The organism is Nocardioides korecus (genome assembly GCF_054778395.1).
The window spans coordinates 115,344-230,123 of the sequence record NZ_BAAGZO010000003.1 but is presented as its reverse complement, the minus strand read 5'-3'; the positions used below and the strand labels follow the sequence as shown (position 1 = coordinate 230,123).

The 114,780-nt window shown below is 73.6% G+C and carries 101 protein-coding genes, 3 tRNA genes and 1 pseudogene (2 of these 105 running past the window's edge); 32 read left to right on the top strand and 73 right to left on the bottom strand.

The window, feature by feature from the left end:
• Positions 1–865, bottom strand: the 5' portion of a protein-coding gene (locus ACYVDA_RS07240) for a Bug family tripartite tricarboxylate transporter substrate binding protein (protein ID WP_460816586.1). 152 nt of this gene lie to the left of the window's left edge; 865 of the gene's 1,017 nt are visible here — the first part of the coding sequence; the start codon lies at positions 863–865; its stop codon lies beyond the left edge, outside the window.
• A gap of 157 nt (positions 866–1,022) precedes the next feature.
• On the opposite strand from ACYVDA_RS07240, the gene ACYVDA_RS07235 reads away from it, so the two are divergent.
• Together ACYVDA_RS07235 and ACYVDA_RS07230 are read left to right on the top strand one after the other, a co-directional pair.
• Positions 1,023–2,681: a sensor histidine kinase gene (locus ACYVDA_RS07235; protein ID WP_460816583.1), complete on the top strand. Its 1,659-nt coding sequence runs from the start codon at positions 1,023–1,025 to the stop codon at positions 2,679–2,681.
• Positions 2,678–3,346, top strand: a complete 669-nt coding sequence (locus tag ACYVDA_RS07230) for a response regulator (RefSeq protein WP_460816579.1) — start codon at positions 2,678–2,680, stop codon at positions 3,344–3,346. The genes ACYVDA_RS07235 and ACYVDA_RS07230 overlap by 4 nt, the downstream gene beginning before the upstream one ends.
• Before the next feature lie 138 nt (positions 3,347–3,484).
• Here the strand turns inward: ACYVDA_RS07230 and ACYVDA_RS07225 are convergent, their stop codons facing one another.
• Complete coding sequence (locus ACYVDA_RS07225; RefSeq protein WP_460816576.1) at positions 3,485–3,835, bottom strand: TraR/DksA family transcriptional regulator; 351 nt, start codon at positions 3,833–3,835, stop codon at positions 3,485–3,487.
• Between the two features lie 125 nt (positions 3,836–3,960).
• On the opposite strand from ACYVDA_RS07225, the gene ACYVDA_RS07220 reads away from it, so the two are divergent.
• Complete coding sequence (locus ACYVDA_RS07220) at positions 3,961–4,914, top strand: NAD-dependent epimerase/dehydratase family protein (RefSeq protein WP_460816573.1); 954 nt, start codon at positions 3,961–3,963, stop codon at positions 4,912–4,914.
• A 17-nt stretch (positions 4,915–4,931) separates the two neighbouring features.
• On the opposite strand, the gene ACYVDA_RS07215 is transcribed toward ACYVDA_RS07220, so the two are convergent.
• Positions 4,932–5,249 carry a hypothetical protein gene (locus ACYVDA_RS07215; RefSeq protein ID WP_460816570.1) on the bottom strand — a complete coding sequence of 106 codons (318 nt, stop codon included), beginning with the start codon at positions 5,247–5,249 and terminating at the stop codon, positions 4,932–4,934.
• A 48-nt stretch (positions 5,250–5,297) separates the two neighbouring features.
• Here ACYVDA_RS07215 and ACYVDA_RS07210 point away from each other — a divergent pair, with 48 nt between their 5' ends.
• Positions 5,298–6,419: a winged helix DNA-binding domain-containing protein gene (locus tag ACYVDA_RS07210; protein ID WP_460816567.1), complete on the top strand. Its 1,122-nt coding sequence runs from the start codon at positions 5,298–5,300 to the stop codon at positions 6,417–6,419.
• Positions 6,420–6,551: 132 nt separating this feature from the next.
• Here the strand turns inward: ACYVDA_RS07210 and lepA are convergent, their stop codons facing one another.
• Positions 6,552–8,429 carry a translation elongation factor 4 gene (gene lepA / locus ACYVDA_RS07205; RefSeq protein WP_460816563.1) on the bottom strand — a complete coding sequence of 626 codons (1,878 nt, stop codon included), beginning with the start codon at positions 8,427–8,429 and terminating at the stop codon, positions 6,552–6,554.
• Positions 8,430–8,496: 67 nt separating this feature from the next.
• Positions 8,497–9,093 (bottom strand): GNAT family N-acetyltransferase, encoded by a 597-nt coding sequence (locus ACYVDA_RS07200; RefSeq protein WP_460816561.1) that lies wholly within the window; start codon positions 9,091–9,093, stop codon positions 8,497–8,499.
• A 101-nt stretch (positions 9,094–9,194) separates the two neighbouring features.
• Here ACYVDA_RS07200 and ACYVDA_RS07195 point away from each other — a divergent pair, with 101 nt between their 5' ends.
• A complete protein-coding gene (locus ACYVDA_RS07195) occupies positions 9,195–9,914 on the top strand; it encodes a hypothetical protein (RefSeq protein ID WP_460816558.1) in 720 nt (239 codons plus the stop codon).
• A 6-nt stretch (positions 9,915–9,920) separates the two neighbouring features.
• Here ACYVDA_RS07195 and ACYVDA_RS07190 read toward each other — a convergent pair whose 3' ends face one another.
• Entirely contained in the window at positions 9,921–11,645 is a 1,725-nt protein-coding gene (locus ACYVDA_RS07190; protein ID WP_460816556.1) for a thiamine pyrophosphate-dependent enzyme, read from the bottom strand.
• A gap of 195 nt (positions 11,646–11,840) precedes the next feature.
• On the opposite strand from ACYVDA_RS07190, the gene rpsT reads away from it, so the two are divergent.
• A complete protein-coding gene (rpsT, locus tag ACYVDA_RS07185) occupies positions 11,841–12,101 on the top strand; it encodes a 30S ribosomal protein S20 (RefSeq protein WP_460816554.1) in 261 nt (86 codons plus the stop codon).
• A 75-nt stretch (positions 12,102–12,176) separates the two neighbouring features.
• On the opposite strand, the gene holA is transcribed toward rpsT, so the two are convergent.
• From holA to ACYVDA_RS07165, 4 genes are all read right to left on the bottom strand, one after another.
• Positions 12,177–13,172, bottom strand: a complete 996-nt coding sequence (holA, locus tag ACYVDA_RS07180) for a DNA polymerase III subunit delta (protein WP_460816551.1) — start codon at positions 13,170–13,172, stop codon at positions 12,177–12,179.
• Positions 13,173–13,219: 47 nt separating this feature from the next.
• Positions 13,220–14,065: a PhzF family phenazine biosynthesis protein gene (locus ACYVDA_RS07175; RefSeq protein ID WP_460816549.1), complete on the bottom strand. Its 846-nt coding sequence runs from the start codon at positions 14,063–14,065 to the stop codon at positions 13,220–13,222.
• A 67-nt stretch (positions 14,066–14,132) separates the two neighbouring features.
• Positions 14,133–16,400, bottom strand: a complete 2,268-nt coding sequence (locus ACYVDA_RS07170) for a ComEC/Rec2 family competence protein (protein ID WP_460816547.1) — start codon at positions 16,398–16,400, stop codon at positions 14,133–14,135.
• 152 nt (positions 16,401–16,552) lie between these two features.
• Positions 16,553–17,914 (bottom strand): helix-hairpin-helix domain-containing protein, encoded by a 1,362-nt coding sequence (locus ACYVDA_RS07165; RefSeq protein ID WP_460816544.1) that lies wholly within the window; start codon positions 17,912–17,914, stop codon positions 16,553–16,555.
• Positions 17,915–18,120: 206 nt separating this feature from the next.
• On the opposite strand from ACYVDA_RS07165, the gene ACYVDA_RS07160 reads away from it, so the two are divergent.
• Entirely contained in the window at positions 18,121–18,594 is a 474-nt protein-coding gene (locus tag ACYVDA_RS07160; protein ID WP_460816542.1) for a hypothetical protein, read from the top strand.
• 36 nt (positions 18,595–18,630) lie between these two features.
• On the opposite strand, the gene ACYVDA_RS07155 is transcribed toward ACYVDA_RS07160, so the two are convergent.
• From ACYVDA_RS07155 to ACYVDA_RS07145, 3 genes are all read right to left on the bottom strand, one after another.
• A complete protein-coding gene (locus ACYVDA_RS07155; RefSeq protein WP_460816539.1) occupies positions 18,631–19,932 on the bottom strand; it encodes an HNH endonuclease signature motif containing protein in 1,302 nt (433 codons plus the stop codon).
• Positions 19,933–20,107: 175 nt separating this feature from the next.
• Positions 20,108–21,103, bottom strand: coding sequence for a DegV family protein (locus ACYVDA_RS07150; RefSeq protein ID WP_460816537.1), 996 nt, complete (start codon positions 21,101–21,103; stop codon positions 20,108–20,110).
• A gap of 10 nt (positions 21,104–21,113) precedes the next feature.
• The gene (locus tag ACYVDA_RS07145; protein WP_460816536.1) at positions 21,114–22,631 is read right to left on the bottom strand and encodes an MFS transporter; all 1,518 of its coding nucleotides are present in this window, start codon (positions 22,629–22,631) and stop codon (positions 21,114–21,116) included.
• Between the two features lie 116 nt (positions 22,632–22,747).
• Here ACYVDA_RS07145 and ACYVDA_RS07140 point away from each other — a divergent pair, with 116 nt between their 5' ends.
• Positions 22,748–23,395 carry an NAD(P)H-binding protein gene (locus ACYVDA_RS07140; RefSeq protein ID WP_460816534.1) on the top strand — a complete coding sequence of 216 codons (648 nt, stop codon included), beginning with the start codon at positions 22,748–22,750 and terminating at the stop codon, positions 23,393–23,395.
• A gap of 74 nt (positions 23,396–23,469) precedes the next feature.
• On the opposite strand, the gene leuS is transcribed toward ACYVDA_RS07140, so the two are convergent.
• Entirely contained in the window at positions 23,470–25,980 is a 2,511-nt protein-coding gene (gene leuS, locus ACYVDA_RS07135) for a leucine--tRNA ligase (RefSeq protein WP_460816532.1), read from the bottom strand.
• A 281-nt stretch (positions 25,981–26,261) separates the two neighbouring features.
• Between leuS and ACYVDA_RS07130 the strand changes: the two genes are divergently transcribed.
• From ACYVDA_RS07130 to ACYVDA_RS07120, 3 genes are read left to right on the top strand one after another with little or no spacing between them, the layout of a single operon-like run.
• On the top strand, positions 26,262–27,374 hold the full coding sequence (locus ACYVDA_RS07130; RefSeq protein ID WP_460816529.1) for a hypothetical protein: 1,113 nt from the start codon (positions 26,262–26,264) through the stop codon (positions 27,372–27,374).
• Positions 27,371–28,285: an ABC transporter ATP-binding protein gene (locus ACYVDA_RS07125; RefSeq protein WP_460816527.1), complete on the top strand. Its 915-nt coding sequence runs from the start codon at positions 27,371–27,373 to the stop codon at positions 28,283–28,285. The genes ACYVDA_RS07130 and ACYVDA_RS07125 overlap by 4 nt, the downstream gene beginning before the upstream one ends.
• On the top strand, positions 28,282–29,124 hold the full coding sequence (locus ACYVDA_RS07120; protein ID WP_460816525.1) for an ABC transporter permease: 843 nt from the start codon (positions 28,282–28,284) through the stop codon (positions 29,122–29,124). The genes ACYVDA_RS07125 and ACYVDA_RS07120 overlap by 4 nt, the downstream gene beginning before the upstream one ends.
• 6 nt (positions 29,125–29,130) lie before the next feature.
• On the opposite strand, the gene ACYVDA_RS07115 is transcribed toward ACYVDA_RS07120, so the two are convergent.
• From ACYVDA_RS07115 to ACYVDA_RS07105, 3 genes are read right to left on the bottom strand one after another with little or no spacing between them, the layout of a single operon-like run.
• Entirely contained in the window at positions 29,131–29,886 is a 756-nt protein-coding gene (locus ACYVDA_RS07115; RefSeq protein WP_460816523.1) for an esterase/lipase family protein, read from the bottom strand.
• A gap of 52 nt (positions 29,887–29,938) precedes the next feature.
• Positions 29,939–30,247: a hypothetical protein gene (locus ACYVDA_RS07110; RefSeq protein ID WP_460816521.1), complete on the bottom strand. Its 309-nt coding sequence runs from the start codon at positions 30,245–30,247 to the stop codon at positions 29,939–29,941.
• Between the two features lie 13 nt (positions 30,248–30,260).
• The gene (locus ACYVDA_RS07105) at positions 30,261–31,961 is read right to left on the bottom strand and encodes a sodium:solute symporter family protein (RefSeq protein ID WP_460816519.1); all 1,701 of its coding nucleotides are present in this window, start codon (positions 31,959–31,961) and stop codon (positions 30,261–30,263) included.
• Between the two features lie 117 nt (positions 31,962–32,078).
• On the opposite strand from ACYVDA_RS07105, the gene galE reads away from it, so the two are divergent.
• Both galE and ACYVDA_RS07095 read left to right on the top strand, forming a co-directional pair.
• Positions 32,079–33,050 carry a UDP-glucose 4-epimerase GalE gene (gene galE / locus ACYVDA_RS07100; RefSeq protein ID WP_460816517.1) on the top strand — a complete coding sequence of 324 codons (972 nt, stop codon included), beginning with the start codon at positions 32,079–32,081 and terminating at the stop codon, positions 33,048–33,050.
• A gap of 7 nt (positions 33,051–33,057) precedes the next feature.
• Entirely contained in the window at positions 33,058–33,834 is a 777-nt protein-coding gene (locus tag ACYVDA_RS07095) for an SDR family NAD(P)-dependent oxidoreductase (RefSeq protein ID WP_460816515.1), read from the top strand.
• 13 nt (positions 33,835–33,847) lie between these two features.
• Here the strand turns inward: ACYVDA_RS07095 and ACYVDA_RS07090 are convergent, their stop codons facing one another.
• Positions 33,848–34,228, bottom strand: coding sequence for a DUF1304 domain-containing protein (locus ACYVDA_RS07090; protein ID WP_460816513.1), 381 nt, complete (start codon positions 34,226–34,228; stop codon positions 33,848–33,850).
• Between the two features lie 135 nt (positions 34,229–34,363).
• Between ACYVDA_RS07090 and ACYVDA_RS07085 the strand changes: the two genes are divergently transcribed.
• From ACYVDA_RS07085 to ACYVDA_RS07075, 3 genes are all read left to right on the top strand, one after another.
• A complete protein-coding gene (locus ACYVDA_RS07085; RefSeq protein ID WP_460816511.1) occupies positions 34,364–34,816 on the top strand; it encodes a hypothetical protein in 453 nt (150 codons plus the stop codon).
• 84 nt (positions 34,817–34,900) lie between these two features.
• The gene (locus ACYVDA_RS07080) at positions 34,901–35,407 is read left to right on the top strand and encodes a YflT domain-containing protein (protein ID WP_460816509.1); all 507 of its coding nucleotides are present in this window, start codon (positions 34,901–34,903) and stop codon (positions 35,405–35,407) included.
• Positions 35,408–35,455: 48 nt separating this feature from the next.
• The gene (locus tag ACYVDA_RS07075; RefSeq protein ID WP_460816507.1) at positions 35,456–36,907 is read left to right on the top strand and encodes a flavin-containing monooxygenase; all 1,452 of its coding nucleotides are present in this window, start codon (positions 35,456–35,458) and stop codon (positions 36,905–36,907) included.
• 24 nt (positions 36,908–36,931) lie between these two features.
• Here ACYVDA_RS07075 and ACYVDA_RS07070 read toward each other — a convergent pair whose 3' ends face one another.
• Positions 36,932–38,929, bottom strand: a complete 1,998-nt coding sequence (locus tag ACYVDA_RS07070; protein WP_460816505.1) for an APC family permease — start codon at positions 38,927–38,929, stop codon at positions 36,932–36,934.
• Between the two features lie 184 nt (positions 38,930–39,113).
• Here ACYVDA_RS07070 and ACYVDA_RS07065 point away from each other — a divergent pair, with 184 nt between their 5' ends.
• The 3 genes from ACYVDA_RS07065 to ACYVDA_RS07055 all read left to right on the top strand — a co-directional run bounded on the left by ACYVDA_RS07065 (position 39,114) and on the right by ACYVDA_RS07055 (position 41,541).
• Positions 39,114–39,518, top strand: coding sequence for a hypothetical protein (locus ACYVDA_RS07065; protein WP_460816503.1), 405 nt, complete (start codon positions 39,114–39,116; stop codon positions 39,516–39,518).
• Positions 39,519–39,634: 116 nt separating this feature from the next.
• Positions 39,635–40,864 carry a sensor histidine kinase gene (locus ACYVDA_RS07060; RefSeq protein ID WP_460816501.1) on the top strand — a complete coding sequence of 410 codons (1,230 nt, stop codon included), beginning with the start codon at positions 39,635–39,637 and terminating at the stop codon, positions 40,862–40,864.
• On the top strand, positions 40,861–41,541 hold the full coding sequence (locus tag ACYVDA_RS07055; RefSeq protein WP_460816497.1) for a response regulator: 681 nt from the start codon (positions 40,861–40,863) through the stop codon (positions 41,539–41,541). The genes ACYVDA_RS07060 and ACYVDA_RS07055 overlap by 4 nt, the downstream gene beginning before the upstream one ends.
• On the opposite strand, the gene ACYVDA_RS07050 is transcribed toward ACYVDA_RS07055, so the two are convergent.
• A complete protein-coding gene (locus ACYVDA_RS07050; RefSeq protein ID WP_460816494.1) occupies positions 41,523–42,473 on the bottom strand; it encodes a hypothetical protein in 951 nt (316 codons plus the stop codon). The two genes, ACYVDA_RS07055 and ACYVDA_RS07050, sit on opposite strands and share 19 nt — an antisense overlap.
• Before the next feature lie 85 nt (positions 42,474–42,558).
• On the opposite strand from ACYVDA_RS07050, the gene ACYVDA_RS07045 reads away from it, so the two are divergent.
• Entirely contained in the window at positions 42,559–42,891 is a 333-nt protein-coding gene (locus ACYVDA_RS07045) for a hypothetical protein (RefSeq protein WP_460816492.1), read from the top strand.
• A 1-nt stretch (position 42,892) separates the two neighbouring features.
• On the opposite strand, the gene ACYVDA_RS07040 is transcribed toward ACYVDA_RS07045, so the two are convergent.
• The gene (locus tag ACYVDA_RS07040; RefSeq protein ID WP_460816489.1) at positions 42,893–43,339 is read right to left on the bottom strand and encodes a hypothetical protein; all 447 of its coding nucleotides are present in this window, start codon (positions 43,337–43,339) and stop codon (positions 42,893–42,895) included.
• A 189-nt stretch (positions 43,340–43,528) separates the two neighbouring features.
• Between ACYVDA_RS07040 and ACYVDA_RS07035 the strand changes: the two genes are divergently transcribed.
• Entirely contained in the window at positions 43,529–44,506 is a 978-nt protein-coding gene (locus ACYVDA_RS07035) for an FKBP-type peptidyl-prolyl cis-trans isomerase (protein WP_460816487.1), read from the top strand.
• 248 nt (positions 44,507–44,754) lie between these two features.
• Here the strand turns inward: ACYVDA_RS07035 and ACYVDA_RS07030 are convergent.
• The 15 genes and pseudogenes from ACYVDA_RS07030 to ACYVDA_RS06960 all read right to left on the bottom strand — a co-directional run bounded on the left by ACYVDA_RS07030 (position 44,755) and on the right by ACYVDA_RS06960 (position 59,176).
• A tRNA-Ala gene (locus ACYVDA_RS07030) sits at positions 44,755–44,830 on the bottom strand.
• A 44-nt stretch (positions 44,831–44,874) separates the two neighbouring features.
• A complete protein-coding gene (locus tag ACYVDA_RS07025; RefSeq protein ID WP_460816485.1) occupies positions 44,875–45,537 on the bottom strand; it encodes a histidine phosphatase family protein in 663 nt (220 codons plus the stop codon).
• Between the two features lie 2 nt (positions 45,538–45,539).
• Positions 45,540–45,923: a ribosome silencing factor gene (rsfS, locus tag ACYVDA_RS07020; protein WP_460816482.1), complete on the bottom strand. Its 384-nt coding sequence runs from the start codon at positions 45,921–45,923 to the stop codon at positions 45,540–45,542.
• Positions 45,920–46,594, bottom strand: coding sequence for a nicotinate-nucleotide adenylyltransferase (nadD, locus tag ACYVDA_RS07015; protein ID WP_460816480.1), 675 nt, complete (start codon positions 46,592–46,594; stop codon positions 45,920–45,922). The genes rsfS and nadD overlap by 4 nt, the downstream gene beginning before the upstream one ends.
• Positions 46,595–46,607: 13 nt before the next feature.
• Positions 46,608–46,748: a hypothetical protein gene (locus ACYVDA_RS07010; RefSeq protein WP_460816478.1), complete on the bottom strand. Its 141-nt coding sequence runs from the start codon at positions 46,746–46,748 to the stop codon at positions 46,608–46,610.
• Between the two features lie 25 nt (positions 46,749–46,773).
• The gene (locus ACYVDA_RS07005) at positions 46,774–47,229 is read right to left on the bottom strand and encodes a VTT domain-containing protein (protein WP_460816476.1); all 456 of its coding nucleotides are present in this window, start codon (positions 47,227–47,229) and stop codon (positions 46,774–46,776) included.
• Positions 47,226–48,503, bottom strand: a pseudogene (locus ACYVDA_RS07000) (glutamate-5-semialdehyde dehydrogenase); the annotation flags it as partial. The pseudogene ACYVDA_RS07000 and the gene ACYVDA_RS07005, both read right to left, overlap by 4 nt.
• 62 nt (positions 48,504–48,565) lie before the next feature.
• Positions 48,566–48,883 (bottom strand): hypothetical protein, encoded by a 318-nt coding sequence (locus ACYVDA_RS06995; RefSeq protein ID WP_460816474.1) that lies wholly within the window; start codon positions 48,881–48,883, stop codon positions 48,566–48,568.
• Positions 48,884–49,028: 145 nt separating this feature from the next.
• Positions 49,029–50,153, bottom strand: a complete 1,125-nt coding sequence (gene proB, locus ACYVDA_RS06990; protein WP_460816470.1) for a glutamate 5-kinase — start codon at positions 50,151–50,153, stop codon at positions 49,029–49,031.
• Positions 50,150–51,709: a GTPase ObgE gene (gene obgE / locus ACYVDA_RS06985; protein WP_460816467.1), complete on the bottom strand. Its 1,560-nt coding sequence runs from the start codon at positions 51,707–51,709 to the stop codon at positions 50,150–50,152. Before obgE ends, proB begins: the two co-directional genes overlap by 4 nt.
• A gap of 145 nt (positions 51,710–51,854) precedes the next feature.
• Positions 51,855–52,112 (bottom strand): 50S ribosomal protein L27, encoded by a 258-nt coding sequence (gene rpmA, locus ACYVDA_RS06980; protein WP_460816463.1) that lies wholly within the window; start codon positions 52,110–52,112, stop codon positions 51,855–51,857.
• A 50-nt stretch (positions 52,113–52,162) separates the two neighbouring features.
• A complete protein-coding gene (gene rplU / locus ACYVDA_RS06975) occupies positions 52,163–52,465 on the bottom strand; it encodes a 50S ribosomal protein L21 (protein ID WP_460816460.1) in 303 nt (100 codons plus the stop codon).
• Between the two features lie 196 nt (positions 52,466–52,661).
• On the bottom strand, positions 52,662–56,900 hold the full coding sequence (locus ACYVDA_RS06970) for an Rne/Rng family ribonuclease (protein WP_460816457.1): 4,239 nt from the start codon (positions 56,898–56,900) through the stop codon (positions 52,662–52,664).
• A 193-nt stretch (positions 56,901–57,093) separates the two neighbouring features.
• A complete protein-coding gene (locus ACYVDA_RS06965) occupies positions 57,094–57,837 on the bottom strand; it encodes a TIGR03936 family radical SAM-associated protein (protein WP_460816455.1) in 744 nt (247 codons plus the stop codon).
• Between the two features lie 58 nt (positions 57,838–57,895).
• Complete coding sequence (locus ACYVDA_RS06960) at positions 57,896–59,176, bottom strand: winged helix DNA-binding domain-containing protein (RefSeq protein ID WP_460816452.1); 1,281 nt, start codon at positions 59,174–59,176, stop codon at positions 57,896–57,898.
• Between the two features lie 72 nt (positions 59,177–59,248).
• On the opposite strand from ACYVDA_RS06960, the gene ACYVDA_RS06955 reads away from it, so the two are divergent.
• Positions 59,249–60,496 carry a CynX/NimT family MFS transporter gene (locus tag ACYVDA_RS06955; RefSeq protein WP_460816450.1) on the top strand — a complete coding sequence of 416 codons (1,248 nt, stop codon included), beginning with the start codon at positions 59,249–59,251 and terminating at the stop codon, positions 60,494–60,496.
• Here the strand turns inward: ACYVDA_RS06955 and ACYVDA_RS06950 are convergent.
• Positions 60,484–61,620: a ScyD/ScyE family protein gene (locus ACYVDA_RS06950; RefSeq protein WP_460817137.1), complete on the bottom strand. Its 1,137-nt coding sequence runs from the start codon at positions 61,618–61,620 to the stop codon at positions 60,484–60,486. The two genes, ACYVDA_RS06955 and ACYVDA_RS06950, sit on opposite strands and share 13 nt — an antisense overlap.
• A gap of 175 nt (positions 61,621–61,795) precedes the next feature.
• Here ACYVDA_RS06950 and ACYVDA_RS06945 point away from each other — a divergent pair, with 175 nt between their 5' ends.
• Positions 61,796–63,064 carry an alpha/beta fold hydrolase gene (locus ACYVDA_RS06945; RefSeq protein ID WP_460816448.1) on the top strand — a complete coding sequence of 423 codons (1,269 nt, stop codon included), beginning with the start codon at positions 61,796–61,798 and terminating at the stop codon, positions 63,062–63,064.
• A gap of 365 nt (positions 63,065–63,429) precedes the next feature.
• On the opposite strand, the gene ACYVDA_RS06940 is transcribed toward ACYVDA_RS06945, so the two are convergent.
• The gene (locus ACYVDA_RS06940) at positions 63,430–65,373 is read right to left on the bottom strand and encodes a TIGR03960 family B12-binding radical SAM protein (protein ID WP_460816445.1); all 1,944 of its coding nucleotides are present in this window, start codon (positions 65,371–65,373) and stop codon (positions 63,430–63,432) included.
• Positions 65,374–65,459: 86 nt separating this feature from the next.
• On the opposite strand from ACYVDA_RS06940, the gene ACYVDA_RS06935 reads away from it, so the two are divergent.
• Both ACYVDA_RS06935 and ACYVDA_RS06930 read left to right on the top strand, forming a co-directional pair.
• Entirely contained in the window at positions 65,460–67,430 is a 1,971-nt protein-coding gene (locus ACYVDA_RS06935) for an ATP-binding protein (RefSeq protein ID WP_460816443.1), read from the top strand.
• A gap of 10 nt (positions 67,431–67,440) precedes the next feature.
• On the top strand, positions 67,441–68,538 hold the full coding sequence (locus tag ACYVDA_RS06930; RefSeq protein ID WP_460816441.1) for a calcium:cation antiporter: 1,098 nt from the start codon (positions 67,441–67,443) through the stop codon (positions 68,536–68,538).
• Between the two features lie 22 nt (positions 68,539–68,560).
• On the opposite strand, the gene rodA is transcribed toward ACYVDA_RS06930, so the two are convergent.
• From rodA to ACYVDA_RS06890, 8 genes are all read right to left on the bottom strand, one after another.
• The gene (rodA, locus tag ACYVDA_RS06925; protein WP_460816439.1) at positions 68,561–69,739 is read right to left on the bottom strand and encodes a rod shape-determining protein RodA; all 1,179 of its coding nucleotides are present in this window, start codon (positions 69,737–69,739) and stop codon (positions 68,561–68,563) included.
• Entirely contained in the window at positions 69,736–71,874 is a 2,139-nt protein-coding gene (gene mrdA, locus ACYVDA_RS06920) for a penicillin-binding protein 2 (protein WP_460816436.1), read from the bottom strand. The genes rodA and mrdA overlap by 4 nt, the downstream gene beginning before the upstream one ends.
• Positions 71,875–71,904: 30 nt before the next feature.
• Complete coding sequence (gene mreD / locus ACYVDA_RS06915) at positions 71,905–72,423, bottom strand: rod shape-determining protein MreD (RefSeq protein WP_460816434.1); 519 nt, start codon at positions 72,421–72,423, stop codon at positions 71,905–71,907.
• A complete protein-coding gene (mreC, locus tag ACYVDA_RS06910; protein ID WP_460816431.1) occupies positions 72,420–73,397 on the bottom strand; it encodes a rod shape-determining protein MreC in 978 nt (325 codons plus the stop codon). Before mreC ends, mreD begins: the two co-directional genes overlap by 4 nt.
• A complete protein-coding gene (locus ACYVDA_RS06905; RefSeq protein WP_460816429.1) occupies positions 73,394–74,419 on the bottom strand; it encodes a rod shape-determining protein in 1,026 nt (341 codons plus the stop codon). Before ACYVDA_RS06905 ends, mreC begins: the two co-directional genes overlap by 4 nt.
• 193 nt (positions 74,420–74,612) lie before the next feature.
• On the bottom strand, positions 74,613–75,035 hold the full coding sequence (ndk, locus tag ACYVDA_RS06900; protein ID WP_460816427.1) for a nucleoside-diphosphate kinase: 423 nt from the start codon (positions 75,033–75,035) through the stop codon (positions 74,613–74,615).
• A gap of 5 nt (positions 75,036–75,040) precedes the next feature.
• The gene (locus tag ACYVDA_RS06895; RefSeq protein WP_460816425.1) at positions 75,041–75,415 is read right to left on the bottom strand and encodes a DUF4233 domain-containing protein; all 375 of its coding nucleotides are present in this window, start codon (positions 75,413–75,415) and stop codon (positions 75,041–75,043) included.
• Positions 75,415–77,004, bottom strand: a complete 1,590-nt coding sequence (locus ACYVDA_RS06890) for a bifunctional folylpolyglutamate synthase/dihydrofolate synthase (protein WP_460816423.1) — start codon at positions 77,002–77,004, stop codon at positions 75,415–75,417. Before ACYVDA_RS06890 ends, ACYVDA_RS06895 begins: the two co-directional genes overlap by 1 nt.
• 168 nt (positions 77,005–77,172) lie before the next feature.
• Between ACYVDA_RS06890 and ACYVDA_RS06885 the strand changes: the two genes are divergently transcribed.
• Both ACYVDA_RS06885 and valS read left to right on the top strand, forming a co-directional pair.
• A complete protein-coding gene (locus ACYVDA_RS06885) occupies positions 77,173–78,237 on the top strand; it encodes a hypothetical protein (protein WP_460816421.1) in 1,065 nt (354 codons plus the stop codon).
• Positions 78,238–78,303: 66 nt separating this feature from the next.
• Entirely contained in the window at positions 78,304–80,946 is a 2,643-nt protein-coding gene (gene valS / locus ACYVDA_RS06880) for a valine--tRNA ligase (RefSeq protein ID WP_460816419.1), read from the top strand.
• Positions 80,947–81,014: 68 nt separating this feature from the next.
• Here valS and ACYVDA_RS06875 read toward each other — a convergent pair whose 3' ends face one another.
• The 15 genes from ACYVDA_RS06875 to metG all read right to left on the bottom strand — a co-directional run bounded on the left by ACYVDA_RS06875 (position 81,015) and on the right by metG (position 94,697).
• Positions 81,015–82,277, bottom strand: a complete 1,263-nt coding sequence (locus tag ACYVDA_RS06875) for a hypothetical protein (RefSeq protein ID WP_460816416.1) — start codon at positions 82,275–82,277, stop codon at positions 81,015–81,017.
• Positions 82,278–82,410: 133 nt separating this feature from the next.
• Positions 82,411–83,694, bottom strand: coding sequence for an ATP-dependent Clp protease ATP-binding subunit ClpX (gene clpX / locus ACYVDA_RS06870; RefSeq protein WP_460816414.1), 1,284 nt, complete (start codon positions 83,692–83,694; stop codon positions 82,411–82,413).
• Positions 83,695–83,826: 132 nt separating this feature from the next.
• The gene (locus ACYVDA_RS06865; RefSeq protein WP_460816412.1) at positions 83,827–84,441 is read right to left on the bottom strand and encodes an ATP-dependent Clp protease proteolytic subunit; all 615 of its coding nucleotides are present in this window, start codon (positions 84,439–84,441) and stop codon (positions 83,827–83,829) included.
• A gap of 40 nt (positions 84,442–84,481) precedes the next feature.
• Complete coding sequence (locus tag ACYVDA_RS06860) at positions 84,482–85,081, bottom strand: ATP-dependent Clp protease proteolytic subunit (protein ID WP_460817133.1); 600 nt, start codon at positions 85,079–85,081, stop codon at positions 84,482–84,484.
• Positions 85,082–85,226: 145 nt separating this feature from the next.
• Entirely contained in the window at positions 85,227–85,727 is a 501-nt protein-coding gene (locus ACYVDA_RS06855) for an SRPBCC family protein (RefSeq protein WP_460816409.1), read from the bottom strand.
• Positions 85,724–87,004, bottom strand: a complete 1,281-nt coding sequence (locus ACYVDA_RS06850; RefSeq protein WP_460816406.1) for a lipase family alpha/beta hydrolase — start codon at positions 87,002–87,004, stop codon at positions 85,724–85,726. The genes ACYVDA_RS06855 and ACYVDA_RS06850 overlap by 4 nt, the downstream gene beginning before the upstream one ends.
• Positions 87,005–87,107: 103 nt before the next feature.
• Positions 87,108–88,511: a trigger factor gene (gene tig, locus ACYVDA_RS06845; protein WP_460816403.1), complete on the bottom strand. Its 1,404-nt coding sequence runs from the start codon at positions 88,509–88,511 to the stop codon at positions 87,108–87,110.
• 36 nt (positions 88,512–88,547) lie between these two features.
• Positions 88,548–88,620 (bottom strand) — tRNA-Pro (locus ACYVDA_RS06840).
• Between the two features lie 37 nt (positions 88,621–88,657).
• A tRNA-Gly gene (locus ACYVDA_RS06835) sits at positions 88,658–88,728 on the bottom strand.
• A gap of 87 nt (positions 88,729–88,815) precedes the next feature.
• On the bottom strand, positions 88,816–89,895 hold the full coding sequence (locus tag ACYVDA_RS06830) for a PP2C family protein-serine/threonine phosphatase (protein ID WP_460816401.1): 1,080 nt from the start codon (positions 89,893–89,895) through the stop codon (positions 88,816–88,818).
• 95 nt (positions 89,896–89,990) lie between these two features.
• Positions 89,991–90,818 carry an Fpg/Nei family DNA glycosylase gene (locus ACYVDA_RS06825; RefSeq protein ID WP_460816399.1) on the bottom strand — a complete coding sequence of 276 codons (828 nt, stop codon included), beginning with the start codon at positions 90,816–90,818 and terminating at the stop codon, positions 89,991–89,993.
• Positions 90,818–91,315 (bottom strand): ribose-5-phosphate isomerase, encoded by a 498-nt coding sequence (locus ACYVDA_RS06820; RefSeq protein WP_460816397.1) that lies wholly within the window; start codon positions 91,313–91,315, stop codon positions 90,818–90,820. Before ACYVDA_RS06820 ends, ACYVDA_RS06825 begins: the two co-directional genes overlap by 1 nt.
• A 19-nt stretch (positions 91,316–91,334) precedes the next feature.
• Complete coding sequence (locus tag ACYVDA_RS06815) at positions 91,335–91,904, bottom strand: LURP-one-related/scramblase family protein (RefSeq protein WP_460816395.1); 570 nt, start codon at positions 91,902–91,904, stop codon at positions 91,335–91,337.
• A 61-nt stretch (positions 91,905–91,965) separates the two neighbouring features.
• A complete protein-coding gene (locus ACYVDA_RS06810; protein WP_460816393.1) occupies positions 91,966–92,856 on the bottom strand; it encodes an alpha/beta hydrolase in 891 nt (296 codons plus the stop codon).
• Complete coding sequence (metG, locus tag ACYVDA_RS06805; RefSeq protein ID WP_460816391.1) at positions 92,856–94,697, bottom strand: methionine--tRNA ligase; 1,842 nt, start codon at positions 94,695–94,697, stop codon at positions 92,856–92,858. Before metG ends, ACYVDA_RS06810 begins: the two co-directional genes overlap by 1 nt.
• Before the next feature lie 99 nt (positions 94,698–94,796).
• On the opposite strand from metG, the gene nhaA reads away from it, so the two are divergent.
• The gene (gene nhaA / locus ACYVDA_RS06800; RefSeq protein ID WP_460816389.1) at positions 94,797–96,140 is read left to right on the top strand and encodes a Na+/H+ antiporter NhaA; all 1,344 of its coding nucleotides are present in this window, start codon (positions 94,797–94,799) and stop codon (positions 96,138–96,140) included.
• Between the two features lie 12 nt (positions 96,141–96,152).
• Here nhaA and ACYVDA_RS06795 read toward each other — a convergent pair whose 3' ends face one another.
• The 4 genes from ACYVDA_RS06795 to ACYVDA_RS06780 form a co-directional block, all read right to left on the bottom strand.
• Positions 96,153–96,944, bottom strand: coding sequence for an isoprenyl transferase (locus tag ACYVDA_RS06795; protein ID WP_460816387.1), 792 nt, complete (start codon positions 96,942–96,944; stop codon positions 96,153–96,155).
• A gap of 3 nt (positions 96,945–96,947) precedes the next feature.
• Complete coding sequence (gene recO / locus ACYVDA_RS06790) at positions 96,948–97,679, bottom strand: DNA repair protein RecO (RefSeq protein WP_460816385.1); 732 nt, start codon at positions 97,677–97,679, stop codon at positions 96,948–96,950.
• A 72-nt stretch (positions 97,680–97,751) separates the two neighbouring features.
• Entirely contained in the window at positions 97,752–99,521 is a 1,770-nt protein-coding gene (locus tag ACYVDA_RS06785; protein ID WP_460816383.1) for a sensor histidine kinase, read from the bottom strand.
• A 130-nt stretch (positions 99,522–99,651) separates the two neighbouring features.
• Entirely contained in the window at positions 99,652–100,500 is an 849-nt protein-coding gene (locus ACYVDA_RS06780; RefSeq protein WP_460816380.1) for an alpha/beta fold hydrolase, read from the bottom strand.
• Positions 100,501–100,604: 104 nt separating this feature from the next.
• On the opposite strand from ACYVDA_RS06780, the gene ACYVDA_RS06775 reads away from it, so the two are divergent.
• Entirely contained in the window at positions 100,605–103,100 is a 2,496-nt protein-coding gene (locus ACYVDA_RS06775; RefSeq protein ID WP_460816378.1) for a PAS domain S-box protein, read from the top strand.
• A 15-nt stretch (positions 103,101–103,115) separates the two neighbouring features.
• On the opposite strand, the gene leuA is transcribed toward ACYVDA_RS06775, so the two are convergent.
• Together leuA and ACYVDA_RS06765 are read right to left on the bottom strand one after the other, a co-directional pair.
• Positions 103,116–104,852, bottom strand: a complete 1,737-nt coding sequence (leuA, locus tag ACYVDA_RS06770) for a 2-isopropylmalate synthase (protein WP_460816376.1) — start codon at positions 104,850–104,852, stop codon at positions 103,116–103,118.
• 228 nt (positions 104,853–105,080) lie between these two features.
• A complete protein-coding gene (locus ACYVDA_RS06765) occupies positions 105,081–106,523 on the bottom strand; it encodes a sensor histidine kinase (RefSeq protein WP_460816374.1) in 1,443 nt (480 codons plus the stop codon).
• Between the two features lie 214 nt (positions 106,524–106,737).
• Between ACYVDA_RS06765 and ACYVDA_RS06760 the strand changes: the two genes are divergently transcribed.
• Positions 106,738–107,553 (top strand): septum formation family protein, encoded by an 816-nt coding sequence (locus ACYVDA_RS06760; protein WP_460816372.1) that lies wholly within the window; start codon positions 106,738–106,740, stop codon positions 107,551–107,553.
• Between the two features lie 14 nt (positions 107,554–107,567).
• Positions 107,568–108,461, top strand: coding sequence for a septum formation family protein (locus tag ACYVDA_RS06755; protein ID WP_460816370.1), 894 nt, complete (start codon positions 107,568–107,570; stop codon positions 108,459–108,461).
• Between the two features lie 36 nt (positions 108,462–108,497).
• Here ACYVDA_RS06755 and hisF read toward each other — a convergent pair whose 3' ends face one another.
• The 6 genes from hisF to hisD are packed head-to-tail and all read right to left on the bottom strand — an operon-like array spanning position 108,498 to position 113,835.
• Positions 108,498–109,259, bottom strand: a complete 762-nt coding sequence (hisF, locus tag ACYVDA_RS06750; protein ID WP_460816367.1) for an imidazole glycerol phosphate synthase subunit HisF — start codon at positions 109,257–109,259, stop codon at positions 108,498–108,500.
• Positions 109,256–110,041, bottom strand: a complete 786-nt coding sequence (gene priA, locus ACYVDA_RS06745; protein WP_460816365.1) for a bifunctional 1-(5-phosphoribosyl)-5-((5-phosphoribosylamino)methylideneamino)imidazole-4-carboxamide isomerase/phosphoribosylanthranilate isomerase PriA — start codon at positions 110,039–110,041, stop codon at positions 109,256–109,258. The genes hisF and priA overlap by 4 nt, the downstream gene beginning before the upstream one ends.
• Positions 110,038–110,745 carry an imidazole glycerol phosphate synthase subunit HisH gene (gene hisH / locus ACYVDA_RS06740; protein WP_460816362.1) on the bottom strand — a complete coding sequence of 236 codons (708 nt, stop codon included), beginning with the start codon at positions 110,743–110,745 and terminating at the stop codon, positions 110,038–110,040. Before hisH ends, priA begins: the two co-directional genes overlap by 4 nt.
• On the bottom strand, positions 110,742–111,350 hold the full coding sequence (hisB, locus tag ACYVDA_RS06735; protein WP_460816359.1) for an imidazoleglycerol-phosphate dehydratase HisB: 609 nt from the start codon (positions 111,348–111,350) through the stop codon (positions 110,742–110,744). The genes hisH and hisB overlap by 4 nt, the downstream gene beginning before the upstream one ends.
• Positions 111,347–112,519, bottom strand: a complete 1,173-nt coding sequence (locus ACYVDA_RS06730; RefSeq protein WP_460816356.1) for a histidinol-phosphate transaminase — start codon at positions 112,517–112,519, stop codon at positions 111,347–111,349. The genes hisB and ACYVDA_RS06730 overlap by 4 nt, the downstream gene beginning before the upstream one ends.
• An 8-nt stretch (positions 112,520–112,527) precedes the next feature.
• The gene (hisD, locus tag ACYVDA_RS06725) at positions 112,528–113,835 is read right to left on the bottom strand and encodes a histidinol dehydrogenase (protein WP_460816353.1); all 1,308 of its coding nucleotides are present in this window, start codon (positions 113,833–113,835) and stop codon (positions 112,528–112,530) included.
• Between the two features lie 132 nt (positions 113,836–113,967).
• On the opposite strand from hisD, the gene ACYVDA_RS06720 reads away from it, so the two are divergent.
• Positions 113,968–114,780, top strand: the start of a protein-coding gene (locus ACYVDA_RS06720) for a PAS domain-containing sensor histidine kinase (RefSeq protein WP_460816351.1). Its footprint extends 1,122 nt past the window's final position; only the first 813 of its 1,935 coding nucleotides appear in the window; the start codon lies at positions 113,968–113,970; the stop codon falls past the right edge of the window.

Sequence of the window (114,780 nt, the reverse complement as noted above, 5' to 3'; positions counted from 1 at the left end):
AGGCCTTGATCAGGCGCTCCTTGCGGGCGTCGCTGATGCCGGGGGGCGCCACGACGCCGCGCCAGTTGGTGAAGACCAGGTCGATGTCCTCGTCCTTCAGCGTGGGGGCGTCGACGCCCTTCACGGCCTGGTCGCCGCTGACGGCCAGCACGCGGATGTCGCCGTTGGCGATCTGGTCCTTGAACTCGCCGACGCCGGAGGTGGCGAAGTCGATCTTGTCGCCGAGCAGCGCGGGGAGCAGGTCGCCGCCGCCGTCGTAGGACACGAACCGCACCTGGCTGGGCTTCACGCCGACGGCCTGCGCGAGCTGCATCGGGAACAGGTGGTCGGGCCCGCCCGGGGAGGAGCCGCCGCCGACGCTGAGCGAGCGGGGGTCCTTCTTCCACGCGGCGACCAGGTCGCCGATCGTCTTGTACGGCGAGTCCTTGGGCACCATGACCGCGGCGTACTCCTCGATCAGCTTGGCGATCGGGGTGGTGTCGGCCAGCGTCGACTTCGACTTGTTGGTGTACGACGCCCCCACCACGCCCAGGCCCATCAGCATGGTCAGGTCGGCGTTGCCCTTCTCGTTGACCGTGCGCGCCAGCCCGACGGTGCCGCCGGCGCCCTCGAGGTTGAACACCTCGGCGCCGCTGGTGATCTTGTCCTGCTCCATCACCTTGGCCGCGGTGCGGGCGGTGATGTCGTAGCCGCCGCCGGGCGAGTTCGGGACCATGATCCGCAGGTCGGAGAGCGGCTTGCTGCTGTCGGCGGCCCCGCCCGACGAGCTGGTCACGCCGCCGCAGGCGGAGACGGCGAGGGACAGCCCGAGCAGGCCGGCGGCGAGCCGCAGCACGCGGTTCTTCGGTGAGGTGGAGCGACGCATCGTGGTTCCTCTCTGGGGCCTGCGGGGCAGGACCGGGGTTCTGGTCCGCCGACCATCGCCCGACCCCGTGATCGTCGTCACCATTGCGGTCGCAGTGCACGTTGTGGTCATTGTGGTCACGGTCACATCCGGCCCCGACGGTGCGATCCTTGGACCCGTGGCACACCCCTCCGACCCGGACGCCCACCGTCCCGGCATGACCCTGGCACGGCAGTTCCTGCTGCTCCAGGTGCTGGTCGTGCTGCTGGTGCTGCTCGCGGTGGGGGCCATCTCGATCGCCCAGGCGGCCCGCACCTTCGAGCGCCAGGAGCTGCGCCCCGCCCGGAGCGCGGCGGAGAACCTGGCGGCCAACCCCTACGCCCGCACGAACCTGGCCGGTCCCGACGCCGACGGCGTCCGGAGGCTGTCGGCCGTGGCGGAGTCGGTCCGCACCGTGTCCGGGTCGTCGGGGACGATGCTGGCCGACGCCTCCGGCACCGTGGTGGTGTCCTCCGACCCCACCCGGGTCGGGCGGCACCTGGACCTGGGCTCGCCGACCGTGCTCCGTGGCGCCGCGTGGTCCGGCACGCAGACCCAGGCGGGGCGGACCGTCGTGGTGGCCCAGGTGCCGGTCTACACGGCCCGGCCCGTGCGGTTCGTCGGCGTCGCCGTGGTGCAGCGCGACGTGCCCTCGGTGTGGACCCGCCTGGGCGACGTCGCGCCCAACCTGCTCGTCTACCTCGGCGTGGCCAGCGTGATCGGGCTCGGCGGCTCGCTGCTGCTCTCGCGCCGGATCAAGCGCCAGACCCTGGGGATGGAGCCCACCGAGATCGCCGGGCTGGTCGAGCACCGCGAGGCCCTGGTGCACGGGGTCAAGGAGGGCGTGCTGGCCCTGGACCGCGAGGGCCGGGTCACCGTGGTCAACGACAGCGCCCGCGACCTGCTGGGCCTGCCCCACGACGCCCTGGGACGGCCGCTGGACCGGTTGCACCTGGACCCGACCGTGGTCGCGGTGCTCACCGGCGAGAGTGCGGGTCCCGACCGGCTGGTCCTGGTCGACGACCGGGTGCTCGCCCTGAACCGGCGGCCGCTGCGCTCCCGCGGGTCTGTGATCGGGTCGGTGACCACCCTGCGCGACCGCACCGAGCTCTCGGCGCTGGAGCGCGAGCTGGGCAGCACGCGCGCGACCAGCGACACCCTGCGCGCGCAGACCCACGAGTTCGCCAACCAGCTGCACACGATCTCGGGGCTGCTCCAGCTCGGCGAGCACGAGGAGGTGGTGAGGTTCGTGGACGGCGTACGACTGAACCGGACGGCGCTGTACGACGAGGTCACCTCCCGGGTCGCCGACGCCACCGTCGCGGCGCTGCTGATCGCCAAGGCGAGCCTCGCGGGCGAGCGCGGCGTGGACCTGCGGCTGGTGCCGGAGTCGCGGCTGCCCAAGGTCTACGGCACGCTCTCGCGCGACCTCGCCACGGTCGTGGGCAACCTGGTCGACAACGCGCTCGACGCCGCCGGCGACACCCCGCCCGGACGGGCGCCCCGGGTCGAGGTGCTGGTGCGGGGTACGGAGGACCGCGTGGTCGTGGAGGTCCACGACACCGGCCCGGGCGCCCCCGCCGGCGACGAGGTCTTCCGGCAGGGGTGGTCGACGAAGTCCGCCGACGGCGAGGAGGGCCGCGGCTTCGGCCTGGCCCTGGTGCGGCTGGTGTGCCGCCGGCGCGGCGGCGAGGTGGTCACGCACAACGACGACGGGGCGGTCTTCACCGCCACCCTGCCGCTCACCGCCGACGAGCAGGCGGGCTCGGTCGAGCGGTCCGAGGAGGTGTCGACGTGATCGAGGTGCTCGTCGTCGACGACGACTTCATGGTGGCCCGCATCCACACCGGGTTCGTCGAGCAGACGCCCGGCTTCACCGTCACCGGCACCGCGCGGACGGGCGCGGAGGCGCTCGAGCAGGCCGCGCGGCTCCAGCCGGACCTGGTGCTGCTCGACGTCTACCTGCCCGACGTCTCCGGCCTCGACCTGCTGCCCGGGCTCCGCGAGGCCGCGCCGGAGGTCGACGTGCTGGTGATCTCCGCGGCGCGCGAGGCCGACACCGTGCGGCGGGCGCTGCGGGGCGGGATCGTGCACTACCTGATGAAGCCGTTCTCCTACGACGACCTGCGGGCGCGGCTCGAGCACTACCAGCAGGCTCACGCCGCCATCGCCGGTGAGCACGCCGACCAGGCCGACGTCGACCGCCTGTTCAACCTCACCCCGACCGCCGTGCGCCAGAGCCTCCCCAAGGGCTTCAGCGCCGAGACCCTCAAGCTGGTCGAGGACACCCTGCGCGGGCACGACGGCGCCGACCTCTCGGCGGCCGAGGCGGCCCAGGTGCTCGGCATCTCGCGGGTGTCGGCCCGCCGCTACCTCGAGCACCTCACCGACCGCGGCCGGGTCGAGGTCACCCTGCGCTACGGCGAGGTCGGCCGCCCCGAGCGCCGCTACGCCTGGAAGTAGGACCCACCCGCCGAGGGGGCCCGTGTGGCCGCCGAGGGGGCCCGTGTGGCGGCCGAGGAGGCCCGTGGCGGCCGAGGAGGCTCGTGTGGCGGCCGAGGAGGCCCGTGTGGCGGCCGAGGAGGCCCGTCCGGCCGACCCTCAGCGGCGGTTGTCGGAGTCGGCGGCGGCCTCCTCGACGGTCAGCTCCGCGGTCGGTGAGGCCTCGAGGCGGGCGTCGGGGATCGGGTCGCCGCTGCGCACGGAGACGCCGTACGTGCCGTCGGCCAGGCGCTGCTCCGCGCGCTCGATGGCGGCCAGCTTCTCGCGCAGCCCGGCCTCGATCGCGTCGTCGACGGTCTCGGACTCCAGCGGCTGGGCGGTGTCGACCTGGTCGCCGGTCTCGGCCTCGTTCTCGCGGTCCTGGTCCCCGGACTGCGTGATCTCGGCGAGCATCGCCTCGACCTCCCGGCGCTCGTCCTGGAGCAGCGTGCGTGCGTGGTCGTGGTCCATGGTGGTCAACCTTCTGCTCGTGGTGGTGGTCCCCCTTCCTACGCCCGGCCGCGGGCGGGGTCGAGGGCGGGGGCGGTCTGGGTCGCGGGGCCGGGGTGCTGGGGCGGGCGTGCCAGGGTGGCGGCATGACCGAGTCGACCCGTCCCGCCCGTGCCTCCACCTCCGGCCCCCTCGTCGTCGTCACCGGGGCCAACGGGCTCGTCGGCGCGCGGGTCTGCGCGGCGCTGCTGGAGCGCGGCGCGACCGTCCGGGGCGTCGTACGCCGACCGGGCACCGCGCCCGCCGGCGTCGAGGAGGTCGTCGGGGAGTTCCACGACGCCGACGTCGCGGCGAAGGCCGTCGCGGGCGCCGAGGCCCTGGTCACGACCGTGCACCCGATGGGCTCCGACCGCGAGGTGCAGCAGCGGATCGGCGTCGAGGGCACCACCCGCCTGGCCCACGCCGCCCGTGACGCCGGCGTGGCGCGCCTGGTCCACGTCTCGACCGCCGCCGTCTACGACCGCTCCCCCGGCACCGGCGACGTCGACGAGTCGGCCGCGCTGGTCGGCGAGGACGGCGGCGACTACGCCGTCACCAAGCGCGACCTCGACGCCTCGCTGGCCGAGGTCGGGGACCTCACCGTCGTGCTGGTGCGACCCCCGGCCGTGCTCGGCGCGGGCGAGAGCTCGGTGTGGAACTCGTTGCGCCCCGCCCAGGTGCGCGACTCCGAGGACCAGCGCCACGACGTGCCCGAGCGCAGCTTCGCCTGGGTCCACGTCGACGACCTCGCGGCCCTGGTCGCGGACGTCGCCGCGGGCCGGATCGCCCCCGCCCCGGCGGACTCGGAGGCCCCCGCCGGCGCCGAGGGCCCGGTCGAGGGAGGCTGCACGGCGGTCAACGTGGCCGGCGAGCCCGCGACGGTGAGGGACTACCTCGGCACGGTGACCGGCGCCCTGGGCGTCGAGCCCACCTGGGACGAGGGCCCGGCCTGGACCGGCACCGTCAGCACCGACCGCGCGCGCGCCTGGGGCTGGACGCCGAAGGTCGACCTCCGCACCGCCCTCGCGGAGCTCGAGGAGGACGTCCGCGCCCTGCGCTGACGGGCTCGGGCGAGGTCTCAGCCCCTGCGGCAGCTGCCGTCGACGCAGCGGGACCCACGCCGTGCGAGGGTCGCGGTGAGGCCCAGCGCCCAGCACGTCGGGCACCCGCGCCACGCGACGACGCCCGGCACGGCGAGGAGCAGCGCCCAGGGCGTCGTGCCGGCGAACGCCAGCGCGGCCACCACCAGGACCAGGCCCACGACGCCGCGGACGTAGTGCTCGACCAGCGACCCGCTCGCGAAGACCGCGCCGACCGGGTCCTCGGCGGCGGCCGGGGTCCCGCCGGTCCGGTCCCGTGCGGGGGCGGGCGTCGGGGTGAGCGTGTCGGCGGACATGCCTCCCAGCGTACGCAGACGGGCCCCGGGGCGGATTACGGTGCGGCCATGGGGTCGGTCACGTGGACGGAGCTGGGCGCGCTCACCCTGGCGCGCCAGTTCCCCGGCGACGCCGGGGACGACGTCGCCGGCACGGTCCGGCGCACCGGACCGGTCCAGTCGCAGACCGCCCGCTCGCCCTTCCTGGCGCTGGCGGCCCGCCGACCGGGGGTGACCCGCGAGGAGGTCGCCGCGGCGTACGACGACCTCGCGATCGTGCGTGGCACCGTCGTGCGGGGCACCGTGCACACGGCCGTGCCGGAGCAGCACGTGCTCCTCGAGGCCGCCACCCGCGTCGGCCAGCGGCGGCTCTGGGAGCGCACCCTGGGGCTGCGCCACGCCGACGTCGAGGAGCTGTGGGACGCGCTCGAGGCGTTCGCGCGGGAGCAGTGGCGCACCCCGCCGGAGCTCCACGCCCACCTGCTGACCTGGCTCGGCGAGCACGGCGAGGACACCTCCTCACCGCGGCTGACCAGCACCCTCGCGCGCAACCTCGCCTTCGGTCACGGCGGGCTCGTGCGACGACCCCGCGCGGGCGGGTGGGAGGGCCAGGGGGCGGCGGAGTACCGCACGGCCTCGGCGCTGCTCGGCGACCGGTCGCGCCGCCTGGCCGACCCGCACGTCCTCGACGACCTCGTGCGGACGCACCTCGCCGCCCACGGACCGGCCTCCCGGCACGACCTCGCCTGGTGGGCGGGGCTCACCCTGACCGTGGTCGACCAGGTGCTCGCGCGGCTGGGCCTCGCCGGGGTGGTGGGCCCCGACGGACGGACGTACGTCGACCTGCCCGGCCCGCCCGCCCCCGTCGACCTGCCGGGCGTGCGGCTGCTCCCGGAGTTCGACGCGCTGATGTGCGCCTACCAGCGCTCCGGCCGCCAGCGGTTCCTGCTCCCCCAGCACCACGACCTGCTCTGGAGCGGCGCCAACGGGCTGGTCGCGCCGCCGCTGCTCGTCGACGGCCGGATCACCGGCTCGTGGCGCGCGGCCGGCTCGGCGCGACGGCGCCCGCTCGAGGTGACGTCGTACGCCGGCACCCGCGCGCCGCGCCGCACCGAGCTCGAGCAGCCCGTCGCCGCCCTCGAGGCCGCGCTCGGCATCACCGTCACCCAGGTGAGCCTCGTCCGGGGCTGAACCGGCGACCCACCACGAGCCCTCAGCCCACCAGACCAGCCCCCTCGGGCACCAGACCAGCCCCCTCGCGCGCCCGACGAGCCCCCTCGGCCGCCAGATGAGCCCCCTCGGCCGCCCGACGAGCCCCCTCGGCTACTTCCTCGGCTTGTCCCCGGCCGGGCCGCTGGTGGAGAGGGCGGCGATGAACGCCTCCTGGGGGACCTCGACGCGGCCGACCATCTTCATCCGCTTCTTGCCCTCCTTCTGCTTCTCCAGCAGCTTGCGCTTGCGGGTGATGTCGCCGCCGTAGCACTTGGCGAGCACGTCCTTGCGGATCGCGCGGATGGTCTCGCGGGCGATGACACGGGCGCCGATCGCGGCCTGGATCGGGACCTCGTACTGCTGGCGCGGGATCAGCTCGCGGAGCTTGCCGGCCAGCATCACCCCGTAGCCGTACGCCGCGTCGCGGTGCACGATCGCGCTGAACGCGTCGACGGTCTCGCCCTGGAGGAGGATGTCGACCTTGACCAGGTCGGCGGCCTGCTCGCCGATGGGCTCGTAGTCGAGCGAGGCGTAGCCCTTGGTCTTGGACTTCAGCTGGTCGAAGAAGTCGAAGACGATCTCGCCCATGGGCAGCGTGTAGCGCATCTCCACGCGGTCCTCGGAGAGGTAGTCCATCCCCTCGAGCTGGCCGCGCTTGGACTGGCAGAGCTCCATGATCACGCCGATGTAGTCGCTCGGGCTGAGGATCGTGGCCTTGACGACCGGCTCGCGGACCTCGGCGATCTTGCCGTCGTTGGGGTACTCGCTCGGGTTGGTCACGACCCGCTCGCTGCCGTCCTCCATGAGCAGCCCGTAGACCACGTTGGGGGCGGTCGAGATCAGGTCGAGGTTGAACTCCCGCTCGAGGCGCTCGCGCACGATCTCCATGTGCAGAAGGCCGAGGAAGCCGCAGCGGAAGCCGAAGCCGAGCGCGCCCGAGGTCTCCGGCTCGTAGGCCAGGGCCGCGTCGTTGAGCTGGAGACGCTCGAGGGCGTCGCGCAGCGTCGGGTAGTCGTCGCCGTCGATCGGGTAGAGGCCCGAGTAGACCATCGGGTTGGGGTGCTTGTAGCCGCCGAGCGGCTCGGTGGCGCCGTGGTGCTGGCTGGTCACCGTGTCACCCACGCGTGACTGGCGCACGTCCTTCACGCCGGTGATCAGGTAGCCGACCTCGCCGACGCCGAGATCGCCGGCCTTGACCGGCTCGGGGCTGATCACGCCCACCTCGAGCATCTCGTGGACGACGCCGTTGGACATCATCTTGATCCGGTCGCGGTGGGTGAGCTTGCCGTCGACCACACGCACGTAGGTGACCACGCCGCGGTAGGTGTCGTAGACCGAGTCGAAGATCAGCGCGCGCGGCGGGGCGTCGGGGTCGCCCTTCGGCGCGGGCGTCTGGGCGACGATCTCGTTGAGCAGGTGCTCCACGCCCAGGCCGGTCTTGGCGCTGACCTGGAGCACGTCGGAGGGGTCGCAGCCGATGATGCCGGCGAGCTCCGCGGCGTACTTCTCGGGCTGGGCGTTGGGCAGGTCGATCTTGTTCAGCACCGGGATGATGTGCAGGTCGGCACCGATGGCCAGGTAGAGGTTGGCCAGCGTCTGGGCCTCGATCCCCTGCGCCGCGTCGACGAGCAGGACCGCGGTCTCGCAGGCCTCGAGCGAGCGGGAGACCTCGTAGGTGAAGTCGACGTGGCCCGGGGTGTCGATCATGTTCAGCACGTAGGTGCCGGGCTCGGCGGCCGCGTCGTTGTCCTCGGGCACCGTCCACGGCATCCGCACGGCCTGGCTCTTGATGGTGATGCCGCGCTCGCGCTCGATGTCCATCCGGTCGAGGTACTGCGCCCGGGCCGCGCGCTCGTCGACGACCCCGGTCAGCTGCAGCATCCGGTCGGCCAGCGTGGACTTGCCGTGGTCGATGTGCGCGATGATGCAGAAGTTGCGGATGATCGCGGGGTCGGTCTGGCCCGGCTGGGGCGCGGCGTTCAGGGACACAGAGTGCTTTCGAGACGGCGGACGAGCGGGGGTCCCATCCTCCCACGGCCCGCCGCCGGGACCCGAATCAGGCGCGGGACGGGCTCGTGGGCACCCAGAAGCGCAGCTTCACGCCGCGCTGGTCCTCCAGCACCCCGGCGCACGCCTCGATCACCCGGCGCGAGGCCACGTTGTCGACGTCGCAGGTCACCAGGGCCGGGTCGATGCCGAGCGCGTGGGCGTGCGGCAGGACGGCGGCCAGCATGGCGGTGGCGTGGCCCTCGCGCCGTCGGGATCGGCGTACGTCGTAGCCGACGTGGCCGCCGACCTCCCGCAGCCGCTCGGTCAGCACGTGCCGCACGGCGATCCGCCCCAGGTACTCGGGCTCGGGCCCGTCCGGGTGCTCGCACCACCACCAGGTGGTCGAGGTGACGAACCCCTCCTGGCGCGGGGTCTCGCGCTCGGCCAGCACCGCGTCGACGTACGCCGAGAACCCGGCCGGCGTCGACCAGGTGGCCCCGTGCCGCTCCAGGTCGGACCCCACCATCGAGTCGTCACCGCGGCGACCCTCCTCGGCGAACTCCGCCATCGCGGCCAGGAACGACCGGCGCACGCCGACGTGGGGCAGGACCAGGCGGGGCGCGCCCCGAGCCGGAGGAACGGGGTGGCGGGCCGAGGACGTCACGCGGGCACCCTGCCACCGGACCCCGAGGAGGTCCACCGGGTTCCGGCCGTGAGGCATGCCGTTCAGCCCGCAGCCGGCCGCCGGGTGGTTGGCTCGGGACCATGACCGACGACCCCGGCACGGGCGCCCCGCCGCTGCGCCCCCGCCGCCGCACCCAGCACGGCGAGAACCGGCTGCCCCCGACGCTGGCGGTGGTCATCGCCCTGCTGCTCTACGCCCTCCTGCCCGGGTCGCTGCTGCCCACGGGCCGCTGGTTGGTGCCCGCCCTGGAGGTGCTGCTGCTCGTGGTGCTCGTGGCCACCAACCCGCGCCGGCTGACGCGGGAGACCGCCTGGTCGCGCACCGTGTCCGTCGCGCTGGCCGCCGTGGTGATCGCGACGACGCTGGTCTCCCTGGGCCTGCTGATCCGCGCCCTGGGGGCGCCCCACCAGAGCGGTGAGAACCTCCTGCTGGGCGCGATCCAGATCTGGGGCACCAACGTGGTCGGCTTCGCCCTCCTCTACTGGGAGGTCGACCGGGGCGGTCCGGTGGCCCGCCACCGCGAGGCCCGCGAGGACCTCCCGCCGGCGGACTGGCAGTTCCCGCAGGACGACAACCACGACACCGTGGCCGAGGTGCGCAAGGGGTCGAGCCGCACGGCCGGCTGGGTGCCGGTGTTCGTGGACTACCTCTACCTGTCGCTGACCAACTCCAGCGCGTTCAGCCCCACCGACACGATGCCGCTGACCAGCCGGGCCAAGCTCCTGATGGGGCTCCAGGGCACCGCGGCGATGCTCACCCTGCTGCTGGTGGTGGCCCGGGCGGTCAACTCGATCGGCTGAGGCGCCTCACTCGGCGCTGGCGACGAACTCCTTGGTCTTGGCGATCGCGAAGCCCCACGCCTGGGTCAGCGTCGGCGAGGGCGGCACGGCGATCTCGTCGGGGTTGGTGACGACGTCGAGGAGCACGGGGCCGGGGTGCGCCATCGCCTCGCGCACGGCCTCGTCGACGTCGCCGGGCCGCTCGACCCGCACGCCCCGCATCCCGATGGCCTCGGCGACCTTCGCGAAGTCGGGGTTGCGCAGCACGGTGCCGAACTCCGGCATCCCGGCCTGCTCCATCTCGAGCTTGACCATCCCCAGGCGCGCGTTGTCGAAGACGACCAGCTTGACCGGGAGGTCGTAGGTGACCGCGGTGATCAGGTCGCCCATCAGCATCGAGAGCCCGCCGTCGCCGCAGAACGCGACCACCTGGCGCGAGCGGTCCAGCGCGCTGGCGCCCAGCGCCTGCGGCATCGCGTTGGCCATCGAGCCCAGGTTGAAGGACCCGACCAGGCGGCGGGTGCCGGTCATGGTGACGAAGCGCGAGAGCCAGACGGTGGCCATCCCGGTGTCGGTGGTGAACACGGCGTCCTGGTCGGCGTGCCGGTCCACCGCCGCCGCCAGCAGCTCGGGCCGGATCTTGGCGTCGGGGTTGTCGACCTTGCGGCGCAGGAGGCCCTTCGGCGTCCGGTCGTACGCCGGGTCGGCGTACGCCGCCTGGGACTCGCGCCACTTCCCGTAGGTCTTCAGGGCCCCGTCGAGGTGGGAGCGGTCCCTCTTGGGGGTGATCAGGGGCAGCAGCGCACGCAGCCCCAGGGCGGCGTCGCCGACCAGGGGCAGGTCGACGGGCGTGCGTCGGCCGACGTGGGTGCCGTCCCGGTCGAGCTGGACCACGGTCTTCCCGGTGGGCAGGAAGTCGCGGTAGGGGAAGTCGGTGCCGACCAGGAACAGCACGTCGCAGCCCTCGAAGGCCTCGGCGGTCGCGTGGTTGCCCAGCAGCCCGGACTGGCCGACCTGGAACGGGTTGTCCTGCTCCAGGCCCTCCTTGGCCTTGAGCGAGAGGACCATCGGCGCGGCCAGCGCGTCGGCGAGCGCGAGCACCTCCTCACGGGCCCCCAGCGCCCCCAGGCCGACCAGGAGGGTGACCTTGTCGGCCCCGTCGAGCAGGCGGGCGGCCTCGGCGAGCGCGTCGGGGTCGGGGGTGCTGCGCGGCCGGGCACGGGCGAAGGTCGGCACCCGGGTGCCTTCGGGCAGGTCGAGCCCGCCGACGTCTCCGGGCAGGGTGAGCACGGCCACCCCGGAGCCCTGGAGGGCGGCGTTGCCGGCCTGCTCGATCAGCAGCGGCAGCTGGTCGACGTGGGTGACGGTGCGGTTGAAGACCGCGACGTCGGCGAACAGCGCGTCGTTGTCGACCTCCTGGAAGAACTCGCTGCCCATCTCCTCCCGCGGCACCTGGCCGCAGATCGCGAGCACGGGGGCGTGGGACTTCTTGGCGTCGTAGAGCCCGTTGAGCAGGTGGATCGCGCCCGGACCGACCGTGCCCATACAGACCGCGAGGTCACCGGTCAGCTGGGCCTGGGCGCTGGCGGCGAACGCGCCGGCCTCCTCGTGGCGCACGCCGATCCACTCCACCCGGTCCTCGCGCCGGATGGCGTCGGTGACCGGGTTGAGGGCGTCGCCGACCACGCCCCAGACCTGGCGCACCCCGTGCTCGGCCAAGGACTCGATCAACAGCTCTGCGACGGTGCTCACGCGGGGTTCCCTTCGACGACGTGCGGACCCTCGTCGTACCCAGCCCGGGCGCGGCGAGCCCTGGCGGTCGCCACCTGTTCCACCGATTTGGGCGCCCGGGCCAGCCGCTGATATCTTGGGCAATCGTGCTCAGCGCCCCTGCGCTGGCACCACCGACTCTTTCACCCCAGACCTACCGAACGAGGGACACCTGCAGTGGCGAACATCAAGTCGCAGATCAAGCGCAACCTCCAGAGCGCGAAGGCTCACGAGCGCAACAAGTCCGTGAAGTCGTCCGTCAAGACTGCGATCCGTCGCTTCCAGGAGGCCGCTGCCTCGGGTGACGCCGCTGCCGCCAAGGCCGCCGCGTACGACGCGACCAAGAAGCTGGACAAGGCCGCCTCCAAGGGCGTCATCCACAAGAACCAGGCTGCGAACCGCAAGTCCTCGATCCACAAGCGCGCCGCCTCGCTCTGAGGCCACCGCCGTCGGCGCCGTCCCCCTCGGGGGCGGCGCCTTTCGGCGTTCCCGGGGGCTGTCTCCGCCCGCCGGTCAACGCGCCGGCCGCGCGGCCACCACGTCGAGCACCAGCTTCTCCAGGGCGTACGCCGCGTCGCTGCTGCGCCCCTTGACGTCGGCGTCGGCCCGCGCGACGCAGCGGATCGCGACCCCGACCGCGTCGGCGTCCCACCCGTGCGACTGCCGCCGGAGCACGTCGATCTTCCACGGCGGCACCCCGACCTCGCGGACCAGCTCGTTGTTCCTCAGCCCGCGCGGGGCCGAGAGGAACTTGCCCAGGCTGCGCAGGCCCCCGGCCATCGCACTGGTGATCAGCACCGGGGCGGTCCCCCGGTCCAGGGCCCACCGGAGCTCCTCCAGGGCGCGACCGGGCTGCCCTGCGATGGTGTGGTCGGCCACGGCGAAGGACTTGGCCTCCGCGCGCCCTCCGAAGTAGGTGCGCACCATCTCGGTGGTCAGCGCCTTGCCCTCGAAGTCGTGGGCGAGCTGGTCGGCGGCCGCCGAGAGCGAGCGCAGGTCCTGGCCGACCGCCTGCACCAGGAGGTCGGCGGCGTCGGGGTCGATCCGGGTGCCGAGCCCGCGCAGCTCGTTGACCACGAAGCCGGGGAACTCCCGCGCCGTCAGCACGGCCGACTTCACCTCGGTCACGGTGCCGAGCTTGCGCAGCTTGGTCAGCAGCCCGCTGCCCTTCTGGCCCCCGCTGTGGGCCAGGACCAGCGCGACGTCCTCGGCCGGGTCGGCGGCGTAGGCCAGCAGCCCGGCGGTCGACTCCTCCGGCAGGTCCTCCAGCCGTCGGACCACCACGCAGCGGGTCGAGGAGAACAGCGAGGGCGCGGCGAGGTCGCCGAGCTCGGCCATCGTCAGGGTGCCGGCGAGGGTCTCGGAGTGCTCGGCCTCGGGGTCGTGGCGGCGTACGGCGGCCCGCACGGCGGTGACGGCCTTCTCGCCCAGGAACTCCTCGGGACCGGTCACCAGCGTGATCCGTCCCAGGACGTCCTTCGGGTTCGTCGCACCAGCAGCCTGAGCCATGTCCGGAGCCTCTCACGCGCCGGTGACACGGCCCGGGTCCCGGGCTCCTAGAGGTCCGCGGTCCCCCGCAGGACGGTCGTGGTCGCGCCGCCGACCCACTGCTCGCCGTGCTCGTCGGTGCTCACGTGCACGCGGCCGTCGCGGCCCAGGACCGTCCCCTGGCGCACGACGTACGCCGGCGGCAGGTGGCCCTCCCGGACCAGCCACCGCGCGAACCCGGCGTTCAGGCTCCCCGTCACCGGGTCCTCCGGCACGGCCAGCTCGGGGCAGAACGCGCGGACCTCGACCAGGGCCCCCAGCGCGGCCGCCTCGACGTCGGTGTGCGGCCCGATCACGCCGACCTGGAGGCCCCGCAGGCCCGCGAGGTCGGGGCGCAGCCCGAGCACCTCCGCCGCGCTGGTCACCTCGATGCCCAGCCAGCCCGGCCCGTTGTCGATCCACGCGGCCCGCACGAAGCGACCCGGCTCGACCCCCAGGCACGACAGTGCCCGGCCCAGGGTGTCCTCGTCGACCTCGCCGCTGCGGAGCAGCTCGGGCGCCCGGAAGGACAGGTGCTCCTCGTGGCGCAGCTCGACCAGCCCGACGCCGCACTCCTGCACCACCCGCCCCGGCGTCCGCGGCACTCCCCCGGCCTCCAGCCAGGCGTGCGCGCTGCCCAGCGTCGGGTGCCCCGCGAACGGCAGCTCGGCGGCCGGGGTGAGGATCCGCACCCGGTAGTCGGCGTCCGGGTGCTCCGGCGGCAGCAGGAAGGTCGTCTCCGACAGGTTGGTCCACCGCGCGAAGTCGGCCAGCTGCTCGTCGCCGAGACCGGCCGCGTCGTGGACCACCGCCACCGGGTTGCCCACCAGCGGGCGGGACCCGAAGACGTCGACCTGCGAGAACGAGTACGCCATGGGCGCCAGCCTGCCACCCCCGGTGCGCCGGTCGTGCAGGTCGTCCCAGGGCCCGTCGTAGTCCCGCTCATGGCGGCGGCTGCGGGTGACCTCGGGTGGCGATCCGCAGGCCGTCGCGCACGACCACCGCGACGTCGCCCTCCTGGTCGGTGCGGTGCACCTGCATCCGGGCCGAGCGCAGGAGCGCCAGCAGCGAGGGCGCGGGGTGCCCGTAGTCGTTGCCGGCCCCCACCGACACCAGCGCCACCCGAGCCCCGGTCGCTCGCACGAGATCGGGGTCCTGCCGTGCGCTGCCGTGGTGGGCGACCTTGAGCACGTCGGCCCGCACGCCCCCGGTGTCGGTGAGCAGCTGCTGTTGGGAGCCCCCCTCCTCGTCCCCCATCAGGAGCAGGCGGATCCCCTGCACCTCGACGAGCAGGACCAGGCTGGAGTCGTTGGGCGGCGACTCCGAGTCGGGCGGGGTCGGGTGGCTGGGGGCCACGACCTGCCAGGCGAGCGGGCCGAGCCGCCGCGTCTCGCCGTACGCCGCCCGCTGCACCGGCACGCGCGCCCGGGCCGCCACCCCCTCCACCAGCCGTACGCCGGACGACGGCTCGCCCAGCGACGTCACCTCGACCGCGCCCACGCGGCGACCGCGCAGCACGCCGGCGAGCCCGTCGACGTGGTCGGCGTGGAAGTGGGTGAGCACGACCAGCGGCACCTGCGAGATCCCGAGCCGCTCCAGGCAGCGGTCGACCAGCGTCGGGTCGGGCCCGGCGTCGACCACGACGGCGGCGTGCGGGCCGGCCCGCAGCACCAGGCCGTCGCCCTGGCCGACGTCGCACATCACCATCACCCAGCCCGGGGGCGGCCACCCCGGCGTCGGCAGCGGCACCAGCATCACCACGACCAGGAGCGCCCCGGCGCCCAGCGTGGCCAGGCGCCGGCGGAGCAGCGCCCCGAGCAGCAGGGAGAGCAGGCCGCACAGGAGGGTCAGGACGACGATGCCGATCCAGGTCGCGGGCCAGTCGACCGCGGCGACCGGCAGGTGGGCGCACCGCGCGGCCACCTCGACGATCCACGAGGCGCACCACGCCGCCGGGGTGGCGACCAGCCGACCGAGCGGCTCCACCACGACGTACGCCACTCCTCCGAGGAGCCCCAGCACCGTGGCCGGACCCACCGCCGGCGCGACCAGGAGGTTGGCCAGGACCGCGACCAGGCTGACCTGCCCGGAGACCGCGGCGACCAGCGGCGTGCACGCGATCTGGGCGGCGAGCGGCACGGCGAGGGCCTCGGCCGCCCACAGCGGCATCCACCGGCGCAGCCGGTCGCGCCACCCCGGCGCCAGCCACAGGATGCCGGCCGTCGCCGTCGCGGACAGCGCGAAGCCCGGCGACAGCGCCAGCCACGGATCGGCCAGCACCAGGACGAGCACCGCCGCCCCCAGCGCCCGGGTGCCGCGCCGACGACCGTGGTGGCCCAGCCCGACCAGGCCCACCGTGCCCATCGCCGCCGCCCGCACGACGCTCGGCTCGGCCCGGGCGAGCAGCACGAACCCGGCCACGCCCAGGGCGCCGACCACGGCCAGGCCTCGCGCCCGGACGCCGCACCACCGCGCGAGGACGAGCAGCGTGCCCACGACCAGGGTCAGGTTGGTGCCGCTCACCGCCAGCAGGTGGGTCAGGCCCGAGGTGCGGAAGGTGTCGGTGACCTCGGACGGCAGACCCGCGTCGTCCCCGTCGACGAGGGCGGGCACCAGGTGCGCCGGGGCGACGGCGTGGTGCGCGACCGCACCGCGGATCCCGGCCCGCAGCCCGGAGGCGGCCCGCAGCAGACCGTTCGGCCCGTTGACCACCTCCGGCGGCCCACGTCCGCTCAGGACCGCCGCGAGGTCGTCGGTGCGCGCCGGGCTGAGCCGACCCGCGAGCCGCACCCGGGTGCCGAGGGTCAACCGGCGCGACGAGGTGTCCGCCAGCACCAGGACCGGCACCCGCGTCCGGTGGCGGACGCCGCGGCCGGACACCTCGACCGTGCGGGCCCGGTAGACCACGAACCGCTCGAAGCGACCCTCGTGCACGACCGGGTCGGAGGTCACCACGACCTCCGCGCGCACGACCGCCGTCGACACCGCCAGCCGGTGGACGACGCTGTCCTGGAGCGCCTCGGCCCGCACCCCGGCGCTGAGCGCCACCCCGGCGCCCGCGGCCACCCAGGCCACCGCCCCCAGCACCACCAGACCCCGTCGGTGCCGCGACACGGTCCAGGCCAGGGCCACGACGACCAGCACGACCGGCACCCAGGTGGGCGACCGCAGCGCCAGCACCGCCGCGACCCACACCACCAGCGCCAGCACGGCTGCGCGCAGGTCGATCGGGTCGCGCCGGTCGTCCGCCTCCGGCTCGGTGCCGCCGGCACCCCGCGGCCCGGGACCGCCCCTCGGTCCCGGGGTGCCCCTCGCCCCCGGGCCGCCCCTCGGTCCGGGGGCGCCCCTCGGTCCGGGGGCGCTCACAGCGTCGCGTGGGGGGCCAGGTCGGCGAGGGTCTTGTCGCCGATCCCGTCGACCTCGAGCAGCTCGTCGACCGAGGAGAAGGCGCCGTGGGCGGTGCGCCAGTCCAGGATCTTCTGCGCCGTCACCGGCCCGACCCCCGGCAGGGTGTCGAGCTGGTCCAGCGTGGCGGTGTTGAGGTTGACCAGGGCCCCGGCGGGCTGGGCACCCGCCGGGGCGCCGGCCACGCTCCCGGCCGCGGCCGATCCGCTCGTCGCCGACGTGCCGGCCACGCCGACGAGGATCTGCTCCCCGTCGACCAGGACCCGCGCCAGGTTGAGCGAGGACAGGTCGACCCGACCGCGCGCCCCGCCGGCCCGGCGTACGGCGTCCACGACGCGCGACCCGGCCGGCAGCGTGGCCACGCCAGGACGACGGACCTTGCCGGCCACGTCGACGGTCACCGTGGAGCTGCCCGTCGAGCCGGCCGCCGAACCCGCCGAGGTGCCCGAGGTCGGCGCCCCGGACGCGGCGGCACCCGACGTGCCTGCCGACGTCCCGGCCGCGGGCGACGCGGTGCCCCCGCCCGGCCCCGGGGCGGCGTCCACCAGGGGCGACGACGACGCGGCGGGCGCTCGACCGGCCGTGGCGGCGACCAGCTCGCCCCGGTCGCCCGACCGCAGCACGACCACGGCGGTGATCCCCAGGGCCAGCACGACGAAGCCGATCACCAGGGCAGCCGGCCCGGAGCCCAGCCAGGCCCGTCCGCGGAAGGTGTCGGGCACCTGGTCGGCGACCCAGTCCCCCATCCGCGACAGGGCCCCGGGACGCGCCGTCCGCAGGTGCCGCCCGGCCGGCGGCACCGCCCGCCCGACCGGCAGGTCGTCCAGCCCGTCGTCCCAGGCGTCCCCCTCCGCGCCCGGGACGACCTCCGACGCCTCACTCCGGCCACCTGAACGGTGGCCGTGGTCCGACCGCGACCCCACCGGCACCGGCCGACCCAGCCCCAGCTCCAGCCCAAGCGGCCCACCCGGTCCCAGCGAGTTCCCCGGTCGGAGCACGTCCCCGAGGGCGGCGAGGTCGTCCCACCGTCCCGGGTCGAGCCCCTGGTCGGGCGCACCGGGCTCCTCGCCGTCGAGTCCGGACTCGTCGTGGGGCGGGAGCGGGTGGCCACCGGAGCCGAGCGGACCGGTCGGCCACGGATCGGCCTCCTGCTCGGGCCCCGCGCCGCGAGCCTCCTCCGACGCGCCGTCGTCGGACGCGACCACGTCGAGCCGACGCAGGCCTGCACGGTCCAGCTCGCGCGCCAGCAGCTCCAGCCGCCGGCGCGCGGCCTCCGCGACCTCGTCCTGCGCCTGTCGTCGTCTGCTCGGGACACCCATGCGCCAGACGCTAGGAACGGAGGCGGCCGTGGACCAGGCCCGTCCGGCGACCTGTGGACAAGGTCCCCGGACCACGGCGCTGTGGACGGCAGCGACGCCTGGCAGCCACCGGGCGGCCCGCGCACCGCCGCCGAGGTGGTCCGGGTGCGGTGATGCGGTGGCCTCGTCCCAGCAGCCCGCCGCGTCGCCCTCTAGCCTCTCCGGGTGTGACCCAGTTCCGCATCCGGTGGCCCGTCGCGCTCGGGACCTCGCTGCCGGTGCCCGTGGCCCTCGGCGCCCTCCTCGGCCTCGTCATCCGTCCCGTGGCCCTGGGCGTGCTCGAAGGCGTGGTGCTCGCCGCGGTGTTCGGTCTGCTCGGGGTCCTGCGGGTGCGCCGGCGGACCTTGACGGTGCACGACGACGTCCTGGTCGTCCAGCGCGACCAGTACCGGCTCGTCGTCCCGTGGGCGAGCGTCACCGGGGTCCAGCGTCGACGCCACCAACGGGTCATGGCGGTGGAGGAGCTGGTGTGCTCAGGGGCACGGGTCGAGGCCGTGGACTCGCGAGGCCGGACCTCCCGACTCCCCGAGAAGCTCACGGGCCACCCGGCCCTGACCCGGGTGATGGTCAGCCTGTACGCCGAGGACTGGCGCAGCGGCCCCATCGGCGAGCGCGTGCGCGCGGCCGGCACCGTGGTCTGAGTCCGAGCTCTGGCGGCCCGCACCGCACGTCCCGGATCACTCGCGCCGGTGGAACTCGATCCGTCCGTCGGGAGTGAGGTGGTGGGTGTAGGCGGGGTCGTGGATGCGGCGGTGGTGGTGGCCGCAGAGCAACCGGCCGGTGGCGGTGTCGGTGCGGCCACCGGTCGACCAGGGGTGGTCGTGGTGGGCCTGGCACCAGGCGGGTGGGCGGTCGCAGCCGGTGGCGGTGCACCCCCGGTCGCGCAGGGCCAGGGCGAGGCGTTGGGTCCTGGTGTGCAACCGGCGGGCCCGACCGAGGTCGAGCGGCGCCGACGCACCGCCGAGCACCGCGGGGACGATCCGGTGGGCGCACGCCAGACGACGAGCCTCTCCCGCGCTGATCCGGTGCCCGGTGTCCAACCTGGCGACCCCGGCGGCGTCGAGGTCGGCGAGGAGCTGGTCGTGGCGCAGGGTGACCACGACCGTGATGTCTCCTCCACCGACGGTGGGCAAGGAGTCGGCGGGCAGGGCCTCGAGGAGCTGGGTGAACGCGATGCCGTGCCGCACCGGGGCCGGGAGGTCGGTGTCGATGACCACCTCGTCACCACGGACCGGGGACGCCAGCCCGGTGATGGCCTTGCCCAGGATCGCGCCGTGCAGGACGGGGATCACGAACCGGCCCCGCACCAACCCCTCGGGCGTCTCGGAGATGGTCAGCGACGTCTTGCGGGCCGCAGCCGCCTCCTGCGCCTCCAGCAGTCGGCCCTCGTGGGTCTCGGCGAGGTCCGGGGCGACCACCTCGAGCACCCGCGCCCCCAGGACCTCGAGGTCCTTCGCGTCGTGGACCGCGGCGAGGCGGACCAGGTGGACCTCGGCGGCGTCACGCTGCGCGTCGGTGACCGCGAAGGCACCGGTGCTCGGCAACCGGTCCAGGGCGCGGGTGATCACGCGGGCCTGGTCGGGGTTGACGACCCCGGCCGCCATCCCCGCAGCCACCCGGGTGCGGGTCGTCAGGGCCCGGCCGAGCGCGAGGTCGGAGCGGGCGTGCGTACTCCTCTGCCGGGTCTGGGTCGCGACCCACTCCGCGGCCGACGCGGACGCCTCCGCGCCGGTCGCACCCGACCGGTCGGCCTCGGCCAGCACCGCCAGGCGGATCGCCTCGAGCCGGTTGCCCGCCGTCGCCAGGTCGACCAGTACCCGCCGCATCTCGGCGGCGGTCAACGACCACACCGGCCGCGCACCTGCCCCGGTCAGCTGTCCCAACCTGGCCAGCAACCGATCCCCGAACTCCACCACCTCGTGCCCCGCAGCCCCGCTGCCGGACGCAGCGCCGGCAGGTCCGGGAACGGAGGTCGTCATGGGTCAACCCAACCAGCGACCACCGACAGGACAGCCCTCTGACCTGGCCTTTCGTCCAGATCGCGGACGTCACTTCAGCAACATTCGCAGAAACTCCCACCCAGCCCCACCGCGCCCCGACGGGTCGTCGGAGCACCTGGCTGCACGCCGCGGCGACCAGGCTCCGAGCGAGGCCTCAGACCCGGGGAGCCACCGTGACGGCCACGGTCCCCGGGCCCGTGTGGGCGCCCAGGACGGGGCCGAGCTCGAGGACCCGGACCTCCGCGGCGAGGAGGTCGCCGAGCCGCTCGGTCAGCGCGTCGGCGAGCTGCCAGGCCCGGTCGGGTGAGAGCAGGTGCGCCACGGCGACGTCGACCCCACCGGCGGTCCCACCAACCACGCCGCCGGCGCCCGCGTCGAGGGCCGAGGTGACGGCCAGCTCCTCGAGCCGGGCGAGGGCCTTGGACGCGGTGCGGACCTTCTCCACCGGGGCGACCCGACCCTCGACCAGGCGCAGGATCGGCTTGACGGCCAGGGCGGTGCCGAGCAGCGCGGCCGCGGCGCCGACACGGCCTCCGCGGCGCAGGTGCTCCAGGGTGTCGACGTAGAACAGCGAGGTGGTCGCCGCGGCCCGACGCTCGGCGGCCGAGGCCACGGCGTCCAGGTCGCCGCCGGCGTCGCAGGCCGCGGCGGCGGCCAGGACGGCGTACCCGGTGCCCATGCCGACCTGTCGGGTGTCCACCACCCGCACCGGCACCGGCGAGCGCTGCGCCGCGAGACGGGCGGAGTCGACGGTGCCGCTGAGCTCGGCGGAGAGGTGCACCGAGACGATCCCCTCGACGCCCTCGGCGGCCAGCTTCTCGTAGACCTCGACCAGGGCCTCGGGGTTGGGCCGGGACGTGGTGACCGGGTGCTTGCGGCGCAGCGCGTCCGCCACGCCCCCGGCCGTCATCGCACCCTCGTCCACCGGGTCGGCACCGTCGGAGGACCCCGGTCCGGACGAGGCGGCCGAGGAGGCGGCGGCCTCGGCGGACTCCTCGTACGCCGTCCCGCCCACCACCACCTGCAGCGGCACCACGACGATCCCGTGCTCGCGCGCCAGCTCAACGCCGAGCGAGGCCGTGGAGTCGGTCACGACGCCAATGCGCGGGACGCCGGCGGGTGAGCGCCGGTCGGCGGAGAGGTCGGGCACGGGCGCCAGGCTACCCACGCACCTCGTCCCCCGACCCCCCGAAGTCCGTACGCCGACGGACCAGGTCCGCGATCCCCAGCAGCAGCGCGACCACGACCAGCCCGATGGTGGTGTGCAGCGCCGAGGAGAACGCCTGAGCGTAGTCGCCGCGGGTGCCGGCCAACCGGTCGAAGAACTGGGCCAGGACCACCGCGACGCCGATCGCCGACCCGACCCGCTGCACGGTCTGCAGCAGCCCGCCGCCGGCACCGGCCCGGGCCGGGTCCACCTCGTCGAGGGTGAGCGTCACGTTGGGCGAGATCACCAGACCGCCGCCGATCCCGGCGAGCAGCAGGAGCGGCGCGATCTTCACGCCCACGGAGCCGTCGAGCATCGGCACGACCACGTCGAGGGCGACCAGCGCGACCGTGATCGCGACCAGACCGACGACGACCAGGGCGCGTCCGAAGCGCGACACGATCCGCCCGGCGGCGTACGCCGACACCGCCGACCCGACGGCAAAAGGCATCTGCGTGGCGCCGGCCTCGAGCGCGGAGTACCTCAACCCGTTCTGGAGGTAGAGCGTCAGCACGATGAAGATCGAGGTGAACCCGGCGAAGTAGAACGTGCCTAGCCCCAGCCCGAAGACGTAGGACCGCACCCGGGCCAGGGACAGGTCGACCAGGGTCTCGCGGCCACGCGCCGACCACGCCCGCTCCCACAGCACGAACACCACGAGCAGCGCCGCCGCCACGGCCAGCAGCCACCAGGGGCGCTGGGCCAGGGACTGCCCCTGGCCGCCCTCGACGACCGGCAGCAGGACCAGCACCATCGCCGCGGCGAACAGCACGACCCCGACCGGGTCCAGCGACTGGCGGCGGCCCCCCTTGGCGGCCGGCAGCCACCGGCGGGCCAGCACCAGCAGGGCCAGCCCGATCGGGAGGTTGACGTAGAAGACCAGGCGCCAGCCGAACTCCGGCCCGCCCAGCTGCACCAGCAGCCCGCCCAGCAGCGGTCCGATGGCGGTCGAGATCCCGATGCTGGCGCCGAACAGGCCGAACGCCCGCGCCCGCTCCGGACCCTTGAACAGGTTCTGGATGAAGCCCGAGACCTGCGGGGTGATCAGGCCGCCGCCGACACCCTGGACCACCCGGGCCACCGAGATCCACAGCGCACTCTGCGCGGCCCCGCACAGGGCGCTGGCCAGGGTGAACAGGGCCACGCCGACCATGAACACCACCCGGCGCGAGCGGGCGTCGCCCAGCCGGCCGGCCGGCACCAGGGCGACACCGAAGGCCAGGGAGTAGCCCGCGACCACCCACTGGATGTCGCTGTCGTCGGCGCCCAGCCCGCTCCGGATGGAGGGCAGCGCGACGTTGACGATGCTGACGTCGAGCAGGCACATGCCGCCCGCGACCAGGCACACGACCAGGGCCCGCCACCGGTCGCGGTGCCCGTCCCCGTCCGACCGGTCGGCCTGCGCGTCGTGCCGTTCGCCGGGTTGCTGCTCCGCCGGCACGTCGGCGGCCGGGACGCTGTGATCCACCACGCCCGACACGCTAGCCACCGCCCCCAGCGCCCCCGACCCGGCCGGCCCAGGCCCCCGCGTCGACGGGGCGTCGCAGGTCACCGTGACGTCCGGCCCGGGATGGGTACGTCGGGACCATGCGCATCGTCATCGCCGGAGGACACGGTCAGATCGCCCGCCAGCTGGGTCGGCTCGTCGCGGAGGCCGGTCACGACGCCGTCGGCCTGGTCCGCGACCCCGCCCACGTGCCCGAGCTCGCGGAGGACGGGATCTCGGCGACCGTGGTCGACCTCGAGAGCACCGACCTGGCCGAGATGACCGAGGCGGTCCGCGGCGCCGACGCCGTCGTGTTCGCCGCCGGCGGCGGGGCGGACGGCAACGCCGCCCGCAAGGAGACCGTCGACAAGGGCGCCGCGGTGCTGCTCGCGGACGCGGCCGCCGAGGCCGGCGTCCGCCGCTACGTGATGATCTCCTCGATGGGCCAGGACCGGATCGAGGAGGACTCCGAGGAGGTGTTCCAGGTCTACCTGCGCGCCAAGCGCGACGCCGACGCGCACCTCCGCGGCACCGACCTGGACTGGACGATCGTCAAGCCCGGCAAGCTCACCGACGACGTGCCCACCGGCCGGGTCGCGATCGCCGAGCACGGCGACTACGGCTCCGTCACCCGCGCCGACGTGGCCCACGTGCTGGCCGAGGTGCTCGAGACCGACTCGACCATCGGCAAGACCTTCGACGTCGTCGGCGGCGAGACCCCGATCGCCGAGGCCGTCGGCAAGGCCTGAGCCCACCGCCCACGACGTGCGACGGCCCGGCCCCTCACCTGGAGGGACCGGGCCGTCGCACGTGCCAGGGCGTCTCAGCCGGCGACGATGTTGACCAGCTTCGGCGCCCGGGTGATGACCTTGCGCACGGTCTTGCCCTCGAGCGCCCGCTGCACGGACTCGTCGGCCAGCGCGGCGGCCTCCAGGTCGGCCTCGCTCACGTCGGGGCTGACCTCCAGGCGGGCCCTGACCTTGCCCTGGACCTGCACGACCGCCGTCACGGACTCCTGCACCAGCAGGGCCTGGTCGACCAGCGGCCAGCCGGCGCGGGCGACGGTGGGCTCGTGGCCCAGCCGCTCCCACATCTCCTCCGCGGTGTACGGCGCGACCAGCGAGAGCAGCACCGCGACGGCCTCGACGGCCTCGCGCACCGCCGCGTCGTCCGGGCCCGGCCCGGAGTCGACGGCCTTGCGGGTGGCGTTGACCAGCTCCATGGTCCGGGCGACCAGCACGTTGAAGCGCTGGGTCTCCACCAGCTGCGCGGCGTCGGCCACGGTCCGGTGCGTCGTGCGCCGCAGCGCGGTGTCGCCGCCCTCGGCCGGGGTGCCGACCGGGGAGGTGACGTCGCCGGCCAGGCGCCAGGCGCGCTGGAGGAACTTCACCGACCCGCCGGGCGACATGTCGGCCCAGTCGATGTCGGCCTCGGGCGGGCCCGCGAAGACCATCGTCAGCCGCACGGCGTCCACGCCGTAGGCGTCGATCATGTCGCCGAGGTTGACGCCGTTGCCCAGCGACTTGCTCATGCCGCGGCCCTCGTTGATGACCTCGCCCTGGTTCATCAGCCGCGAGAACGGCTCGACGAAGTCGACCATGCCCATGTCGTGCAGCACCTTGGTGAAGAAGCGGCTGTAGAGCAGGTGCAGGATCGCGTGCTCGACGCCGCCGACGTACTGCGCGGCCGGCATCCAGTCGCGCACGGCCTCGGGGTCGAAGGGGCCGTGGGTGAACTGCGGGGAGCAGTAGCGGAAGAAGTACCAGCTGGAGTCGACGAAGGTGTCCATCGTGTCGCTGTCGCGCTTGGCGGGGCCGCCGCACTGCGGGCAGTCGACGTTGACCCAGTCCTCGGCCGCGGCCAGCGGCGAGACGCCCTTGGGCTTGAGGTCGGCCCCGCTCAGGTCGGGCAGCTCGACGGGCAGCTGGTCCTCGGGGACGGCGACCTCGCCGCAGGTCTCGCAGTGCACGATCGGGATCGGGGCGCCCCAGTAGCGCTGCCGGCTCAGCAGCCAGTCGCGCAGCCGGAAGTTCACGAACCGGGTGCCGGCGCCCTTCTCCTCGAGCCAGTCGATGACCCGGGTCTTGGCCTCCTCGATGCCCAGCCCGTCGAGCGAGATCTCGTCGTTGGCGGAGTTGATCGCCGGGCCGGCGCCGGTGAACGCCTCGCCGCCCTCGGCCTCGAAGCCCTCGGTCGGCTGCACGGTGCGGATCACGGGCAGGTCGAACTTCGCGGCGAACTCCCAGTCGCGCTGGTCCTGGCCGGGCACGGCCATGATCGCGCCGGTGCCGTAGTCGGCGAGCACGTAGTCCGAGGCCCACACCGGGATCCGGGCGCCGGTGACCGGGTTGACGGCCGTGATGCCCAGGTCGACGCCCGACTTGGGACGGTCGGTGGCCAGCCGGTCGATGTCGGTGGCCTTGCGGACCTCCTCGACGTACGCCGTCAGGGCCTCGCGCTGCCCGGGCGCGCACAGCTCGGCGGCGATCTTGGCGTCGGCGGCGACCACCATGAAGGTGGCGCCGAACAGCGTGTCGGGACGCGTGGTGAAGACCCGGACCGGGTCACCGGAGTAGTGCTCGGCCTCGATCACGAAGTCGACGTGGGCACCCTCGGACCGGCCGATCCAGTTGCGCTGCATGGCCAGCACCTTCGAGGGCCAGGTCTCCTCCAGGGGCACCATGTCGTCGAGCAGGCGCTGGGCGTAGTCGGTGACCTTGAAGTACCACTGCGACAGCTCGCGCTTGGTCACCTCGGCGCCGCAGCGCTCGCACATCCCGCCGACGACCTGCTCGTTGGCCAGCACGGTCTGGTCGTTGGGGCACCAGTTGACCGGGGAGAACTTGCGGTAGGCCAGGCCGCGCTCGCGGAACTTCAGGAACAGCCACTGGGTCCAGCGGTAGTACTCCGGGTCGGAGGTGTTGAGCCGGCGCGACCAGTCGAAGGAGATGCCGTAGCGGCGGAACGACTCGGCCTGGGTCTCGATGTTGGCGTAGGTGAACACGGCCGGGTTCTCGTCGCGCTTGATGGCGGCGTTCTCCGCGGGCAGGCCGAAGGAGTCCCAGCCGATCGGGTTCAGCACGTCGTACCCGCGCTGCCACCAGTAGCGGGCGATCACGTCGTGCAGCGCCATCACCTCGGCGTGCCCCATGTGCAGGTCGCCGCTGGGGTAGGGGAACATCGTCAGGGCGTAGCGCTTCTCCGCGCCCGGCGCCGCCGACCCGGCCCGGAAGGGGTCGAGCTCGTCCCAGACCGCGCGCCACTTCTCCTGCGCGCCGACGACGTCGTACGTCGCCTGCTCCGGCTGCTCGTGCTGCTCTGTCTGGTCGTTCACGGCCGCTCTCCTCTGTCGGTGTGCCTCCTGCGCCACCCCGGGCGGACCCGGGGCATGAAAAAGCCCCTCGCGCGGAGGGGCTGCCGCGTCGTCCTCGACGCGGCTAGGCGGGAAGCAGGACCTGGCTCACGCAGGCGATCCTACTGCCTCGCGACCGGCGCCCGCCCGGGTGCCAGCCGGGTCAGGTTCGAGTGGCGGCCGGGTGAGGGCCGGGCGCCCCTCCGACTGGCGGGCGACGCGGTCCGGCGGCCGCGTCAGGGCCCGGTCGTAGGTTGGGCGGCATGTCCGGCCTGCTGCGATCGCCCGCGACGCGCTGGCTGCTCGTGGGCCTGCTCGCGCTGGCCGTCGCTGCTCCCCCGACCCTGCTGCGGCTGCTGCCGGCCGAGGGCAGCGCGCTGTCCGCGACCCAGGCGCTGCGGCTGGTCCGGTCCTCGGCCGACCGCGGCTGGTCCGGCGAGGTCCGCGCGGTCGGCTCGCTCCAGGTGCCGCTGACCGGCTCGTCGTTCGGCGGCGTCGCCCGGCTGCTCGGCGAGCAGTCCGACCTGCGGGTGTGGTGGCGCGACGCCGAGCACTGGCGCGTCGACCGGATCTCCACCGGCGGCGAGCAGGACCTGGTCCGCGACGGGGGCTCGACGACCCGGTGGAGCTACGAGTCGGGACGGGCGACCTCCTCGGCGTACTCCCCGGTGCGGTTGCCCGACGACGCCGACCTGGCGCCGCCCGAGCTGGCACGCCGGCTGCTGGCCGCGGCTCGCCCGGCCGAGGTGAGCCGGCTGCCCGCGCGTCGGGTGGCGGGCCGCAGCGCCGTCGGGCTGCGGCTGCTGCCGGCCGACCGGCGCACGACGATCGACCGGGTGGACGTCTGGGCCGACACCGCGACCGGGCTGCCGCTGCGCGTGGACGCGTACGCCGTCGGCGACCGCGCCCGGCCCATCCTGACCACCGAGGTCACCACGCTCGACACCTCGCGGCCGCCGCGGGGCACGACCCGGTTCGTGCCCGCCCCCGGCGTGCAGGTGCGCCGCACGGCGGCCCTCGACGAGGCCGCCGGGGCCAACGCGTTCGCGCCCTTCCGGCTACCCGACCGCGCGGCCGGCCTGGCCCGCCGCGGCGACCCGGCCCGCTTCGGTGCCGTCGGGGTCTACGGCCGCGGCCCGCTCGCCGTCCTCGCGGTCCCCCTGCGCGGCTCGGTGACCCGGGGCCTGCGCGACCAGCTGAAGTCCAGCCCGGCGGCCGTCGACACCGGCGGCAAGGTCTCGTTGCGCATCGGTCCGCTCTCCCTCCTCCTGCTGTACGCCCCCCGCGGCGGCCTCCTGGTCACCGGCACCGCCACGCCACCGACCCTCGACCAGGTGGCGCAGGACCTCGTCGAGAAGGTGGTGGTGACCCGGTGAGCTCGTCCTCCGACGGGTGCGTGGTCCGCACCCACGCCCTGACCAAGACCTACCGCGGCGTGAACGCGGTCGACGCGGTCGACCTCGAGGTGCGCGAGGGCGACGTCTACGGCTTCCTCGGCGCCAACGGCTCGGGCAAGACCACGACCGTCCGGATGCTGCTCGGGCTGGTGCTGGCCACCTCGGGCACCGCCGAGGTCCTGGGCCGGCCGATGCCGGCCGCGGCCCGCGAGGTGCTCCCCCGCGTCGGCGCTCTGGTCGAGGGACCGGGCGCCTACCCCCACCTGTCGGGCCGGGCCAACCTGACGCTCTTCGACGCCGCCTCCGGACCGCACGTGGCCCGCGCGGCCCGGCGCCGCCGGGTGGGTGAGGTCCTCGACGCGGTCGGCCTGGCCCCCGACGACACGCGCCCGGTGAAGGCCTACTCCCTGGGCATGAAGCAGCGGCTGGGCCTCGCCGCGGCGCTGGTGCGGCACCCCCCGCTGCTGGTGCTCGACGAGCCGACCAACGGGCTGGACCCCCAGGGCATCCGCGACATGCGCGCGCTGCTGCTCGAGCTCAACCGGTCGGGCACCACCGTCCTGGTCTCCAGCCACCTGCTGGCCGAGATCGAGCAGATGTCGACCCGCGTCGGCGTCCTGGACCGCGGTCGGCTGGTGCTCCAGGAGGACCTGGCCGACCTGCGCCGCGACACCGGACGCGTCCGCGTGCGCACCCCCGACCCGGCCACCGTCGTGCGGCTGCTCGAGGACCGGGTGGAGCACCGTCGCGACGACGAGGTGTGGGTGCGCCACGACGACCCCGGCGCCCTCAACGAGCGCCTGGTGGGGGCCGGCGTGCGCGTGACCGAGCTGAGCCCCGTGCGCCACACCCTGGAGGAGATCGTCCTGGCCGCGAGCACCCGCCCATGATCCGCGTCGAGCTGTCGAAGATGCTGCGGCGACCCCGCACGTGGGTCACGATCCTGGCGCTGAACGCCCTGCCCACGCTGGTCGCGGTGCTGCTGGCCGTGACCGACCTCGGCCCGCGCCCCGGCACCGGCCCGCCGTTCCTCTCCGCCGTCCTCACCGACGGCACCCTCTTCCCCCTGGCCGCGCTGGGCATCGTGCTGCCGCTCTTCCTCCCGGTCGCCGTGGCCGTGGTGGGCGGCGACGCGATCGCCGGGGAGAGCCAGACCGGCACGCTGCGCTACCTGCTGGTGCGCCCGGTCTCCCGGGTGCGGCTGCTGGTGGCCAAGCTGGTCAGCGTGGTCGCCTTCGTCGTGCTGGCCGTGGCCGCGGTCGCGATCGTGTCGTACGTCGAGGGCCGACTGCTGCTGGGCGACGGCACCGTCACGACCGCCGGCGGGGTCACCGACCCGACGACCGGGGCGGTGAGCGTCTCGGGCAGCCCGCTGACCCAGACCCAGATGCTGGAGCGCTCGGCCCTGGCCTTCGGCTACGTCGTGCTGGCCATGCTCGGGGTGGCCGCCATCGCGCTGTTCCTCTCCACCCTCACCGACTCCCCCGTCGCCGCCGCCCTGGGCACCATCGGCCTGCTGATCGCCTCGACGGTGCTGCTCGGCCTCGACGCCGCGGAGTCGCTGCGGCCCTACCTGCTCACCCGCTACTGGCTGGCCTTCGTCGACCTGTTCCGCGACCCGATCCGGTGGCGTGACGTCATCCACGGCGCGCTGGCCCAGCTGGCCTACCTGGTGGTCTTCGCCGGGGCCGCGTGGGCCAACTTCGCCACCAAGGACGTCGCGGGCTGAGACCGGTCAGCCGCCGCAGCGCACCCGGGTCGGAGTCGTCGGCGCGGCGGCCCCCAGGGTGCTGCGCAGGACCGCCAGCGTGACGGGGTCGCCGGGCAGGGCGGCGTGGGAGGTGGTGGCCCGCGGGCAGAGGTCCTGCACCAGCACGTCGAGAGCCCCGACCAACGAGGCCGAGTCCGTCGGCGTCACCGTGGCGTCGTCGCGGCTGCGCACCGTCGCCCACGCGGGTCCGGCCGGGGTCTCGTCACCGGCGTCCAGGCGGCGCAGCAGGTCGCTGCCGGTGGCCAGCTGCTCGCACGCGGTGGGGCAGCCACCGGCGACCTCCTGGGCCAGCGCGGCCACGTCGGTGCCGTGGTGCGGCGAGCCCACCGTGAGCACCCGGCGCACGACGTCCGCGCCGCCGTCGTCGCGCACGTAGAGCCGGGCCACGACTCCCCCGGCGGAGTAGCCGACCAGGTCCACCGAGGACGCCCCGCTCGAGCGCAGGGTCCGGCCGACCAGGTCGCGCAGCTGCCGGGCCTGTGCGCGCAGGTCCCCCTGGCCGTCGTCGGCCGGGCGCAGCACCGCGACGGTGCGCCCCTGGCGGCGCAGCTCGGCCACCAGCGGGGTCACGGTCGAGACCCGCCCGCCGTACCCCGGCACCACCACGACCGGCCCCGGTCGGCCCTGGTCGACCGCAGCGGGCCCACCGGTCGAGCCGACCACCGCCACGCCGGCCGCGACGACCACGACCAGCGCCAGCGCCCCGAGGACGACGAGCACCAGCCGGCGTCGGGCGGGGGCGAGCCCGTCGAGGATCAGGGCACGGTCCGGGTCACTCGTGCGCGGTCGGGGGCCGGTCCATGTCGTCGGCGCCGGTCTCGGACGCCGCCGGCACGATCACCGGGCGCAGGCGGGCCCAGACCAGGAACACCGCCGCCGCGACCAGCATCCCGAGCCCGGCCCACAGGTTCAGCCGCAGGCCGTCGGCGCGCTGCAGCTCGGCCTGCGGGGTGTCGAAGATCGCCACCAGCACCAGGACGAGGCCGAAGAAGCCGATCAGCATCCCGATGAAGTTGCGGATGTCGAACGCCCCCGCCTTGTGCGGGGTCTCGTCCTCGGTGCGTGCGTGGGAGTCGCTCATCGAAAGTGCCGCCTTACCAGAAGATGATGTTGAGGGCGATGACCATGACCAGGCCGACGCTGGCGAGCTTGGTGGGCTGCTGGTACCACGCCAGCTTCCCCTCGTCGGCGTCGTGGAAGTCCTTCTTCGGCGTCAGCGACCAGACCAGGCCGCGCAGCTCGGACTCGGCCCGGGGCTTGGTGACCAGGCTGATCGCGACGCTGAGCAGGACGTCGACCACGAACGCCGCACCGGCGGCCGCGAAGCTCGCGCCCTGGCCCTTCAGCCCGATGGCGCCGATCGAGAGACCACCCAGGGCGTCCTGGCTGAGCACGCCGACGACCACGGCCGCCACCGTGCCGGCCACCAGGCCGATCCAGGCGGCCGTCGGCGTCATCTTCTTCCAGAACATGCCCAGGATGAAGGTGGCGAAGAGCGGGGCGTTGAAGAACCCGAACAGCGTCTGGAGGTAGGTCATGATGTTGGAGTACGACGCCGCGAAGGTCGCCGTCCCGATCGCGATCACCGTCGCGGCCACGGTCGCGATCCGGCCCACCCGCAGGTAGTAGCCGTCCTCCTTCTCCTTGACCACGTAGGTCTGCCACAGGTCGTAGGAGAAGACGGTGTTGAACGCCGAGATGTTGGCCGCCATGCCGGCCATGAACGAGGCCAGCAGGCCCGCGATCGCGACCCCGAGCATGCCGTTGGGCAGCAGGTCGCGGATCAGGTAGAGCAGCGCGTTGTTGTAGTCGGCGGTCTTGCCGGCCGCCTTGGGCTGCGCGATCTCGTTGACCACGACCGCGGCGATCATGCCGGGCAGGATCACGATGAACGGGATGAACATCTTGGGGAAGGCGCCGATGATCGGCGCGCGCTGGGCCGCCGAGATCGAGCTGGTCGCCATCGCCCGCTGGACCTCGACGAAGTTGGTGGTCCAGTAGCCGAAGGACAGCACGAACCCGAGGCCGAAGACGATGCCGATCACCGAGAGCACCGGGCTCTCGATCCCGGTCAGCGTGGTGCCGGGCCAGGAGTTCAGCTGCTCGGAGCCACCGGCGGTGGCCATGATCTTCTCCTTCAGGCCGCCGTACCCGCCGACCTTGTGCAGGCCCACGATCGTCAGCGGCAGCAGGGCCGCCACGATCACGAAGAACTGCAGCACCTCGTTGTAGATCGCGGCCGAGAGCCCGCCGAGGGCGGTGTAGCTGAGCACGATCGCCGCGGCGACGATCAGCGAGATCCACAGCTGCCAGCCGAGGATGACGTTCACGATCTTGGCCAGCAGGTAGAGGTTGATGCCGGCGATCAGCAGCTGCGCCAGCGCGAAGCTCAGCGCGTTGACCAGGTGGGCCGCCGTGCCGAACCGGCGGCGCATGAACTCCGGCACCGAGCGCACCTGGGAGCCGTAGTAGAAGGGCATCATCACCACGCCCAGGAACAGCATCGCCGGAACGGCGCCGATCCAGAAGAAGTGCACCGTGGGGATGCCGTACTGCGCGCCGTTGGCCGACATGCCGATGATCTCGACCGCGCCGAGGTTGGCCGAGATGAACGCCAGGCCGGTGACCCAGGCGGGCAGCGAGCGCCCGGAGAGGAAGAAGTCGATGCTGGAGGACACCGAGCGCCGGGCGGCGATGCCGATGCCCAGCACGAAGACGAAGTAGACCCCGATGAGCAGGTAGTCCACCCAGTTGGTGTCGAGCCGTAGGGATGTCGCTGCCGCCAGAGTCACCATGGAAGCCCTCCTGCACAAAGGTGTCGACGGCGTGTTCACCGCTCGCGGGACGTTACTCCCCTCCCGGCTCGTGTGGTGGACGACCCACCTGTCGGCACGCTGACTAGAGTGCGGCCCATGAGCTGGCTGGTCACCGGAGGAGCGGGGTACATCGGGTCGCACGTGGTGCGGGCCTTCGACGAGGTGGGGATCCCGGTCGCCGTCGTCGACGACCTCTCCAGCGGACACCGCGAGTTCGTCCGCGACGACGTCCCCTTCGTCGACGGCAGCATCCTGGACACCGACCTGCTGACGCGCACGATGGCCGAGCACGAGGTCGAGGGCGTCGTGCACCTGGCCGGCTTCAAGTACGCCGGGGTCTCGGTCGACCGCCCGCTGCACACCTACGCCCAGAACGTCACCGGCACCGTGTCGCTCCTCGAGGCGATGGCGGCCACCGGGGTCGGCTCGATCGTGTTCTCCTCCAGCGCCGCCACCTTCGGCACCCCCGACGTGGACCTGGTCACCGAGGAGACCGCGACGCTGCCGGAGTCGCCGTACGGCGAGAGCAAGCTGATCGGCGAGTGGGTCATCCGCGACCAGGCCCGCGCGACCGGGCTGCGGCACACGTCGCTGCGCTACTTCAACGTCGTCGGCTCGGGTGCGTCGGACCTGTTCGACACCAGCCCGCACAACCTGTTCCCGATCGTGTTCGAGATGCTGCTCGACGGCCGCACGCCGCGGATCAACGGCGACGACTACGCCACTCCCGACGGCACCTGCGTGCGCGACTACGTCCACGTCGCCGACCTCGCCGCGGCCCACGTCGTCGCGGCGCAGCGCCTGACCGCGGGCGAGCCCGTGCAGCCGGTCTACAACCTCGGCAGCGGCGACGGCGTCTCGGTGCGCCAGATCATGGACGCCATCCGCCGCGTCACCGGCATCGACTTCACCCCCGAGGTCGCCCCCCGCCGCCCCGGCGACCCCGACCGGATCGTGGCCACCGGCGAGGCCGCCGGCCGCGACCTCGACTGGCGGATGCGCCACACCCTCGACGACATGGTCCGCTCCGCCTGGGACGCCCGCCGCGGCTCCACCCGTCCGGCATGATCGGCGCATGACCTCACCCAGCGCGCCCATCACCGACCTGTTCTCCCTCGACGGCAAGGTCGTCGTCGTCACCGGCGCGTCCTCGGGCCTCGGCGTCGCCTTCGCGGAGGCGTTCGCCCAGGCCGGCGCCGACGTCGCGCTGGGCGCCCGCCGGGTCGACCGCCTGGCCGACACCGCCGCGCTCGTCGAGGCGGCCGGGCGCCGCGTCCTCACCGTGGGCACCGACGTGTCCTCCCCCGAGGACTGCCAGGCCCTCGTCGACCGGACCGTCGAGGAGCTGGGCCGGGTCGACGTGCTGGTCAACAACGCCGGCATCGGCACGGCGTACCCCGCCACCCGCGAGACGCCCGAGCAGTTCCGCCAGGTCATCGACGTCAACCTCAACGGCTGCTACTGGATGGCGCAGGCGTGCGGGCGGGTGATGCAGCCGGGGTCCTCGATCATCAACATCTCCTCGGTGCTCGGCCTGACGACCGCGGGCCTCCCGCAGGCGGCGTACGCCTCCTCCAAGGCGGCCCTGATCGGCCTGACCCGCGACCTGGCCCAGCAGTGGACGGGCCGCAAGGGCATCCGGGTCAACGCGCTGGCGCCGGGGTTCTTCGCCTCGGAGATGACCGACAGCTACCCCGAGGGCTACCTGGAGTCGCAGCAGGCCCGGATCCCGGCCGGCCGCAAGGGCGACCCGCGCGAGCTCGCCGCGACCGCGGTCTTCCTGGCCTCCGACGCCGCCGGCTACATCACCGGCCAGACCCTCGCCGTCGACGGCGGCATGACCATCACCTGAGCCGTAGGCCCGCTCAGCCCAGCGCGACCAGCCCGGCCAGCACGGCGAGGGCCGGGACGGTCCCCTGCACCAGCGCCGCCCGGGTCTTGCTGCGGTCCGAGAGCAGCAGGACCAGGGCGGCCGCGAGCATCGACCCGCAGGCGAACAGCAGCAGCGTCAGCCCGACCGCGCGGTCGCCCGGCGCGACGACGGCCCCCGCGGCGGCGCCGACGGCGAGGAACAGGTTGTAGAACCCCTGGTTGTACGCCAGCCCCCTGGTCGTCGCCGCGGTCTCCGCGGTCGTCCCGAACACCCTCCGGGTCGCCGGGTGCTCCCACCGCACCGACTCGAGCACGAAGATGTAGACGTGGAGCAGCGCCGCGACGGCGGCCAGGACGCACGCGACGATCAGCATGGGCCGGACGCTACCGCCCGCCGGACCACGACGAGTGGAACACCAGGGTCGTCCCGGTCCCCCGCTGACGACGCTGGCGTTCCACTCGCGCCTCTCGGCCTGCTCTCCGGCGCCAGCGTCCCCCAGGATGGGCGCGTGGACGACAGCGCCCTCCCCTTCAGGCTCGCGCCGCACGACCTGCACGTGCGGCTGGGGGACGAGTACTACTACGTGCGCGCCGTACGTCGTGGGACGTCGTCGAAGGGGGGTGGGTACGGCGGTGGATCGGGCGGCGGGTCCGGCGACGTCGGCGACGTCGTCGTCGCCCTCGTCGCGATCGTCCTGCTCGTCCTGCTCGCCCTCCTGTTCGGCCGTCGGATCGAGCGGGCGTTCGAGCGGTGGCAGCGGCGCCAGCCCTGGAAGGTGGTGGTCCTCCGGGCCACGGGCGACGCGTGGGGACCCACCGGCCGGCTGCGCACGGTCCACCGGGAGACGGTGGTCAGCGCCGAGGCGCCGCGCGCGCGGCTGGCGGAGCTGGCCGACGAGGTGCGGGCGGGGAGGTTCGCCGGTCGGGTCGAGCGGCGGGTCTGGTCTCGGCGACGGGCCTAGCGGCCCTGCTCGACGAACAGGACGGCCGGAGTCCGCGGACCTTCGACCCGGGCCTGGCGACCACCGCTTTGCGAGACTGGACGCATGAGCCAGCCGCAGTCCGTCCGCGTCCCCACCTCCGCCCTGACCCTGGACTACCCGTTCTCGCTCGGCGTCTACGAGCGCTACGAGCAGGCCCAGGAGGCGGTCGACTTCCTCTCCGACCACGAGTTCCCGGTGCAGAACTGCCTGATCGTCGGCACCGAGCTCAAGCAGGTCGAGCGGGTCACGGGCCGGCTCACCTACGGCAAGGTCGCCACCGGTGGGCTCGTCTCCGGCATCTGGCTGGGTCTCTTCGTCGGCCTGGTGATGTCGCTGTTCGGCAGCGGCAGCACGTTCTCGATCATCGCCTCCACGATGCTCTTCGGCGCGGTCTTCGGCCTGGTCTGGGCCCTGGCGGGGTACGCCGCCACCCGCGGCCGCCGCGACTTCACCTCGGTGAGCCAGGTCGTCGCGACCCGTTACGAGGTGCTCGTCGAGCACAAGTTCGCCCAGCAGGGCCGCGAGCTGCTCACCACCATGAACGCCCCGCAGCGCCCCGACGGTCTCTGATCCCGCCTCCACGCACCCGTCGACGCCGGCCCCGCTAGGTTGCCTGCCATGAGCTGGCAACCACGAATCACGATCATCGGCGCCGGCTTCGGCGGCCTGGGAGCCGCGGTCGAGCTGACCCGCGCGGGCTGGACGGACGTCACGATCCTGGAGAAGGCCGACGGCGTCGGCGGGGTCTGGCGCGAGAACACCTACCCCGGGGCCGCGTGCGACGTGCCGTCGTCGCTGTACTCCTGGTCCTTCGCGCCCAACCCGCGCTGGCCGCACCGCTACTCCCGCCAGCCCGACATCCTCGCCTACATCGAGCGCACCGCCCGCGAGACCGGTGTGCACGACCTGGTCCGCACGGGCGTCGAGGTCGCGTCGGCGGCGTACGACGACCAGGACCGCACCTGGACGCTGACCACCACCACGGGCGAGACGCTGGTGACCGACGTGCTGGTGACCGCGATGGGGCAGCTCTCGCGTCCGGCCGTGCCCGACCTCCCGGGCCGCGAGACCTTCGCCGGCCCCGCCTTCCACTCCGCGGAGTGGGACCACGCGGTCGACCTGACCGGCAAGCGGGTGGCCGTGCTCGGGACCGGGGCGAGCGCGATCCAGTTCGTCCCCGAGATCGCGGAGCGGACCGCCCACGTGACGGTGTTCCAGCGGTCCGCGCCGTACGTCGTCCCCAAGCCCGACCGGGAGTACACCCGCCTGCACACCCGCGCGTTCGACCGCTTCCCCCGCACCCAGCACCTGGGCCGCGAGGGCGTGTGGCGGCTGACCGAGGCCTTCAACAAGGCCCTGATCGAGGACACCTGGCTCAAGAAGGTCGTGCGCACGGCCTGGCGCGCCCAGCTGCACCGCCAGGTCCGCGACCCCGAGCTGCGCGCCAAGCTGGTGCCCGAGGACCCGTTCGGCTGCAAGCGGGTGCTGTTCTCCAACGCGTGGTACCCCGCCCTGGCCCGGGCGGACGTCGACGTGGTCACCACCGGCGTCACCGAGGTCCTCCCCCACGGCGTCCGCGACGCCGACGGCACCGAGCACGAGGCCGACGTCATCATCTACGGCACCGGGTTCGCGGCCACCGACTTCCTGGCGCCGCTGACGGTCACCGGCTCCGGTGGGGCCGACCTGCGCGAGGTCTGGGCCGAGGGCGCCCACGCCTACCTCGGGATGTGCGTGCCGGGCTTCCCCAACCTGTTCATGGTCTACGGCCCCAACACCAACCTGGGCGGCAGCTCGATCATCACCATGCTCGAGGCCGCCGCGGGCGCGGTCACCACGCTCCTGCGCCACGCCGACGCGGCGGGCGACCGGGCCGTGGAGGTGCGGCCGGAGGCCGAGGCGGCGTACGACGGGGAGGTGCAGGAGCGCCTGGCCAGGAGCGTGTGGGCCTCGTGCCACAACTGGTACCACCAGGACGGCGGGCGGATCTCGACCAACTGGCCCGGCCAGGTGGAGGAGTACCTGCGCCGCTGCGCCGAGATCGACACCGGCGACTTCGTCACCAGCTGAGCAGCGGGACGGTCCGCTCGTCGGTCAGCCGACGTGCACGTGCGGGCGCCGGCGGCGGGACGGCTCGGCGCGGCGCAGCACCTCGCGGGTGGTGGGGGCGACCTCGCCCATGCCGAGCAGCAGGAACTTGGCGAAGTTGCGCAGCGGGCTGCCCTCGGTCCACTCGAAGTAGACGTGCGGGAGGGCGCCGGTGACGTCGCGGACCTCGAGCAGGAGCGCGGCCAGGGCGTTGGAGACCGACGACGACTCCAGGGTCAGCACGCGGTAGCGGCCGTGCAGGACCTCGCCGCGCACCTCCAGCCCGGTCTCGAAGTCCGACGGGTCGGTCACGGTGACCTCGACGAACACCACGTCGGCGTCCGGCGGGAGGTCGTGGTCGCGGCGGATCTGGCGCTCCTTCTCGGCGTACTCCTCGGCGTCGCGGGCGTCGGGCTCGTTGGCGACCAGCCGGATGGTGCGCTTGGCGCAGTCGCGCACGAAGCGGGTGGCGGTGGCGTCGAGGTCGACCTCGGTCACCCGCAGCTCGAAGGAGCGCAGCAGCCGTGAGAGCACCGAGACCGCCACGATCGCGGCGATGAAGCAGGCGCCGATCTTGACGCCGTCGGGGCGCTCGGTGACGTTGTCGACGGTGGTGTAGACGAAGACCAGCGTGACCGCGGCGAAGGCGACCGTGCGGACCCTCTGGCCCGCGCGACGGGCGGCCAGGGTGACCGCGACCGCGGCGCTGGTGATCAGCACGAGCACGCCGGTGGCGTAGGCGCCGCCCTGCGCGTCGACGCTGGCCTTGAAGATCCAGGTGATCAGGAACGCGGTGGCGGTTAGCACGAGCACCAGCGGCCGCACGGCTCCGGCCCACTCCGGGGCCATCCCGTAGCGCGGCAGGTAGCGCGGGATCAGGTTGAGCAGGCCCGCCATGGCCGAGGCGCCGGCGAACCACAGGATCGCGATCGTCGACACGTCGTACGCCGTCCCGAAGGCGTTGCCGAGCAGCTGGTGGGCCAGGTAGGCCAGCGCGCGACCGTTGGCCGGGCCCCCGGAGGCGAAGTCCCCGGCCGGGATGAGCAGCGTCGTGGCGAAGGAGCTCGCGACCAGGAACACGCTCATCAGGACCGCGGCCCAGGTCAGCAGCCGCTTCGTGCCGCGCACCCGGCCGGCCGGGGCGGCCGGCGTGTCGGTGTCGTCGCCGCTGACGTGGGGCATCACCGCGACGCCGGTCTCGAAGCCCGAGAGGCCGAGCGCGAGCTGGGGGAAGACCATCAGCGCGACCGCGACCATCATCACCGGGCTGCCGTGCTGGGTGGTCAGGGCCGAGCCCCAGTCGGGGACCAGGTGGGGCTCCTGCACGACCTTGCCCAGCGCCACCACCAGCACGACGGCGTTGAGCGCGAGGTAGACCCCCACCAGGCCGACGGCCAGGCCGATGGCCTCGGAGAACCCGCGCAGGAAGACCGCTCCCAGCAGCGTGAGCAGGCCCAGGGTGATCCACAGCTCCTGGCCGTGCAGGAAGGAGGGGACGTAGGGGTTCTCGGTCACGTGCGCCGCGGCGTCGGCGGCCGACAGCGTCATGGTGATGATGAAGTCGGTGGCGGCGAACCCGAGCAGCACCAGCACGAATAGCTTGCCCGACCAGGTCGGCAGCAGTCGCTCCAGCATCGCGATCGACCCCTGGCCGTGGGGGCTCTCCTCGGCGACCCGGCGGTAGACCGGCAGCGCCCCCAGCAGGGTCACCACGACCAGGACCAGGGTGGCGATCGGCGACAGCAGGCCGGCGGCCAGCGCCGCGATGCCGGGCTGGTAGCCGAGCGTGGAGAAGTAGTCGACGCCGGTCAGGCACATCACCTGCCACCACGGCTTGGGGTCGACGTGCGGCTCCGGGCGGGTGCCGCGGCTGCTGCGGACCGGGCCGCGGGCCACCGGGGCCGGGCCGCTGTCGGCTGCGGTCGGGGAAGCGCCCGTCGGATCGGCACCCCGGTCGGGGGCGCGGTCATCGGGCACGCGGGAGGTCGTCGACGTCGTCGTCACGGCGCCCATGCAACACCGGCCCACGCGTCGGGACCCGCGGCCTCACAGGATCCTAACGAGGCTGTGAGCCACCCCTCCCGGGCCGCGGCGGGAGGTGCACGGACCGTGTCAGGAACGGGCGGTCGGGCGTCAGGATCGCGTCAGGACGGCGTACGTCGGCCCGCGGGCGACGCAGCATGGGGCCGTGACCCAGCTGACCGCCCACGCAGCCCCGACGCGCCCCCGGGCCCGTCACGTTCCCCTCCGTGCGGTCGGTCCCCCACGGCTGGGCGACGAGCCCGGGGTCAGGTTCGCGCTGGTCCACGTCGCGCTGGTCGGCGCGACCCTGGCGAGCGGGGTCCTGACGTGGTCGGGCCCGGTCCGTCTCGACGTCCTGGGTGTCGTCGTGGTGGTCGCGGCCTGGGTCCTGCCGCTCCGTCCGGGCCTGGCCGTCGCGCTGTCCGCCTGGGCCCTGTGGACCGGCTTCGTCGAGCACCGGGCCGGGGAGCTGACCCTGGCCCCGGCGGACCTGGGTCGGCTGGCGCTGCTCCTCGCGGCCGCGGCCACCGCGGCCTGCGGCGCCTGGTGGACGGCGCGGCGCCGTGGGTGAGGCGGCGTACCTCCTGCTGCTGCTCGCCTCGGCGCTGGTGTGCTGGCTGGTGGTGCAGCGGTGGGACCCGTGAGCGCCGGCCGTCGCACGCCCCGCGGCTGCGCCATGATGGCGGGGTGCGCGTCCCCACCGACCGGTTCCACCGGGTGAGCGGTGCGCCGGGCCCCCACCTCACGGGGAGGGCGCTGGGGCGGCGGCGCACGGCGTACGGCTTCGTGCTGGCGGTGCTGCTGCCCGCCCTGGCCGGGGCCGCGCTGGTGCCCCTGCGCGGGCCGGTCAACCTGGTCAGCGACATGCTGCTGTTCCTGCTGCTGACGGTCGTGGTCGCGCTCGTGGGCGGTCTGCGACCCGCGCTGGTCTCCGCGGTGGCGGGCTCGCTGGTCATCAACTACTTCTTCACCTCACCGCTGCACACGCTGGCGATCAAGGATCCCAACGACGCGTTGGCGCTGTTCGTGTTCCTGGCCGTGGCGATGCTGGTCAGCTCCGTGGTCGACCTGGCCGCCCGCCGGACCCACCAGGCCGACCGGGCGGCCGCCCAGACCGACGCCCTGGCCCAGGTCGACCGGACCCGCACCGCCCTGCTCGCCGCCGTCGGGCACGACCTGCGCACGCCGCTGGCCGCCGCGAAGGCCTCGGTAGCGACCCTGCGCAGCCCCGACCTGGTGCTGAGCGCGGAGGACCGCACCGAGCTGGTCGAGACCGCCGAGGAGTCGCTGGACCGCCTGGCCGGACTGGTGGAGAACCTGCTGGACATGAGCCGGCTCCAGGCCGGTGCGATGGCGGTGAGCCTGCGACCCACGGCGCTGGCCGAGGTGGTGGCCCGGGCCCTGGACGACGTGGGTCCCGGCGCGGCCGGCGTACGCGTGGAGCTGCCCGACGACCTGCCCCCGGCGCTGGTCGACCCGGGGCTGCTCGAGCGCGTCCTGGTCAACGTCGTGGCCAACGCGTTGCGGTTCTCCCCCGCTGACCAGCCGCCCCGGCTCCTCGGCGCCGCCGTCGCCGCGGACGCCGCGGACGCCCAGGACACCCAGGACACCGGGGGCACCCCGGACCTGGTCGAGCTGCGGCTGGTCGACCGCGGGCCCGGCATCCCCTCGGACCGGCGCGACGAGGTCTTCGCCCCGTTCCAGCGCCTCGGCGACACCGACAACTCCACCGGCGTCGGGCTGGGCCTGGCGCTGTCGCGCGGGCTGACCGAGGCCATGGGCGGCGGGTTGGAGGCCGAGGACACCCCGGGAGGCGGACTGACCATGGTGGTGCGGTTCCGACGGGCCGAGGAGCCCCACGAGACCCCGCGACCGGGCCTGCGCGAGCGCGGCCTCCCCGACGAGGAGCAGGCGTGACCCGGGTCCTGGTCGTCGACGACGAGCCGCAGATCCTGCGCGCGCTGGCCATCAACCTCCGCGCCCGGGGGTACGACGTGCACCTCGCCCGCACCGGACGCGAGGCCCTGGAGGTGGCCGCCGCGCAGCACCCCGAGCTGGTCGTGCTCGACCTCGGCCTGCCCGACCTCGAGGGGGTGGAGGTGATCGCCGGGCTGCGCGGGTGGACCTCGGTGCCGGTGCTGGTGCTGTCGGGGCGCTCGGACTCCACCGACAAGGTCGAGGCGCTCGACGCCGGCGCCGACGACTACGTCACCAAGCCCTTCGGGATGGACGAGCTGCTGGCCCGGATGCGCGCGATGGTGCGTCGAGCCGGTGCGGGTGCCGAGGAGGAGGCCCCCTCGGTGCGCCTGGGCGACACCCTGGTCGACCTCGCCGCCCACCGGGTCGTGCGCGACGGCGAGGAGGTGCGTCTGACCCCCACCGAGTGGCACCTGCTCGAGGTCCTGGTGCGCCACCCGGGCCGGCTGCTGAGCCAGAAGCGGCTGCTGGCCGAGGTGTGGGGGCCCGGCTACGAGACCGCGCAGGGCAACCTGCGGCTCTACATGGGCCAGCTGCGCCGCAAGCTCGAGCCCGACCCGGCCCGGCCGCGGCACCTGCTCAACGAACCCGGGATGGGCTACCGCTTCGAGCCCTGAGCGCCCCCTCCCGCGGTCGGCGCGAGCAGGCGGAGCTGCACGGTCTGGAGGAGCCAGAAGACCAGGAACGACAGCAGGAGGACCACCTCGGCGGCGATCACGGCGTGGTCCCACCAGCCCAGGAGCGAGGCCGGCACGACGGCCACCAGGGTCGCGGCCATCACGACCGCCACGACCGCGTAGGTGCGGCCGTAGGGGAACCGTTGCCACGACCTCCGCCCCGCCCGGTCGACGTCGTCGCGGTAGAGGTCCCACCGGGCGGTCAGCCGCGAGACCGGCTCGGTGCGACCCGCCACGACCCCGGTCAGCATCACGAACATGGTCGCCGCGGCCGGGAAGTGCACGTGCTCGGCGAAGCGCGGGTCCAGCGCGCGCCAGCCGACCAGCCCCGCGACCAGGACGGTCGCCGTGCCCAGCCCGGCCAGGCGGGCGCGGCGCTGGGGCGCGGTGAGCGGGCCGAGGCCTCGGCGTACGGCGGCGGAGGCGGCGTACGTCGCCCCGGTCCCCAGCACGAGCGCCCCCAGGTAGACCAGCAGCGCGTCGTCGGCGACCGACACGTCGTACGTCGCCGGGAAGGGCACGCCCAGGCAGGCGGCGTCACCCGGCTCCAGGACCGTGGGGGCGAAGGCCACGACGGGCGCGAGCACCCCGGCCAGGTCGAGCAGCAGGTTCTCGGTCCAGGTGCTGCCGCTGTAGGCCACCAGCGCCACCCCGATCGCCACCAGCCCGCCGACCAGCACCGGGCGGGCGTCGGTCCACCAGTACGCACTGATCGAGGTCAGCAGGCAGCCCCGCTGCACCCGGTCCACCACCACGGCCGCGAGGATCGCCAGCGCCACCCCGGCCAGCGCCACGCGCAGGGTCACGTGGGTGATCAGGTGGTGGTCCGGACCACGGTCGCGGACCGCGGTCCCCGGCGGCGGGGACGTCATGGAGCCAGTGTCGCCGCCGGCACCGACAGGTCACCAGGTCTCCCGCTCGAGGGGTCGCTCCTGCTCTCGGCGCTACGCTCGCCGCGTGACCGCCTCCCCCGCCCTCCGGCTGGGACGGCTGCTCGTCGCCCTCCTGGCCGTATCGGCGGTGGTCACCGAGATCGCGACGACCGTGGAGCGGGGGATCTTCGAGGCGGGCAACTTCTTCAGCTACTTCACGGTCCAGTCCAACCTGCTGGCGGCCGCGGTCCTGCTCGCGTCGTCGTACGCCGTGCGACCCTCGCGCCGCCTAGACGTCCTGCGCGGTGCGAACACCGTCTACATGGTCGTCGTGCTGGTCGTCTTCGCGCTCTTCACCCTCGCGGTGACCTGGGCCGTCACCCGCCGGCGCGCCGCGACGACGTCCCCGCCCGTCTGAGTCAGTCGGGCAGTGCCGGGTCGACCTCGCCCGGACCGACGTCGACGGCGACGGACCACCGGCTGCCCCGCGGCCCCTCGACCCGCACCCGGGCCGTGGTGGCGGCGGCACGGGACGTCCGGTCCGACAGGCCGATCACCGCCGAGGCGGCCTCCTCGTCGCCGCACGGGACGGCTCCCTCGCCGCCGAGCACGCCGACCCGCAGGAGACCGGTCCCGCCGACGCAGCTGAGGTGGAGGCGCGCGTGACGCGTGCCCGCGGGCAGCCTCACCGTGACGACGCGGGTGGCGCGGGACTGGCGGTAGGCCTGGAACACCCGCGTCTCCCCCGCCTGCGACCGGCCGAACCCGCTCGGGCCTGCGGCCGGCTGGGCCTGCCCGCACCCCGCCAGACCGGCGACCAGCCCGGCGACCACCGACGACCCGACCACGACCGTGCTCCGTGTCACGTGGACCACCCCCCTGGGAGCGGCAGTCTGCCAGCACCCGGCCGCCGCCGGACCGACCACCACTCGCCTGGCGGGTCACCGCCGACACCTGCCGCGACTGGCCACCTCCCCCGGGCGGCACAGGCTGCCCTCAGGGACACCGGCTACGGTCGAACGACGCCCTCGTCCCCCACCGGAAGGTCCCTCCCTGTGCTTCGCCGGCTCCAGCGTCCCGCTGCCGTCCTCGTCCCCGCCCTGCTCCTCGCGCCCGTGCTCGCCGCCTGCGGCAGCGACGGCGGCTCCGCCAAGGCCCCGTCGGGGTCGGGCGCCCAGCTGGAGCAGGTGAGCTTCTCCGGCGCCGTGGGCAAGGCCCTCAAGCCGACCTGGCGCGCGAAGGTGCCGGCGCCGAGCTCGGCCAAGGTGACCACCCTCGTCAAGGGCACGGGCGACAAGATCGCCAGCGGAGACACCGTGAGCACCTACGTCTGGGTGGGCAACGGCACGACCAAGAAGGCCGCCTACAGCGACTACCAGAACGGCTCGCCCGAGTCGGTGCCCGTCGACTCCAAGCTCAGCGCGCTGTTCCAGAAGCTCTTCAAGGGGGCCACCTACGGCTCGCGCGTGGCGGCGGTGGCACCGTCGAAGGACCTGTTCGGCGCGACCGGCGGCAGTCAGCTCGGGGTCGGCGCGAAGGACACCGTCGTGCTGGTCGCCGACATGGTCAAGAAGGCGGCCGTCTCACCCACCCCGTCCAGCGACAAGGTCCAGGACGTCGCCCCCGGCAAGCTGCCCAAGGTCGTCTCCAAGGGCGGCAAGCCCACGAGCCTCGACTTCTCCGGCGTCTCCGAGCCGTCCACCAGCACGCCGGTCCAGCGCGTCGTGCTCAAGAAGGGCACCGGCGCCGCGGTCTCCGCCGCCGACACCGTGACGGTGAACTACCTCGGCGCGGTCTACAAGGCCAAGACCCCCTTCGACGAGAGCTACAGCAAGGGCCAGCCGCTGACCTCACCGCTGTCGGGCCTGGTCAAGGGCTGGGCGATCGGCCTGGACGGCGTCAAGGTCGGCAGCCGCGTGCTGATCCAGATCCCCCCGGCATTCGGGTACGGCGCCCAGGGCAGCGGGGCCACCATCCCGCCCAACTCCACGTTGTGGTTCGTCATCGACGTCCAGAAGGCCACCAAGGGCTGATCCCCAGGGGACGTCCCGACCCGCAGAGCCCGAGAGGCCGCCAGCACCACGCTGGCGGCCTCTCATGCGTCCGGGGCCCGGGAGCCACCCGGGAACCCCCAGGAAGAAGAAAAGCCGCCCGAAGGCGGCCTCTCTGGTGGAGGTGAGGAGACCAACCCCTGACCCCTTGCATGCCGGGCCAGCACAGCCGCTACCTGCCCCCGACAGACCCCCTGGAAAGCAGAAAAGCCGCCCGAAGGCGGCTCATCTGGTGGAGGTGAGGGGATTCGAACCCCTGACCCCTTGCATGCCATGCAAGTGCGCTACCAACTGCGCCACACCCCCATTGTCCGTCTCCGGGCAACGACGGAAATATTAGCGGGCCCCGTTCACGGACGCGAATCGGGGGTCCCCCCACCCGCCCCCAGGCCGTACGCCGAGAGCCGCAGCCGGTGCCGACCGCGCTCCTCGAGCACCGCCCAGCCGCAGTTCGACATCGCCGCCAGCGAGTCGGCGCACGACAGGGGCCAGCCGAGCAGCCCGGCGACGCCCACGCGCAACGCGGCGCCGTGCAGCACCAGGACGGCCGTCTGGTCCTCCCCCAGCTCCTCGAGCACGTCGCGCAGCGCCGGCACCAGCCGGGCCGCGACGTCCTCGACGGTCTCGGCGCCCTCGGCGTCGACGTGGGTGTGGACGTCCCAGCGGGCCGCCTCCGCGGGGCTCAGGGTCGCGGCGTACTCCACGGCGGTCATGCCGGTGCGCTCGCCTGTGTCGTACTCCCGCAGCCGGGCGTCGGTGCGCGCGGTCAGCCCGGTGGCGCGCTCGAGCGGCTCGGCGGTCTGCCGGGCGCGGGCCAGGTCGCTGCTGAGCAGCAGCGTCGGGGCGTACGCCGCCACCACGGGGGCCATCTCCTCGGCCTGGGCCCGGCCGACCTCGTCGAGGCTGACGTCGGTGTGGCCCTGCGCGCGGCCCTCGGCGTTCCAGGCGGTCCTGCCGTGGCGCACGAGCACCAGGCGACGGCCGCGCCCCACCTCGGGTCCGTCGGTGGGCACCCTCAGCGACCGCGGTCGGAGGACACCACGTCCGCCGGCAGCGGGATCGCCGGGCAGTCGCGCCAGAGCCGCTCGAGGGCGTAGAACTGCCGGTCCTCGGTGTGCTGGACGTGGACGACGATGTCGGCGTAGTCCAGCAGCACCCAGCGGCCGTCGCGGTGGCCCTCGCGGCGCACCGGCTTGGCCCCGGACTCGCGCAGGCGGTCCTCGACCGCCTCCACGATGGCCTTGACCTGGCGGTCGTTGCCGGCCGAGCAGATCAGGAAGGCGTCGGTGATGGCGAGCTGCTCGCTGACGTCGAAGGCGAGGATGTTCTCCGCCAGCTTGTCGGAGGCGGCGCGGGCGGCGGAGACGAGCAGCTCCACGGCGTGGTCGGTGGCGGTCATGTGTGACTTCCCAGGGTGGCGGTGAGGCTCTCGGCGGGGCCGTAGAGGTCGTGCTTGGCGATGTACTGGACGACCCCGTCGGGCACGAGGTACCACACGGGGTCCCCCTTGGCGCGGCGCTCGCGACAGTCGGTGGAGGAGATCGCCAGGGCGGGGATCTCCAGGATCGTGATCCGGTCCGAGGGGATCGCGTCCAGGGTGGTGGCGGCCATGTCGTAGCCGGGGCGGGTGCACCCCACGAAGCGCGCCATCTCGAAGAGCTCCGAAGCGTGGCGCCAGGTGAAGATCTCGGCCAGGGCGTCGGCGCCGGTGATGAAGTAGAGGTCCGCGTCGGGCAGGGTCGCGGAGAGGTCGCGCAGCGTGTCGACCGTGTACGTCGGTCCGTCGCGGTCGACGTCGACCCGCGAGACGGTGAACCGGGGGTTCGAGGCGGTGGCGATCACCGTCATCAGGTAGCGGTGCTCGGCCGGCGAGACCTCGCGGCCGCTCTTCTGCCACGGCTGCCCGGTCGGCACGAAGACCACCTCGTCGAGGTCGAACCACGCCTGGACCTCGCTGGCCGCGACCAGGTGGCCGTGGTGGATCGGGTCGAAGGTGCCGCCCATCACCCCGACGCGGCGTCGCGGTGGGGTCTCGGCACCCGTGGAGGGCGAGGTGGCTGCCTCGGTCATGCGAGCCCCTCGCTCAGGTGTGGTCCCGGCCCCTGCCGAAGGCCAGCAGCCCGAGCATCAGGGCCAGCAGGATGATCAGGGCGGTGCCGCCGATGAGGTAGGGGCGGATCCCGGGGCCCTCGGTCGCGAGGGGCAGCAGCAGGGTGTTCAGCATGGGCGCAGCCTATCCGCCGCACGGGTCAGCGGAAGATCAGGCCCACGCCGAGCAGCCACGCCCAGAAGAACAGCGTCCGCCCCACGAGCCCGGCGACGAAGAACACCACCACGTTCATCCGCAGCGTGCCGGCGACCATGGCCATGGCGAAGAACGGCGGGAACCCGATCGCCGCCGAGACGAAGGTCAGCAGCCCGCTCATCAGCGGTCGGCCCTGGACGTAGCCGCGCCACCGCTCGAACTGCGCCTGCCGCTTGGGGTTGTCCATCCGGGCCCGCAGCCAGGGGATGTCCAGCGCGCCGCGGGAGGCGTAGTACCAGACCAGCTTGCCGAGGTTCTGCCCCAGCGACCCGACGGCGGCGACCTCGAGGGCCTGGCCGCGGCCGCTGGCGTAGGCGACGGAGATGTAGGCCTCCATGTTGAACAGCGGGACCACCGCCGAGACCACGCCGAACCCGAGGGTCAGCAGGAGGAGCTTCACCGGATGTGGCCGTCCCCGGTGACGACGTACTTGGTCGACGTCATCTCCGGCAGCCCCATCGGGCCGCGCGCGTGCAGCTTCTGCGTGGAGATCCCGATCTCGGCACCGAAGCCGAACTCGCCGCCGTCGGTGAACCGGGTCGAGGCGTTGACCAGCACGGCCGCGGAGTCGACCGCGGCGACGAAGCGGGCGGCACTGGACTGGGAGTCGGTGACGATGGCGTCGGAGTGGTGGGAGGAGTGGTCGCGCACGTGGGCGACCGCGGCGTCGAGCGAGGGCACGACCGCCGCGGACATCTCCAGGGCGAGGTACTCGGTGTCCCAGTCCGCCTCGGTGGCCGGCTCCACCCCGGGCTCGCGCGCGAAGGTCTCGTCGCCGTGCAGCAGCACGCCGGCACCCTGGAGCGCGGCCACGATCCGCGGGACGAAGACCGCGGCCACGTCGGCGTGCACCAGCAGCGACTCCGCGGAGTTGCACACCGAGGTGCGGTGGGTCTTGGCGTTGAGCACGATCCGCTCGGCCATGTCGAGGTCGGCGGCGGCGTCGACGTAGACGTGGCAGTTGCCCACCCCGGTCTCGATCACCGGCACCGTCGACTCCTCGACCACCGTGCGGATGAGCCCGGCGCCGCCGCGCGGGATCAGCACGTCGACCAGCCCGCGGGCCCGCATCAGCTCCTTGACGGCCTCGTGGCCCTCGCCCGGGACCAGGCAGACGACGTCCTGCGGCAGCCCGACCTCGGCCACGGCGCCGCGCAGCACCTCGACGACCGCGGCGTTGGTGCGACGCGCGCTGGAGGACCCGCGCAGCAGCACCGCGTTGCCGCTCTTGAGGCAGATCCCCGCGGCGTCGGCGGTGACGTTGGGCCGCGCCTCGTAGATGATCCCGACGACGCCGAACGGCACCCGCACCTGGCGCAGCTGGAGCCCGTTGGCCAGCGTCGAGCCGCGCAGGACCTCCCCGACCGGGTCGGGCAGCCCGGCCACGTCCCGCAGCCCCTGCGCCATCGAGGCGAGCCGCGCGTCGTCCAGCCTCAGCCGGTCGAGCAGGTGCTCGCCCGTGCTCGCGGCACGGGCGGCGTCCACGTCCTCGGTGTTCGCGGCGAGCACGGTCTCCGCGTAGGACTCCAGGGCGTCGGCCATCGCGCGCAGCGCCGCGTCCTTGGTGGCACGGGTGGCCAGGGCGAGCTCGGCGGCGGCGAGGCGGGCACGAGCGGCCACGGTGGCGAACGCGGTCTCGGACATGACGTGCAGTTTATCGAGCGCAGGCCCTGAGCCCGGCCACCCCCGCGGGCGGGCCGTGGACGACGGCGTACGGCACTCCCCCGGCGACCGGGTCAGCCGCGCCGGCGTTGGTCGCCGCGGCGCTCGCGCAGCGACTTCTCCACGATCTCGAGGCCCACGACCTCCCAGTCGGGGAGGTTGGCCGAGTCCCGGTGCTCGTTCCACAGCCGCATGGCCAGGGACGCCACGTCGAGCATGCTCTCGCCCTCGTCCCAGAACCGGATCTCGGCGAGGTCGGACCCCACCTCGAGCGAGTCCAGGAAGGGTCGCTCAGCGCCCAACCGGGTCATCGCACCCCGGGCGATCAGCGGCTCCACCGGCGCGCCCGACAGGGTCAGGACGACGTACCAGTGCCGGACGTTCTCGCTCACGCGCGACTCCCCCTCCACGACGAGGCCCTCGGGCTGGAGACCCCTCGATGACTCGATTCTCCCCGAGGCCCGGGAGCCCGCGGGCGGGAATGCCCGATCTCGCACGCCCGAGAAGGCACGGACGTCGTCGGCGGGTCCGGTCGGGCTAGAGCAGCACCAGGGCGTCGCGGTGCACGACCTCGCGCACGTACGCCGACCCCAGCTCGGCCGCGAGCTCGTGGGTGGAGCGCCCGAGCAGCCCGGGCAGCTCGACGGCGTCGTAGTTGACCAGCCCGCGGGCGCGCACACGACCCTCCTCGTCGACCAGGTCGACCGGGTCGCCGGCCACGAAGGACCCCGAGACCCCCGTGATCCCGGCGGGCAGCAGCGAGGCGCGGCGCTCGGTCAGGGCCCGGACCGCCCCGGCGTCCAGGACCACGCGGCCCTGGGGCTCGGTGGCGTGGGCGAGCCAGAGCAGCCGGGTGGGGCGCCGACGGCCGGTGGGGTGGAACAGCGTGCCGGTGGTGAGGCCGGTCAGCGCCTCCTCGGCGTGGGCCATGTCGGTCAGCACCACCGGGATGCCCGCGCCCGTGGCGATCCGCGCGGCCTCGAGCTTGGTGGCCATGCCCCCCGTGCCGACCCCGGAGGTGCCGGCTGCCCCGGCCCGGCCCACCACGACGTCCCCGAGGTCGTCGCCCGGACGGACCTCGCTGACCACCCGGCTGCCGGGCTGGGTGGGAGGCGCGTCGAAGAGCCCCTCGACGTCGGAGAGCAGCACCAGCAGGTCGGCGTGCACCAGGTGGGCCACCAGCGCGGCCAGCCGGTCGTTGTCGCCGAAGCGGATCTCCGACGTCGCGACGGTGTCGTTCTCGTTGACGATCGGGACGACGCCGAGCTCGAGCAGCTTGTCGAAGGTGCGCTGGGCGTTGCGGTAGTGCTCGCGCCGGGTGACGTCGTCGACGGTGAGCAGCACCTGCCCGGTCACCTGCTCGTGGCGGGCGAACTCCTCGGTGTAGCGGTGCACCAGCAGGCCCTGGCCGACCGACGCCGCCGCCTGCTGGCGGGCGAGGTCGCGCGGCCGCCGCCCGAAGGCCAGCGGGGCGAGCCCGGCCGCGATGGCGCCGGAGGAGACCAGCACCAGGTCGGCTCCGCGACGGCGTACGCCGGCCAGGCTGTCGACCAGCCCACGGACCCGCTCGGGATCGATGCCCCCCGCCGCCGTGGTCAGCGAGGAGGACCCCACCTTGACCACGACGCGACGGGCACCGGCCACCGCCGGCCGGTCGCTCACCGCTCGAGCGGCCCGTCGGGGACGGCGTCCGGGTCGGAGTCGGCCCAGTCGTCGTCCTCGTCGGTGTCGAAGTCGGACAGGTCGTCCTCGACGTAGTTCTCGCCGAACAGGCGGCGGGCCACGTCGGCGCGCTCCTCGCCCTCGAGCCGGGTCGGCATCGCCTCGTCGATCGCGCGCCGGCGACCGGCGGCGGGCCGGGACTCGGTGAAGCGCTGGTCCTCGCCGCGACGCCCCAGCATCTGGGCGCCGGCGTCGATGCCGGGCTTGAAGTCGAAGACCACGGAGTTCTCGGGCGGGCCAATCAGCACCGACTCGCCCTCCTGGGCCCCGAGCCGGATCAGCTTCTCCTCGACGCCGAGGCGGTCCAGGCGGTCGGAGAGGAAGCCCACGGCCTCGTCGTTGCTGAAGTCGGTCTGGCGGATCCAGCGCTCGGGCTTCTCGCCGCGCACGCGCCAGCCCTCGCCGGTCTGCGTGACGGTGAAGTCGACGCTCGCGCTGGTCGACCGCGGACGGATCACGATGCGCGTGGTCTCGGCGTTCGGCTCCTGGGCGCGACGGTTCGACACGATGGCGGCCATCGCGAACATCAGCTCGCGCAGCCCCTCGTGGCTGGCCGCACTCACCGGGAAGACCTCCCAGCCGCGCTCGGCGACGTCCTCGGCCACGATGTCGGCCATGTCGCGGCCGTCGGGCACGTCGATCTTGTTCAGGGCCACCAGGCGGGGCCGGTCCTCGAGGCCGCCGTACTTGCGCAGCTCGTCCTCGATGACGTCGAGGTCGGCGACCGGGTTGCGACCGGGCTCCATGGTGGCCAGGTCGACCACGTGCACGATCGCGGCGCAGCGCTCGACGTGGCGGAGGAAGTCGTGGCCCAGGCCGCGGCCCTCGCTGGCGCCCTCGATCAGGCCGGGCACGTCGGCGACGGTGAAGACGGTGTCGCCGGCCTTGACCACGCCCAGGTTGGGCACCAGCGTGGTGAACGGGTAGTCCGCGATCTTGGGCCGTGCCCGTGACAGCGCCGCGATCAGGCTCGACTTGCCGGCGCTGGGGTAGCCCACGAGACCGATGTCGGCGACCACCTTGAGCTCGAGGTGGATCACCCGCTCCTCGCCCGGCTCACCGAGCAGGGCGAAGCCGGGGGCCTTGCGCTTGGCCGAGGCCAGCGCCGCGTTGCCGAGGCCGCCGCGGCCGCCGGCGGCGATGACCATCTCGGTGCCGGGGCCGACCAGGTCGGCCAGGACCTCGCCGGTCTCGTCGGTGACCACGGTGCCGTCGGGCACCGGGAGCACGATGTCGTGGCCGTGGGCGCCGTTGCGGTGGGCGCCGGCGCCGTGGCCGCCGTGCTCGCCGATCCGCTTGGCGTTGTGGTGGTAGTCGATCAGCGTGGTGACGTCCTGGGCGACGCGCAGGATGATCGACCCGCCCGGGCCACCGTTTCCGCCGTCGGGCCCGCCGAGGGGCTTGAACTTCTCGCGGTGGACCGAGGCCACCCCGTTGCCGCCGCGACCGGCGACGACGTGCAACCGGACGCGGTCGACGAACGTCGGGACGGCCATGGTGCTCCTGTTCAGTGTGCTGCTGGATGGTGCCGAGGTGGTGCTGGGAAAAAGCCGAGGAGGACGTCCCCGAGCTGGTCAGGGACGCCCTCCACGGGTGTCTGGTCCGCTCAGGCGCGAGCGGCGTCCGGGGTCACCGAGGTGACTACTCCCCGGCGGGAGAGATGTTCACGACGCGGCGGCCGCGCTTGGTGCCGAACTCCACGGCTCCCGCGACCAGCGCGAAGAGGGTGTCGTCCTTGCCGCGGCCGATGCCCACGCCGGGGTGGAAGTGCGTGCCCCGCTGGCGGACGATGATCTCGCCGGCGTTGACGAGCTGACCACCGAAGCGCTTGACGCCGAGGCGCTGAGCGTTTGAATCGCGGCCGTTCTTGGTGGACGCCGCGCCCTTCTTGTGTGCCATGAGTTCTGGTCCTTCGTGCTGGAGGAGACCTGGGAGTGGAGGAACCCGGGTCAGACGGTGATGTCGGTGACCTTGACCTGGGTGTACTTCTGGCGGTGACCCTGGCGCTTCTTGTAGCCGGTCTTGTTCTTGTACTTCTGGATGACGATCTTGGGACCCTTAGTGGCGCCGAGGATCTCGACGGTCACGGCGGCCTTGTCGAGACCGGTGGCGGTGACCTGGTCACCGTCGACGAGCATCACGACGGGGAGAGTCAGCGACTCACCGACAGCCGTGACGTTCTTGTCGATCTCGATGACGTCGCCCACGGCAACCTTCTGCTGCTTGCTGCCAGCGCGCACAACTGCGTACACGGCGGGTTCACTCTCCTCGGCTGGTGGATCGAAAGACGTGGTCTGCTGCGGCACGCCACCGGACGTCTCTCCAGGAGAGTCGGGGCGCGAGCCGCGCAGATGATCGGGTGGGCACACGTGCACACCGAAGGGCCACATTACGGGACCGGCGGTCGCAGGGTCAAAACGACCCGGGTCGACCGCCGCGCCCGACCCCTCAGCGCTTGCGGGCGCCCTTGCGCTTGACGGGCACGTGGACGAGCGAGGTGACGCCGTTCTCGTCCACGACCTCCTCGACCTGGGTCTCGGGGCCCGCCTCGGACTCGTCCGCGGCATCAGCACCCTCGACCCCCTCGGCGCCGTCCACGGCCACGGCCGTGTCCTCTAGATCCGCGGCCACGGTGGCGTCCACCAGCGGCGCCGCCTCAGCGTCGGCTCCTTTGGCGGCCTCCACGTCCGGCTGGGCCTCCTGCTGGACGTCCGGCGCCGCAGCGGCGACGGCCGGCTCGACCGGCACGGCGACGGGCTCGGAGTCCGGGCCCGCCTTGGTGCCGGCACCCGGCATCGGGGCGTCCTGGTCCAGCGACGCCAGCTGCACCGGCGGTCCGGCCGGGCGGCGGGCCGAGCGACGACGGGTCGTCGTGCGCACGGCCGGGGCCGCCGGGGCCACCTCGGCTGCGGGCACCGCGGCCTCGCCCGGCTGCTCGGTCGGGACCAGCACGTCGGCCTCGGTCGTGCTCGGGGTGGGGACCTGGGGTGCCGGGGCGACCGGATCCGCCTCGGCGGACGACGCCGCGGGAGCGGGGGTGCCGCTCTCGCTCGGGACGTCCTGGGGCTCCGGGACCGCCGGGGTCGGACGACCGATCACGTCCTGGTGCGCGACGGTCTCGGTCGACCCGCTCGGGTCGACCGGGTCGGTCGACGCGCTCGGGTCGGTCGACTCGGTCCGGTCGGCGGTCTTCTCCGGCGGACGGGAGTGGGCCAGAGCGGCCGGCGAGGGGACGCCGGGCGCCGGCGAGGCGGACCCGCCGTTGCCACCGGAGCCGTTGCCGCCGCCGCCAGAGCCGTTGCCGCCCGAGCCGTTGCCCCCGGAGCCGTTGCCCCCGGGACGACCGCCACGGTTGCGACCGCCGCGGTTGCGACCGCCGCGCGAGCCGTCGTCGTCGGACTGCTGACCCTGCTGGTGGGGGTCCACCGGCTCGGCCTCGACGACCACGCCGCGTCCGCGGCAGTGCTCGCAGTCGTGGCTGAAGGACTCCAGCAGGCCGGTGCCGATGCGCTTGCGCGTCATCTGGACCAGGCCGAGCGAGGTGACCTCGGCGACCTGGTGCCGGGTGCGGTCGCGGCCCAGGCACTCCACGAGGCGACGCAGCACGAGGTCGCGGTTGGACTCCAGGACCATGTCGATGAAGTCGACGACGATGATGCCGCCGATGTCGCGCAGCCGGAGCTGGCGCACGATCTCCTCGGCCGCCTCCAGGTTGTTCTTGGTGACGGTCTCCTCGAGGTTGCCGCCGGACCCGGTGAACTTGCCGGTGTTGACGTCGACGACCGTCATCGCCTCGGTGCGGTCGATGACCAGGGAGCCGCCCGAGGGCAGCCACACCTTGCGGTCGAGGCCCTTGGCGATCTGCTCGTCGACACGGTACGCCGCGAAGACGTCGTTGCCGCCGCTCTGCCCCTCCTCGGCCGCCCCGTAGTGCTCGAGCCGGTCGCGCAACTCCGGCGCGACGTGGGAGACGTAGCCGTCGACCAGGTTCCAGGCGTCGTCGCCCTGGATGACCAGCTTGGCGAAGTCCTCGGTGAACAGGTCGCGGACGACCTTGAGGGTCAGGTCGGGCTCGCCGTACAGCAGCTGGGGGCCCTTGCCCGCGGCGACCTTGGCCTCGATGTCCTGCCAGCGCGCGGTGAGGCGCTCGACGTCGGTGGTCAGCTCCTCCTCGGAGGCGCCCTCGGCGGCCGTGCGCACGATCACGCCCTGCCCCTCGGGGAGGATCTCCTTGAGCAGCTTCTTCAGGCGGCTCCGCTCGGTGTCGGGCAGCTTGCGCGAGATCCCCGAGCTGGTGCCCTCCGGGACCAGCACCAGGAAGCGGCCCGGCAGGCTGATCTGCCCGGTCAGGCGGGCACCCTTGTGACCGATCGGGTCCTTGGTGACCTGCACGAGGATGGTCTGGCCCGAGGAGAGCACCGACTCGATCTTGCGGGGCTGCCCCTCCTTGTGGCCCAGCGCCTGCCAGTTGACCTCACCGGCGTAGATGACGGCGTTGCGGCCCTTGCCGATGTCGACGAAGGCGGCCTCCATCGAGGGCAGCACGTTCTGCACCCGACCCAGGTAGACGTTGCCGATCAGGGAGGTCTGCGACTCCCGCGCGACGTAGTGCTCGACGAGCACCTTGTCCTCGAGCACGGCGATCTGGGTCAGGTCGCGGCGCTGACGCACCACCATGACCCGGTCGACGGCCTCGCGGCGGGCCAGGAACTCGGCCTCGCTGACGATCGGCGCGCGCCGGCGACCGGCCTCGCGACCCTCGCGGCGACGCTGCTTCTTGGCCTCGAGACGGGTCGAGCCCTGGACGCTGGTGATCTCGTCCTCGGGGTTGCGACGTCGGCCACGGCCCTCGCCGTCCCCGCGGTCCTCGCCCTGCTGGCCACCCTGCGAGCCACCCGAGCCGTCGCCGGAGCGACGGCGACGGCGACGACGGCGCGAGCCGGACGAACCGCCCTCACCGGAGCCCTCGTCGTCCTCGTCGGAGGAGTCGGCGTCGGCCTCCCGGGAGTCACCGGACGCCTCGTCGTCGGCCCGGTCACCGTCGCGACCACCGCCGGAGCGGCCCGATCCACGTCGGCCGCCCTGGGAGCGGCGGCGCCCGTCCTGGGCGTCGTCGTCGGAGCCGGCGTCGCCGTTGGCGTCCTCGGCGTCCCCGGGGCCGTCCTCGGTCCGGTCGGCGCCCTCGGCGTCACCCGACCGTCCGCCCGCTCGCTCGCCGGACTGCTCGCCGGTCTGGGAGCCACCGTCGCGACCCCGGCCGCCACCGCGCGACGAGCGGCCACGGCCGCCGCTGCGGGTGCCGCCGCCGGTCTCGTCGGCGTCCTCGGAGCCGTTGCCGTCAGCGGCCTCGCCGTCGGTGTCGTCCTGTCCGGACTCCCCCGGTCCGTCGGTGTCGCGGTCCGAGGCGTCGCCGTCGTCGGAGGCCCGGTCCGCGGGCTTGCGGCGGCGGCGGCCACCACGACGACGGCGCCGACGCGGGTTGCCCTCGCCGGGCTCACGCTCGCCCGCGGAGTCGCTGGACTCGTCGTCCTCGTCGTCCTCGTCCGAGTCGGAGCTGTCCGCAGCGCCTGCCTCGTCGTCCGCGCGGTCGGCGTCGGCGCCGTCCGTCGCGTCGCTGCCGCCACCGTCGACGGTCGCGTCCAGGGCCTCCGAGGCGTCCTCGTCCTCCTCGTCGTCGCCGACGGGGGCGGTGCTGGTGAGCGAGGCGCGGGACGCGTCGGCGGCGAGGGAGGGGTCGGCGTCGGACGCGGACTCGGCCTTCTTCTTCTTGCCGCCGCCCTTCTTCCCGCCGCTCTTCTTGCCCCCAGACTTGCCCTCCGACTTGCCCTCCGACTTGCCCTCGGACTTGGCGGAGCCGGACTTCTTGCTGCCGGACCCGTCGTTGGACGACTCCTCGGTGGCGGCGTCCTGCGCCTCGGACCCCTCGGTCCCGCGCCGGTCGGCGGTCAGGTCCTGGTCGTCCGGGGTGCTCGTCACGCGGGACTCGTCGTCCGTCCCGTCCGTCTCGTCCAGGGGGGCCGGTGCGGCCGGAGCCGACTTGCGCACGGCCCGCTTGCGGGCCGTCTTCTTGGCCGGGGCCTGGAAGACCACCATCGGGGCACCCGAACCGGTCGGTGCGTCGTCCGCGCCGGCGGAGGGCTCCTCGGGGCTGGCAGAGGGCACGTCGGGCGCCGGGGCCACCGGAGCAGCGGTCGGCTCGTCGGTCGGGGCGGCGTGAGCGGTCTCAGCCGCTGCGGCGACCGCGGCGTCGTGGTCGTCCGGCGCGTCGACCGGCACCGCCGGACCCGCGGGTCGGGACGCGGCGCGCTTGGTGGTGCGCTTGCGGGGGGCGGCCTTCTTGGCCGCGGGTGCGGACTCGCCGGCCTGGTCCGTCTGGCCCGACTGGTCCGTCGGGGCCGACCGGTCCGTCTCGGCGGCGGACAGGTCGAGCGCCGCGTCGGCCGGGTCGGCGTCGGGGGCCGCGGCCTTCTTGGCGGCGGCCTTGCGCGGCGTGGACTTCTTCGCGGTGGACCGCGAGGCCCGCTTGGCGGGCGCCTTCACCGCGGGCTGGTCGGCGTCCACGGACGGGACGTCGGGCGCGGCCGTCGCGTCAGGGCCGCTAGACCCCTCCGCCTCCTGCCCGGGGTTCGGGGCCGAGCTGGTGTCCTCGGCGAACAGGTCCTGGTCGTTGTTCTCTGGGTCGAGCACTGGATGAGCTCCTCGTGCACCTGCGCGGCTGACACCCGTGCCGGTGCTGTTCGCGGCGTACGACGTGTCTGTGCCCGTCGTGCGTCAAAGCCTTCGGATGGCGACCACGTCCTCCGCGAGTCGCGTCACGCAGGATCTCTGCCGCCACCAACCGCGGTCGCTGGGCTGTCTCACACTGGTGGAGCTGTCACCTTCACCGGCCAGCCGCGTCGCGGTCGGGTGCCAACGGATCACCCACCGTGCCGCCTTCGAGGTCCAACGGGCCCTGGGCCAGTCGCCGCTGGAGAGCGGCGGTGGCGACAAGTCCCGAAGCCCCGCGAAGAGCGGCGAGAACGTCATCGGGTCTCACGGACGGCGTGCCGTGCCGCAGGACCAGGTCGAGTATCGCACACCCGGGTCGCTCCACCGCCGGGTCGAGGACACCCAGGGAGACCACGGCCGCGCGTGCGTCGAAGCTGCGCAGGCCCTTCTTCGTCATCCGCTCGACCACGACCTCCTCCTGGGCGAGCAGCTGCGCGACGGCCGCGGCGGCCTCCTCGACCCCGGTCGCGTCGAGGGTGATCTGCCAGTGGGAGGCCTGCAGCTGGTCGGCCAGCGAGCCACCGGCACTGGGCACCACCTCGAGGACGTCGAGCCCGTCGGGCAGCGCCTCGTCGAGCTGGGCGTGGGTCTCCTGCGGGTCCAGGACGGCGGCGAGGGCGATCTCGACGTACTCCGCCTCGCTGGCCGACCCCGTCGGCGCCGCCCCCGCGTAGGAGATCCGAGGGTGTGGGTTGAAGCCCGAGGAGTAGGCCATCGGGATCCGGGCCCGGAAGACCGCGCGCTCGAAGGCTCGGCTGAAGTCGCGGTGGCTGGTGAACCGGAGCCGGCCGCGCTTGGCGTAGCGGATCCGCAGCCGCTGGACGGGCGGAGCCTGCTGCTCGGGTTGTTCGCGCACCCGCAGACAGTACGTGGCGCTCCGGGCGTGTCGCTGGTCGGGCGAGCCGGGCCGCGGCTCACGACGGTCGCACCGACCGCATCAGCGGCGAGGGGTAGACGGTGCCGACCACCTCGCCGTCCAGCCAGGCCGTCAGCCGCTCGGCCTCGAGCTGCAGGTGGTGCGCGGCCTCGTCGGTCAGGTCGTGCAGCGGCACGACCACGACGCGCCCGTCGGGGTCCTGGACCCAGCAGCCGACCACGCGGCCGTCCCACCAGGCGGTGGTGCCGGCGTTGCCGTTGCGGTCGAAGACCCGCGGCGCGTCCTGCGGAGCGAGGTAGAAGTCGCGCTGCTTCCACCCCATCACCGTCGCGTCGAGCACCGGCAGCAGGGCGGCGGTGGGCCGGGACGAGGAGCCCGGGTCGCCCTCGCCGGCGCCCCCGACACCGTCCACGTCCTCCACACCGTCGACGCCGTCGACGTCGTCGGGCAGGAGCCACCCGGTCGCGGGTGGGGCCGCGGCGTCGTCGGCGGTCAGCGCGACCTCGACCGCGCCGAGGTCACCCAAGGCGGCGCGCACCGCGCCCCGGGTCGCCCCCAACCACCAGACCAGGTCCTCGGTCGTGCCGGGACCGAAGGAGCGCAGCCACCGCCGCACGAGCTCGCGGTAGCCCTCGGCGGGACCGACCGGTGCACCGTCGGGACCCGGGGCCTCGTCCCCGGCACGGCCCCCCACCCACTGCTCGGTCCGGGTCCAGCGGGGACGCGAGGTGCGCCAGCCGCCGTCGTTCTCGCCCCGGACCACGAGGCCGGAGGCCGCGAGGGTGGACAGCAGCCGCGGGGCCACCGGAAAGCTGCCGCCGTAGGCCTTGTCGGGATGCATCTCCAGCCGCCGCGCGAGCTCGGGCAGCCGCTCGCGCAGCTGGGCGGTCGTGGCCGGCCCCTCGGCCAGCACCTCGAGCACCGCCTCCCCCGTCTCACGCACCCAGCGCGCGCCGTCGGCGCCGAGCCCGTTGGCCTCGACCTCGCCCGCGAGCCGCGTGCTCAGCTGACCGGCCACCCGGGCCGAGGCGCTGACCCAGACGTGCGGCAGCACCTCGGCCGGGAAGGCGAACAGCGTGCGGCGCATCGCCAGCTGCTTGACCACGGTGCGGTCGACGTACAGCGCCTGCTCGACCGCGGCCCGGTCGGCGGGGCTGCGGGCCGCCACCGAGAGGTGGACGGTGGCGGGCTCGGTCGCGTGCAGGCAGGTCAGCGCCGCGACCACCTCCTCCACCGTGGCCGTCGACCGGGCCGCGGGCGTCAGCAGGTGTCGACGCACGAGGCGGGCCCGGCGCTGGGCGGCGGTCACGGTGAGCACGCGCTCATGGTGGCACCGGTCACCGACAGACCCGCCCGGACGGCGGACGGCGGCGGGCGGCAGGATGCCGAGGTGAGCGATCAGCAGGAGAACCGGGTCCAGCGTGCCCTCGTCGTCGTCGGCATCGTGGTGCTGGCCTTCAACCTGCGCCCGGCCGCCGTCAGCGTCGGCCCGGTGCTGGGCGACGTGCGCCGGGGCCTGGGCATGTCGGGCGTCGAGACCGGCCTGCTGACCTCGCTGCCGGTCCTGGCCTTCGCGCTGTTCGGCGCCCTCGCGCCGCGGATGGCCCGGCTGGTGGGGATGCACCGCTTCACCCTGGTCGCGCTGCTGGCCGTGGTCGTGGGCCTGAGCGGGCGTGCGGCGGTGTCCTCGGTCCCGGCGTTCCTGCTGCTCTCCCTGGTCGCCCTGGCCGGCATGGCCTCGGCCAACGTGCTGCTCCCCTCGCTGGTCAAGCTGCACTTCCCCGACCGCGTCGGGCTGATGACCTCGATCTACTCGACCTCCCTGGCGATCGGGCTGACCTCGGCGTCGGTGGCCACGGTCCCCGTCGCCGAGGCGTACGCCGGGTGGCGCTCGGGTCTGCTGGTGTGGGCCGCCACGGCGGCGATCGCGGTCGTGCCGTGGCTGGCCCTCGCCCGCCACGACCGTCGCCCCGAGGCGCCCGGGTCGGGCCCGATCGGTCTCGGCGACGTGGCCCGCACCCGGCTGGGCTGGCTGATGGCCGTCTTCTTCGGGCTGCAGAGCCTGCAGGCGTACTCGATCTTCGGCTGGTTCGCCCAGGTCTACCGCGACGCCGGCTTCCCCGCCCACACCGCCGGGCTGCTGCTCGGGGTGATCACCGGGGTCAGCATCCCGCTGTCCTTCGCCATCCCTACCCTGGTGGGCCGGCTGCAGGACCAGCGCTGGCTGCTGTGCGCGGTGATGGCCTGCTACCCGGTCGGCTACCTCGGGCTGGTCCTCGACCCGCGGGGCGGCGCGTGGGTGTGGGCGGTGTTCGTCGGCGTCGGCACCACGACCTTCCCGCTGATCCTGACCCTGATCGGGCTGCGGGCGCGGACACCCGGGGGCACCGCCGCGCTGTCGGGCTTCGCGCAGTCGACGGGCTACCTGATCGCGGGCACGGGGCCGTTCGGCATCGGGCTGCTGCGCGACCTCAGCGGCGGCTGGACGGTCCCGTTGCTCGTGCTGCTGGGCCTGACGGTGCCGCAGCTCCTGGTGGGCCTGGCGGTCTCGCGCCCCGCCCACGTCGAGGACCAGCTCCGGGACCGTGGGGCCGACCGGACCGGGGAGCCGGCCGGCCCCTCGGCTCAGCGGCGGTAGACCCGCACGCTGCCCGGTGAGGTGACGGTCGGCGGCGCCTTCGGGTCGCTGAAGGACAGGTCGCCCAGCTGCCCGACGTACATCCGGCCGGGTCGCGTCTCCACCGAGACCACGCGGGGCAGGCGCAGCACCGTCGAGCGGCGCCCGTCACGCAGCCGGGTGACCTTGTCGGCGAAGTGCTCCACGACGAAGATCGTGCCCCGACGGGTGACGGCGAGGTTGGTCGCGCCGGCGAACCCGGTCGCGAGGGAGCGGGCCGCACCGCGGGAGGAGAGCCGGTAGACCGATCCCCGTGCGCCGAGGCTGGCGTCCTCCGGCCCGCCCGGCAGCGTCGTGACCCAGAGGCCGCCCCCGGGGCCGCGCTCGACGTCGGTCGGCACCGGCTCGAAGGCGTAGGTCAGGCCCACGACGCAGTCGGGGGCGTGCAGCGCCGCGGCCATGGACCGGGTGATCTTCACCGGCTGGGGCGGGAGCACCGCGAGCGTCGAGACCCGTCCCCGTCGGTCCACCCTCAGGACGTCGTTGCCCGCGGCGTCGGCCACCGCCCAGGCCCCCCGCCCCAGGTAGGCCACCTGGTAGGGGTGGGAGTCGACCTCGCCGGTGTAGGCGGCGTCCTGCCCGGTCGCCGTCTTCAACCAGGTGGCCGCGCACGGGCTCACGGCCCCGGCGACCCCGTAGTGCTGCCCTCCGTCGGGGTTGACCCGCTGCTCGTAGCCGGACAGGTCGGCCACCACGTCGGCGCGGCCGGCACGACGGATGGTCAGGGCGGTGCCCGACGCCGTGCTGCTGGTGAAGGCCATCGTGTGGCGTCGGGGGGCGAGCTCGACCCCCGCGATCTCCCCGGGCGCCCGCGCCAGGACGCGGTCGGGGCCGCGGCGCACGAGGTTCACGGTGCCCGCGACCCCGTCGGTGTAGTAGACGCGGTGGCCGTGCACGGCCACCTGGAACGGCGCCGCGACGGTGCTGCTCAGGACCCTGCCCCGGGCCAGCTCGGCGTCCCGGCTCCCGGGGCCGCTGCTCCCGGCGGCCCCGGCCGGTGGCGCGGCGGCCAGGCCCCCGGCGGTGGTCAGCGCCGCGACGGCGGCGGTCAGGACGGTGGTCTTCCTCGTGGTGGTGGCTCCCATGTCGTTCACTCCCTGATGAGACGTTCCGTCGACGCTAGGCACGGGTCAGCGGCTCCGTCAGGGGGGTTTCCGGTATGCCGGGATCCTGGACTATCCCAGTGGGTGGACACCCCGGCCGGAAGCGGGGTGAACCTCCCGCGGGCTCGCCAGGACCGGTCCGGACTAGCCTCGGCGGGTGACCAGCCCCGCGACTCCCGCCCGCCCCCTGCGCGTCCCCGGCCTCGTGCTGACCGACCACCGGATCACGGTCCCGCTGGACCACGACGCCCCGGCCGGGCCCACGATCGAGGTGCACGCCCGCGAGGTGGCCGTGCCCGGCGGCGAGGACCGGCCCTACCTGCTGTTCCTCCAGGGCGGCCCGGGCGGGGAGTCACCGAGGCCGACGGGGCGTCCGCTCTCCCCCGGCTGGCTGGGTCGGGCGCTGCGCGAGTTCCGGGTGCTGCTGCTGGACCAGCGCGGCACCGGCCTGTCGACGGCGTACGGCGTGGGCGGGGGCGGGTCCGTCGCCGACCCGGCGGCCGACGCGGCGTACCTCACGCACTTCCGGGCCGACAGCATCGTCCGCGACGCCGAGGCGCTGCGCGAGCACCTCGGCGTACGTCGCTGGAGCCTGCTGGGGCAGTCGTTCGGCGGCTTCTGCGCCCTCCGCTACCTCAGCGCCCACCCCGACAGCGTGCGGGAGGCCTTCTTCACCGGCGGGCTGCCGCCGGTCGGTCGCGACCCGGCGGAGGTGTACGCCGCCACCTTCGCGAGCGTGCGCCGCCTCGACCTCGCCCACCACCGCCGCTTCCCCGGCGACGCCGAGCGGCTGCGCGAGCTGGTCGGCCTGGCCGACGCGGGCGAGGTCCTGCTGCCCGACGGCACCCCCGCCACCGCGCGGCTGCTGCGCACCATCGGCAACCAGCTCGGCATGGACGGCGGCTCGGAGGCGATCCACTACCTGCTCGAGCGCGACCACCGCTCCCCCGCCTTCGGTCACGACCTCGAGGGGATGCTGACCTTCGGCGGCCGCAACCCGCTCTACGCCGTCGTCCACGAGTCCTGCTACGCCGACGGCGGCGCCACCCGGTGGGCCGCCGACCGCGCCCAGCCCGAGGACGTCGCCGACCCGGCCTCGATCCTGCTCACGGGCGAGCACCTCTTCCCCTGGCACTTCGAGGACACCCCCGCCCTGCGCCCGTACGCCGAGGTCGCCGGCCTCCTCGCCGACCAGGACTGGCCCCGCCTGTACGACGCCGACGCCCTCGCCGCGACCGACGTGCCGTGCGCGGCGGCGATCTACGCCAACGACGCCTTCGTCGACCGCACCTTCTCCGAGGAGACGGCCGACCTGCTGCCCGGCATGCGCCCCTGGCTCAGCGACGAGCACCACCACAACGGCCTGCGCTCCGACGGCGACCGCATCCTCGACCGCCTGATCGGCCTCGCCCGCGGCACGATCTGACGCTCCCGCCGCCGACTCGCGGCGTACGCCGGTCGAGCAGCGAGCGCCAGCGAGCGTCGTCGAAACGACCCACGGCAGACCTCGAGTGCCACACCAGCGTCGTCCGGAACGCCCACTCACGACCCTGAGGTGGCACTCGACGCCCGGGACGCTCGTCGGACGAGGCCTGCCCGTCGGCGCAACGTGACCGCGTGTGTCGTACGTCGAGTGGAACACCAGCGTCCTCAGTCGAGCCGATCCACGACGCTGACGTTCCACTCAACCCTCGCAGCGCCCCGCTGGGCTCGCTCGACCCGAGTACCCACCCACGACCCCCACGTGGCACTCGACGGCCGAGAACGCCCCGAAGCGCCCCGCGCCCCCTTTCAGACCACGCTGAGCGGCAGCAGCTGCTGGCCCGTGGGGCCGATCTGGATGTCGGTGCCCATCTCGGGACAGACGCCGCAGTCGTAGCAGGGGGTCCAGCGGCAGTCTTCGACGTCGATCGAGTCGGCGTCGAGGGCGTCCTCCCAGTCCTGCCAGAGCCAGTCCTTGTCCAGCCCGGAGTCGAGGTGGTCCCAGGGGAGCACCTCGTCGTAGGTGCGCTCGCGGGTGGTGAACCAGTCGAGGTCGACGTCCGTGCCGGCCAGGCCGGACTCGGTGGCGGCGATCCAGCGGTCGTAGGAGAAGTGCTCGCTCCAGCCGTCGAACCGGCCGCCCGCGCGCCACACGTCCTCGATCACGCGACCCACGCGGCGGTCGCCCCGCGACAGCAGTCCCTCGATGATGCCGGGCTTGCCGTCGTGGTAGCGGAAACCGATCGCCCGGGCGAACTTCTTGTCCGAGCGCACCAGGTCGCGCAGCTTCTTGAGCCGGTCGTCGGTGGTGGCGACGTCGAGCTGCGGCGCCCACTGGAACGGCGTGTGCGGCTTGGGCACGAACCCGCCGATGGACACGGTGCAGCGGATGTCGTTGTGCCCGGTCACCTCGCGGCCCTTGGCGATCACCTTGCGGGCGAGGTCGGCGACCTGGAGGACGTCCTCGTCGGTCTCGGTCGGCAGCCCCACCATGAAGTAGAGCTTCACCTGCCGCCACCCGTGGGAGTACGCCGCCGCGACCGTGCGGATCAGGTCCTCCTCGGTGACCATCTTGTTGATCACCTTGCGCATCCGCTCCGACCCGCCCTCGGGGGCGAAGGTCAGCCCCGAGCGCCGCCCGTTGCGGGAGAACTCGTTGGCCAGGGTGATGTTGAAGGCGTCCACGCGCGTGCTGGGCAGCGAGAGCGAGACGTTGGAGCCCTCGTAGCGGTCGGCCAGGCCCTTGGCGACCTCGCCGATCTCGGTGTGGTCGGCGCTGGAGAGCGAGAGCAGCCCGACCTCCTCGAAGCCGGTCGAGCGGATGCCGTTCTCGACCATGTCCGCGATCGTGCTCAGCGAGCGCTCGCGCACCGGGCGAGTGATCATCCCGGCCTGGCAGAAGCGGCAGCCACGGGTGCAGCCGCGGAAGATCTCGACGCTGAAGCGCTCGTGCACGGTCTCGGCCAGGGGCACCAGCGGCTTGCGCGGGTAGGGCCAGGAGTCGAGGTCCATCAGCGTGTGCTTGCGCACCCGGTCGGGGACGCCGGGACGGTTGGGGGCCGTGGCCACGAGCCGACCGTCCGGGGCGTACGCCGCGTCGTAGAACGCCGGCACGTAGACGCCGCCGCTGGCCGCGAGCCGCAGCAGCAGGCCCTCGCGACCGCCGGGGCGACCCTCGCCCTTCCACTCGCGCACGACCTCGGTGATCGCGAGCACGACCTCCTCGCCGTCGCCGAGCACGGCCGCGTCGACGAAGTCGGCGATCGGCTCGGGGTTGAACGCCGAGTGGCCGCCGGCCAGCACGACCGGGTCGTCCTCGCCGCGGTCGGCGGCGTGCAGCGGGATGCCGGCCAGGTCCAGGGCGGTGAGCATGTTGGTGTAGCCGAGCTCGGTGGAGAAGGAGAGGCCGAAGACGTCGAAGTCGCGCAGGTTGCGGTGGCCGTCGACGGTGAACTGCGGGATGCCGTGCTCGCGCATGACGGCCTCCATGTCGGGCCACACGGCGTACGTCCGCTCGGCGATGGTCGCCTCGCGCTCGTTGAGGACCTCGTAGAGGATCTGGACGCCCTGGTTGGGCAGGCCGACCTCGTAGGCGTCGGGGTACATCAGCGCCCACCGGACCGTCGCGTCGTCGGGACCCCACTCCTTGCTCACCGAGTTGAGCTCGCCACCGACGTACTGGATGGGCTTGCTCACCGTCGGAAGCAGCGGCTCGAGCTGGGGGAAGAGCGACTCACCAGGTGAGACGGACATGTTCAACCTTCCACTATTCGGGGATAACCCACCTTACGTGTCCGCCCAGACACGGTTCCAACCCGAGCTTGATAGGGGGGTCGGGGGTGGCTGACTCTGCCCTGCCCTGGCGACCATCGCGCCGCCTCACGGTGCGCACGACGTTGATGCTGTGGCTGGTGTGCCTCGTGCTCACCCCTGTGGCGCTGCTGCTCCAGCTGAGCACCGCCTCGGGCGGTGAGATCAGCTCGCTGCGCCCGGCGGGCGTGCTCACCTTCTTGTGGCTGCTCGTGGCCTGGGTGCCCGGTGGCGAGCAGCGCTGGCCCCGGACGGCCATGACGCTGGTGATGTCGGGGGTGGTGCAGTACGCGACGTACCTCACACTCGGCCAGGACGTGCCGCTGGCCGCGCGGGCCTCGCTCGGTGCCGTCGTGCAGGCCGCGGTCACGCTGGCCTTCTACCGCTGGCGCACCGGCGACGACAACCTCACGCCGCACCGTCCCCGCGACGTGAGCGCGCTGGCCCAGGCCAGCCTCCTGGGCGCGGTCGTGGTCCTCCCCCTCGGTCCCGCGGCGGGCACGTGGATCACCAGCGACGCCTTCGACCTGCTGTGGTGGGTCGTGCTCAGCGCCGCCTGGGTCTTCGTGGGCTGCGCCTGCCTGCTGCTGCTGGTGACGCGACGCCCGCGCAGCGAGGCGATCCCGACCCGGATCATCGACGCCTACGGCCTGCTGCTGGTGACGGCCGCGTGCCTGGGCGCCGTGCTGACCTGGCGCGACCTCCCGCTCACCTGGATCGTGCTGCTGCCGGCGATCTGGGCCGGGCTGTCGCTGGGTCCGTGGAGCTCCGCGGCCTTCAGCCTCACCGGCACCCTGGCGGTGGTGGTCGTCCAGACCCTGCCCACCCTCTCGCGCAGCTACGACTCCGACGACCTCGTCACCGTGCTGGTGATGGACGCCCTGATGGCCTCCTTCGTCTTCACCGTGCTGCTGCTCAGCCTCGTCCGCGACCAGCGCGCGTTCCTCGCCGCCGAGGTCGTGCGCCACCGGCAGGAGGCCGTCGACCAGGCGGGCCTGCTCGGCACGGTCTTCGAGGCGATCAACGAGGCCCTGGTGCTGCTCGACGCCGACGGCACCGTGCTGCTCCACAACGGTGCCGCGGTCGACGTGCTGGGCCACGAGCGGCTGCGGTCCGAGCCCGCGCGCTGGCTGCGTCGGATGGGCGAGGCCTCGACGTTCACCTACCCCTTCAACCGCGACGGGTCCGAGGACGGCGTACGGATCCTGGCGGTGCAGCTCGCCCGGGTGCAGTACGCCGGGTCCAGCAGCGTCGTGGCCATCGTGCGCGACATCACCACCGAGCGGGCCCGCATCGAGGAGCTGGCCAGCTTCGCCGCCGTCGCCGCCCACGACCTGAAGAGCCCGCTGGCGGCCGTCCAGGGCTGGATCGAGGTGGCCCACGACGCGGTCGGCGAGGACCCGCGCACCGCCGAGGACGCCCTGACCCGGGGCCTGCAGGCGACCGGCCGGATGGCCCGCGAGATCGAGGACTGGCTGACCTACAACGTGGTCCGCGAGGGCAGCGTCCAGACCGAGGCCGTCGCGCTGCAACCGGTCGTCGAGGCGATCGCCGCGACCCACCCCGGAGCCGACTTCACCCTGGAGACCCCCGACGTCGTCCGCGCCGACCCCACCCTGCTCCAGCACCTGCTGGTCAACCTGATCGGCAACGCGGTCAAGTACTCCCTGCCCGGGGAGCAGGCGCGCGTGGCCGTGCGCAGCACCAGCCTGCCCGAGCGGGGGTGGGTCCACGTGCAGGTCGTCGACGCCGGGATCGGCATCCCGGCGGGCGAGGAGGCGGCGGTGTTCGAGCCGTTCCGTCGCGCCTCGACCGTGCAGGAGACCTACGACGGCTCCGGGCTGGGCCTGGCGTTGTGCAAGCGGATCGTGCGCCGCCACGGGGGCACCATCCGGGCCGTGCGCAACGAGGGCCCCGGCACCACGGTGACCGTCACGCTGCCCGCGGCCGACGGTGGGCGGCGCGACCAGGTGCCCACCCCGCGCCCGCCGTCTCCGTAGGCTTCGGGGCATGCGTGATCCCCACGACCGCCGTCTGAGCTGGACCGAGGTCGCGCCACCCGCGGCACTGGTGGCCCTCGCCGTCACCTGGGGCCGCACGCCCGGCGCCGTCGGGCTGGTCCTGGTCGCGGTGATGCTCGGCGCCGCCGTCCTGGCGGCGGTGCACCACGCCGAGGTGGTGGCCCACCGCGTGGGTGAGCCGTTCGGCTCGCTGGTGCTCGCGGTCGCGGTGACCGTGATCGAGGTCGCCCTGATCCTCACCCTGATGCTGGGCGGCGGGCCCGACGTCTCGACGCTGGCCCGCGACACCGTCTTCGCCGCGGTGATGATCACCTGCAACGGCATCGTGGGCCTGAGCCTGCTGGTCGGGGCGGTCAAGTTCGGGACCACCCAGTTCAACGCCGAGGGCACCGGCGGTGCGCTGGCCTGCGTGATCACGCTCGCCACCACCTGCCTGGTGCTGCCGAACTACACCACCACCACCCGCGGCCCGGAGTTCTCCGGCTCCCAGCTCACCTTCGTGGCGCTGGCCTCGCTGGCGCTCTACGCGCTGTTCGTGGTGACCCAGACCGTGCGGCACCGCGACTTCTTCCTGCCCGTCGGCACCGGCGGCGAGACCCTGCCCGAGGAGGACCACGCCGCGCGGCCCTCGGACCGGCGCACGTGGATCAGCCTGGGCCTGCTGCTGGTCTCGCTGGTGGCGGTCGTGGGCCTGGCCAAGATCGAGTCCAAGCCGATCGAGAAGGCCGTCAGCGGCGCCGGGCTCCCCCAGGCGGTCGTCGGCGTCGTGATCGCGCTGCTGGTGCTGCTCCCGGAGTCCATCGCCGCGATCAACGCCGCCCGCCGTGGCCGCACCCAGATCAGCCTCAACCTCGGGCTCGGCTCGGCGATGGCGAGCATCGGCCTGACCATCCCGACCATCGCGATCGCCACGATCTGGCTCGACGGCCCGCTCAACCTCGGCCTGGACCAGACCCACGTGGTCCTGCTCGCGCTGACCGCGGTGATCAGCGTGCTGACCGTGGTCCCGGGGCGCGCCACCCGGCTCCAGGGCGGCGTCCACCTGGTCGTGATGGCCGCCTACCTGGTGCTCTCGGTCCAGCCCTGAGACCGGCCGACGGGCAGCTGGCTCAGGTGCGGCGCAGGTCCCGGTGGTTGGCGCTGCCGCGCATGGCGATGTTCTGCAGCAGCCCCAGGGCCGCCATCGAGGCGAACATGGACGACCCGCCGTAGGAGACCAGCGGCAGGGGCACGCCGGTCACCGGCATGATCCCCAGGCACATCCCGACGTTCTGGAAGGTCTGGAAGGCGAACCAGCAGGCGATGCCCGCCGCGGCGACCCGGCCGAACATGTCCTCGGCCTGGCGCGAGATCGTCAGCGCCCGCCACAGCAGCACCGCGAAGAGCAGGATCAGCAGGCCCGCACCGACCAGCCCGAGCTCCTCGCCGGCGACGGTGAAGACGAAGTCGGTGTGCTGCTCGGGGACGAAGCGCGAGCGGGTCTGCGACCCACCGAAGAGGCCCTGGCCGAAGAGTCCGCCGTTGCCGATCGCGATCCGGGCCTGGGTGGTGTTGTAGCCCGCGCCCCGGGGGTCGAGCGCCGGGTTCGTGAAGGCCATGAAGCGGTTGATCTGGTACTGCTTGAGCAGGCCCGCCGAGATCGCCACGGTGGCCAGCGTCGCGCCGGACAGGAACAGCCCGATCAGCCAGCGACGGGGCGTGCCCGCGACGGCGAGGACGCCGAAGACGGTCGCCGAGAGCACCAGCATGGTGCCGAGGTCGGGCTGGGCGATGATCAGCAGCGCGGGCAGGCCGGCCACGGCGCCCATCAGGGCGACGTCGACCTTGCCGATCTCGCGGGTGCGGGCGCTCTCGGTGCGCTCGGCGATCACCATCGCCATCCCGATCACGACGGCGAGCTTGGCGAACTCCGCCGGCTGGATCGACATCCCGCCGATCACCAGCCACGACCGGGAGCCGTTGATGGTCGAGCCCATCACCAGCACCAGGAGCAGGCCGACCACGGAGCCGGCGTACACCAGGGGGGTGAGGATGCGGACCCACCGGTGGTCGGTCGCGGCCACCGCGACGCCCAGGACGATGCCGATCAGGATGTTGACCAGGTGCTTGTGGAGGTACGCCGTGGACTGGCCGCCGGTCAGCACGTCGTTGTGGGCCGTCGCGGACCACACCAGCAGCGTGCCGACGGCGGTGATCACGGCGGCCGAGCCCAGCAGGACCCAGTCCAGGCGGGGCACGGCCACCCGGGTGCGGGACACCGAGAGCCGGCTCATGGGCAGGACGGTCATCGTGCGGACCCCTTCCTCGAGGGCGGCAGGATCGAGCCGTCCGTGGCGAACGTCGGCAGCCCGGCGGGCGGGACGGTGCCGGGGATGGCCGCCTTCGCGGGCTTCACCTCGGAGCCGGTGATGCCGTAGAGGTGCTCCCAGATCTTGCGCACGGCCGGGCCGGAGGTTCCCGAGCCGGTGCCGCCCTGGGTGATCACCATGATGACGACGTAGTCCTTGGTGTAGGTCGCGACCCACGAGGTGCTCTGCTTGCCGTAGACCTCGGCCGAGCCGGTCTTGCCGCGCAGCACCACCTTGTCCAGCGGGAAGCCGCCGAACTTCCAGGCCAGGGTGCCCTCGCGCGGCGTGCCCTTGAGGGCGTTGTCGACGTAGGCCAGGGCCGCCTTGGAGGAGTGGATCCGGCGGGTCACCTTCGGGGCGATCTCCTTGATCAGCTTGCCGTCGGGGCTCACGATCGCCTTGGCGACCTGGGGCTCCATCAGCTTGCCGCCGTTGGACAGCGCCGAGTAGGCGCGGGCCAGCTGCAGGGGCGTGACCATCGTGTCGCCCTGGCCGATCACGTAGTTGACCGCGTCACCGGCCCGGTAGTTGTAGCCCTCGAGGCAGAACTCGTGGGCGAAGACGTGCAGGAAGTCGCGCTGCCCGGTCGTGTTCTGCTTGTCGACCTTGCAGTAGTAGCCCTTCATGGCCTTCCAGTAGGAGTACTTCCACTTCCGGTCCGCGATCCGGCCCGAGGCCTCGCCCGTGACGTCGCTGCCGGTGGTCTGGCCGAACCCGAAGTCCTTGGCCGTGTCGACCAGCGGGTCCTTGGCGTCCACGTTCGTCGGGTCGCTGCCGTACTTGTTCCAGTAGCTCAGGCCGACGCGGTAGAAGAACGTGTCGCAGGAGAGCTCCAGGGCCCGGGCGAAGGAGATGTACCCGTAGGAGGCCGACTCGTAGTTCTTGAACCAGCGGTTGCCGACCTGGAGACCCGAGGAGCAGTCCAGCGAGGTGTTCTGGGAGAAGCCGTTGTTCAGGGCGCCGACGGTCATGATCGGCTTCCACGTCGAGCCGGGGGCGTACTGGCCCTGGGTGGCGCGCGAGAGCAACGGGTCGCCGGAGTCCTTGCTGTAGAGCTTGGCCAGCTCCTTGCTGCTGATGCCGCCTGACCACACCGTCGGGTCGTACGTCGGCTGGCTGGCCAGGGCGACGATGCGACCGGTCTTGGCCTCCATCACGACCGCGGCGCCGCTGTCGGCGACGTAGTTCTTCCCCGTCACCTTGTCGAAGGTGCCGCGCGCGGTCATCATCGCGCCGTGCAGCTGCTTCTCGACGTAGGCCTGCACGTCGGCGTCGATCGAGGTGACGAGCGTGTCACCGGGCTTGGGGTCGACCTTGCCGGACTCCCCGAGCACGCGGCCCATCGAGTCGACCGCGACCTGGGTGTAGCCCGGCGTGCCGCGCAGGTAGCGGTCGTAGGCCTTCTCCACACCGGCCCGGCCCACCACGGAGGCGCCGTTGAGCGAGGTGTCGTCGTCCTTCTTGGCGGTGTCGAGCTCGCCCTGGGTGATCGGGCTCAGGTAGCCCAGGACGTGCGCGCCGTTCACGCCGTACGGCGAGGGGTAGGCGCGCACGCTGTCCTGCTGGGCCAGCACGCCGGGGAACTCCTCGGACTGCTCGAGCAGCTTGACCGCGATCTTCTGGCGCACGTCGCGCGCGACCGGGACGGGCTGGTAGGGCGAGCCGTTCCAGCAGGTGCCCTTGGCCGACCCGGGCGCACCGCAGGACAGGATCCGGGCCTGGATGGCGGCGACCGGCTCGTGGACGACGGTGGAGAGCCGACGCAGCGTGCGGTCGCGGGTGGCGCTGTCGAGCTTGCCGAACAGCGTGCGGTCGATGCTGACCACCCAGCTGGCCCGGTTGGCCACCAGCGGTCGACCCTGGTCGTCGACGATCAGGCCGCGGGCGGGCTGCTGGACGACGTCGCGCACGGACTGGTGCGCGGCCGCGGTCTGGTAGTCCTCACCGGTCGCGACCTGCATGTACCACAGCCGCGTGAAGAGGGTGAAGAAGAGCGAGAGCACCAACGCCTGCACGACGAACAGGCGCAGCCTGCTCTTGTGCGCGGCGTCGGGGCGGATGAAGGCGGCAGCCATGGTGGTCCGGGGGTCCTCGGTCAGCCCGGCCTAGAAGGCCGGCTCGGTGGTGCGGGTGCGGGTGCGGTCGAACAGCGCGAGCAGCGGCGGCAGCAGGAGCGGGGTCACGGCGACGTCCCACAGCAGGGCGATGCCGACGACCTGGAGCACCTGGCCCGCGGGGAGCGCGTGGTCCCCGAGCAGCTGACCGGTCAGCGCGAAGACCGACGTGGCCACGAACGAGCACACCGCGACGGTGAGCATCCCGGCCACGGGGCTGCGGCGGGCGTCGGCCCGCACGCGCCCGGCGAGCACCGCGACGAGCACGAAGGCCAGCGCCCAGCGGCCGGCGACGTGGTCGGCCGGCGGGGCGAGGTCGAGGAGCAGGCCGGCGGCGAAGCCGACCACCGCGCCGGTCTGCGGACCGCGCGCGATCGAGGCCGCGACCACGACCAGCAGGGCCAGGTTGGGCACGACGCCGTTGACCGAGAACAGGCTGAACACGGCCACCTGGAGCACGACCGCCAGCAGCACGACCAGGGTCACCAGACCGGTGCGGGAGAGGTTCATCGTCGGCCTCCGGTGCCGTTGAGGACGGTGCGGTCGCCCGTGGTCGTCTTCGGCACCACGACCCCGACGACGTCGAGGGAGGTGAAGTCGACGTACGGGTCGATCACGGCGTGCTTGGCCAGCTCGCGCGGGGTGGAGTAGACGGACTCGACCTTGCCGATCGGGATGCCGGCGACGTACGGCTTGCCGCCCTGGCTGCCCCAGGTGACCACGACGTCCCCGGCGGCCGGGGTCACCGAGCGGTCGAGCAGGTCCATGTCGAGGCGGCCGCGCTGGCCGGTGACGCCGCGGCCCCGCAGGAAGCCGATCTCCATGCTGGAGCCCAGGCGTCCGCCCACGACCGACTCGGTGTCGAGGACGAGGAGCACGGTGGCGGTGCTGCGCGTGGCGCTGACCACCCGGCCCACCAGGCCGTCGTTGTTCAGCACCGTCATGTCCTTGCGGATCCCCGAGGAGGTCCCGGCGTCGATCGTCACGGTGCGGGAGAAGGACTGCATCGGCCCCATGCCGACCACGCGCGCGGCGACCAGCGCGTAGCCGGTCTGGTTGGCGGTGCGGGTCAGGCCGTCGAGCTCGGCGAGCCGGTTGCGGTCGAGCGGGGTCTGCTCCACCTCCGAGCGCAGGCGCGAGTTCTGCGCCGAGAGCCGGGCCACGTCCGAGCGCAGGGAGTCGTTGGAGCTGAAGTAGTCCAGGGTGTCGCGCACCGGGCGCACGGCGGAGGCGGTGCCGGACTCCACCGGGCCGATCACGCTGGCCACGGCCGAGCGGGCCGGGCCGATCGGCGAGGAGTCCCCACCGGCGGCGTCGACGGTGATCACCGCCACCGAGGCGGCGGCCAGGAGGCCCACGACCAGGGCCGAGGAGGTGCCCCGCTGCCGGCCGAAGCCGGTGCGGTCGTCGTCGTCGAGGCGCGGCCGGCGCCCGATCGCGCCACCCGAGCGCAGGCTGCGCAACCGCTTCTGGTCGCGCGTCATCGGCGGCGGTCCGAGACCAGGACCTGCTGGAGGGCCTCGAACTCCTCGATGCACTTGCCGGCCCCGAGCGCGACCGAGGTCAGCGGGTCGCGGGCGACGTGCACGGGCATGTCGGTCTCGTGGCGGATCCGCTCGTCGAGGCCCATCAGGAGGGCGCCGCCGCCGGTGAGCACGATGCCGCGGTCCATGATGTCGCCGGCCAGCTCGGGCGGGGTCTGGTCCAGGGTGGTGCGGACCGCGTCGACGATGGCGTGCAGCTGCTCCTCGATCGCGCGGCGGATCTCGCTGCTGGAGACCGTCACCGTGCGGGGCAGGCCCGAGACCATGTCGCGTCCGCGCACCTCGGCCTGGCGCTCCTGGGGCAGGGGGTACGCCGACCCCAGCGTCATCTTGATCTCCTCGGCGGTGCGCTCCCCCAGCATCAGGGAGTGCTCCTTCTTCATCCACGCCACGATCGCGCCGTCGAGCTCGTCGCCCGCGGTGCGCACGCTCAGGGTGGTGACGAGGCCGCCGAGGGAGATCACGGCCACCTCGGTGGTGCCGCCGCCGATGTCGACGACCATGTTGCCGGTCGCCTCGTGCACGGGCAGGCCGGCGCCGATGGCCGCGGCCATCGGCTCCTCGATGATGTAGACCCGTCGACCGCCGGCCTGGTAGCCGGCCTCCTTGACGGCGCGCTGCTCCACCGCGGTCACGCCGCTGGGCACGCAGATGATCATCCGCGGCTTGGCGAAGTAGCGCCGGCGGTGGACCTGCTGGATGAAGTGGCGCAGCATCTCCTCGGTCGCGTCGAGGTCGGCGATGACGCCGTCCTTGAGCGGCCGGATGGCCGTGATGCCGTCGGGGGTGCGCCCGATCATCCGCTTCGCCTCGTGGCCGACCGCGAGGATCTCGTGGGTCTGGGTGTTCATCGCCACGACGGAGGGCTCGTCGACGAGCACGCCCCGGCCGCGGACGTAGACGAGCGTGTTCGCCGTGCCGAGATCGACCGCCATGTCGCGGCCGATGAGACTGTTGGCCATCGGTGTCGCCTCGCTGCTGCAGTGGTCTGAGGAAGGCGGGTCGGTGACCAGCACCCACCCGTCCTGCGAAGCCTAGGTACGTCGAGGCACCCAGCCGCGACGACACGCTGCGAGCGGAGTGGCCGATGTGACCCGTGTGACCGGGCGGCCGCGTCCGGGGCCTCAGGTCGGGAGGCTCACCCGGGGGCGGGGACTACAGGTGGGGGAACCAGAGCCCGATCTCGCGGGTGGCCGACTCCTCGCCATCCGAGCCGTGCACGAGGTTCTCGCGGTTGCTCAGCGACAGGTCGCCGCGGATGGTGCCCGGGGCCGCCTTGCGGCCGTCGGTGGCGCCGTTGAGGCCGCGCACGACCTCGATCGCCTCGTCGCCCTCGAGCACGAGGGCCACCAGCGGGCCGCTGGTGACGAACTCGCGCAGCGGCGGGTAGAAGTCGCGCTCGACGTGCTCGGCGTAGTGCGCGTCGGCCTGGGCCGCGTCGATGTGGCGCTGCTCCAGGGCCACGATCGTGAGGCCCTTGGCCTCGAAGCGGGACAGGATCTCGCCCACCAGCCCGCGACGCACGGCGTCGGGCTTGAGCAGGACGAGGGTGCGCTGGGTGGGCGTCTGAGCGGACATGGGCGTCAACCTAGCCGACCCTGGCCCGACGGGGCTCCCGGGTAGTTCCCGGTGCGCTCCCACTCGGCGCGCTCGCGCTCGATCTTGCGGCCCAGGAAGTACGCCGTGGCCCACAGCGCGAGGAAGACGCCGCCGACGACGTACATGGTGGAGACCTGGATCCCCACCAGGACCGCGGCGACCTGGATGGCCCAGCCCAGGGCGTAGGCCCACGGGGCGCGCAGCAGCCCGGCGACCACCAGGCAGGCCACGGCCAGGCCCAGCCCGATGACCAGGCCGGCCCCCGCGGAGACCCCGGCCACCGAGATCAGCACCGGGGCGCTCAGCCCGAAGGCGATCGCTTCGAGGGTCAGGATCGCCGCGCACAACCGCCGCTGCATCAGTCCCGCTCCCCGTCCTCGGGCTCGTCGCCGTCGTCGGGATCGTCCTGCTCCTGCTGGTGGCGGAGCAGGCCGCTCATCGGGTCGCCGTCGCCCTCGCCGTCCCAGCCGTCGATCTCGTCCCCCAGCTCGTCGAGGTCCTCGAGGCCCGTCGGGACCGCCACCGCGGTGGGGATGACCGGCGAGCCGAGCCGCGAGCCGTCGTCGCGGCGGCGGGGCCGCAGCAGGGCGCGGGCCTCCCCCACGGTGACGACCGAGCCCGTGACCAGGACGCCGCCGGAGCCGATCGCCTCGCCGCTGTCGCCGCCGACCTCGGCCAGGGTCGCGGCCTCCTCGATCGCGTCCGCCAGGGAGGCGGCCACGCTGACGCGGTCGCGGCCGAAGATGCCTCGCGCCTCCTCGGCCAGGTCCTCGGCCGACAGCGAGCGGTCGGAGGAGTTCTGGGTGCACACCACGTGCGCCAGGGCGGGCTCGAGCTCGGCGAGCAGCGCTTCGTGGTCCTTGTCGGCCATCACGCCGAGCACCCCGATCAGCGGGGAGAAGGTGAAGGAGTCCTCGAGCGCGTTCACCAGGGCCGTGGCGCCGTGGGGGTTGTGCGCGGCGTCGAGCACGACCGTGGGCGAGCGACGGATGATCTCCAGCCGCCCCGGCGAGGTGACCGCGGCGAACGCCTCGGCCACGACCTCGCCGGCCAGTGGCTCGGTGCCGCCGACGAAGGCCTCGACCGCGGCCAGCGCCAGGGCCGCGTTCTGGGCCTGGTGCGCGCCGTACAGCGGCAGGAAGACCTCTTCGTAGGAGGCCCGCAGGCCCTGGAGGCCGAGCACCTGTCCCCCGACCGCCGGGACCCGGCTGGTGACGCCGAAGTCGAGGCCCTCGCGCAGGAGCGTCGCGCCGACCTCGGCGCAGCGCTCGAGCAGCACGGCGGTGACGTCCTCGGACTGCACCGCGCTGATGACGGTGGCGCCGGGCTTGACGATGCCGACCTTCTCGCGGGCGATCTGGGCCGGGGTGTCCCCGAGGTACGCCGCGTGGTCGACCGCGATCGGGGTGAGCACCGCGACGTCGGCGTCGACCACGTTGGTGGCGTCCCAGGTGCCGCCCATGCCGACCTCGACGACGGCCACGTCGACCGGGGCGTCGGCGAAGGCGGCGTACGCCATCGCCACGACGGTCTCGAAGAACGACAGCGGGTGGTCGCTCTCGGCGTCGACCAGGGAGAGGTACGGCGCCACGTCGTTGAAGGCCCGCACGAAGGTGTCCTCGTCGACCGGCTCGCCGTCCAGGCTGATCCGCTCGGTCATCGACTCCAGGTGGGGGCTGGTGAAGCGGCCCACCCGCAGCCCGAGGGCCACGACCAGCGCCTCGACCATCCGCGCCGTCGAGGTCTTGCCGTTGGTGCCGGTCAGGTGCACCACGGGGTAGGCGCGCTGGGGGTCGCCGAGCACCTCGGTCAGCGCCTGGATCCGGTCCAGGCTCGGCTCGAGGCGGCTCTCGGGCCAGCGGCTGAGCAGGGCGTCGGTCACCTCGTCGTAGGTCTCGGCGAGGCGGCCCGAGGGAGCGGGCGTGGGCGGGGGCGGGGTCTGGTCCATCGGGGTCGAGTCTAGGCGGGACGCACGCACGCCGGTCCCGCCCGCCTGTTCAGGCGTCGGCCACCTGCCGTTCGCCCCGCCGACCGCCGGACCGAGCAGGTTGGCGGGGGTGCCGGACCGCGTCCGGACCCGACCCACCCCGCAGCCCACCCACCTCTCGGAGGCCCCGTGCACCGCCGCGCCCTGACCGTCCTGTCCGTCCTCGCCGCCGCGCCGCTGGTGGCCTCGCTCGCCGCGACCCCGTCGTACGCCGCCCCGGGTGGTGGGGCCGGCCGGCACCACCACACCCCCGCGCCGTACACCTTCGCGGTGATCGGCGACGTGCCCTACGGCGACGCCGCCCAGGCGCACTTCCCCACCTTCATCGCCGGGATCAACGACGACCCCGACGTCGCGGCCGTCACCCACCTGGGCGACATCAAGAGCGGCTCGACCACCTGCGACGACGCGCGCTTCGCCGAGGTCCGACGCGACTTCGGCCTCTTCACCGACCCGCTGCACTACACGCCCGGCGACAACGAGTGGACCGACTGCCACCGCGCCAACAACGGCGCCTACCAGCCGCTCGAGCGGCTCGCGAAGGTCCGCCAGCTGTTCTTCGCCCGCCCCGACCGCACCCTGGGCGCGTCCCGTCCCGTCACCAGCCAGGCCCGCCGCGGCGTCCCGGAGAACCAGCGCTGGGTCGCCGGCGGGCTCTCCTTCGCCACCCTGCACGTGGTCGGCAGCAACGACGACCTCAACCCCTGGACCGGGATCGGGAACACCACCGCGACCCCCGAGCAGGTCCGCGAGGAGCACCACCGCATGGCCGCCGCGATCGCCAACGTGCGCGCGGCGTACGCCGACGCCCGCCGCCACCACCGGCGCGCGGTCGTCCTGATGCAGCAGGCCGACATGTTCGACCCCACCGTCACCGACCCGCAGGCTTCCGACTACTCCGCGTTCAAGCCGCTGGTGCAGGCCCTGGTCACCGAGTCGCGGCGCTTCGACGGCGCCACCTACCTCTTCAACGGCGACTCCCACCGGTTCAACCAGGACCGCCCGCTGGCCGCCGGCTCCCCTTGGCTGGCCTTCTACGGCGTGAAGGGCTCCTCGGACGACCTGCGCCGCGTCACCGTCGACGGCTCGGACCGCGGCGAGACCGACTGGCTCAAGGTCCGCACGGTGCCCGCCCAGCGCCCGCACCGCGCCAGCGACCCCGTCCTGTCCTTCGAGCAGGTCCCCGGACGCTGAGGTCCGCGTGCGGGGCGGGGGGATCTCGTTTCCTCCCGCCCCGCACGGCTACGTAGAGTTCGCCCCATGACTGCGCAGCCCACGACCGACCGGACCGGCGAGACGACCGCACCTCCTGCGGCCGCCGTACCCGACCGGCCCGTGCTCGAGGGCCTGGAGGACACCTGGGCCGGCCGCTGGAAGGCGCAGGACACCTACGCCTTCGACCGCACCCAGCCGCGCTCGAACGTCTACTCCATCGACACCCCGCCGCCGACCGTCTCCGGGTCGCTGCACGTGGGCCACGTCTTCTCCTACACCCACACCGACCTGGTCGCCCGCTTCCAGAGGATGCAGGGCAAGTCGGTGTTCTACCCGATGGGCTGGGACGACAACGGCCTGCCCACCGAGCGCCGGGTGCAGAACTACTTCGGCGTCCGCTGCGACCCCTCGCTGCCCTACCAGGCCGACTTCACCCCGCCGGAGAAGCCGGACCCCAAGAAGCAGGTGCCGATCAGCCGGCCCAACTTCATCGAGCTCTGCGAACGCCTGGTCGAGCAGGACGAGCAGGTCTTCGAGAGCCTGTGGCGCACGCTCGGCCTCTCGGTGGACTGGAAGCAGCACTACACGACCATCGGCCCGAAGGCCCAGAAGGTCAGCCAGCGCGCGTTCCTGCGCAACTTCGCCCGCGGGGAGGCCTACCTCCAGGAGGCGCCCACCCTGTGGGACGTCACCTTCCAGACCGCGGTCGCCCAGGCCGAGCTCGAGGCGCGGGAGTACGCCGGTGCCTACCACCGGGTCGCGTTCCACACCCCCGGGGGCCCCGAGGGCCCCGGGGGCCCCGAGAGCGCGGTCCACATCGAGACCACCCGGCCCGAGCTGATCCCGAGCGTGGTCGCGCTGATCGCCCACCCCGACGACGAGCGCTACCAGCACCTGTTCGGCACCACGGTCACCTCGCCGGTCTTCGGGGTCGAGATCCCGGTCGTGGCCCACGCCGCCGCCGAGATGGACAAGGGCTCCGGCCTGGTCATGTGCTGCACCTTCGGCGACCTCACCGACGTCACCTGGTGGCGCGAGCTGCAGCTGCCGGTGCGCACGGTCGTGGGCCGCGACGGCCGCCTGACCCGCGAGACGCCCGCCTGGCTGACCTCGGACGCCGCGTCGTCGGCGTACGCCGAGCTGGCCGGGAAGACCACCTTCAGCGCCCGCGAGGCGATGGTGGGGCTGCTGCGCGCGAGCGGCGACCTCGAGGGCGAGCCCAAGCCGACGCAGCGGATGGCCAACTTCTACGAGAAGGGCGACAAGCCGCTCGAGATCGTGGCCACCCGGCAGTGGTACATCACCAACGGCGGCCGCGACGCCGACGTGCGCGCCGAGATGCTCGAGCGCGGCGCCGAGGTCAGCTGGGTGCCGGCCCACATGAAGCACCGCTTCGACAACTGGGTCGGTGGCCTCAACGGCGACTGGCTGATCTCGCGCCAGCGCTTCTTCGGCATCCCGTTCCCGGTCTGGTACTCCCTCGACGACGAGGGCGAGCCCGACTACGACCACCCGCTGCTGCCGCGCGAGGAGCAGCTGCCGGTCGACCCCTCCACGCAGGCGCCCTCGGGCTACGCCGAGGACCAGCGCGGGCGGCCCGGCGGCTTCGTCGGCGACCCCGACGTCATGGACACCTGGGCCACGTCCTCCCTCACCCCGCAGATCGCCGGCGGCTGGGAGGAGGACCCCGACCTGTTCGAGCGGGTCTTCCCGATGGACCTGTGCACCCACGCCCACGACATCATCCGGACCTGGCTGTTCTCCCGCGTCGTGCGCGCCCACTTCGAGAACCACGCGGCGCCGTGGAGCCACGCCTTGATCTCCGGCTTCATCGTGGACCCCGACCGCAAGAAGATGAGCAAGTCCAAGGGCAACGTGGTCGTGCCCTCCGACGTCCTGGACAAGTACGGCGCCGACGCCGTCCGCTGGCGCGCCGCGATGGCCCGTCCGGGTCTGGACTCGCCCTTCGACGAGACCCAGATGAAGGTCGGCCGTCGGCTGGCGATGAAGATCCTCAACGTCTCCAAGTTCGTCCTGGGCGGCGTGGGCGCCGACTCCTTCGACCCCGCCCTGGTCACCGAGCCGGTCGACCGCGCCCTCGTGGCCAAGCTCGCCGGCACCGTGACCGAGGCGACCCGCGCGTTCTCGGCGTACGACTACACCTCGGCGCTGGAGACCTCGGAGCGGTTCTTCTGGGACTTCTGCGACGACTTCGTCGAGCTGGTCAAGGAGCGGGCGTACGCCGAGGCCGACTCCCCCGAGCGCGCCTCGGCCCGCTCGACCCTGGCCCTGGCCCTGCACGTCCAGCTGCGGCTGCTCGCGCCGTTCCTGCCCTTCGTGACCGAGGAGTCCTGGTCGTGGTGGCAGGCGGGCTCGGTGCACCTGCAGGCGTGGCCGACGACCGCGGAGCTCGGGGACGCCGCCGGCGCGGACCCGACCGCCGTCGAGGCCGTGGCCGCGGTGCTGGCCGGCATCCGCGGCGCCAAGTCGAGCGCCAAGGTCGGCATGCGCACCCCCGTGCTGCACGCCGTGGTCCGCGGCCCCGCGGCCGCGCTCGACGCGGTCCGCGCGGCCGAGCGCGACCTGCGCGCGGTCGGCTCGATCACCGGCGACCTCGAGCTGGTGCCGGGCGAGACCGCCGACGTGACCGTCGAGGCCACCCTCGGCGACCCGCCCCCCAAGCGCTGAGGCCGGACAGGCCGCGGGGAGCCAGGGCTCCCCGTGGTCCCGTCCGCGCGAGGCGACGGAGCCCGGAGCTAGTGCTTCCCGTGGCCCCGGCCGTGCGCCGCACGGGACTGGTGTCCCTGCTGCCCGCGGGTCCGGGGAGGCGCGGCCGCGGCGTGGTCACGGCGGCCGGGGACGTGCGTGGCCCGCGGACCCGGCCCGCGCGACGCGGTGGAGGCGATGGCCGGGGTGCTCCGGGGGCCTCGAGGCCGGGCACCGAGGGCTGACGACGCGCGGGGCTGCGGCCGCGGGGCACGCACCTGCGCGACCGGCGCCCTCGCGACCTGCGTCCTCGTGGCCTTCGTCCTGGTGGCCTGCGTCCTCGTGTCCTGCGTCCTCGTGCCCTGCGTCCTCGTGGCTCGGGCCGGCACGTGTCGGCGGGGAACCGCGGAGGCGGCGTCAGCCCGCAGGGCGAGCCCTCGGCCCGCCCGGGTGGTCGGGCGCGGGGCGAGCGCACGGCGACCCGGAGCCGTGACGGTCGTCAGTGCGGAGCGGACGTGAGCGGCGGCCGCCCGGGAGCGGGCCTGCCCGGGAGCCCCGGCGCGACCCCGGTCCTGCTGGGACCGGTGACCGTGGCCGTGCTCCACGCGCGGCAGGCGACCGACCCAGCCGTGGGCGACCCCGCGGGGACCGGTGGACGCCGGGCCCGACGGGACCAGCGTGGTCGGCGTGCTGCCCACGACACCGCTCACCCCGGCCACGGCACCGCGGGCGGCCGCGGCAGCGGCTGCGGCAGCCGCGGCGGCGGCCGCGCTGGTCGTGGGCACGGTCGCGAGGGGACGCTGCGTCACGGGCCGGGACGCGGTGGTCGGTCGACCCTGGGCCGGGTCGGACGCCGCACCCGGGTCGGTCTGCGTGGGCCGGGCGGCCTTCCCGGTGCCGACGGCGACCCCGGTGCTGCGCGGCGACCGGCTGGCGGCGGTGACGACCGGGGCGCGACCGGTGCGGACGGTCGTGACCACCGGGGTCAGCGCGTCCACCGCGGTGCGACCGCCGGTGGCCGAGGACGCATCGGAGTCGGACGGGGTCGCGGTGCCAGGACGCGCGGGGACGTCGGAGCGCGCGCGGCCGGCGGCGAGGGTGGGACGATCGGGTGCGAGACCGGGCACCACCTCGGGGATCGCGTTCAGCGCCGGACCCAGCACGGTGTCGGGCGAGAGGTCCACGACGTACGACGGCGCCTGGGTCAGCAGCACGCGGACCGAGCCCGGTCGCGGGCTGAGGGTCACGATCACGACCGCGAGCGCCACCACGACGAGGAACGCCACCAGCGGCCGACGGTGCTCGACGTTCAACGGCCCTCCCCCGGCACGAGCCCGGTCGACCATGACCGAGATGTCCAGAGAATACGGGTTTTTCGGCTGGAGGACGACGGTGGTCTAGTGCACAGTGGACCAGCGTCGGGACGCGGCCACGCGTGCGACCGGATCAGGCCGACTTCTTCTTCTTCGGCTCGTCCTCGCGCGGCACCAGGGTGGGGTTGACGTTGTCGGAGACGACCTCGCCGGTGACCACGACCTTGCCGATGTCCTCGCGCGAGGGCACGTCGTACATCACGTTGAGGAGCACCTCCTCGATGATCGCGCGCAGCCCGCGAGCACCGGTGCCCCGCTCCATCGCCTTGTCGGCGATCGCGAGGACGGCGTCCTCGGTGAACTCCAGCTCGACCCCGTCGAGGTCGAAGAGCTTCTGGTACTGCTTGATCAACGCGTTGCGGGGCTCGGTCAGGATCTGGACCAGGGCGGCCTGGTCGAGCTTGTTCACGCTGGCGATCAGCGGGAGCCGGCCGATGAACTCGGGGATCAGCCCGAACTTCACCAGGTCCTCGGGCCGCACCTGGGAGAACAGGGCGTCGGTCTCGGTCTCGTTGGAGGACCGCATCTCGGCGGTGAAGCCCAGGGTCTTCTTGCCGACCCGCTGCTCCACGATGTGCTCCAGGCCCGCGAAGGCGCCGCCGACGACGAACAGGATGTTCGTGGTGTCGATCTGGATGAACTCCTGGTGCGGGTGCTTGCGACCGCCCTGCGGCGGCACCGAGGCGGTGGTGCCCTCGAGGATCTTCAGCAGCGCCTGCTGCACGCCCTCGCCGGAGACGTCGCGCGTGATCGAGGGGTTCTCGGCCTTGCGGGCCACCTTGTCGATCTCGTCGATGTAGATGATGCCCGTCTCGGCCTTCTTGACGTCGTAGTCCGCGGCCTGGATGAGCTTGAGCAGGATGTTCTCGACGTCCTCACCGACGTAGCCGGCCTCGGTGAGCGCGGTCGCGTCCGCGATCGCGAAGGGCACGTTGAGCATCCGGGCCAGCGTCTGGGCCAGGTAGGTCTTGCCGCAGCCGGTGGGGCCGATCACGAGGATGTTGGACTTGGCGACCTCGACGACCTCCTCCTTGGAGTGCTTGGTCGCCGCGTTGGTGACGCCGGCCTGCACCCGCTTGTAGTGGTTGTAGACCGCCACCGCCAGCGACTTCTTGGCCGTCTCCTGGCCGATCACGTAGGAGTTGAGGAACTCGAAGATCTCCCGCGGCTTGGGCAGCTCGTCGAGACCCACCTCGGTGGTCTCGTTGAGCTCCTCCTCGATGATCTCGTTGCACAGGTCGATGCACTCGTCGCAGATGTAGACCCCGGGGCCTGCGATGAGCTTCTTGACCTGCTTCTGGCTCTTTCCGCAGAACGAGCACTTGAGCAGGTCGCCTCCGTCACCGATCCGTGCCACTGGCGGGGTCTCCCATCGTGTTGGTCGGACGTCGGTCCGACGAGTCGTCGATCACACCGTGACCTGCTGAGTGGTCCTGAGAAGGTACTCCCCCGTCGTCGTGTCCACGGTGGGGACACGACGACGGGTCGATCAGCGACCGGCGCCGACGGCGAGGGCCTTGCGCGACTCCAGGATGGAGTCGATCAGGCCGTACTCGAGCGCGGCGGCCGAGGTCAGGATCTTGTCGCGCTCGATGTCGACGTTGACCTCCTCGGGGGTCTTGCCGGAGTGCTCGGCGATCAGCTTCTCGAGCAGCTCGCGCATCCGCAGGATCTCGTTGGCCTGGATCTCGATGTCCGAGCTCTGGCCGTACGTGCCCTCGGTGTAGGGCTGGTGGATCAGGATCCGGCTGTTGGGCAGGGCGAGCCGCTTGCCGGGCGCGCCGGCGGCGAGCAGGACCGCGGCCGCGGACGCGGCCTGACCCAGGCACACCGTCTGCACGTCGGGCTGGATGAACTGCATCGTGTCGTAGATGGCGGTCATCGCGGTGAACGAGCCACCGGGGCTGTTGATGTAGATCTGGATGTCGCGGGCCGGGTCCATGGACTCCAGGCACAGCAGCTGGGCCATCACCGCGTTGGCGATGTCGTCGCTGATCGGGGTGCCCAGGAAGATGATCCGGTCCTCGAAGAGCTTGGCGTAGGGGTCGATGCGGCGCACGCCGTAGGAGGTGCGCTCTTCCCACTGCGGGATGTAGTAGTTCATCAAAGGCTCGATTCTGGTCGCGTCGGGAGGGTCGGGAGGGTCACTTGCCGCGGGCCGGGCGGCCCTCGTCGGCCGCCTCGCGGGCGCTGCTGATGACGTGGTCGATGAAGCCGTAGTCCTTGGCCTGGCTGGCGGTGAACCAGCGGTCGCGGTCGGAGTCGCGCTCGATCTGCTCGAGCGTCTGACCGGTGTGCTCCGCGATCAGCTCCTGCATCACCTTCTTGATGTGCAGCGACTGCTCGGCCTGGATGCGGATGTCGGAGGCCGAGCCGCCCATCCCGCCCGAGGGCTGGTGCATCATGATCCGCGCGTGGGGCAGCGAGTAGCGCTTGCCCGCGCTGCCGGCGCACAGCAGGAACTGACCCATCGAGGCGGCCAGGCCCATGGCGACGGTGGCGACGTCGTTGGGGATGTAGTTCATCGTGTCGTAGATCGCCATGCCCGAGTCGACGGAGCCGCCGGGGCTGTTGATGTGCAGGAAGATGTCGGCCTCGGGGTCCTCGGCGCTGAGCAGGAGCAGCTGGGCGCAGATCGCGTTGGCGTTCTGGTCGCGCACCTCCGACCCCAGGAAGATGATCCGCTCGCGCAGCAGGCGCTGGTAGATGTGGTCGTCGAGACCGTAGCCGCCGCCGCCGCTCATCTGCGGGCTGGTCGTGGGGGTGGTTGCCGAGCCGGGCCAGGAGTTCTCAGTCACGACCCCGACCCTAGACGGCCCCCCGGACAATTCCACGGGCTGACCCCCCGTGTTCGCCCACAGCAGACTCACCCGCGGACCGGAGGGCCGCTCAGGCCTCGACGACGTCCCGGATCCGCTCCAGGGTGGTCCGCAGGCCCTGGGCCAGCTCGGCGTCGTGGCCGGTCGCCCCGCCGATGAGCGGGCCGATCAGACGGGTGGCCAGCCCGAACCGCGGCAGCACCCGGTGGGCGGTGAGCAGCGTGGACGGGGGTGCGCCCGGGCTGCCGGCCTGGGCGGCCTCGACGGGCTCGACGGGCTCGACGGGCTCGAGCTCGTAGACCCAGGTCGCGCCGCTCTCGCGGACGTGCCAGGCGACCGCACGACCCGGCTCCCAGCGCACGACGCGCGAGAGCGTGGGCCAGGCGACCGGACCACGGCGGTTCAGGCCCACGACCCGGGCGCCGAGACCGGGCTCGCCCAGCACCCAGGCACGACGCAGCTCGGGGCTCAGCTCTGCCATCCGGGCCAGGTCGCCGACGACCTCCCACACGGCCGCCGGCGGGGCGGCGACCTCGGTGACGGCGTGCAGCGGCGCGGGGCCGGCGCTCACGCGGTGCCCGGGGCCGCGCCCGACCGGGACTCCGCCCGGCCAGCTCCCCGCCGGTTCTCGCGGTCGGCCTCCTGCTTGGTGGGCCGGTCGGTGCGGTCGGCCAGCCAGCCGCGCAGGGCGGCGTACACGTCGTCGTGGTTGAGCAGGTCGAAGTGGTCCGCGCACGGGACGTGCAGCGTCTCGGCGCCGGGGAACATCTCCTCGCCGCTGCGCCGCCGGCCCATGGCCGAGGCGTAGGGCACCAGCAGGTCGCCGATGGTGGCGCTGGCCACGGACCCCGACGAGCGGGTCAGGGTCGCACCGACGAGCCGGTAGCGGGCGTGCGGGAGGTTCTGCACGTCGCGGGCCAGCCCGTGGCGCAGGTCCAGGATGCCGACCGAGCGGTACTCCAGGATCCGGCCGAACGGCGCCGACTCCGGCAACCGGCCGAGGGCGTCCACGCCCTTGGTGACCACGCGCTCCAGGGGTGCGCCCAGGTGCGGGGTGCCGAGGCAGACGACGTCGGTGACCAGCTCGGTCCAGGGGTGCGCGCTGTCGGTGGCCACGGCGCTCGCGGCCCGGGCGATCAGGCCGCCCATGGAGTGCCCGACGAGGGCGATCCGGCGCACGTCGGTGGGCCAGGCCTCGACCAGGCGCTGCACCAGCGCGGCGAGCGCCACGCCGTTCTCCGCGATCGGCAGGCCGGTGTTGACGCGCAGGTAGACCGGCGTCCAGCCGTCCTGGACCAGGCGGTCGCCGTAGCTCTCGCGCACGGGGTTCTCCCGCTTGGGGCGCGGGGCGCGGTGCCAGTACTCCTCGTTCTCGACCAGGCCGTGCAGGAAGAACACCACCTTCGGTCCCGCCAGGGGGTACGCCGAGTGCAGCGACGCCGCGTCGAGGGCGACGTCGCGACCCCCGACCCGGGCGGCCATGTCGAAGGCGAAGGCGGAGCCCTCGTCGCGCAGGCGGTCCCCGATCAGCCCGTTGACCACGGCGCTGACCGCGCGCCCCTGCGAGCTGTCCTCGAGCCGGGCGCCGAGACCGGCGCGACCGGCGGCGCGCAGGCCGGCGGAGCCCGCCTTGAGGCTGCCGCTGATGCTGCCGTAGACGACCTTGGAGATGCCGTCGTGCAGGCGGTGGCTGATCGTCGGCCCGCCGCCGTTGAGCCGGTCGTTGATCCCGTGGATGCGCCCCGCGACGGCGCCGTGCACGTCGCGCACGGTGCCGACCAGGAGGTCCTCGGCGTAGTCGGCACCCACGGCTGCGGCCTCGAGGAGGCTGATCTGGTCTCGCGTCACAGTGCACGAGTGTTCACCGAAATCGCCGACAGGTCAACGCGGCGCGCCCCGCCCCCACCGTGGTGGGAGCGGGGCGCGATCGAGGTGGAGCGGGGGCCGGGCCTCAGGCCTTGCCGGCGTCCTGCTCGGTCTCGGCGGCGGGCTCGGCCTCGGTGACGGCCTCGGCGGCAGCCGGGTCGGCCAGGCTGCCGTCGGGCTGCAGGTTCACCAGGTCGACCACGTTGCCGGACTCGTCGGTGACGGTCGCGGACTCCACGATCTGGGCCAGGGCCTTGCCGCGCACGACCTCGGCGACCATCTCGGGGATGTGGTTGTGCTCGATCATGTGCTTCATGAACTCGTCGGGGTTCTGGCCCGACTGCTGCGCCCGACGCATCAGGTGCTGGGTGAGCTCGTCCTGCTCCACGTTGATCTCGGTGGTGCGGGCGATCTCGTCGAGGAGGAACTGCGAGGCCATCGCGTCGCGGACGCGCTTCTCCAGCTCGGCCTCGAACTCGTCGACGGTCTGCTTCTCGCTGTCGAGGTAGGCCTCCATCGTCATGCCGGCGTAGGCCAGCTGCTGCTCGATCTCCTGGCGGCGACCGGCGAGCTCCTCGGCGACCAGCGTCTCGGGCAGCGGCACCTCGGCGGAGTCCAGCAGCTTCTCCAGCACGGCGTCGCGGGCCGCGGCGGCCTGCTCCAGGCGCTTGCCGCGCTCCAGGCGGGTGGCCACGTCGGTGCGCAGCTCCTCGACGGTGTCGAACTCCGAGGCGGTCTGGGCGAAGTCGTCGTCGAGGTCGGGGAGCTCCTGCTCCTTGACCGAGGACACCTTGACGGTGACCTCGACGTCCTGGCCCGCGAGGTCGCCCCCGACGAGCTGCGAGGTGAAGGTGGACTCCTCGCCGGCCGAGAGGCCGACCAGGGCCTCGTCGATGCCCTCGAGCATGTCGCCGGCGCCGACCTTGTAGGAGTAGTCGTTGACCTCGCCGCCCTCGATGTCCTCGCCGTCGCTCGTGGCCTTGAGGTCGATGGTGACGACGTCACCCTCGGCGGCCGCACGCTCGACGTCCTTGAGCACCGCGAAGCGCTCGCGCAGTGCCTCCACCTGCTCCTCGACGTCGGCGTCGCTGACGGTCAGGTCGTCGACCTGGACCGCGAGGCCGGCGTGGTCGGGCACCTCGATGGTGGGGCGCACGTCGACCTCGGCGGAGAACTCCAGCACGCTGTTGTCCTCGAGCTTGGTCACCTCGATCTCCGGCTGCGCGAGGGGCTGCAGGTCGTTCTCCTGCAGGGCCTGCACGTAGAAGTTCGGCAGGGCCTCGTTGATGGCCTGGTCCAGCACGGCGCCACGGCCGACCTGGCGGTCGATGACCGGCGGCGGGACCTTGCCCTTGCGGAAGCCGGGGATGTTGATCTGCTGGGCGATGGTCTTGTAGGCCGCGTCGAGGCTCGGCTTGAGCTCCTCGAAGGGCACCTCGACGGTGATCTTGGCCCGGGTCGGGCTCAACGTCTCGACGGCGCTCTTCACAGGTTTCTCCTCATGGGTTTCGGTGGGCTGTCAGGGTCGGGGCGACAGGACTCGAACCTGCGGTCTCCTGCTCCCAAAGCAGGCGCGCTAGCCACTACGCTACGCCCCGTCGAACGCCCTCCCAGGGGACTGGGAAGGCCGTGCAGAGCGGATGACGGGAATCGAACCCGCGTCATCAGTTTGGAAGACTGAGGCTCTACCATTGAGCTACATCCGCGCACGCCTGCGACGTGCTCCCACAGGCGGGGACCATCGTGCCACAGGCGGCGACGCCTCCACGAACCGGACGTCACCGACCGCGGGCTCAGCGCCGGTGCACGACCACCAGGGCGCGGTCGTCGTCGGTCTGCTCCATCTTGTCGATCAGCATCTGCGCCCCGCCGTCGAAGCCGCGCTGGAACAGCCGCTCCCCCAGGCCCGCGAGCTTGTCCATGCCCAGGGAGATGTCGCGCTGGGCGGTCTCGACGAGCCCGTCGGTGAAGAGCAGCAGCCCGTCGCCGTGACCCAGGTGGCCGCGGACGACCTCGAAGTCGGTGTCCTCGATCAGGCCCAGGACGGCACCGTCGGAGTTGAGCACCGACCAGCGCCCCGACCCCGCGTGCAGCCACACCGCCGGCGGGTGGCCGGCCTTGCGCAGCTCGAAGTCCCCGGTGACCAGGTCGAGGTGGAGGTGGATCGCCGTGGCGAAGCCCTCGTCCCAGTCCTGCTCGAGGAGGTAGGCGTTGGCCGCGGGCAGGAACTGCGAGCCGGGCAGCGCCGAGACGATGCCGTTGAAGGCGCCGGAGAGGAACAGCGAGCGCGACCCCGCCTCCACACCCTTGCCCGACACGTCGACGACCACGAGCTCGAGCTTGTCGTCCGCGCGCCGGGCCACGATGAAGTCACCGGCGAAGGAGGTGCCGCCCGCGGACCGCGCCACCGACTCCACCAGCCAGCCGTCGGGCAGGTCGGGCAGGTCGCCCTGGGCCGAGATCCGGTCGCGCAGGTCGACGAACATCGACTCCCCGCGCGGCATCGAGACCCCCAGCCGGCTGCGTCGGAAGGAGGTCAGCAGGATCAGGAGCGCGATGGCGAACACGATCAGCGCGCGTCCCGCCGAGCGCGGACTCACCGTCGGCTGGTCCAGGAGCAGCACGCAGAAGGCCAGGCAGACGAAGACCACGAACCACGGCAGCATCCGCGGGCCCAGCCAGAGGCTCCCCACGATCATCGGCAGCAGGACCACGGTGGAGGGCACGTAGAGCGGCCACAGCACCCCGGCCACGACGCAGACGGCGGTGGCGAGCATCAGGGCGACCAGGGTGGGGCGGTCCGAGGCCGACGTGGCCCGGCGCCAGCGACGCAGCACGCGGCGCCAGGGGGCGGACCGGTGGTTCCTGGCCACGTGGACCTGCCTTCCTCCCGGCACGAGCCGGGGTCGATGCCCGGCCGGGTCGGCCCCGACCCTGAGCACGCCGGACAAAACGGTCGGTGGGGGTCTCAGCCTAGGGCCCGCGAGCGGAACACGGGCTGACATCGGGGACACCAGAACAGGTTGCGTCCCTGGAGCTCCTCGGTGCGGACCTCTGCCCCGCACAGCAGGCAGGGTCGGCCGTCGCGCCGGTAGACGTAGTTGCGCACCCGCTTCCCCTCGACCTTGGAGACCTCGCGGGCCGCCGGTCGGTCCTCGGGACGCAGGGTCTCGATCCGCCCCACGCGGACGCCGTCGGCGAGCAGGACCACGAGGTCCTCCCACATCGCGCGGAACTGGCTGACCCGCAGGGTGCGACCGGGCCGCAGTGGGTGCATCCGGTGCCGGAAGAGCACCTCCGCGCGGTAGACGTTGCCGATGCCGGCGATCACCGCCTGGTCCATCAGCATCCCCCCGATCGGGGAGCGGCTCCGGCTGATGCGGGCCCACGCCCGGTCGGGGTCGGCCTCGGGGTCGAGCGGGTCGGGACCCAGGCGGTCGAGGATGGCCCCGCGCTGCTCGGGGGTGACCAGCTCGCAGGCCGTGGCGCCGCGGAGGTCGGCGTACGCCGAGGGGCCGACCAGGCGCATCCGGACCTGGCCGACCGGGTCGGGGGCCGGCGCGAGCCGCACCGGGAACTTGCCGTAGAGCCCGAGGTGCACGTGGACCTGGCGGTCCTGCTCGAACTCCACGAACAGGTGCTTGCCGAAGGACCGCGCCTCGCGCAGGAGCAGCCCGTCGAGCACGGCCGCGGACTCGGCGAAGCGGCCCTGCGGGCTGGTGACCCGGACGACGTCGCCGGCGAAGCCCTCGCGCAGGGACGTGGCCAGCCGGTGGAGGGTGTGGCCCTCGGGCATCAGGCGTCGGGGCCGAGTCCGACGGCGGACTCGGGCAGCGGCGGCAGGTCGCCGGTGGCCTCGTAGTCGGCGAGCATGGCGATCCGGCGCACGTGCCGCTCCTCGCCGGTGAAGTCGGTGTCGAGGAAGATCCCGACGAAGCGCACCATGTCCTCGACCGGGTGCATCCGACCCCCGACCGAGAGCACGTTGGCGTCGTTGTGCTCGCGGGCCAGCCGGGCGGTCTCGTCGCTCCAGGCCAGGGCGGCGCGCACGCCGGCGACCTTGTTGGCCGCGATCTGCTCGCCGTTGCCCGAGCCCCCGATCACCACGCCGAGGCTGCCGGGGTCGCCCACGACGCCGGCGGCCGCACGGAGGCAGAAGACCGGGTAGTCGTCGAGGGGGTCCTGCACGAACGGGCCGTGGTCCACCGGCTCGTGGCCGTGGTCGCGGAGCCAGGTGGTCAGGTGCTCCTTGAGCTCGAGGCCGGCATGGTCGGAGCCGAGGTGCACGCGCATGGGGTCCAGGCTAGCGGGGTCAGCGAGCGAGCAGCGCGTCGAGGCCGACCGCCATCGCCGCGGCCACCCGGAAGTCCAGGCGCGGGTCGGGCACGCGGATCTGGTAGCGGTCGCGCAGGCTCATCTGGCGGTCCGAGGTCATCACCACCTGACCCGTGGCCTGGTCGTGGAAGTCGAAGTGGAAGGGCAGCGGGAAGTCCACGAAGCGGCGCACGATCGCGATCACCTGGTTGCGCTCGCGACCGGTCGCCTCCAGGTCGGGGGCGCTGAGGTGGAAGGTCGAGCGCAGCAGGCTCTGGCCGAAGTCCTTGCGGAACATCCCCAGCGGGGTCCCCGCGGCGTCGCGCACGTCGTACCCGGCCCCGAGGTCCATCACCTGGCGCGCGGCGAAGGAGAACACGGGCTGGGAACGCCCCTCGTCGGCGAAGAAGGTCACCTGCTCCTTGAGCGCCATCCGCTTCTGCTGGGCCACGGCCATCAGGCGCCCCACGGAGCCGTCCGGGTTGGTCTCGTTGATCTCGTAGCGGTTGACCATCATCGTCAGCTTCTGCTTGACGCTGAAGGCGGGCAGGTACATGGGAGCCGTCATGGGCGACATCCTGACGGACGGGCTCACGTCGTGGGGCCCGCCGGCCCGGCGCGGCCCCGGGTCAGGCGTGCTGGCGCAGGAAGCCGGCGACCTGGCGGGTCAGCGGCTCGGCCGCGGTGAAGACCGACGGGTGCCGCCAGAAGCCGTGGACCTGGCCCAGGTAGCGGGTCGCGGTGACCTCGACCCCCAGCTCGGAGAGCCGCCGGGCCAGCAGCTCCCCCTCGTCGCGCAGCGGGTCGCCCTCGGCGGTGACGACCAGGGTCGGCGGCAGCGTCGCCAGGCGGGCGTCGGAGGAGAGCAGCGGGGCGAGGTCGGGGTCGTCGAGGTCGGCCGGGGAGGCGGCGTACTGCTGCCAGTACCAGTCGGCCGTGGCCGGGTCGAAGCCGACGTCGGGCAGGCCGTAGGACTCCCCCGCGCGGCGCGGGTCCAGGAACGGGTAGGTCAGCACCAGCGCCGCCAGGCGACCGGGGTGGCGCAGCGCGGCGACCAGGGCGAGGTTGGCGCCCGCACTGTCCCCGTGGGCGTACGCCGGCCCGGCGAGCCCCTCGTCGTCGGCGTGGCGGTCCAGCCAGCACAGCACGGTGTCGACGTCGTCGGGGGCCGCGGGGAAGCGGTGCTCGGGCGGCCGGCGGTAGTCCACGCTCAGCACGGGGAGCCCGGCCCGGTCGGCGAGCCGGCGCGCCGCGTTGTCGTGGACCTCGACGTCGTTGAGCACGAAGCCGCCGCCGTGCAGGTGCAGGACCACGCCGGGGCCGGCGCCCTCGGGGCGGTAGAGCCGGCACGGCACGCCACCGGCGTCGACGTCGCGGACCTCGGCGACCGGCTCGCGCGGCTCCTGCGCGGCCAGCTCCCGGGACTCCCGGCGGGACTCCTCGATGTCGAAGGAGGGGTGGTGGACCGGGGTCTGGTCGGCGCCGGCCTCGACCGCGCGGCGCACGTGGGGGAAGAGCATCAGGCCTGCTCCCCCGTCGCGCCGGGGTCGCCGGCGTCGCCCGCCAGGCGGTCGAGCTCCTCCTGGACCACCTCCGGGTCGAGCTTGCGGAAGACCGGGGTCGGCTTGTCGACGGTGGCGCCGACCCGCACCGGGCGGCGCTCCCAGCGGGCGGCGGTCGAGTAGTCGCCGGTGAGGATCGGGTAGCCGGGGCCGCCGTCCAGGTCGTCGGCCTCCTCCAGGCGCGGCATCGGCTGCACCTCGCCCGAGCCGCCCAGGACGCGGTCGACGTCGTTGGCCGAGAACGGCAGGAAGGGCGAGAGCACCGTGTTGAGGTCCTGCACGCTCTGGGCCAGGACGTGCAGCACGGTCCCGAGGCGCTCGCGCTCGTCGTCGCCCTTGAGCTTCCAGGGGGCCTCGTCGGTGACGTACTTGTTGACCTCGCCGACCACCCGCATGGCCTCGTTGACGGCCGCCTTCTGGCGGTGGCGGGCGATCAGGTCGCCCACGGTCGCGAAGGTGCTCCCGACCAGGTCGAGCAGGGCCTGGTCGGCGTCGGTGAACGGCCCCGCCGGGGGGATCTCGCCGAAGTTCTTGGCGATCATGCTGGCGGTGCGGTTGACCAGGTTGCCCCAGCCGGCCACGAGCTCGTCGTTGGTGCGGCGCACGAACTCCGCCCAGGTGAAGTCGGAGTCCTGGTTCTCGGGACCGGCGGCGGCCACGAAGTAGCGGAACGCGTCGGGCTCGTAGCGGCTGAGCAGGTCGCGGACGTAGATGACGACCTTCTGGCTGGAGGAGAACTTGCGCCCCTCCATGGTCAGGAACTCGCTCGAGACGACCTCGGTGGGCAGGTCCAGCCGCCCGAACGTGCCGGGCTCGCCGCCCTTGTCGCCGAGGCCGGAGTAGGCGAGCAGCTCGGCGGGCCAGATCTGGCTGTGGAAGGTGATGTTGTCCTTGCCCATGAAGTAGTAGGACAGCGCCTCCGGGTCGTTCCACCAGCGCCGCCACGCCTCCGGGTCGCCGCCCTCGGCCGCCCCGCGACGGGCCCACTCGATGCTGGCCGAGAGGTAGCCGACCACGGCGTCGAACCAGACGTAGAGGCGCTTGGTCGGGTTGTCGCGCCAGCCGTCGAGCGGGATCGGGATGCCCCAGTCGATGTCGCGGGTCATCGCGCGCGGGCGGATGTCCTCGAGGATGTTCTGGCTGAACTTGATCACGTTGGGTCGCCAGGTGCCGCTGGCCTCGCGCTCGTCGAGCCAGGCGGTCAGGGCCGCGGCCAGCGCCGGCAGGTCGAGGAAGAAGTGCTGGGTCTCCACGAACTCCGGGGTCTCGCCGTTGATCCGCGAGCGCGGGTCCTTCAGCTCGGTCGGGTCGAGCTGGTTGCCGCAGTTGTCGCACTGGTCGCCGCGGGCCTTGTCGTAGCCGCAGTGGGGGCAGGTGCCCTCGATGTAGCGGTCGGGCAGGGTGCGGCCCGTCGAGGGGCTGATCGCGCCGTGGGTCGTCTGCTCGAGGAAGTAGCCGTTGGCGTGGACGCCGGTGAACAGCTCCTGGACCACGGCGGTGTGGTTGCGGGTCGTCGTCCGGGTGTAGAGGTCGTAGGAGATCCCCAGCGCGGCCAGGTCCTCGGCGATCACGCGGTGGTTGCGGTCGGCCAGCTCCTGGGGGGTGACCCCCTCCTCGTCGGCGGCGATCAGGATCGGCGTGCCGTGCTCGTCGGTGCCCGAGACCATCAGGACGTCGTGCCCGGCCATCCGCATGTAGCGGCTGAAGACGTCGGAGGGCACCCCGAACCCGGCGACGTGGCCGATGTGGCGGGGGCCGTTGGCGTAGGGCCAGGCGACGGCGGACAGCACGGTGCTCATGGAGGCGATCCTAGGTGCGCCCGCGCGGGCCCGTAGACTCCCCCTCGGTGCGCCGGGAAGTCTGGTCGGCAACGTCGTCGTCGACCCCGGAAGGCCACCGTGACCACTCCTGCCGCTCCCCCGTCCGGCCCCTTAGGCCCGTCGGGCCCGACCGGCCCGTCGCGCCTCCTGGCCCGCGGGTCCTGGGTCGAGACCTCCCGGGTCACCGAGCTGCTGCGCCGCGAGACCGTGGGCGGCGCGCTGCTGCTCGTGGCCACCGTGGTGGCGCTGGTGTGGGCCAACTCCCCCTGGTCGGGCGCGTACGACGACCTCAAGGCGTTCACCGTGGGCCCCGCGGCGCTGCACCTGGATCTCCCGCTCAGCACCTGGGCGGCCGACGGCCTGCTGGCGATCTTCTTCTTCGTCGCCGGTCTCGAGGTCAAGCGCGAGTTCGTCGCCGGTGACCTGCGCGAGCCGCGGCGGGCGGTCATCCCCGTGGTCGCCGCGGTCGGCGGGATGGCGGTGCCGGCCGGGCTCTACGTCCTGGTCAACCTCGGGACCGGCGGTGGCGCCCTCCAGGGATGGGCGATCCCGACCGCGACCGACATCGCGTTCGCGGTGGCCGTGCTGGCGGTGATCAGCACCCACCTGCCCGCGGCGCTGCGCACCTTCCTGCTCACCCTCGCCGTCGTCGACGACCTGCTGGCCATCACCGTGATCGCGGTCTTCTACACCCGCTCGCTGGAGCCGCTGTGGCTGCTGCTGGCGCTGGTGCCGATCGCGGCGTTCGGCGTGCTGGTGCAGCGGCGGGTCCGGACCTGGTGGCTGCTGGTGCCCCTGGCGCTGGTCGCCTGGGCGCTGGTGCACGCCTCGGGGGTGCACGCCACGGTGGCCGGGGTGCTGCTGGCGCTGACCGTCCCGGTGGTCCGCAGCGAGGCCGCCGGTGGCCCCGACGCGGGTCCCGGCCTGGCCGAGCACCTGGAGCACCGACTGCGTCCGCTGTCCTCGGGCGTCGCCGTCCCCGTCTTCGCGCTGCTCGCCGCCGGCGTGACGGTCGGCGGGTGGGCCGGGCTGAGCGCGGCGCTCGGCGACCGGGTCGCGCTGGGGATCGTGCTGGCCCTGGTGGTCGGCAAGACGGTCGGCGTCCTCGGGTCGACGTACGTCGTGGCGCGCTTCACCCACGCCGAGCTCGACGACGACCTGGCCTGGGTCGACGTGCTGGGCCTGGCCGTGCTGGCCGGCATCGGGTTCACCGTCTCGCTGCTGATCGGCGAGCTGGCCTTCGGTCCCGGCAGCGCCCGGGACGAGCACGTCAAGATCGGCGTGCTGCTCGGGTCGGTGCTGGCCGCCCTGCTCGCGTCGGCGCTGCTGAAGGTCCGCGACCGCACCTACCGCCGGATCTGCGCCGAGGAGCAGCGCGACGAGGACGCGGACGGCGTGCCGGACGTCTACCAGCGCGGGTGAGCGCGGGCCGGTTCAGGCCGAGCCGTAGCGCCGCGAGCGACCGGCGTACGTCTCGATGGCCTGCCACAGGTGCCGCCGGTCGACGTCGGGCCACAGCACGTCGGTGAAGACCATCTCGCTGTACGCCGCCTGCCAGAGCATGAAGTTCGAGAGCCGCTGCTCCCCCGAGGTGCGCCAGACCAGGTCGGCGTCGGGCAGCTCGGGGACGTAGAGGTACCGCGCGAAGGTGCGCTCGTCGACGCGGTCGGGGTTCAGCCGGCCTGCGGCGACGTCCTGGGCCATCGCGCGGGCGGCGTCGGCGAGCTCCGCGCGGCCGCCGTAGTTGACGCACATCGTCAGGGTCAGCACGTCGTTCTCGCGGGTGAGCTCCTCGGCGACCTGGAGCTCCTTGATCACCGAGCGCCACAGCCGCGGCGCCCGGCCGGCCCAGCGCACCCGCACGCCGAGCTCGTGCATCTCGTCGCGGCGGCGGCGGATCACGTCGCGGTTGAAGCCCATCAGGAACTTCACCTCGTCCGCCGAGCGCGACCAGTTCTCGGTGGAGAAGGCGTACGCCGACACCGCCTTGACGCCGATCTCGATGGCCCCCTCGACCACGTCGAACAGCGAGCTCTCGCCCTGCTCGTGGCCGGCCGTGCGGGGCAGCCCGCGCTCGCCGGCCCAGCGGCCGTTGCCGTCCATGATGATCGCGACGTGGTGCGGCACGAGGTCGGCCGGGACCTCGGGCGCGGTCGCCCCCGACGGGTGCGGGGTGGGGGTGCGGACCGCGGCCCGCGCGGGCAGGACCTTGGAGCTGCGACGCACTTCTCACCCCTCGCTGACGTAGGGCATGGATCGTAGGCCCCGCTCGAGGTGCCAGGCGACGTACGCCGAGACCAGCCCGCGGGCCTCGCGCCGGTGCTTGTGCTCGGCCGTGTGCACGACGTCCCACTCCCCGGCCAGCAGTGCGCCGAGCAGGGTCAGCGTCTCGCCGGCGGGGTTGGCCGAGCCCGGCACGCGGCACGTCGTGCAGAGGGCGCCGCCGGCGGCCGGGCTGAAGGCGCGGTGCGGGCCCTCGAGGCCGCAGCTCGCGCAGGCCCAGAACGACGGGGCGTAGCCGGCCACCGAGAGCGAGCGCAGCAGGAACGAGTCGAGCACGTCGTTGGCGCGGTGCTCACCGCCGGTCATGGCCCGCAGCGCGCCGACGAGCAGGAGGTACTGCTGCACCGAGGGCTGCCGCTCCTCCGAGACCAGCCGCTCGGCGGTCTCCAGCATCACGCTGGCGGCGGTGTAGCGGTCGTAGTCGCTGCTGATCGAGGCGCCGTACGGCGACAGGGTCACCGCCTGCGTGATCGTGTCGAGGTTGCGCCCCACCGCCAGCTGCAGGTCGACGTGGGTGAAGGGCTCGAGCCGGGAGCCGAAGCGGGAGCTGGTGCGCCGCACGCCCCGGGCCACGGCGCGGACCACACCGTGCTGGCGGGTGAGCAGGGTGATGATGCGGTCGGCCTCGGCCAGCTTGTGCGTGCGGAGCACGATCGCTTCGTCGCTGTAGACCGGCATGGCCCCATCCTCCCCCGTGGCCCCACCGGCCTCGACCTCGACAGGCCCGACAGGCCCTTCTCGCGGTGCCGGTCAGGCGGAGACCCGACCGGCGGGGTCCGCCCCCTGAGTGGACGGGACCTGCGCGGATGGGACCTGCCCCGACGGGATCTGCGCCGACGGGACCTGGGCGACCGGCTCGACCTTCGCCGTGGCCCCGGCCAGCGGCAGCCGCACCTCGAAGGTGGAGCCCTTGCCGACGACGCTCGTCACCCCCATCGTGCCGCCGTGGGCGTCGACGATGGTCTTGGCGATGGCCAGGCCCAGGCCGACGCCGGGGATGGCGTCCCCGACCACGGAGGTGCTGCGGAAGAACGTGGTGAAGATGGCCTCCTGCTCGTGCGGGGCGATGCCGCGGCCGGTGTCGCGCACGCGCACGACCACCTCGTCGTCCTCGACCTGGACGGCACCCACGACGTGGCCTCCGGCCGAGGTGTACTTCACGGCGTTGCCGAGCAGGTTGTCGAAGACCTGCGCGAGCCGGCCCGGGTCGCCCTCGACCTCCGCGGTGGGGGCGTCGTCACCCAGGACGTCGAGCCAGATCATCTGGCCGGCGGCCTCGGCCGCACTCGTCCGGTCGCGGACCGAGCGGGTCAGCACGTCGGCGACCCGCACGCGCTCCACCTCGATCACGCTGGCCACCGACTGGAGGGCCGAGGAGAGCAGGTCGTCGACGAGGCGGTGCAGGCGGTGGGCGTTGCGCTGCACGGTCTCCAGGTAGTGCCGGGCCGGCCCGGGCAGCTCCTCGACGTCCTCCAGCACGACGTCGACGTAGCCGTTGATCGAGGTCAGCGGGGTGCGCAGCTCGTGGCTGACCGAGGCCACGAACTCCTCCTTGATCCGCGAGGCCAGCACCAGCTCGGTGATGTCGTGGTAGGCGAGGACCGCGCCACCGAAGCTCCCGTCCGCCTGGTCGTACGGCGTGGCGCTCACCGCCAGCGCGCGGCGCTGCGTCGGCTCGCGACCGACCCAGACCAGCAGGTCGCGGAAGGCCTCGCCCTTCAGCGCGCGCATCGTGGGCATCTCCTCCGAGGTGACCGGGGTGCGACCGTCGGCGGCGTAGACGTAGCCGGTCTGACCGGCCTGGCCACCGTGCCCGCCGGGGTAGGCCAGGGCCAGGAACTCCACCTGGCGCGGGTTCATCGAGTCGTAGGCGCCAGTCGCGTCGATGGCCACGAGCCCGACGTCGACGCCGTGCACGATGGTGCGGGTCAGCCGCCGCTGCTCGGTCAGGTCGGAGACGGCCTGCTCGAGCCGGTCGGCGGCCGAGTTCCGCTCGCGGAGCTGGTCGGCCCACAGCTCGGCGGTCAGGCAGGTCACGAGCGAGACCACGATGGCCATCATCGTCATCTGCGAGATCCGGGAGAAGGACTCCACCGTGGCGCCCAGGCGCCACCCGGTCGGGACCACGAAGGCCACCAGCACCGCCCCGGTCACCAGCGCCACGCCCCGGCGCCCGAACTGCAGTCCCAGCCACAGGGCCGGGAAGACGACCGCGACCCCGACGGCGGTGCCCGGGGAGAGCCGCATCACGCCCAGGGCCACGATGTCCAGGACGGGCAGGAGCACCGTGCAGCGCGGCGGGAGCACACCGGTCCCGACCAGCCAGGCAGCGGCGGTCACCAGGAGGACCAGGGACGCCCCCAGCCCGAACCAGACGTCGAGCGGGCTCCGGGTGACCAGGTGCAGGACGGCCTCGAGCAGCACCGGGACCAGCACCACCCCCTGGGCCGCCCGCGGATCGGCGTGCTGACCGGACAGCAGGTCGCGCACCGCTCCGGAGAGCAGGGTCCTCCGTCCCACTGCCACCACCCCTCATCCGTGCTCGACCCGTCCCCACCGGGTGTGTCCCACCGGTGGGGACGTTCGGGCAGGAGAGTAGTCACAACCGAGCCCCACGGGTCCGGAATGGTGGAGGTCGGCAACGGCCCCCTCAGCCGGAGAGCGTGCGGGCCCCGCTCCGGGCCGCCCAGCACTCCTCCACGAAGTCCGCGGCGAGGGTGCTGAGCCGGGCGGGGCGCAGCCGCCACTCCAGGATCCCGTGGGCCTCCACGAAGCGGGCGTTCGGCATCTCCTCGGCCAGCATCGCGGCGTCGGCGGCCGGGTGCACGGGGTCGTGGGGGTGACCCACGACCAGGGCGGGGACGGCGATCCCCCGACGCAGGCGGCTGGAGGGCGCGACCCGGCCGAAGAAGATCCCGTGGATGGCCGCGGCCATCGGGGCCGGGCGCTGGTCGAGGGTGTCGAGCACGATGCCGGTCCAGAACGGCACCAGGCGGCGCGGCACGCTGCGGGCGGCCAGCCGTACGCCGCTCACCGACAGCGGCAGGAAGCGCGAGACGAACAGCAGGGGCGCGAAGGCCAGGATCCCGGCCTCGAGGGCGTTGTCGAGCACCGGCATCTCCGCGATCACGCCGCGCACCCGCTCCGGGGCCATCGTGGCGACCTCGAGCGAGACGTTGGCCCCCAGCGACGTGCCCCCCACGACGGCCTGGTCGACGTCGAGGGCGTCGAGAAGCGCGACGACCTGCTCGCCGAAGGCCGTCATCGAGTAGAGCAGCGGGTCGTCCGGGCGGTCCGAGCGGCCGTGGCCGAGGAGGTCCAGGGTGATCACGTGGGCACCGCGCCCGGCCAGGTGCCGCGCCAGCGGCTGGTGCATGCGGCGTGGCATCAGCTGGCCGTGGAGCAGGACGACCCAGTGGTCGCCCGACCCGTGCTCGGTGAACTCCAGGCGGTGCCCTTCGTGGAAGAACTGCCCGACGCGCTCTGGGACCAGGGACATGCCGCCAGCCTGGCACGACCGGGGCCCGGGTGTGGGCACCTCCGCCACCCGCGAACGTCGGCGATTCGTCGGTTTCGAGAGGTTCTCGGGCTCATACTCGCCTCGTGGACGCTCAACGACGGAAGACCGCCGTCGACGCTGCCCTCCTGGTGGCGGTCCTGGGGGCCGCGACGACCTCGTTGTCGTGGCGTCCCACCCCCGACGCGGTCGCCACCTGGTGGCCCGCGGCCGGCCTCTCGGTCGCCCTGCTGATCCGCTGCCGGCGTACGTCGTGGCCGCTGCTGCTGCTCCACGTCGCCGGCTGCACCGCGCTCGCCTCGGTGGTGAGCGGCCGGCCGGCGTGGGCGAGCGTCCTGATGGGCCTGGCCACGGCGGTCGAGGCCCTGGTGGTGACCCTGGCGTTGACGTGGGGACGCGATCCCGAGCAGGTGCGCCGCCTGGTCCGGCCCGAGGAGTTCGCCCGGATGCTGGTGGCCGCGGTCCTGGGGGCCGCCACCATGGGCGTCGGCACGGCCCTGACCATGCTCGTCGTCCACGAGCCGGTGTGGGCCAGCGCGCGGGCGGTGGCACCGTCGCACCTCGCGGCCCTGCTGGTCGTCCTGCCCCTGGCGCTGGTGCCGGTCCGGCTCGGCACCGCGCGGCTGGACGGCACGCCGGGTCCGCTGCCGAGAGGGTGGGAGGCGGTCGCCCAGGTGCTGCTCCTGCTCGCCTCCCTGGGGCTGGTGTTCGCCACCCCCTGGCCGCTGGCCCTGACGTTCCTGCCGCTGCCCCTGCTGGTCTGGGCCGCGCTGCGGCTGCCGCCCTACCTGGCCGCGGTCGAGGTGGCGGTCCTCGCCGTGGTGGCGACCGCGACCACGACGGCCGGGGTCGGGCCCTTCGCCCGGGGCGGCTCCGGGCTGCTCGACCCCCTGCTGGCGGGGGCCCACGTGCAGGGGTTCCTGGTCTGCGCCGCCCTGCTCGCGGTGCCCACGTCCCTCGCCGCGTCCCAGCGGGCCGACCTCATGCACGGCCTGCGCGCCGAGCGCGAGCTGAGCGCGTCGATCGTGGACTCGACCGCCACCATCATCTTCGTCACCGATCCCGGCGGCACCATCCTGCAGTGCAACGACACCCTGACCCGGATGACGGGGTTCACCCGGGAGGAGGTGCTCGGACGCAGGTTCTGGGAGTGCGACCTGATCGCCCCCGACCGGGTCGAGACGGTCCGCGCCATCTTCGCCCACCCCGACGGGTCCGGCGTCCCGGAGTTCCGCGAGGCCGACGCCCTGACCAGGTCCGGTGAGCGCCTGCGCGTGATGTGGAGCAACAACGTCGTGCGCGACGCGCGCGGCCAGGTCCTGCGGGTGGTCTGCACGGCGACCGACGTCACCAGCGAGCGCAGCTCCTCGGGCCTGGTGCGGCACCTGCTCGAGGCGCCGGTCGCGACCGCCCTCGTGGCCCTGGACGAGCGCGGTCACATCTTCCTGGTCAACCACGGCGCCGAGGAGCTCCTGGGCCACAGCGAGGCCGACCTGGTCGCGCAGCCGGTCGACGCCGTGGTCAGCTCCCCGCACGCCCGCGCGTTCATCACCGGCGGGCCGGTCTGCCCCGACACCGGACCCGGCACCGGCTCCGGTACCGGCTCCGACGGCTCCCCCGCCGCGGCCTGGGGCCCCCTGGTCCCCTCGGCCTGCCCCGCGCGGGTCCCGGAGACCCACGACTGGACGTGGACCCACGCCGACGGCACCGAGCTCGTCGTCTCCACGACGATCAGCGTGATCACCAACGTCGTGGGCCGCGTGACGGGCTACCTGTGCGTGGGGCGCGACGTGACCGAGCAGCGCCGCACCCAGGCGATGCTGGTGGCCGCCCTGCGCAAGGAGCGCCACGTCTCGGACCGCCTGCGTCGCCTGGACTCGGCCAAGAACGACTTCGTCTCCACGGTCAGCCACGAGCTGCGCACCCCGACCACGAGCATCGTGGGCTACACCGAGATGCTGCGCGAGGGCGCCGCCGGCCCGGTCTCCCCGGGCCAGGAGGTGATGCTGGACGCGATCGCCCGCAACGGCGAGCGGCTGATCTCGGTGGCCAGCGACCTGCTCACCCTGGCCGGTCTGGAGTCCACCGACCCGACGGCGTGGTCGCGCGACCCCGTGGACCTGGTCGAGGTGGTGGCCCAGGCCCGCGAGGCCGTGCACCCGCTGCTGGTCGGGCGCGACCTCGAGGTGCGGGTGGAGGTGCCGAGCACGCGGATCGTGGTGCAGGGCGACGCCACCCACCTCGACCGGGTGCTGATGAACCTGTTCAGCAACGCGGTCAAGTTCACCCCGGACGGCGGGCGGCTGTGCTGCGCGCTGCGCGAGGAGGACGGGCACGCCGTGCTCGAGGTCAGCGACACCGGCATCGGCATCCCCGCCGACGAGCAGGGCGAGCTGTTCACCAAGTTCTTCCGGTCCTCCACCGCCCAGGACCGCGCCATCCAGGGCACCGGGCTCGGCCTGTCGATCATCGCCTCGATCGTGGCCGCGCACGGCGGCACGGTGGGGGTCCGCTCCGCCCACCTCGCCGGGACGACGGTGACGGTGCGGCTCCCCCTGGCCGCGGAGCGGCTCGGCGTCTGACGGCCGCGGAGCGGCTCAGCGCCGGTTGATCGCCGACACCACGGCCTTGAGCGAGGCCGTGACGATGTTGGCGTCGAGGCCGACCCCCCACAGGACCTGCTCGCCGACCGCGCACTCGACGTACGCCGCCGCGATCGCGTCGCCGCCCGAGGACAGGGCGTGCTCGGCGTAGTCGAGCACCCGCACGTCGAAGTCCTGCGGCAGGGAGTTGACCGCCTCGACGAAGGCCGCGATCGGGCCGTTGCCCGACCCGGTGAGCTGCGTGGGCTCGCCGTCGACCAGGACGCCGACCTGGAGCTGGTCCTTCTCCCCCGCGGCCGCCGAGGTGTGCACCGAGTCCAGGCGCAGCGGCGTCTCGCGGGTGAGGTACTCGGCCTGGAAGGTGGCCCAGATCGCGGCCGGGCTCATCTCGCCGCCCTGCCCGTCGGAGGTCGACTCCGTGCTGGCCTGGACGACGCGGCTGAACTCGATCTGCAGCCGGCGCGGCAGGTCGAGCTTGTGCTCGGACTTCATCACGTAGGCGACGCCGCCCTTGCCGGACTGGCTGTTGACCCGGATCACGGCCTCGTAGGTGCGGCCGACGTCCTTCGGGTCGATCGGCAGGTACGGCGCCTCCCAGGGCTGCTCGCCGACCGGGCGACCGGACGCGGCCGCCTGCTCCTCCAGCGCCTCGAGCCCCTTCTTGATCGCGTCCTGGTGCGACCCGGAGAAGGCGGTGTAGACGAGGTCGCCGGCGTAGGGGTGGCGGGGGTGCACAGGCAGCTGGGTGCAGTACTCCACCGTGCGCCGGACCTCGTCGATGTCGCTGAAGTCGATCTGGGGGTCGATGCCCTGGCTGAACAGGTTCATCCCGAGCGTGACCAGGCAGACGTTGCCGGTGCGCTCGCCGTGGCCGAACAGGCAGCCCTCGACGCGGTCGGCGCCGGCCATCTGGGCCAGCTCGGTCGCGGCGACGGCGGTGCCGCGGTCGTTGTGCGGGTGCAGGCTGATGGTGGTGTGCTCGCGCCGGGTCAGCTGGCGGGAGAACCACTCGATCTGGTCGGCGTAGACGTTCGGCGTCGCGACCTCGATCGTGGCGGGCAGGTTGAGGATGATCTCGCGGCCGTCCTCGGGCTGCCAGACGTCGGAGACCGCCTCGCAGACCTCGAGGGAGAACGGCAGCTCGGTGCTGGTGAAGATCTCGGGCGAGTACTCGTAGCCGATCACGGTCTGGGCGAGGTTCTGCTCGGCGTACTTCATGAACAGCTCGGTGCCGCGCACCGCGATGTCCTTGACCTCGTCGCGGCTGGCGCGGAAGACGACCTTGCGGAACATCGGGGCCAGCGCGTTGTAGAGGTGGATGTTGGCGTGGTGGATGCCCACCAGCGACTGCGTCGTGCGCTCGATGAGGTCCTCGCGGGCCTGGGTCAGCACCGAGATGGTGACGTCCTCGGGCACCTTGTCGCGCTCGATCAGCTGGCGCACGAAGGAGAAGTCGGTCTCGCTGGCCGAGGGGAACCCGACCTCGATCTCCTTGTAGCCCATCTTCACCAGCAGGTCGAACATCCGGTGCTTGCGCTCGGGCGACATCGGGTCGATCAGCGCCTGGTTGCCGTCGCGCAGGTCGGTGGAGAGCCAGCGCGGGGCCTGGGTGATCTGCGCCGAGGGCCAGGTGCGGTCAGGCAGGTCGATCGGAGGGAAGGCGCGGTAGCGCTGGAACGGCATGCCGCTGGGCTGCTGGGTGTTGCTGAAGCCGGAGTGCTGCAGGGTCATCGGAGATCCTCGGGGTCGCTGCGGGTGCGGGCCGGGCGCGTCGAGCTCTCCGCGGGCGAGGGGTCCGGCTGGATCAGACCTCGCCGCGGCAGCGAAGGAGGAGGCTGCGCGTCATCGTCGACCACCCTAGCCCAGGACCCGAGGACCGTCGCACCGGCGCCGGGCGGGGCCTGCGAGGACCGGGGCGAGGACCCCGGCGAGGCCCCGGCGTTGGGGGGCCACCGGCCCTCAGGCCTGCGGGAGGCGGACGGTCACCGTGGTGCCCTCGCCCTCCACCGAGGCGACGTCCACGACGCCGTCGTGCCACTCCACGACGCTGCGCACCAGCGACAGGCCGAGCCCGGTGCCCTGCACCTCGTCGGCCACCGACAGCGAGGAGCGGTAGAAGCGGGTGAAGAGGCGGTGCTGCTCGTCGGCGGGGATGCCGATGCCGCGGTCCACGACCTCGAGGACGACGTCGCGGCCCCGCTCCCCCAGCCGCACGACGACCCGGCCGCCGCGGTGGCTGAACTTCACGGCGTTGTCGAGCAGGTTGAGCACGACGCGCTCGATCTGCGTGCGGTCGAGCAGCGCGTCGGGGAGACCGTCGACCACCTCGAGCTCCACCTCGACGCCCGCGGCGGAGGCCACCGGCGCGAGGGCCGCGCGGCACTCGCCGACGAGCGGGCCGAGGGCCACCGGGACGAGGTCGAGGTGCACCTGGTCCGCGTCGTACGCCGAGAGCGTGAGCAGGTCCTCGACCAAGGAGGTCAGGCGGCCGACGTTGCGCTCGATGATCGCCATGCCCTCGGACACCCCGGCGTCCAGGGGCCCCATGCCGCCGTCGCTGAGCAGCTCGACGTACCCCGCGATGCTGGTCAGCGGGGTCCGCAGCTCGTGCGACACCGTGGAGATGAAGGCGTCCTTGGCCCGGTCGAGCTCCTCGAGCCGGCGCAGGGACTCGCGCTGCTGCTCGTGGGCCTGCACCTGCATCAGGGAGACCACCAGGTCGTGGGCGACGCCCTGGCAGATCGCCAGCTCGCGCTGCTGCCAGGCGCGCGGGCGCACCGACTGCAGCAGCAGCCACCCCACGACCTCCTCGCCGACCGCGACGGGCACCGCGGCCAGGGCGCGCACGCCGAGGCCGCGCACGAGCTCCTCGGCCCCGTCGGCCCCGACCCGCTCGTCGTCGGCGACGTCGTCGACCTGGAGGGCCGCGAGGCTCTGCGCGGACTCGAGCAGCAGGGTCGTCAGCGGCTCGGGCAGCTCGACGAACGAGCGGGGCCGGGGCAGGCGCGCGGACTCCGGGGAGCTGCTCCAGGACCCCTGCACGGCCGAGAAGCGCTCGGCGTCGACCAGCAGCACGTCGCAGCGGTCGACCAGGGTGGCCTGGCCCACCGACTCCGCCGCGCGGTTGACCAGCTGGGAGGAGTCGAGGTCCTGGCGCAGGGCGCGGGCGAGGTCGTTGACGACGCGGGTCTGGTCGTCGCGGTCCAGCAGCTCGCTCTGGACGGTGCGCAACTCCTTGACCGAGTCGTAGAAGTCGGCCGTGGCGCGCTCGCCGATGGTCTCGGCGGCCTGGCGCAGGGCCCGTTCTCGTCGCAGCTGGCGTCGCAGCTGGCGGACCTCGGTGGTCGGGTCGGTGCGGTCCGGGGTGCTGCCCGGTCCGAGCGAGGACGAGAGGAGTTCCACTGGGTGCTCACCTTTCTGGGACGGCCCCCCGACCGTGCTGCTCGTGCGATCGTACGTCTTGCCCGCCGGCCGCCGACCTCAAACCTGCCCCAGGTCGAGGGCTCGGGCGCAGGACGAACCTCGTGGTTTCCCCCGCCCGCACCGGCCCGACGCTACGATCGCGTCGTCGTCGACCGGGAGCACGGTCGGAGCTCAACGACCGAGGGAGCACGTGGTGCGTCGTACGCCGTCGACGGGGTGGTTCGCCGCCCTGCTGGCCTGCTTCGTCGCAGCCGCGCTGACGGCCTGCTCGAGCGCCCCGCTCGCCCCGGCCTCCTCCCCCGAGCGCGGCGGCGCCAGCGGGGCCGCCCCGCGCCTGGGCGCCTGCTACGTGCTGACGCCGAAGGACACCGCCTCGCCCACCTCGAGCGCGCCCTCGGTCCCGTGCACGCAGCCGCACACCGCGGAGACCTTCGCGATCGGCACGCTGCCCGCCTCGACCGGGAGCGACTACCGCGACCGGGCGCACGGGCGCTACGTCTACGGCACCTGCGAGAAGGCGTTCGAGAAGTTCCTGGCCCTCGACGAGTCGCGGGCCATGCGGGTGACCCTCAGCTGGGCGTGGTTCCGCCCCTCGCAGGCCGACTGGAAGGACGGGACCCGCTGGTACCGCTGCGACCTGGTCGGCGGCACCGCCCAGGCGACCTCCTACCAGCGGCTCCCGACGACGGCCAAGGGCCTGTTCCGCGCCAAGCCACCGGAGCAGTGGTCGCTGTGCGCGCAGGGCCCCAGCGTGCTGGCCTCGAAGAAGGTCGGGTGCACCCAGGCCCACGACTGGCGGGCCGTCACCACCGTCAAGCTCGGGAAGCCGAAGGCGGCCTACCCCGGCGACCGGCTGGTGCAGGTGCAGTCCCGCGACTTCTGCTCCGACTCGGTCGGGGCCTGGATGAACTACCCGGTGGACTACGAGTTCGGCTACACCTGGTTCCACGAGGCCGAGTGGAAGGCCGGCAACCGCCGGACGATCTGCTGGGCCAAGACCGACCGCTGACCCCCGGAGGCCCCGTGCGACGTACGCCGACCCGGCGGACCGGCCGCGGGGAGGCCCGACCGGTCCGCGCCGCCCTGCTCGTCCCGGTCGTGGTCGCGCTCGGCGTCCTGACCGCGGCGTGCTCGGGCGGCGAGCCGGCGGCCGGGCCCACCAGCCGCACCGGCTCGCCCTCCCCCTCCGCCACGAGCGCCGCCCCCACGCCGAGCACGCCCCCGGCCCCGGCACCGCAGGTGGGCAGCTGCCACCGCCTCGACGTGCGCAGCGCCACCGCCGCGACCGACCCCGCCGCCGCGGTCCCCTGCCGGGGGCCGCACACCTCGGTGACCGTGCGGGTGGGGCGCCTGCCGGCCGACGCCGACGGCCACCTGCTCGCTGTCGACTCCGCCCGGCTCGCCGACCGCCTCCAGCGCACCTGCCCGCCCACGGCCCCCGCGGTCGTCGGCGGCGACGTGACGGCCCGCCGGCTCACCGTGCTCCGGACGGTGTGGTTCACGCCGACGGTGGCGCAGGCCGAAGCGGGCGCGGACTGGTTCCGGTGCGACGTCGTCGCCCTGCTCGCGCCCGGACGGCTCGCGCCCCTGCCCGCGTCGGTGCGCGGGCTGCTCGGCTCCCCCGCGGCCCGGGCGCGGTTCGGCACCTGCGGCACGACGGCTCCCGACGCCCGCGGCTTCCAGCGGCTGGCCTGCTCCCAGCGGCACGCGTGGCAGGCCGTCGCGGTGGTGGACCTGCCGGGGGGCACCCGGTTCCTGGACCGGGCCGCCGGGGACGCCGCGGACGCCCGCTGCCGGGCGGTGGCCTCGGACCGGGCGGGCGGGGCGCTACGGTTCAGCTGGGCCTTCGAGTGGCCGCAACGGGCCGCGTGGGACGCCGGCCAGCGATACGGCTGGTGCTGGGTGCCCCAGGCCTAGGTGCACGAGGCCCGCGCGGCCCTGCGGCCCGCTTCGTCAGCGGACGGGGTGGCCCGCGTCGGCCAGGGCGGCCTTGACCTCGGGGATGCGCAGCGTGCCGAAGTGGAAGACGGTGGCGGCGAGCACGGCGTCGGCGCCGGCCTCGACCGCGGGCGCGAAGTGCTCGGTGGCCCCGGCACCGCCGCTGGCGATCACCGGGATGCCGACCTCGGCCCGCACCAGCCGGATCAGCTCCAGGTCGAAGCCCGAGGTGGTGCCGTCGGCGTCCATGGCGTTGAGCAGGATCTCCCCCGCCCCCAGGCCGGCGGCGCGCACGGCCCACGCGAGCGCGTCCACGCCGGCGGACTCCCGGCCGCCGTGGGTGGTGACCTCGAAGCCGGAGTCGGTCCCGGGGGCCCGACGGGCGTCGACCGAGAGCACCAGCACCTGGTTGCCGAACCGGTCGGCGATCTCGGCCACCAGCTCGGGCCGGCGCAGCGCCGCGGTGTTGACCGCGACCTTGTCGGCGCCCGCCCGCAGCAGGCGGTCGACGTCCTCCACGCTGGAGACGCCGCCTCCCACGGTGAGCGGGATGAAGACCTGCTCGGCGGTGCGCGAGACGATCTCCAGCGTCGTGGCGCGCCCCTGGTGGGAGGCCGAGATGTCGAGGAAGGTGAGCTCGTCGGCACCCTCAGCGTCGTAGACCTTGGCCAGCTCGACCGGGTCGCCGGCGTCGCGCAGCTGCTGGAAGTTGATCCCCTTCACCACGCGCCCGGCGTCGACGTCCAGGCACGGGATGACGCGTACGGCGAGGCTCACCGCTCGGCGCGCCGGGGGCGGTCGGGCCAGGTCAGGTCGAGCCCGTCGGTGAGGGTGAAGCGGCCCTCGTAGAGCGCGGTGCCGACGATGGCCCCCTCGACACCCCCCTGGCCGCAGTCGACCAGGCCCATCAGCGCCTCGAGGTCGGCCAGCTCGGTGATGCCGCCCGAGGCCACGACCGGGCGGGCGGTCTCGGCGCACACCGCCCGCAGCAGGTCCAGGTTGGGGCCCTGGAGCATCCCGTCCTTGTTGACGTCGGTGACCACGTAGCGGGCGCACCCCTCGGCGTCGAGGCGGGCCAGGACGTCGTACAGGTCACCCCCGTCGCGGGTCCAGCCGCGGGCGGCGAGGGTGCGGCCGCGCACGTCGAGCCCAACCGCGATCCGGTCGCCGTGCGAGGCGATCGCCGAGGCGCACCACTCCGGCTCCTCCAGCGCGGCGGTGCCGATGTTGACCCGGCGGCAGCCCGCGGTCATCGCGGCCTCCAGCGACTCGTCGTCGCGGATGCCGCCGCTCATCTCCACGTCGATGTCCAGGGTGCCCACGATCCGCGCCAGCAGGTCGCGGTTGTGGCCCCGGCCGAAGGCGGCGTCGAGGTCGACGAGGTGGATCCACTCCGCCCCCGCCTCCTGCCAGCGCAGCGCGGCCTCGACCGGGTCGCCGAAGCGCTTCTCCGAGCCGGCGACGCCCTGCACCAGCTGGACGGCCTGGCCGCCGGCGATGTCGACGGCGGGGAGGAGCTCGAGGCGTCGTGCTGAGCCTGTCGAGGGGTGGTCGCTCATGCGGTGGGGGCCTTCCGGGGCTGGTTCTCGATCGGGTCGGTGCGCGGGAGGGAGTCGACCCAGTTGCGCAGCAGCCGGGCGCCGGCGTCGCCGGACTTCTCGGGGTGGAACTGGGTGGCCGTGAGCGGACCGTTCTCGACGGCGGCCACGAAGCGGTCGCCGCCGTGCTCGGCCCAGGTGACCAGGGGGGCGCGGGTGCGGTCGTTGGTGTGCAGGGTCCAGTCGCGCACGCCGTAGGAGTGCACGAAGTAGAACCGCTCGGTCTCCACGCCGGAGAACACGGCCGTGCCGGCGGGCACCTCGACGGTGTTCCAGCCCATGTGCGGGACCACCGGCGCCTGCAGCCGCTCCACGACCCCGGGCCACTCGTCGCAGCCCACGGACTCCACGCCGTGCTCGACGCCGCGCTCGAAGAGCACCTGCATGCCCACGCAGATGCCCAGGACGGGACGGCCGCCGGCCAGGCGACGCCCGATGATCTCGGGGCCGCGGACCGCCCGCAGGCCCTCCATGCAGGCCGCGAAGGCACCGACGCCGGGGACCACGAGGCCGTCGCAGTCGGTGGCCGCGAGCCGGTCGGCGCTGAGGGTGACCTCGGCGCCGGCCCGCTCCAGGGCGCGCACGACCGAGCGCACGTTGCCCGAGCCGTAGTCCAGGACGGTGACGCGCGGCCGCGGCCGGCCGGGGTCCGGCGCTGCGGTCACAGGGTGCCCTTGGTCGAGGGCACCCCGGTCTCCCGCGGGTCGAGCGCGACCGCGTCGCGCAGCGCCCGGGCGACGGCCTTGAACTGCGCCTCGACGACGTGGTGGGGGTCGCGGCCACCGAGGACCCGCACGTGCAGCGCGATCTGGGCGTGGTGGGCCAGCGTCTCCAGGACGTGGCGGGTCAGCGACCCGGCGTACGGGACGCCGCTGCCGCCGATCTGGAAGTACTCCTGGCCCTCGGGCTCGCCGGTGTGCACGCAGTAGGGACGACCCGACACGTCGACGGCGCACTGCACCAGCGCCTCGTCGAGCGGGACCAGCGAGTCGCCGAAGCGACGGATCCCGGACTTCGGGCCGAGCGCCTCGAGCAGCGCGTCGCCCAGCGCGATCGCGGTGTCCTCGACGGTGTGGTGGCCGTCGATGTGCACGTCGCCCTCGGTGCGCACGGTCAGGTCGAACAGGCTGTGCCGGCCGAAGGCGGTGAGCATGTGGTCGTAGAACCCGACGCCCGTGGAGATGTCGGTGCGGCCCGAGCCGTCGAGGTCGAGCTCGACCAGGACGGTCGACTCCTTGGTGCGGCGCTCGATCCGTGAGCTGCGGCTCATCGCGTCTCCTCCGTGTTGGTCAGGTCGGTCGTCGTGGGGTGTGTCGTGTGCTTGGTCGTGATCTCGCTCAGGGCGTCGGTGAACGCCGCCATCTCCTCGGGCGTGCCGACCGACACCCGCAGCCAGCCCTCGGGGCCGGTCACCCGGATCAGCACCCCGCGGTCCAGCAGCCCCTGCCAGACGGCCTCGCGGTCCTCGAACCGGCCGAACAGCACGAAGTTCGCGTCGCTGGGCGCGACCTCGAACCCGCGGGCGAGCAGCCACTCGACCGTGCGGTCGCGCTCGGCGCGCAGGTCCGCGACCCGGCCCAGCAGCTCGTCGCGGTGCCGCAGGGCGGCCAGCGCGACGGCCTGGGTGACGGCCGAGAGGTGGTAGGGCAGCCGCACCACCCGGAGCGCGTCGGTGAGCTCCTGGGACGCGGCGAGGTAGCCCAGCCGGGCCCCGGCGAGCGCGAAGGCCTTGCTCATGGTGCGCGTGACCACCAGGTTGCGGTGGTGCGGCAGCAGCTCCAGGGCCGAGGGCGTGCCGTCGCGGCGGAACTCGGCGTACGCCTCGTCGATGACCACGATCCCCGGCGCGAGCTCGCACAGCTCGCCGATCACCTCGTGCGGGAGCGCGGTGCCGGTCGGGTTGTTCGGCGAGGGCAGCAGCACCACGCTCGGGCTGTGCTCGCCGATCAACCGACGGGCCTCGTCGAGGTCGAAGGAGAAGTCCTCGTGGCGGCGACCGGCGACCCAGCCGGTGTTGGCGTCGCGGGCGTACTCCGGGTACATCGAGTACGTCGGGGCGAAGCTGATCGCCGTGCGCCCCGGGCCACCGAAGGCCTGGAGCAGCTGCAGCATGATCTCGTTGGAGCCGTTGGCCGCCCAGATCTGGCTCGGCACCAGCGAGACGCCGGCCTCGGCCCCCAGGTAGTCGGCCAGTGCCGCGCGCAGCTCGGAGAACTCGCGGTCGGGGTAGCGGTTGAGCGTCCCCGCGGCGGCCGCCACCGCGTCGGCGATGTCGCGCACGACGGTCTCCGACGGGCCGTAGGGGTTCTCGTTGACGTTCAGGGTCACCGGGACGGGCAGCTGCGGGGCGCCGTACGGCTCGACCTCGCGGAGCTCCTCGCGCAGCGGCGGCCAGCCGAACAGGTCGGCCGCGACCGGGGCGCCCACCGGGCCACTCACCGGGCCGCTCACCGGGGGTCGAGGCGCGCGCGGACGGCCGCCCCGTGGCCGGGGAGGTCCTCGGCGTCGGCCAGCGTCATCACGTGGTGGCCGACCTCGGTGAGCGCCGCACGGTCGTACTCGATGACGTGCACGGCGCGCAGGAACGAGCGCACCGAGAGCCCCGAGGAGTGGCAGGCGCAGCCGGCCGTGGGCAGCACGTGGTTGGAGCCCGCGCAGTAGTCGCCCAGCGACACCGGCGCCCACGGACCGACGAACACCGCGCCGGCGTTGCGCACCCGGGCCGCGTCGCGGGCGGCGTCGAGGGTCTGGATCTCGGTGTGCTCGGCGGCGTACGCGTTGATGACCGCCAGTCCCTGCTCGACGTCGTCGACGAGCACGACGCCCGACTGCACCCCGGTCAGCGAGGTGCGGACCCGCTCGGCGTGACGGGTCACCGCGACCTGCTTCTCCAGCTCGGCCTCGACGTCGTCGGCCAGCCGCACGGAGTCGGTGACCAGCACCGCGGCGGCCATCGGGTCGTGCTCGGCCTGGCTGAGCAGGTCGGAGGCGACGTACGCCGCGTCGGCGCTGTCGTCGGCCAGGATCGCGATCTCGGTCGGGCCGGCCTCGGAGTCGATCCCCACGACGCCCTTGAGCAGCCGCTTGGCCGAGACGGTGTAGATGTTGCCCGGCCCGGTGACCAGGTCGACCCGGCGGCACGGGCCGGCGCCGTGGGCGAACATCGCGATCGCCTGGGCGCCGCCGACGGCGTAGACCTCCTCGATCCCGAGCAGCTCGCAGGCGGCCAGGATCGTGGGGTGCGGCAGACCACCGAACTCGCGCTGCGGGGTCGAGGTGAGCGCGATCGACCCGACGCCGGCGACCTGGGCCGGGACGGCGTTCATCAGCACGCTGGAGACCAGCGGGGCCAGACCGCCCGGGACGTAGAGGCCGACCCGGTCGACCGGCACCAGCCGCTGGGTGACCCGGGCACCGGGGCCGAGGTCGGTGACCACGTCGGCCTCGAGCTCGGCCCGGCAGGTCAGCCGCAGCCGGCGCACCGACTCCTCGAGCCCGGCGCGGATGGCGGGGTCGAGGTCGGCCAGGGCGTCGCGGAGCGCCTGGCGCGGCACGGCGATGTCGTCCTGCTCCACGCCGTCGAACTTCGAGGAGTACTCGCGGATCGCCTCGACGCCGCGGTCGCGGACGTCGTCGCAGATCGGCCGCACCACGTGCACCGCGGCCTCGACGTCGAAGTCGGCGCGCGGGACGAGGGAGCGGTAGTCGGGATCGGCGCCGGCGACGCCGTCCCGCAGGTCGATGCGGCGGATCATGGCCCCCAGTCTAGGCGGGCCGGGGCGCGGGGCCCGACCGCGTCCGCAGGCTCCCGCGTTCACCGCTCGCTTCGGACAAATCGGACCTAGACTGGGACGGCCGACGCACGGTCGGGTCGAGGGGGTGGCGGTGTGACGAGCACCCTGGGCGGTGGACCGCGCTCGGACGTCCCGCCCCTCCCGGGCACCGACCGGCTCGATCCCCGGGCGCCGCTGGTCGCGCCCGCCCCGCGTGCACCCGGCGTCCCGCCGACGCCGGCCTCGCCGTCCTCGGGCACCCCGGGGCCGCGGACCCGGGACGGGTCACGCTCGCGCGGCGTCGTCGACAGCGCCCGGGCGACCGGCACGGGCGGCCCGGGCGGATCGGGCCTCTCGGCGTGGTCCGGGCCCGGCTCCGTGCGGTGGGCCGGGGTGCGCCTGGGTGACGTCACCCTCATGCAGCTGCTGATGGTCGGTCTGCTCGGGCTCGCCGTGGTCGGCGACCTGGTCACCGGCTCCGGCTCCGCGGCCGGCACCCTCCCCGTCGGGGCCGACGGGGCGCTCCTCCTGACCCTCACGCTCGCGGCCGCCGTCGGCGGGCGGGTCCCCCACCGCGCGGTGGCGGTGCTCCCGGTCGCCGACCTGGTCGTGGCGGCGCTGGTCACCTCCGGGACGGGGGCGACCCCGGGCTCCGGTCCGGGCCTGCTCGCCGGCCTGGCGATCGCGGCCCCGTCCCTGTGGCTGGGGCTGCGGCTGGGTCGGACCGGCGTGGCCGTCGCGGCCGGGACGGCCCTCCTCGCCCAGGCGGCCGCGGTCCTGCTCTCCCCCAGCGGCGGTGCCGGCTCCTGGCGGGCGTGGGTGCTGGTGGTCCTGGTGGCCGGTGGTGCCGGGGCGGTCGCCGCGTCGGCCGCGTTCACCCGGCGCGGGCTGGACCGGGCCCGGGCCGGCGTCGAGGACCTGGAGCGG

Coding starts and splice junctions, on each gene's coding strand:
- ACYVDA_RS07225 (WP_460816576.1), bottom strand. CDS start 3,835: ATGGACCACGACCACGCACGCACGCTGCTCCAGGACGAGCGCCGGGAG.
- ACYVDA_RS07220 (WP_460816573.1), top strand. CDS start 3,961: ATGACCGAGTCGACCCGTCCCGCCCGTGCCTCCACCTCCGGCCCCCTC.
- ACYVDA_RS07215 (WP_460816570.1), bottom strand. CDS start 5,249: ATGTCCGCCGACACGCTCACCCCGACGCCCGCCCCCGCACGGGACCGG.
- ACYVDA_RS07210 (WP_460816567.1), top strand. CDS start 5,298: ATGGGGTCGGTCACGTGGACGGAGCTGGGCGCGCTCACCCTGGCGCGC.
- ACYVDA_RS07195 (WP_460816558.1), top strand. CDS start 9,195: ATGACCGACGACCCCGGCACGGGCGCCCCGCCGCTGCGCCCCCGCCGC.
- holA (WP_460816551.1), bottom strand. CDS start 13,172: ATGGCTCAGGCTGCTGGTGCGACGAACCCGAAGGACGTCCTGGGACGG.
- ACYVDA_RS07175 (WP_460816549.1), bottom strand. CDS start 14,065: ATGGCGTACTCGTTCTCGCAGGTCGACGTCTTCGGGTCCCGCCCGCTG.
- ACYVDA_RS07165 (WP_460816544.1), bottom strand. CDS start 17,914: ATGGGTGTCCCGAGCAGACGACGACAGGCGCAGGACGAGGTCGCGGAG.
- ACYVDA_RS07155 (WP_460816539.1), bottom strand. CDS start 19,932: ATGACGACCTCCGTTCCCGGACCTGCCGGCGCTGCGTCCGGCAGCGGG.
- ACYVDA_RS07140 (WP_460816534.1), top strand. CDS start 22,748: ATGCGCATCGTCATCGCCGGAGGACACGGTCAGATCGCCCGCCAGCTG.
- ACYVDA_RS07130 (WP_460816529.1), top strand. CDS start 26,262: ATGTCCGGCCTGCTGCGATCGCCCGCGACGCGCTGGCTGCTCGTGGGC.
- ACYVDA_RS07120 (WP_460816525.1), top strand. CDS start 28,282: ATGATCCGCGTCGAGCTGTCGAAGATGCTGCGGCGACCCCGCACGTGG.
- ACYVDA_RS07110 (WP_460816521.1), bottom strand. CDS start 30,247: ATGAGCGACTCCCACGCACGCACCGAGGACGAGACCCCGCACAAGGCG.
- ACYVDA_RS07105 (WP_460816519.1), bottom strand. CDS start 31,961: ATGGTGACTCTGGCGGCAGCGACATCCCTACGGCTCGACACCAACTGG.
- galE (WP_460816517.1), top strand. CDS start 32,079: ATGAGCTGGCTGGTCACCGGAGGAGCGGGGTACATCGGGTCGCACGTG.
- ACYVDA_RS07095 (WP_460816515.1), top strand. CDS start 33,058: ATGACCTCACCCAGCGCGCCCATCACCGACCTGTTCTCCCTCGACGGC.
- ACYVDA_RS07090 (WP_460816513.1), bottom strand. CDS start 34,228: ATGCTGATCGTCGCGTGCGTCCTGGCCGCCGTCGCGGCGCTGCTCCAC.
- ACYVDA_RS07080 (WP_460816509.1), top strand. CDS start 34,901: ATGAGCCAGCCGCAGTCCGTCCGCGTCCCCACCTCCGCCCTGACCCTG.
- ACYVDA_RS07075 (WP_460816507.1), top strand. CDS start 35,456: ATGAGCTGGCAACCACGAATCACGATCATCGGCGCCGGCTTCGGCGGC.
- ACYVDA_RS07050 (WP_460816494.1), bottom strand. CDS start 42,473: ATGACGTCCCCGCCGCCGGGGACCGCGGTCCGCGACCGTGGTCCGGAC.
- rsfS (WP_460816482.1), bottom strand. CDS start 45,923: ATGACCGCCACCGACCACGCCGTGGAGCTGCTCGTCTCCGCCGCCCGC.
- nadD (WP_460816480.1), bottom strand. CDS start 46,594: ATGACCGAGGCAGCCACCTCGCCCTCCACGGGTGCCGAGACCCCACCG.
- ACYVDA_RS07010 (WP_460816478.1), bottom strand. CDS start 46,748: ATGCTGAACACCCTGCTGCTGCCCCTCGCGACCGAGGGCCCCGGGATC.
- obgE (WP_460816467.1), bottom strand. CDS start 51,709: ATGGCCGTCCCGACGTTCGTCGACCGCGTCCGGTTGCACGTCGTCGCC.
- rpmA (WP_460816463.1), bottom strand. CDS start 52,112: ATGGCACACAAGAAGGGCGCGGCGTCCACCAAGAACGGCCGCGATTCA.
- ACYVDA_RS06950 (WP_460817137.1), bottom strand. CDS start 61,620: ATGGGAGCCACCACCACGAGGAAGACCACCGTCCTGACCGCCGCCGTC.
- ACYVDA_RS06940 (WP_460816445.1), bottom strand. CDS start 65,373: ATGTCCGTCTCACCTGGTGAGTCGCTCTTCCCCCAGCTCGAGCCGCTG.
- ACYVDA_RS06930 (WP_460816441.1), top strand. CDS start 67,441: ATGCGTGATCCCCACGACCGCCGTCTGAGCTGGACCGAGGTCGCGCCA.
- rodA (WP_460816439.1), bottom strand. CDS start 69,739: ATGACCGTCCTGCCCATGAGCCGGCTCTCGGTGTCCCGCACCCGGGTG.
- mrdA (WP_460816436.1), bottom strand. CDS start 71,874: ATGGCTGCCGCCTTCATCCGCCCCGACGCCGCGCACAAGAGCAGGCTG.
- mreD (WP_460816434.1), bottom strand. CDS start 72,423: ATGAACCTCTCCCGCACCGGTCTGGTGACCCTGGTCGTGCTGCTGGCG.
- mreC (WP_460816431.1), bottom strand. CDS start 73,397: ATGACGCGCGACCAGAAGCGGTTGCGCAGCCTGCGCTCGGGTGGCGCG.
- ACYVDA_RS06905 (WP_460816429.1), bottom strand. CDS start 74,419: ATGGCCAACAGTCTCATCGGCCGCGACATGGCGGTCGATCTCGGCACG.
- ndk (WP_460816427.1), bottom strand. CDS start 75,035: ATGTCCGCTCAGACGCCCACCCAGCGCACCCTCGTCCTGCTCAAGCCC.
- ACYVDA_RS06895 (WP_460816425.1), bottom strand. CDS start 75,415: ATGCAGCGGCGGTTGTGCGCGGCGATCCTGACCCTCGAAGCGATCGCC.
- ACYVDA_RS06890 (WP_460816423.1), bottom strand. CDS start 77,004: ATGGACCAGACCCCGCCCCCGCCCACGCCCGCTCCCTCGGGCCGCCTC.
- valS (WP_460816419.1), top strand. CDS start 78,304: ATGACTGCGCAGCCCACGACCGACCGGACCGGCGAGACGACCGCACCT.
- ACYVDA_RS06865 (WP_460816412.1), bottom strand. CDS start 84,441: ATGAACTACTACATCCCGCAGTGGGAAGAGCGCACCTCCTACGGCGTG.
- ACYVDA_RS06860 (WP_460817133.1), bottom strand. CDS start 85,081: ATGAGCGGCGGCGGCGGCTACGGTCTCGACGACCACATCTACCAGCGC.
- ACYVDA_RS06825 (WP_460816399.1), bottom strand. CDS start 90,818: ATGCCCGAGGGCCACACCCTCCACCGGCTGGCCACGTCCCTGCGCGAG.
- ACYVDA_RS06820 (WP_460816397.1), bottom strand. CDS start 91,315: ATGCGCGTGCACCTCGGCTCCGACCATGCCGGCCTCGAGCTCAAGGAG.
- ACYVDA_RS06815 (WP_460816395.1), bottom strand. CDS start 91,904: ATGACGGCTCCCATGTACCTGCCCGCCTTCAGCGTCAAGCAGAAGCTG.
- ACYVDA_RS06810 (WP_460816393.1), bottom strand. CDS start 92,856: ATGCTCTTCCCCCACGTGCGCCGCGCGGTCGAGGCCGGCGCCGACCAG.
- metG (WP_460816391.1), bottom strand. CDS start 94,697: ATGAGCACCGTGCTGTCCGCCGTCGCCTGGCCCTACGCCAACGGCCCC.
- recO (WP_460816385.1), bottom strand. CDS start 97,679: ATGCCGGTCTACAGCGACGAAGCGATCGTGCTCCGCACGCACAAGCTG.
- ACYVDA_RS06780 (WP_460816380.1), bottom strand. CDS start 100,500: ATGTCCCTGGTCCCAGAGCGCGTCGGGCAGTTCTTCCACGAAGGGCAC.
- leuA (WP_460816376.1), bottom strand. CDS start 104,852: ATGACCCTGCAGCACTCCGGCTTCAGCAACACCCAGCAGCCCAGCGGC.
- priA (WP_460816365.1), bottom strand. CDS start 110,041: ATGAGCGACCACCCCTCGACAGGCTCAGCACGACGCCTCGAGCTCCTC.
- hisB (WP_460816359.1), bottom strand. CDS start 111,350: ATGAGCCGCAGCTCACGGATCGAGCGCCGCACCAAGGAGTCGACCGTC.
- hisD (WP_460816353.1), bottom strand. CDS start 113,835: ATGATCCGCCGCATCGACCTGCGGGACGGCGTCGCCGGCGCCGATCCC.